Here is a 115,343-nt window from a genome sequence, read left to right as displayed (position 1 = left end):
TGGAGCTGGAACGTCGCATTCGTTCTGCTATCCGCTGGAACGCCATCATGACCGTGCTGCGCGCGTCTAAAAAAGACCTTGAGTTGGGCGGCCACATGGCGTCCTTCCAGTCTTCCGCCACGATCTATGATGTCTGTTTCAACCATTTCTTCCGTGCGCGCAACGAACAGGATGGCGGCGACCTGGTGTACTTCCAGGGCCACATCTCTCCGGGCATCTACGCTCGCGCGTTCCTGGAAGGTCGTCTGACCCAGGAACAGATGGATAACTTCCGTCAGGAAGTTCACGGCAATGGCCTCTCTTCCTATCCGCACCCGAAACTGATGCCGGAATTCTGGCAGTTCCCGACCGTCTCTATGGGTCTGGGCCCAATCGGTGCTATCTACCAGGCGAAATTCCTGAAATATCTGGAACACCGTGGCCTGAAAGATACCTCTAAACAGACCGTTTACGCCTTCCTCGGCGACGGCGAGATGGATGAGCCGGAATCCAAAGGCGCGATCACCATCGCCACCCGTGAAAAACTGGACAACCTGGTCTTTGTTATCAACTGTAACCTGCAGCGTCTTGACGGCCCGGTCACCGGTAACGGCAAGATTGTTAACGAACTGGAAGGCATCTTTGCAGGTGCTGGCTGGAACGTTATCAAAGTCATGTGGGGCGGTCGTTGGGATGAGCTGCTGCGTAAAGACACCAGCGGTAAACTGATCCAGCTGATGAACGAAACCGTTGACGGCGACTACCAGACCTTCAAATCCAAAGACGGCGCTTACGTGCGTGAGCACTTCTTCGGTAAATACCCGGAAACCGCAGCCCTGGTGGCCGACTGGACTGACGAGCAGATTTGGGCGCTGAACCGCGGTGGTCACGATCCGAAGAAAGTCTATGCTGCACTGAAAAAAGCGCAGGAAACCAAAGGCAAAGCGACGGTAATCCTGGCCCATACCATTAAAGGTTACGGCATGGGCGACACCGCGGAAGGTAAAAACATCGCTCACCAGGTTAAGAAAATGAACATGGACGGCGTGCGTTACGTCCGCGATCGTTTCAACGTGCCGGTTGCCGATGCTGATCTCGAAAAACTGCCGTACATTACCTTCCCGGAAGGTTCTGAAGAACACAAATACCTGCATGAACGTCGTCAGGCGCTGCATGGCTACCTGCCAAGCCGTCAGCCGAACTTCACCGAGAAGTTAGAGCTGCCTCAACTTTCAGATTTCGGCGCGCTGCTGGAAGAGCAAAGCAAAGAGATTTCCACTACGATCGCTTTCGTGCGTGCCCTGAACGTGATGCTGAAGAACAAGTCGATCAAAGATCGTCTGGTTCCGATCATCGCCGACGAAGCGCGTACTTTCGGTATGGAAGGTCTGTTCCGTCAGATTGGTATCTACAGCCCGAACGGCCAGCAGTACACCCCGCAGGACCGTGAGCAGGTTGCTTACTACAAAGAAGACGAGAAAGGCCAGATTCTGCAGGAAGGGATCAACGAGCTGGGCGCAGGCGCATCCTGGCTGGCTGCGGCGACCTCTTACAGCACCAACGATCTGCCGATGATCCCGTTCTACATCTACTACTCCATGTTCGGGTTCCAGCGTATCGGCGACCTGTGCTGGCAGGCTGGCGACCAGCAGGCTCGCGGCTTCCTGATCGGCGGGACTTCCGGTCGTACTACGCTGAACGGCGAAGGTCTGCAGCACGAAGATGGTCACAGCCACATTCAGTCGCTGACTATCCCGAACTGTATCTCTTACGACCCGGCTTACGCTTACGAAGTGGCTGTCATCATGCATGATGGTCTGGAGCGTATGTACGGTGAGAAACAAGAGAACGTTTACTACTACATCACCACCCTGAACGAAAACTACCACATGCCGGCTATGCCAGCAGGTGCCGAGGAAGGTATCCGTAAAGGTATCTACAAACTCGAAACCCTCGAAGGTAGCAAAGGTAAAGTTCAGCTGCTGGGCTCCGGTTCTATCCTGCGTCACGTGCGTGAAGCGGCACAGATTCTGGCGAACGACTACGGCGTAGGTTCTGACGTGTACAGCGTGACCTCCTTCACCGAACTGGCGCGTGATGGTCAGGATTGTGAGCGCTGGAACATGCTACACCCGCTGGAAACCCCGCGCGTACCGTACATCGCTCAGGTGATGAACGACGCTCCGGCTGTAGCATCTACTGACTATATGAAACTGTTCGCCGAGCAGGTTCGTACTTACGTACCGGCTGACGACTATCGCGTACTGGGTACGGATGGCTTCGGTCGTTCCGACAGCCGTGAGAACCTGCGTCACCACTTCGAAGTTGATGCTTCTTATGTGGTTGTCGCAGCACTGGGCGAACTGGCTAAACGTGGCGAAATCGACAAGAAAGTGGTAGCGGATGCGATTACCAAATTCAACATCGATGCAGATAAAGTTAACCCGCGTCTGGCGTAAGAGGTAAAAGAATAATGGCTATCGAAATCAAAGTACCGGACATCGGGACAGATGAAGTTGAAATCACCGAGATTCTGGTCAAAGTGGGCGACAAAGTGGAAGCTGAACAGTCGCTGATCACCGTAGAAGGCGACAAAGCCTCTATGGAAGTCCCGTCTCCGCAGGCTGGCGTCGTGAAAGAGATCAAAGTCTCTGTCGGCGACAAAACTGAGACCGGTGCACTTATCATGATTTTCGATTCCGCCGACGGTGCAGCTGACGCTGCACCTGCTAAGGCAGAAGAGAAGAAAGAAGCGGCGCCGGCAGCAACACCTGCTGCGGCAGCGGTGAAAGACGTTCACGTTCCGGATATCGGCAGTGACGAAGTTGAAGTGACTGAAGTGATGGTGAAAGTGGGCGACACCGTTGAAGCTGAACAGTCGCTGATCACCGTAGAAGGCGACAAGGCCTCTATGGAAGTGCCGGCGCCGTTCGCGGGCACCGTGAAAGAGATCAAAGTGAACACCGGTGATAAAGTGTCTACCGGCTCACTGATTATGGTCTTCGAAGTGGCGGGCGCAGCGCCTGCCGCAGCACCAGCGAAAGCGGAAGCCGCTCCGGCTGCGGCTGCTCCAGCAGCAGCGACGGGCGTGAAAGACGTTAACGTACCGGATATCGGCGGCGACGAAGTTGAAGTCACCGAAGTGATGGTCAAAGTCGGCGATAAAGTTGCCGCTGAACAGTCGCTGATCACCGTGGAAGGCGACAAAGCCTCCATGGAAGTGCCTGCGCCGTTCGCGGGCACCGTGAAAGAAATCAAAATCAGCACCGGCGATAAAGTGAAAACCGGTTCTCTGATTATGGTCTTCGAAGTAGAAGGCGCAGCGCCTGCGGCCGCTCCGGCTAAACAGGAAGCGGCGGCACCGGCTCCGGCGGCGAAAGCTGAGAAGCCTGCTGCCCCGGCTGCCAAAGCGGAAGGCAAATCTGAGTTCGCTGAAAACGACGCTTACGTTCACGCTACCCCGCTGATTCGCCGCCTGGCGCGCGAGTTTGGCGTCAACCTGGCGAAAGTGAAAGGTACCGGTCGTAAAGGCCGTATTCTGCGCGAAGACGTTCAGGCTTACGTGAAAGACGCTATCAAACGCGCGGAAGCTGCGCCGGCTGCTGCGGGCGGTAGTATCCCGGGTATGCTGCCGTGGCCGAAAGTGGACTTCAGCAAGTTTGGTGAAGTTGAAGAAGTGGAACTGGGCCGTATCCAGAAAATCTCTGGCGCGAACCTGAGCCGTAACTGGGTGATGATCCCGCACGTTACGCACTTCGACAAAACCGATATCACCGATCTGGAAGCGTTCCGTAAACAGCAGAACGCCGAAGCTGAGAAGCGTAAACTGGACGTGAAATACACGCCAGTGGTCTTCATCATGAAAGCGGTTGCCGCTGCTCTGGAACAGATGCCGCGCTTCAACAGCTCTCTGTCCGAAGACGGTCAGCGTCTGACCCTGAAGAAATACATCAACATCGGCGTGGCGGTTGATACCCCGAATGGCCTGGTGGTTCCGGTCTTTAAAGACGTGAATAAGAAGAGCGTGACCGAGCTGTCTCGTGAACTGACCACCATCTCCAAAAAAGCGCGTGATGGTAAGCTGACCGCTGGCGAAATGCAGGGTGGTTGCTTCACTATCTCCAGCATCGGCGGCCTGGGAACTACCCACTTCGCGCCGATTGTCAACGCGCCGGAAGTGGCTATCCTCGGCGTTTCTAAGTCGGCGATGGAACCGGTGTGGAATGGGAAAGAGTTTGTGCCGCGTCTGATGATGCCTATCTCTCTTTCCTTCGACCACCGTGTGATCGATGGTGCTGATGGTGCGCGTTTCATTACCATTATCAACAATATGTTGTCTGACATTCGCCGTCTGGTGATGTAAGCGAAAAAGCCGGCCCAACGGCCGGCTTTTTTTTGATAATCTCATGGAGTTTGTGAGGTTATTAGCGAAAGCAATAATTCGTGATCCGTTTGTTGTTTCAAAATTGTTAACAATTTTGTAAGATACGGGCGGATAGAACGACCCGGTGGATGATGGGCGATCAAGTACCCCGGACCGCCGGATACAAATAAAGAGGTCATGATGAGTACTGAAATCAAAACTCAGGTCGTGGTACTTGGGGCGGGCCCGGCAGGCTATTCTGCCGCTTTCCGTTGCGCTGATTTAGGTCTGGAAACCGTAATTGTAGAACGCTACAACACCCTTGGCGGTGTTTGTCTGAACGTCGGCTGTATCCCTTCTAAAGCGTTGCTGCACGTAGCAAAAGTTATCGAAGAAGCCAAAGCGCTGGCTGAACACGGTATCGTCTTCGGTGAGCCGAAAACCGATATCGACAAGATTCGTACCTGGAAAGAGAAAGTGATCACGCAGCTGACCGGCGGTCTGGCGGGTATGGCCAAAGGCCGTAAGGTGAAAGTGGTCAACGGTCTGGGTAAATTCACCGGGGCGAACACCCTGGAAGTTGAAGGCGAAAACGGCAAAACCGTGATCAACTTCGACAACGCGATCATCGCGGCAGGTTCTCGTCCGATCCAATTACCGTTTATTCCGCATGAAGACCCGCGCGTATGGGATTCTACCGACGCTCTGGAACTGAAAGAAGTGCCGAAGCGTATGCTGGTCATGGGCGGCGGTATCATCGGTCTGGAAATGGGTACCGTATACCACGCGCTGGGTTCAGAGATTGACGTGGTTGAAATGTTCGACCAGGTTATCCCGGCGGCTGATAAAGACATCGTTAAAGTCTTCACCAAGCGCATCAGCAAGAAATTCAACCTGATGCTGGAAACCAAAGTGACTGCCGTTGAAGCGAAAGAAGACGGTATCTACGTTTCGATGGAAGGCAAAAAAGCCCCGGCTGAAGCGCAGCGTTATGATGCGGTTCTGGTAGCGATCGGTCGTGTGCCGAACGGTAAAAACCTCGACGCGGGCAAAGCAGGCGTGGAAGTTGACGACCGTGGCTTTATCCGCGTGGACAAACAGCTGCGCACCAACGTGCCGCACATCTTCGCTATCGGCGATATCGTCGGTCAGCCGATGCTGGCGCACAAAGGCGTTCACGAAGGCCACGTTGCCGCTGAAGTTATCGCCGGGAAGAAACACTACTTCGATCCGAAAGTTATCCCGTCTATCGCGTACACCGAGCCAGAAGTGGCATGGGTTGGCCTGACCGAGAAAGAAGCGAAAGAAAAAGGCATCAGCTATGAAACCGCCACCTTCCCGTGGGCAGCTTCTGGCCGTGCTATCGCTTCTGACTGCGCAGACGGTATGACCAAACTGATTTTCGACAAAGAATCTCACCGCGTGATCGGCGGGGCGATTGTCGGCACCAACGGCGGCGAGCTGCTGGGTGAAATCGGTCTGGCGATCGAAATGGGCTGTGACGCGGAAGACATCGCGCTGACCATTCATGCGCACCCGACTCTGCATGAGTCCGTGGGCCTGGCGGCGGAAATCTTCGAAGGTAGCATTACTGACCTGCCGAACCCGAAAGCGAAGAAGAAATAATCTTCTGTAGGTGGCAATGCGCCATTCGACACAGAAAAGCGGCTTTACAGCCGCTTTTTTTATGCATGGCAAATCAGATGTGTCAAATGATGGCGAAGGATAACGAAACCGCAAAATTTATCTTTTCCGCAGCAGTGCGCTTTTCATACCTTATGCCGTCGGTAGTGCCTTTGTCAGTCATTTTCGACCAACTAATTGTTTCATAAGAAATACCTCTCCTTACTTTGTCATTACCCTGAAATTAGTAACTCTATAAAATAATAGCGAGCTAATTATGAGGTTTGATATATGAAACTTTTTCTGACAACAGCAGCGCTAACCGCGACGTTGATCTCCGGCATGGCATTTGCCAGCGATCCCGTCATCCCCTGGGCGACTAACAGCGGCGGTACGGAAAGTACGCATATTGCGGCAATGGGCGAGGATTTGAATGCGCAGCATCAGCAGATCACCCACACGCATGAAGGCGTATGGGCGGCCAATTCCGGCAGCATTCAGGCTGATGAAGCCGCGCTGACCAGCAACAAGCCGCCGGTACAAGGCCACCCGGAATTAATGCCGCATCAGGGCTAATGATCATGGCCTGGCGATAACGCCAGGCGCTTACGGGTTATTCGGCGACCTGCCACTGCGCGTCTGGCGCAAAACGCGTGATAGCCTGAACTTTACTCTCCGTCTCTTTGCCTAAATCCGCCTGATAAATACGATCGTCCTGGTTGACCATAAAACTCATCACCCCGGTTTCGCCGTAATGCATCGGCCAGGCCAGAAGCGCCGCGCCGTGACCGTCGTTATCGCTGATAATACGGAAATGGTAGCCGTGGTAACCCTCATCTGGCGCTGCGGGGCTAAAGTTTGGGCCTAAGGGACTGGGGGCGTCGCCTGCTTTGGTTGGCCAGTACAGGCCATCTTTTTGGCCTTCGCTACTGATTATCCTGTGCGCCCAGCGATGGTTTTGTAAGTAATAGTCCTGCTGCGCATCAACGTAAGCATGCATAGCCTGTAAGGTAGAAAGTTCATTTCGCCCAATAGTACGGGTGAGGATCTCATTCCCGGTTGCCGCCATATCAAAGCGCCAGCCGCCAGCCTCTTTCACCATGGGCACCGGGAGCTGCCAGTCTTCTCGTCCGACATTCAGGTGCGCCGTATTGTCTTTTTGTACAATGCGATGGCCTTCGCGCCAGTCACGGTTGAAGCGGGCCACGGCCTCGGGATCGGCGCCTTCCGGCGGCAGAAATTGCCGCCAGTCATCGCCCAGTAGCGCGGTAAGCTGCGTTTCGTTTTTTCCGGCTACCGCCGCGGCGAAGGCGCTGGCGGCCGCTTCCGGGGAGGGGAACCGTTCCTGCGCGTAGCCCAGCAAGGGTAACGACAGTAACAGAGCGCTTAACATAACCTTTTTCATTATCTGCTCCGGTTAACGGCGATGAAATTCATGATGTTCAGAAAAATGTTCCCGCGCGGCGGCGCGTTGCTCGGTGTTTAAGTGACTGCCGCGACGGCTTTCCAGGCCGCGTAGCTGTTGCGATTGCCATGACGGCGATCGACTGTCGTTCCCGCTAAACACATTGGCGTGCATATTCTGGCGAAATGCCTGACGCTGCTGTGGCGTAGAGGATTCAATACGCTGGCGGGCGGTGTCTCTCTGCTGTTGTGAAACAGGGTGCTGCTGGGCTTTAGCCTTCAGCTCGGAACGATGCTGCTGCGTGGTGGATTTATTCAGTGTCTGCTGCGCCGCCTCGCGACGACTGCTGTTTTGTGTTCCGTCATAGCCACGGTAATTATTACGCTGGGCAATTTGATTTAACTGCTGCGATGCCGCTTTGCGCTGTCTATCGCGGGATGTCTCGCCTGACAGGTTAGCGGGTGATGTATGGCTGCGCTGTTGGAATTGCGTCATGGCCGCCTGGCGCTGACTGTCGCGAGACACTGGCGCTTGCTGCGTTGCGCTTAACCCGCCGCTAACATTGGTGGGATGGAACCGTTGCGCAACGGTATTATTCGGATAGGGGACGCCATTGCGCCAGGCGGGATTATGCTGCCAGCCCATCGTTTGGCCCGGCAGGTTTTGCCCGGATATCCGGTTGAAATTATTGACATTGATATTGATATTATCGCCATTGTGTTGATAACCGTTACCACCATGATGGTAATCATCATCATGATGGTCGTCGTCATGGTGGTGATGATCGTCGTCATCCCAGTCTATGCTGCTGAACAACGCATAGGTGGTGGCGACGCCCAGACTATAACCAAAACCTTTAACAAAACTGTCGGCAAACTGCTGCCCCGGAGGGGGCGGTAAATACACCGGCGGATAAGCGGTATTGGGCCAGGCGCCATACACCGTCGCGGGGTTATAGTTCGGCACGTACACCACCTGCGGATTCGCGGGTTCAATTTTGATGACGGTCGACGGTGTCGCTGGCGTACTGGCGGATGTGGTGGTTGTCGTCGTGACGGCGGTAGAAGCGCTGGACTTCGGCACGCTGGTGACGGTTTGCTGCGGCGTTGATTTTAGCGAACCGGTTTGTTGAGCGAGTAGACGCAACCTTTGCACCGCATCCATCACATCCTGTGGCTGGGCTAAGAACGCATCGCCCAGGTTTTGCACCCATTGCGGATTCTCGCCCATAAGCGCCATCAACTGGGGAAAGGCGACCAGCGATTTGACGCTGGGATCCCACGGTTGGCTGGCCACCGCCTGAATAGCGACATCGCCCTGCAGCGTGGGGTTATCTCGCGACCACTGGACGGCCTGAACCACGTTCGCCGGGTAGGTGGAGGCCATGAGCACCTGCGAAAGCAGGGCATCGGGATAAAGCGCGACAGGCGCGACCCATTGATCGATTTGCGCAGTGGTAAAGGTCGTTTTCGCGACAGGCGCGGGCACAGCGGTCTGCGTTGGCTCAGGGGCGGGAGCTGCCGCCTGCGCGGGCGCTTCGGGAGCGCGGCTTTTCACATACAGTACGCCCGAAGCGGCAAATAACCCGGCACTGCAGACAAGGGCAATGAGATGGGGTTTAAAGGGCAACGTCATTTTATCTCTCCCGATTCCAGAGAATCGCTATGGTCATTATGCCTGCCGCCGACGGGGTGCAGTTTCGCGTGAGTATAAAGGGACGATAGTTTAATTTTTAGCTAATGTTGGGATCGATAACGTTACGTGACGATCAAAGCACGAAATGAGGTAAGCATTTATGGCTGTAGCTCCCGTCTCAGTAGAGCATTAGACCATCCTTAACGATTCAGCCACTTTTTTATGTTGCTTTTTTGTAAACAGATTAACACTTAAAGAAAATCCTGTTATTGTGCCGTATGCGGTACCGGGCATTTACCCTACTAACTACTGTCTCACAGGAGCGTGAAGAGAATCGCCCATCAACAAAAGCGCCGCATTATGACAATGAGAGCGAGGAGATATCGTCGTGCTAGAAGAATACCGTAAGCACGTAGCTGAGCGTGCTGCCCAGGGGATTGTGCCAAAACCTTTAGACGCAACCCAAATGGCTGCGCTTGTCGAGCTGCTGAAGACCCCGCCTGTGGGCGAAGAAGAATTCCTGTTAGACCTGTTGATCAACCGCGTTCCTCCTGGCGTAGATGAAGCCGCTTATGTTAAAGCCGGTTTTCTCGCTGCTGTCGCGAAAGGCGACACCACCTCCCCGCTGGTCTCCCCAGAAAAAGCCATTGAACTGCTGGGCACCATGCAGGGTGGTTACAACATTCATCCGCTGATTGATGCGCTGGACGATGCGAAACTGGCGCCGATTGCTGCCAAAGCGCTGTCTCACACCCTGCTGATGTTCGACAACTTCTACGACGTAGAAGAGAAAGCCAAAGCGGGCAACGAATATGCCAAACAGGTGATGCAATCCTGGGCCGACGCCGAATGGTTCCTGAGCCGCCCGCCGCTGGCGGAAAAAATCACCGTCACCGTTTTCAAAGTGACCGGCGAAACGAATACCGACGATCTTTCTCCGGCGCCGGATGCGTGGTCGAGACCGGATATCCCGTTACATGCGCTGGCGATGCTGAAAAACGCCCGTGAAGGCATTGAGCCGGATCAGCCAGGCGTTGTTGGCCCCATCAAACAAATCGAAGCATTGCAGAAAAAAGGCTACCCGCTGGCCTACGTGGGTGACGTGGTGGGCACCGGTTCTTCCCGTAAATCCGCGACCAACTCCGTGCTGTGGTTCATGGGCGATGACATCCCGAACGTGCCGAACAAGCGCGGCGGCGGTCTGTGCCTCGGCGGCAAAATTGCGCCTATCTTCTTTAACACTATGGAAGATGCGGGCGCACTGCCGATTGAAGTTGACGTTTCTAACCTGAATATGGGCGATGTGATTGACGTCTACCCGTACAAAGGCGAAGTGCGCAATCATGAAACCGATGAACTGCTGGCAACCTTCGAACTGAAAACCGACGTGCTGATCGACGAAGTACGCGCCGGTGGCCGTATTCCACTGATTATCGGCCGTGGCCTGACCACCAAAGCGCGTGAAGCGCTGGGTCTGCCGCACTCTGATGTATTCCGTCAGGCAAAAGACGTGGCGGAAAGCAGCCGTGGCTTCTCGCTGGCGCAGAAAATGGTCGGTCGCGCCTGCGGCGTGAAAGGTATCCGTCCGGGCGCATACTGCGAACCGAAAATGACCTCCGTCGGTTCTCAGGATACTACTGGCCCGATGACCCGCGATGAGCTGAAAGACCTGGCCTGTCTGGGATTCTCCGCCGATCTGGTCATGCAGTCGTTCTGTCACACCGCAGCCTATCCGAAGCCGGTTGACGTGACCACGCACCACACGCTGCCGGACTTCATTATGAACCGTGGCGGTGTCTCTCTGCGTCCGGGCGACGGCGTTATCCACTCCTGGCTGAACCGTATGCTGCTGCCGGACACCGTGGGGACCGGCGGCGACTCCCATACCCGTTTCCCGATCGGCATCTCCTTCCCGGCGGGATCTGGCCTGGTGGCATTTGCTGCCGCGACCGGCGTGATGCCGCTGGATATGCCGGAATCCGTGCTGGTGCGCTTCAAAGGCAAAATGCAGCCGGGCATCACCCTGCGCGATCTGGTACACGCCATTCCGCTGTACGCCATCAAACAGGGCCTGCTGACCGTTGAGAAGAAAGGCAAGAAAAACATCTTCTCTGGCCGCATCCTGGAAATCGAAGGTCTGCCGGATCTGAAAGTGGAGCAGGCATTTGAGCTGACCGATGCGTCCGCCGAGCGTTCCGCGGCAGGCTGTACCATCAAGCTGAACAAAGAGCCGATCATTGAATACCTGACCTCCAACATCGTCCTGCTGAAGTGGATGATTGCGGAAGGCTACGGCGACCGTCGTACGCTGGAACGTCGTATCCAGGGTATGGAAAAATGGCTGGCGGACCCGCAACTGCTGGAAGCCGATGCTGACGCGGAATACGCGGCGGTGATCGACATCGATCTGGCGGATATCAAAGAGCCAATCCTGTGTGCGCCGAACGATCCGGACGACGCGCGTCTGCTGTCTGACGTGCAGGGCGAGAAGATCGACGAAGTGTTCATCGGCTCCTGCATGACCAACATCGGCCACTTCCGTGCCGCCGGTAAGCTGCTGGATAACCATAAAGGCCAGTTGCCAACCCGCCTGTGGGTAGCGCCGCCAACCCGTATGGACGCCGCGCAGCTCACCGAAGAAGGTTACTACAGTGTGTTCGGTAAGAGCGGTGCGCGTATTGAGATCCCTGGTTGTTCCCTGTGTATGGGTAACCAGGCGCGTGTGGCTGACGGTGCGACGGTGGTCTCTACCTCTACCCGTAACTTCCCGAACCGTTTAGGTACCGGTGCGAACGTCTTCCTGGCTTCTGCGGAGCTGGCGGCGGTGGCGGCGCTGATCGGCAAACTGCCGACGCCGGAAGAATACCAGACCTTTGTGGCGCAGGTGGATAAGACGGCGGTGGATACTTACCGTTACCTGAACTTCGACCAGCTCTCTCAGTACACTGAGAAAGCGGACGGCGTGATTTTCCAGACTGCGGTGTAATTTGCCTGACGGCGTCAGGCTTACCATGCCTACGCCTCTTATTGCCCGGTGGCGGCTACGCTTACCGGGCCTACAACACCCATCGCAACTGCGGTGGGTTTTTATTTTCATTCCGCCTGCTGTTCCCGCTTTTTTTCTTCTCCGCTGCTGCGATAATGACTGTAAGGGCTTTGCAGAGGAAAACAATTATGGATTACGAATTTCTGCGCGACGTTACCGGAGGGGTAAAAGTACGAATGTCGATGGGCCACGAGGTGGTCGGTCACTGGTTTAATGAAGAGGTTAAAGACAATCTCTCGCTACTGGATGAAGTAGAACAAGCCGCGCGTACGGTCAAAGGCAGCGAACGCTCCTGGCAACGAGCAGGGCATGAATACACGATCTGGATGGACGGCGAAGAGGTGATGATTCGCGCCAATCAGTTGGATTTTTCCGGCGATGAGATGGAAGAGGGGATGAGTTATTACGATGAAGAGAGTTTATCCCTGTGCGGCATGGAGGATTTTCTGCGGGTCGTCGCCGCGTATCGGGAATTCGTCAGTAAAGCCTGACCCTCTCTTCGTTATTGTCCCGCAACGCCAGTCGACAGACAGTTGGGGGCGTAGTGGAAACGAAATCACCACACATTCCAGCCGGGAGTATCCCGGCTTTTTTATTGCAGAATGATTTTTTGATTTTTATTAATCATTTTAAAACTGTGATCTGACGCGTTTGTGATCTTAATTTGATTGAATATAATCGTTATGATTTTATTCAATCACAACAAGCAACAGGCGGTAAGACCATGAACATCAAAAAAGCAATAGAGCGCGTACCCGGCGGCATGATGGTCGTACCGCTCGTTATTGGCGCAGTCATTAACACCTTCGCTCCACAGGCGCTTGATATCGGCGGTTTTACCACCGCCTTATTTAAAAACGGCGCGGCGCCGCTGATTGGCGCTTTTCTGCTGTGTATGGGAGCCGGTATCAGTGTGAAAGCCGCACCCCAGGCGCTATTGCAGGGCGGGACGATTACGCTCACTAAGTTGCTTGTCGCCATCGGGATTGGCCTGGGCGTGGAGCATCTTTTCGGCGCGGAGGGTATTTTTGGCCTGAGCGGCGTGGCGATTATCGCGGCGATGAGCAATTCGAATGGCGGACTTTATGCTGCGCTGGTAGGTGAGTTCGGCAATGAGCGCGACGTCGGCGCTATCTCTATTTTGTCTCTTAATGATGGCCCTTTCTTTACGATGATTGCGCTGGGCGCGGCAGGGATGGCGAACATTCCCATTATGGCGCTGGTGGCGGTGCTGGTTCCGCTGGTTGTCGGCATGCTCCTCGGCAATCTTGATCCTCATATGCGCGATTTTTTGACCAAAGGCGGCCCGCTGCTCATTCCTTTCTTTGCTTTTGCGCTGGGGGCGGGCATCAACCTGGAAATGTTACTGCAAGGCGGACTTGCCGGAATTCTGCTCGGCGTGCTGACAACGTTTGTTGGCGGTTTCTTTAATATCCGCGCAGATCGTCTGGTTGGCGGAACTGGCATTGCCGGGGCGGCGGCCTCCAGCACCGCGGGTAATGCCGTTGCGACGCCGCTGGCTATTGCGCAGGCCGACCCTTCGCTCGCCGAGGTGGCCGCTGCTGCCGCTCCGCTGATTGCCGCCTCGGTGATCACCACGGCAATCCTGACGCCAGTGTTGACCTCCTGGGTTGCGAAAAAACAGGCGCGTCAGGCTTCTTTGGAGAAAAACGCATGAAAATGATAGTCATCGCCGACGATTTTACCGGATCGAATGATACCGGCGTCCAGTTGGCGAAGAAGGGGGCGAGAACGGAAGTCATGTTGAGCGCGTCGCAAAAACCGTCCCGCCGCGCCGATGTGTTAGTCATTAACACCGAAAGCCGGGCGATGCCCGCAGATCAGGCGGCATCTGCCGTTTATGCCGCGCTTTCCCCGTGGTGTGAGACATCGCCAGCGCCGCTGGTGTACAAAAAAATCGACTCTACATTTCGCGGCAATATCGGAGCCGAAGTGACGGCGGCTATGCGCGCCAGTCAGCGAAAACTGGCCGTTATCGCCGCCGCGATCCCTGCGGCTGGACGCACGACGCGTGAAGGAAAATGTCTGGTTAATGGCGTCCCGTTACTGGAAACCGAATTTGCCAGCGATCCGAAAACGCCCATTGTCTCTTCCCGTATTGCCGAGATAGTGGCGTTGCAAAGTGAGATCCCTGTGTATGAAGTCTTTTTGCAGGATGTTCGACGCGGTGGGTTAAGCGCCTTACTTACGGCTTATGCGGCTGAGGGCGAAGGGATTATCGTCGTGGATGCGGTGGAAGAGCGGGACCTGACGTTGATTGCGCAAGCAGCGTGTGAACAACCGTCGATGCCGCTGCTCGTCGGCGCCGCTGGTCTGGCGAATGCGTTGCCGGTTGAACTTTTTATGCAAGACCGGCAGCGGCTGCCGGTGCTGGTGGTGGCCGGTTCGATGAGCGAAGCCACGCGACGTCAGGTGGATAATGCGCTGTGCCGGGGACGTGCGGAGGTCGTGGATATCGATGCCGCGCGCATGGTGTCGGATAGCGCGGAGCAGGAAATCGCGTCTGTCGTAGAGCAGGCCTGCGCGCTGTTAAGTCAGCATCGACATACGATTTTACGCACCAGCCGTCGCGTAGAAGATCGACAGTTAATCGACGCGTTGTGCGAAAAATCCGCGATGAGCCGTCAGCAATTGGGCGAGCGACTGAGCCAGCGGCTTGGCGTCGTCACGTTAAACATTATCGGGCAGGCGCGGATTGGCGGGTTGTTTCTAACCGGCGGCGATATCGCTACCGCCGTCGCCGGCGCGCTTGGCGCTGAAGGTTATCGCATTCAGAGCGAGGTGGCGCCCTGTATTCCCTGTGGAACGTTTGTAAACAGCGAAATTGACGATCTGCCGGTCATTACCAAAGCGGGCGGATTCGGTTCAGACAGTACGTTGTGTGACGCGCTTTATTATATTGAGGAGATGTATTGTGGAGACTAAAACCGTTGCCATTACCATGGGCGATCCAGCGGGCATTGGGCCGGAAATTATTGTTAAAGCGCTAAGCGAAGACGGTCTCAACGGCGCGCCGCTGGTGGTTATTGGATGCCTCGCAACGTTGAAACGTTTACAGGCGAAGGGCATCACGCCGAACGTCGAGTTACGGGCCATTGAACGGGTTGCCGAAGCGCGTTTTGCGCCCGGCATCATTCATGTGATTGATGAGCCGCTGGCGCAGCCGGAGGCGCTGGAGGCCGGGAAAGTTCAGGCGCAGGCGGGGGATTTAGCGTATCGCTGCGTGAAGCGCGCCACCGAGTTAGCGTTACGGGGCGACGTACAGGCTATCGCTACCGCGCCGCTGAATAAAGAGGCGCTGCACCTGGCGGGGCACAACTATCCGGGCCATACCGAGCTGCTCGCGACCCTGACCCATAGCCGCGATTACGCGATGGTACTTTACACCGATAAACTAAAAGTGATTCACGTTTCAACGCATATCGCGCTGCGTAAATTCCTTGATACGTTAAGTACCGCGCGTGTCGAAACGGTGATTGGTATTGCTGATACTTTCCTCAAGCGTGTGGGTTACGTTAAACCGCGTATCGCCGTGGCAGGCGTGAATCCTCATGCGGGCGAGAATGGCCTGTTTGGCGATGAAGAGACGTGTATCCTGACGCCAGCTATTACCGATGCCCGCGCAAAAGGTATGGACGTTTATGGGCCGTGCCCGCCGGATACTGTATTTCTCCAGGCTTATGAGGGGCAGTATGATATGGTGGTGGCGATGTATCATGACCAGGGGCATATCCCGTTGAAATTGCTTGGCTTTTATGATGGCGTGAATATCACCGCGGGGCTGCCGTTTATTCGGACCTCTGCCGATCATGGCACCGCATTTGATATCGCCTGGACGGGAAAAGCAAAATCTGAGAGCATGGCCGTATCGATCAAACTGGCAATGCAACTGGCATAATTCCCTGTTATGAAAGGACAACACCGTCTGGATCTCATTGTGGCGTATCTGAAAAACCATACGCTGGTTACGGTAGAACAGCTGGTTGAGGCGGTTGACGCATCACCAGCCACTATCCGTCGCGATTTGATCAAGCTGGATGAGCAGGGCGTGATCAGCCGTAGTCATGGCGGCGTGGCGCTGCGGCGTTTTGAACCCGCCCAGCCCACCACCAATGAAAAACAACTGCGATCGCCCGCTGAAAAACGGGCGATCGCACGCGTTGCCGCATCGCTGGTGAATGCTGGCGATGCCGTCGTGCTGGATGCAGGTACGACAATGATGGAGCTGGCGAAATGCTTAACCCATCTTCCGCTGCGGGTCATCACCGTCGATCTGCATATTGCGCTGTTTTTAGCTGAGTTCCGGCAAATTGAAGTGACGATTGTCGGCGGTCGTATCGATGACAGCAGTCAGTCCTGTATCGGTGAGCATGGGCGTAAGCTGTTGCGTAGCGTGTATCCGAACATCGCGTTTATGAGCTGTAATTCATGGGGGGTAAAAACGGGCGTGACGACCCCAACGGAAGATAAGGCCGGGCTTAAACAGGAGATTATTGCTAATGCGCAGCGCAAAGTGTTGCTGGCGGACAGCAGTAAGTATGGCGCGCATTCGCTCTTTAATGTGGTGCCGCTTGAGCGCTTTAATGATGTGATTACCGACGTCAATCTGCCGCCGTCAGCGCAGGTTGAACTGAAAGGGCGCGCTTTTGCGCTAACGCTGGTGCAGCCGGAGTGACAGCGCCGTCAGGCGCTGCCAGTGGTGAATCAGACCGCAGAAATATTGCGGCCGTAGTAAATCTCGCGCATCTCTTTCCACAGCGCGGCGGTGATCTCCTGGCGTTCGGTTTCAGTGAGATCTTCCGGTTTGGTGTGAAACATGTAGTGCTTAAGATCGAACTCCTTAAGCAGCATCTTGGTATGGAAAATATTTTCCTGATACACGTTTACATCCACCATGTCATACAGCGACTTCATATCTTCCGACATAAAATTCTGAATAGAATTAATCTCATGATCGATAAAGTGCTTCATACCGTTGACGTCGCGCGTAAAGCCGCGCACGCGGTAATCGATGGTGACAATATCGGACTCTAGCTGGTGGATCAGGTAATTGAGCGCTTTTAGCGGTGAAATCACCCCGCAGGTTGACACTTCGATGTCGGCGCGAAAGGTGCATAGCCCGCCTTCCGGATGGCTTTCCGGATAGGTATGCACACAGATATGGCTCTTATCGAGGTGCGCCACCACGGTTTCCGGCAGCGGGCCGGGATGTTCGGTTTGATCGATAAGTTTCGGATCGATCGGCTCTTCGCTCACCAGAATCGTGACGCTGGCGCCCTGGGGTTCATAATCCTGACGGGCGATGTTCAGGATGTTCGCGCCGATAATGGAGCATGTCTCCGACAGGATCTCGGTCAGTCGGTTGGCGTTATAGAGTTCATCGATATAGGCGATATAGCCATCGCGCTCTTCTGCGGTTTTGGCGTAGCAGATATCGTAAATACAAAAACTCAGGCTTTTCGTCAGATTGTTAAAGCCATGCAGTTTCAGCTTTTTCAATTTTTATCACCTCCTTAACGTCACTGTGCGGACAGTGCGTCATGTAGATATTGCGGTAGCGCAAATGCAGCGGCATGAATAGCCGGGTTGTAATAGCGACATTTGAGGCCGGCGGCATGAAAACGCGCCTGAATAATTTCGCTCGACAGGTGACGAAGAGCGTCGTTGTCCGTCGCCCAGGCGAAGGTCATAATGCCGCCGTAATAGGTCGGAATCGCCGCCTGGTAGAAGCCGACATCGCTGAAGTAATGACTCAGCTTGCGGTGGCTGTCGAGCGCTTCATCCTGTTGCAGGAAGCACACGCCGTTCTGGGCGACAAAAATGCCGCCCGGATTCAGGCAACGCTTACAGCCTTCATAAAAGGCGGAGGTAAACAGGCTTTCGCCGGGGCCTATCGGATCGGTACAGTCGGAAATGATCACATCAAAGGTCTGATGGGTCTGATTGACGAAATTCACGCCGTCGTCGATTACCAGCGTAAAGCGCGGATCGTCGTAGCTGCCGGCATTGTGGTTGGGTAAATACTGGCGGCAAAACGAGACTACGCCAGCGTCGATCTCCACCATGGTGATGGTTTCGACATTTTTATGCCGGGTAACTTCACGTAGCATTGCGCCGTCGCCGCCGCCGATAATCAGAACGTGTTTCGCATGACCGTGCGCCAGCAGCGGGACGTGGGTCATCATTTCATGATAAATAAACTCGTCGCGTTCGGTGGTCTGTACCACGCCGTCCAGCGCCATCACGCGGCCAAAAGCGGCGTTTTCAAAGATGATTAAATCCTGGTGATCGGTTTTTTCATGATACAGAACGTTGTCTACGGCAAAGTACTGACCAAACTGGTCGTGTAGCGTTTCATGCCACATCGTATTTTCGGCCATTGGCTGATACCTCCATTGTTAACACCCGTAAAAAAAGGGCGCAACATCATAGCTAACAATGACCGTGGATGCACGGTCATTATTTCAGCAATAGGATCGCGGAGGATTATTTAACGTAGGCTAACAGGCTCAGGGAATCACGGGCCAGAGCTTTGCATTTTTTAGCGACCGGAATACCGATGCCGCTAAGATCGCGGTAGCTGTCTTCGCCCAACGATTTCATATCGAAGGTGTCGTAGTTACTCAGGTCCCACTGATTTTGCTGGGCAAAAAAGACCAGCGCACGGCGAATCTGACTGTTGGGTAAATTTTGGTAACCACAGTCATTTTTCAGAAAAACGAAAACCGCCGTTAAATCGGCCATATCTTCGGCTTCGGATTCAGTAAGCGCATAGCTATTTGCGCATAAGGCCATCAGGCTGCCAAACAACACGGGTCTGAAAAACGTCTTCATTGCTTCTACCACGGCATCAGGGAAAGTCAACGTTAGCATACTGAGAACGTAGCGACGACTTTTATTATCAGGATTGGTCGCGGCGTTTTCATTCTTATTGTATTGCTGTCAGGAATGGTAAAGACGTGTTGCTGGCTTGACCTTCCCGTTAGGGCAGGGTCTAAGCTTAGACACCCGCCTGTTCATTATAAGGAAATGATTATGTTACGCCGTGATTTCTTAAAATATTCAGTGGCGCTGGGGGTTGCATCAGCGCTGCCGCTGTGGAGCCGCGCCGCTTTTGCCGCCGAACGTCCCGCGTTGCCTATTCCTGACCTGTTAACGGCAGATGCGAGCAACCGTATGCAGTTAATTGTTAAAGCCGGACAGTCGACATTCGCCGGTAAGAACGCGACAACCTGGGGCTACAACGGTAATTTGCTGGGGCCAGCGGTACAGCTTCACAAAGGAAAAAGTGTGACCGTTGATATCCATAACCAACTGGCCGAAGACACGACGCTTCACTGGCATGGTCTGGAGATTCCGGGCATCGTCGACGGCGGCCCGCAGGGGATTATTCCCGCAGGCGGAACCCGCACGGTGACGTTTACGCCGGAGCAACGCGCCGCGACCTGCTGGATTCATCCGCATAAACACGGCAAAACCGGGCGCCAGGTGGCGATGGGCCTTGCCGGACTGGTGCTGATTGAAGATGACGAGATTCGCAAATTGCGCCTGCCGAAACAGTGGGGCATCGATGATGTGCCGGTGATCATTCAGGACAAACGCTTCTCCGCCGATGGTCAGATTGATTATCAACTGGATATTATGACCGCCGCCGTCGGCTGGTTTGGCGATACGCTGCTGACCAATGGCGCTATCTATCCGCAGCATTCCGCGCCGAAAGGCTGGCTACGTCTGCGCTTGCTAAATGGCTGTAATGCGCGTTCGCTGAATATCGCCGCCAGCGATAATCGTCCGCTTTATGTGATCGCCAGCGACGGCGGCCTGCTGGCGGAGCCGGTGAAAGTCACCGAACTGCCGTTATTAATGGGCGAGCGTTTTGAAGTGCTGGTGGATATCAGCGACGGGAAAGCCTTTGATCTGGTGACGCTGCCGGTCAGCCAGATGGGAATGGCGATCGCTCCGTTTGATAAACCGCATCCGGTGATGCGTATCCAGCCGCTGCGGATTACCGCCTCCGGTACGCTGCCGGATACGTTGACGACGATGCCTGCGTTGCCGTCGCTGGAAGGGCTAACGGTGCGCAACCTGAAACTGTCGATGGACCCGCGTCTTGATATGATGGGGATGCAAATGCTGATGAAGAAATATGGCGCTCAGGCGATGAGCGGTATGGATCATGACAGCATGAACGCGCATATGCAGGGCGGCAATATGGGGCATGGCGAGATGGATCATGGCAACATGGATCACAGCGGGATGAATCATGGCGCGATGGGCAATATGAATCACGGCGGAAAATTCGACTTCCATAACGCTAACTTTATCAACGGCCAGGTCTTCGATATGAACAAACCGATGTTCGCGGCGCAAAAAGGCCGACATGAACGTTGGGTGATTTCCGGCGTGGGCGACATGATGCTGCATCCTTTCCATATTCACGGCACGCAGTTCCGTATTCTGTCAGAGAACGGCAAAGCGCCAGCGGCGCACAGAACGGGCTGGAAGGATACGGTACGCGTTGAGGGCGGTATCAGTGAAGTGCTGGTCAAGTTCGATCACGACGCGCCGAAGGAACATGCCTATATGGCGCACTGTCATCTGTTAGAACATGAAGATACGGGAATGATGTTAGGATTTACGGTCTAATCGCTGTCTCCGACGCAGGCCGGGTAAGGAGAAGCCGCCACCCGGCACAATGCCCGGCATACGCCGGGCATTAATGGTTATTTCGCGTCGTCAGGCAAAGCATAGGCCACGATATAGTCGCCCATCTTCGTACCAAACGAACCGTGGCCTCCGGCAGAAACGACCACATACTGCTTACCGTTTACCTCATAGGTCATCGGCGTTGCCTGGCCTCCGGCGGGTAAACGTCCCTGCCACAGTTTTTCTCCGTTGCTCATGTTATAAGCGCGCAGGTAGTTGTCGGCGGTCGCGGCGATAAACAGCACGTTACCGGCGGTTGAGATTGGCCCGCCGAGCATGGGCATCCCCATGTTGAACGGCACCGGAACCGGCATCGGGAACGGCATACTGTCGCGCGGCGTCCCTATACGTTTCTTCCATACGATTTCATTGGTCTTCAGATCCAACGCGGAAATATAGCCCCAGGCCGGTTGTTTACACGGCAGGCCAAACGGCGAAAGGAACGGATTCAGCGTGACGCCGAATGGTACGCCGTACTGTGGCTGAATACCTGCTTCTGTACCGGTACCTTTCGCGTCTTTCGGCGGCTCCATCGGATTACCCGGGCCGCGTGGGATCAGCTTCGAGACAAACGGCAGCGCCATCGGGTTAGCGATAGCGACCTGACGGTCTGGATCGACGGAAATACCGCCCCATTCAAACATCCCCAGGTTGCCAGGGAATACCAATGTCCCCTGCTCGGACGGTGGAGTGAAGATACCTTCATAGCGCAACTGGTGGAACATAACGCGGCACACCAGTTGGTCGAACATGGTCGCGCCCCACATATCCGCGCCGGAGAGATCTTTTTTCGGGCGGAAGGTTAAATCAGAGAACGGCTGAGTTTTGGCGACGTAATCGCCTTTTGCCGCGCCCTGTGGGACCGGTTTTTCCGGAGCGGGCACGACCAGCTCGCCATTACGTCTGTCGAGCACAAAGATATTACCGGTTTTCGCTGGCGCATAGATAACCGGAACGGTGGTACCGTTAACGGTGATATCCGCCAGCGTCGGCTGTGCCGGCAGGTCCATATCCCACAGATCGTGATGGACGGTCTGATAACTCCAGGCCAGTTTCCCGGTGGTGGCATTCAGCGCCAGGATGGAGCTGGCATAACGTTCCTGCTCCGGCGTGCGGTTACCGCCCCAGATATCCGGCGTGGTCACGCCCATCGGCAGATAGACCAGATCCAGTTTCGCATCATAGGCGGCAGGCGCCCAGGAGTTCGGCGAGTTAAAGGTAAAAGCGTGCTCATCGGCTGGAATCGCGTTCGGATCTTTCGCCCCCGGATCGAAGGCCCACAGTAGCTTACCGGTATTAACGTCAAAACCACGGATAACGCCGGACGTTTCGCGGGTAGAGAAGTTATCCGTGACCGAACCGGCAATGACGATCGTTTTATCGGTGATAATCGGCGGCGACGTCGGTTCATACAGTCCCGGCGTGGTGTCCGGCATATTGGTTTGCAGATTCAGGACGCCTTTATTGGCGAAGGTTTCACACAGCTTGCCGGTTTCGGCATTCACCGCGAAAAGGCGACCGTCATTGACCGGGAGGATAATGCGGCGCGGACAGTCGGCGATGACCTCCGGCGAGGCGGTATCCGCTTTGGCCTCATGATAAGAGACGCCGCGGCAGGTCACATGCTGGAAAGACGAATCGGTCTTCAACTGAGGATCAAAATGCCACTTCTCTTTACCGCTGGCGGCGTCCAGTGCGAACAGACGCTGGTGAGCCGTACACAGGTAGAGCGTATCGCCGACTTTAATCGGGGTCACTTCGTTGGTGATTTCGCCCGGATCGTTGGGTTGTTTCAGATCGCCGGTGCGGAAGACCCACGCTTCTTTCAGTTGGTGAACGTTATCCGCAGTGATCTGTTTCAGCGGCGAATAGCGTTGGCCTTCCTGATTACGTCCATAGGCCGGCCAGTCTTCGTCGGCGATCGACGAGCTTGTTGCGGCGGGCGTGGCGTCGGCGCGAAGCGTACCGTTGATCTCCTGCGGGTCGTTGAAGCCAGCCCAGGTCAGAATGCCGCCGCTAATCAGCAGCGCCACGGCCAGCGCCGCCACTGCGCCGCTGGAAGGAACCACCAGACGATGCCAGACAAACGGCAATATTAGCCAGATGCCGAAAAACACCAGGATATCGCTACGCGGCGTGAGCGCCCAGAAGTCGAACCCGACTTCCCATACGCCCCAAATCATTGTCGCCAGCAGCAAGGCGGCATACAGCCACAGCGCGGCACGTTTACTGCGCCATAGCAATCCGGCCACAACCAGCATCACGAGGCCCGCGATGGGGTAGTACCAGGAACCGCCAATAGCAACCAGCCAGACACCTCCGATAAGAAGATACAGCCCACAAAGCGCTGCAAAGAGGGCCGTCAGCGTCACGAGTAATCGTGGCGATCGTGCGTTATTTTCTGCCATAAAAAGACACCATCCCAAATTGTTAATTTTTTAGTAGCAATTAAGTATAGGAATTAACATGTGTGATCGTAATCACAAAATGAGCTTTCTTATCAAATGCCGCGAATGAATACGTTTGCTGTTATACTGCGTGCCTTGCGCGTCAATGCGGCGTTATTAGTCACCGGCATTGAGTGATTTGTTTTTAAATCATATGGTTATAAATATGAAACATACTGTTGAAGTCATGATCCCCGAAGCGGAGATCAAAGCACGTATTGCCGAGCTGGGTCGTCAGATTACCGAACGTTATAAAGACAGCGGCAGTGAAATGGTGCTGGTAGGTCTGTTGCGTGGCTCATTTATGTTTATGGCGGACCTGTGCCGTGAAGTCCAGGTTCCTCATGAAGTCGATTTTATGACCGCCTCCAGTTATGGTAGCGGCATGTCCACCACCCGCGACGTGAAAATCCTCAAAGATCTGGATGAGGATATTCGCGGTAAAGACGTGCTGATTGTCGAAGACATTATTGATTCCGGTAATACGCTGTCGAAGGTCCGTGAAATCCTGGGCCTGCGCGAGCCGAAATCGCTGGCGATTTGTACGCTGCTGGATAAACCGTCTCGTCGCGAAGTGGACGTGCCGGTTGAGTTCGTTGGCTTTTCGATTCCGGACGAATTCGTAGTCGGTTACGGTATCGACTACGCCCAGCGTTATCGCCATCTACCGTATGTTGGTAAAGTGGTGCTGCTGGACGAGTAAGAGCAGAAATGCCGGATGGCGTCGCTAAAGCGACTTATCCGGCCTATAGCTAATGGCTTATTGGTGGGGAATGTATTTCAGACTTAGGGCGGAGATACCCTTATGATAGCCGTTCTCCAGCGTTTTTTTGTTGGTGGCGGTGACGTCAAGATCGCGCAGCAGGCCATCATTGATACTGTACGCCCAGCCGTGAATGGTCACATTCTGCCCGCGTTTCCACGCTGACTGCATAATGGTGGAATGCCCCAGGTTATAGACCTGCTCCATGACGTTCAATTCATAGAGCGCGTCCAGACGTTGCTCTTCGGGCATTTTTCCCAACAGCGAGCTATGTTTAAGCCAGATGTCGCGGATATGCAGCAACCAGTTATTAATCAAGCCCAGCTCAGGGTTTTCTACCGCAGCCTTGATACCGCCGCAACCGGAGTGGCCGCAAATGATAATATGCTCAACTTCCAGAACATCTACCGCATACTGAACCACGGAGAGACAGTTCAGATCGGTGTGAATAACCAGGTTAGCCACATTACGGTGAACAAACAATTCGCCCGGTTCAAGCCCGGTTAAACGCTCTGCGGGAACGCGGCTGTCGGAACATCCAATCCATAGAAAGCGCGGTTTTTGCGCTTGCGCCAGTTTCTCAAAAAATCCGGGGTCCTCTTCCACCAGCATTTTTGACCATAGTGCATTGTTGCTGATGAGTGTATCTATGTCTTTCATGGAAGTTAACGACCTGTAACCAAATAAGTGCGTTGGGCTAATATAGGGCAACTCCGTAGTTATTTAAACCATATATAAAGTGTAAGAACGTAAAGTAAGTGAGAATTTATGACCATTGCGCTGGAACTTCAACAACTTAAAAAAACCTATCCCGGCGGCGTTCAGGCGCTGCGCGGCATAGATTTGCAGGTCGAAGCGGGGGATTTTTACGCGCTTCTGGGGCCAAATGGAGCAGGGAAATCGACCACCATCGGTATTATCAGCTCATTGGTTAATAAAACGTCCGGGCGCGTTAACGTTTTTGGTTACGACCTGGAAAAAGACGTGGTTAACGCCAAGCGACAGCTTGGACTGGTGCCACAGGAGTTTAACTTTAACCCGTTTGAAACGGTGCAGCAGATCGTAGTGAATCAGGCCGGTTATTACGGCGTGGAACATAAAGAGGCGGTTTTACGTAGCGAAAAGTATTTAAAACAGCTCGATCTGTGGGAAAAGCGTAGTGAACGCGCGCGGATGCTCTCCGGTGGGATGAAACGCCGCCTGATGATCGCCCGCGCATTGATGCATGAACCTAAGCTATTGATTCTCGACGAGCCGACGGCGGGCGTCGATATTGAATTGCGTCGCTCGATGTGGGGATTCCTGAAAGACTTAAACGCCAAAGGCACCACGATTATTCTCACCACCCACTATCTGGAAGAGGCGGAAATGCTGTGCCGCAATATCGGTATTATTCAGCACGGTGAGCTGGTGGAAAATACCTCCATGAAAAATCTGCTTTCAAAGCTGAAATCGGAGACGTTTATTCTGGATTTAGCGCCAAAAAGCCCGCTACCTAAGCTTACGGGTTATCAATATCGTCTGGTGGATACCTCGACTCTGGAGGTGGAAGTGTTACGCGAGCAAGGGGTTAACAGCGTCTTTAGTCAACTGAGCGAGCAGGGGGTTCAGGTATTAAGTATGCGTAATAAAGCCAACCGTCTGGAAGAACTGTTTGTGTCGCTGGTGCATGAAAAACAAGGAGATCGCGCATGATGCAGCTTTACTGGGTTGCCCTTAAAAGCATCTGGGCGAAAGAGATCCACCGCTTTATGCGGATCTGGGTGCAAACTCTGGTGCCGCCTGTCATCACGATGACGCTCTATTTTATTATTTTCGGTAACCTGATCGGTTCGCGCATTGGCGAAATGCATGGTTTTAGTTATATGCAATTTATTGTGCCGGGCCTGATTATGATGGCGGTCATTACTAACTCCTACGCGAATGTCGCGTCGTCATTTTTTAGCGCCAAGTTTCAGCGCAATATTGAGGAACTGCTGGTCGCGCCGGTACCAACGCACGTGATCATCGCCGGATTTGTCGGCGGCGGCGTGGCGCGCGGGCTGTGCGTGGGGATTCTGGTGACGGCGATTTCGCTCTTTTTTGTGCCTTTCCAGGTGCATTCCTGGGTATTTGTCGCGCTAACGCTGATTCTGACCGCGATTCTGTTCTCGCTGGCCGGACTGCTGAACGCCGTGTTTGCGAAAACCTTTGACGATATCAGCCTGATTCCGACCTTTGTGCTGACGCCGCTGACCTACCTCGGCGGGGTATTTTACTCGCTGACGCTGCTGCCGCCGTTCTGGCAAGGGTTGTCGCACCTGAACCCGATCGTCTACATGATCAGCGGCTTCCGTTATGGCTTCCTGGGTATCCATGATGTGCCGCTGGTCACCACATTTGGCGTACTGGTCATCTTTATCGTCGCTTTCTACCTGCTGTGCTGGTCGCTGATCCAGCGTGGGCGCGGTTTGCGCAGTTAAGTGTTGACAGGGGAGATGGGGCGTTGGGTTGCACTTCGCTTCATCCCATCTATGGACCCGTAATATCAATGGGTTACGGGTCTGTAGGGGGAGGCTTGCTGAAACCCAACGCTTCTCTCAGCGAATCTGAATCTCCAGCGTGGCGGTAGCCTGGTATTCTCCGGTGTGGGGAACATGTCCGGTGGTATTGACCGGCGCGGCGGTGAACTCGGTGCTGCCTCTACCGTCGGCGTAATCTTCAATCGGCAATTCGGCGCTGCCGCCGGGAACGATGGTCTTATCGTATTTATCGGAAATCCGTATCCCTAAATTCTCATTGTCGGTTTTCAGGTATTCCGGGTTGTGCGGATCGGTTTCTCCATTCAATGACATTGACAGGTTGGTGCCGTCCGCCACGTTGCTACAGGTAAAGTTTACCTGAGTGGTGACGTGCGAGTTCTGCGGACTGTCGCCGAGGTGACGAATATCTTTGCCCTCAATATCCGGCAGCCTGACCTCGATAACCTGCCCGGCGTTGATGGAACAGGACTGCGGCACGGTAATGGTCCCGGACATGGTGACGTGCGCGATAGGGGGAATGGAGGGGGAAATATTATCTCCGCTGCTGCCCGGCGTTTTTGATAAATAGAGATTCATGATCGTTGTTTGCGGGATCGAGATTTCTCCGACTAAAGGATGAGTAATATAAATCCTTACCGTGCCTTTATTGCCCGCCGTCATTGATTTCATTTCTGCATCGCCACAGCCGCCTGCGGAGGCATCATTATTGCTGATTGAGGAAAATGGGACGGGAATATATTCGCCGAGCTTCCCGGCTATATACGCTTCGGTACCAATTTCCAGTTTGCCTGCCACGAGGACATAGTAATCCATATGTCCGTAGTATCGCGCCTCGCTGTGTGTGCCTTTCTGCGTCAGATCGCCGGTGGTCGCGGTGAAATAGTTGTACCCGCGATAATCACTGTTATCGCAGTCGCATTTAGCCGAATATTCTCCGCCTGCTGACCAGTGCTCTTCAACGATGGTTCCCGTCTGGTTCCCATCCGTATCGGTAATGGTTTGATTAAAACTAAAAGGAAAATCATGCGTGCCGCTGGTTGGTTGACACCAGCCGCTTCCGTTGCCCATCGTTCCGTCTGCCAGCGCATGGCCTGAAAATAGCGACAACGCCAGCAGCATCCATAAATTCTTCATTGTGTTCCTCACTGGCAGACGGCGTTCGCCATCACTATGCCGTTCATATTTTTGCTGATATCCAGACGGTAATCCGCGCGGCAAGAGGCGCTTCCCCAGTTCACCAGGAGCAGGCCCTCTTCCGGCAGGCCGCTGAGGAAGACCTGGCCTTTATCGCCGACGATACTGGCCAGGTTCGCATCCTGCCCATCGACGCTTGCCGTCGCGCCAAAGGGCACGGGCTCGCCATTGCTGCGCGTCAGCGTTAACAGCGCGCGATAGCCCTTATGCGTGTCATACGCCGCGCGCACCACCGCATTACGTGTCGGGTAGACAGTCTGGTTGTTGAGTGGAATATCCACGTTGTCGGCAAACGTGCTGCTGTCGAGCGAGATATCGTAGCGATAATACGGAGTGACGTTGGGGATCACCGTATAACCCCGGAAGTCGGTGGCGACGCCGGTCTGGTTTTCAACTGAAACGCCGCTGGCGCCGGGCGCTTTAATTAAAATCGCCGCGCCGGTAATTGGCTGGCTCAGGGTAATACCGTTTTCGTGCGCCAGAATGCCGCCGCTGATGCCGTAGCTGACCTGTTGGCTATCTGGCGACTGATTGTAACCGGCGTTGAGGTTGGCATAAGTGCCTTTGTAGCTGGCGTTTACCCCGCCGGAATCACCGTCTTGTGTGCTGTGGCTCTGCTGTAACGACCAGTTCAGGTTTCTGTCACGCAGCGCGGTGCCGCTAAGGGTGGTGCTGTTCACCGTAGCATCGTGCTTACGCGTGTTCAGCATATAGCTGGCGTATAGCCTGGAATCGAACACCGTAAACGGAACATGCAGCGACAGCGTGAACAGCCGATCGTTCTGGTTATAACGATCGTCGTCGTTATCATCATCGTCATTATCCGATCGGTACTGGTAGGTGTTTTTGTTATAGCTGTAGCTTAACGTATAGCTCACCGGGCCCCAGCTATTGTTGTAGTTGGCGCTCAGAGATTCCATCTGCTGCGCGCTGTGCCAGTAATCTTCTTTTACCCAACTTAGCGTTAAGGAACCGAGCGTATCGCTAATTTGCTGGTTGACTGAAGCTTCGAAACGATTATGGCGCTTGCCGTAGTTATCATAAAAATCGTCGTCCGGGTTGATCACCTCGCTCAGCGAATTGTAGTTTTCGCTGGCGTAACGATAGCCGGCCAGCGAAAACGTGGTGCCCGTACTGACGACGCCCTTGCTGTAGCGGACGCGCCAGGATTGCCCGGCTTCTTTGCGGCCATCGTCAAATTTGGCGTGCGACCAGATGCCGTCCAGGGAAATGGCCCCCAGCATCTGCATATTTTGCCCGACGCCGAAGGCGACGGACTGGTATTTATCGCCGGCAATCTGGCTGCCGCCGTACAGCGTGATACCCCACGGCAGGCCGTACAGCAGGGTCGCCTGGCCGAAGTCGTCCAGCGTGTGGTTGTCGTAATCACGATATTTACCCACAGTCACGCTGTATTTTGCCCGTCCGGTGCGCTGCAGAATCGGCAGCGAAGAGTAGGGCACGATAAAATGCTGTTCGCTACCGTCGGCTTCTTTTACCGTCACGTCGTAGTCGCCGTTGCTGCCGGTGGGAAACATATCGTTGATTTCAAATTCGCCCGGCGAAACGGCTGTTTGATAGGCGATATAACCGTTTTGCCGCACGATAACCTGCGCGTTTGAACGGGCGATGCCGCGAATCGTCGGGGCGTAACCACGCTGGCTGTTGGGCTGCATTTGATCGTCAGAGGTGAGCTGGAGGCCGCGAAAAGGTACGCTGTCGAACACGTCGGATGGCGTATTGCTGTCTCCGGCGGTGAACTGGCTTTTCAGCGCGATAATGTCGCGCTGTAAATAGTTATAAACGCTGTTCCAGCTACCGCTCTCGCCGTTATTTGCGCTCCAGTTACTGTAGTTGCGAAAACGCCACGGCCCGAGGTTAAAACCCGGCTGGAGAGCGAGATACTTCGATTCCGCATCGTCGGAATCCTCACTGGAACCGTACTCTTTATAGCCGCTGAAACTGTAGTTCAGCATTAGCGCGGTAATTCCCTCCTGCCACTTTTCCGGCGGCACGTAGCCGCGCGCGTTGTTGGCGATGTAGAGTTGAGGGATGCTTATCGATAATGCCTGTTGCTGAAAATCAAACTGCTGGCTGGCACCGGGGATAGCGCTGAGATCGACGCAGCTTTTTTCACTCTCCAGCGTTGGAAAAAGGTCGGTTTTGACGCCGTTATCTTTTAGTTCCTGAAGCCGTAAACAGCCCTGTAATGCCTGTTGACCGTCACTGAGCGTCGTGAGTTGAAAATCAACGTTTCGCGCGCCGATTTCTGTTTTGTTGATAATGATAGTGACGTAATAGGTGCCAGGAAGTTGGCTTTTGTCGTTATCAAATGTCGACAGATCGACGCTTGTGCGATTCGCCTGCCCATGGTGTTCAATAAATGCCGGATTGAAATAGTCGCGCGCCCATGCAACATGTGCGAACGTGCTGCCCAGCGCGATACACACAGCGCAGCGCGATAAATAAAATCCCCTGTGTTGCCCTTTGCGCATCGGCACTCTCATCCCTGTCACTCTTCTCAAGGCGTTTGTTTATGTTCGGGGCCAGTACCGCCAAAATCGTTGATGATAGACCAGGCGATCGGGCCGCTGGCGGCGGCAGGCAGCGTGTACTGCGCGTTGCCGAAAGGCGCCACATAGCGCGGGGCTTTTACTTTTTGACTGCCAACGGAAAGGGTGGCGAAGTTCATATAATAGGGCGTGGGGTTCTTCACGGTGAGCGTGCGACCCTGACGCGACCACGTTAACCGATCGGCAACCTCTTCTGGCTTTTGGGTTAACGCTTTTGGCCGGTAAATCAGCTTAAATTCCGCTTTAACGGCCAGCATGAGCGTATTGTGCTTATTGTCCGGATTGCTGCTGGGAATCGATTTAATATCCAGCCAGTACAGCGACTCGCGATCTTCCGGCAAATTGCCGCCGGTACGGATAATTCGCAGTACGTTCTTTTGCCCGCCATTAAGGCGAAAAAGCGGAGGGGTGACCATAAACGGCGCATCGCCGATCGCCCCGGTTTCGCTGATCGATTGCGCCCAGGACTGAATTAAATAGGGAACGTTGTCGCTATTGCTTATCGATATGGATGCATCTTTGGCATCGCCGTGAAAAATAACCCGCGTTGTGCCGATGTTTATCCCTGCGGCATGCGCCAGCGAACCGCACAACAGGCAACAAAGCAACCCTGCTTTAGCCAATGAATTCATTGATGACCTCAATAAATAAATGGGCCAGCCGACGCTGGCCGCCAGGATCAGTTATATTGCAGATAGAATGTTGCGCTTGCATCGACATTTCCCGACCCAACGGGAACCGCGGTGGCGATATAGCGGGCGGTGAAAGGCATTGAGAGTGTCGTCACCCCCTCTTCTGTAGGGAGCGCGACTGCGGAAGACCATGCCTGAAGATCGTTAAAGGTCACTGGCGTACTGTCACCCGTTTTATCAAGAATTTGCACGCCAATATTCTGAGCATCAGCCTCATTTTTCAGGATGGTCGCATCGGTTCCGTCGAGCGTACCTTCAAAGCGTGCCTGTACATTGCTGTAGATGTTTGCGTCGCAGTTTTCGAGATCGATGGTGAAGCCTTTATCCCCTGCCGTTTGCCCTGCGGCAGTAAAAAGAGAGGCAAATTCGTTCTGTAATGTTACCTCTATTAATACTGAATCCGTTTTTACCGTACAGGCGTTTTGCTGAATGAGGCCGGTGATATGTACGGTGCCGTCTTTAGCGGTGTCTGCCAGCGCGGCGGGGGAGAGGGTGATGGCAGCCAGTGCCACAGCGAGTGTTTTTAAGGTGAGTTTCATTATCTTTGATCCTTTAAGATATTATAAATATTGACATAGTAGCAATATTTATTGTGTGGAAAGTTATTGTTCTTTTTATTCCCGAATGAGTAAATATGATGTTCGATGATTTTTGCGGCGCGAAGAAAAATTCAGAATACATAAATATAAAATATTTATAATATATATTTTATTGATTGTTTTGGTGGGTGTTTGTTTAATAATTGCCGTGATTATACTTTCAATGGGCCAGATTCTATGAAGGCTGCGAACATTTTTAAAAATAATGCAAATTTTTTTGAATAAAAAATGATCGTGGTCATAGAGTGTTGTCGGCCAAAAAAACATGCTGACATGCTGGATTGGAGCTCAATGGAGGAGAAGTTATGCTGGGATGGGTGATTACCTGCCATGACGATCGCGCACAGGATATGCTTGATCGCCTGGAGAGAAAAAATGGTCCGCTGGCGCAATGCCGGGCGGTCAATTTTTGGCGCGGCGTGAGCTCAAACATGTTGAGCCGTATGATGTGTGATGCCCTCCATGCCACCGACTCCGGTGAAGGCGTGATATTTTTAACCGACATTTCCGGCGCGGCGCCTTATCGTGTAGCGTCGCTGATGAGCCATAAACATTCTCAATGTGAAGTTATTTCAGGTGTCAGCTATTCATTGATAGAGGAAATGCTTCCTTTGCGAGAGTCGATGAGCAGTTCAGCATTTCGCGACCAGATTGTCGCGCTTGGCGCGCCGGATGTCACCAGTCTCTGGCATCAGCAGCAGAAAAACCCGCCTTTTGTATTGCTACATGATTTGTATGAGTTTTGATCAATACCATTGACGACGCTTTTGCTACAATAACGGCGTTTTTTCGCCTCGGTTATGATATATGGTTATGCGCGTTGTTCTTATCTTGCTGTTCTTTTTCTCCGGTAATGTGTTGGCTGCCTTGCCCGCTCGTTATATGCAAACGACGAAAGACGCCGCCATCTGGTCGCAGATTGGCGATAAAATGGTGACCGTAGGGAATATCCGCGCCGGACAAATTCTTTCCGTAACGCCTGTTGCGGCTGATTATTATGCCTTTAAATTTGGCTTCGGCGAGGGGTTTATCGATAAAGGCCATCTGGAACCTGTGCAGGGAAAACAAAAAGTGGAAGATGGCCTGGGCGATCTTAACAAGCCGCTCAGCAATCAGAATCTGGTGACCTGGAAGGACACGCCGGTGTATAACGCGCCGGACATCAGTAGCGCCCCGTTTGGCGTATTGGTGGATAACTTGCGTTACCCCATTATTAGTAAGCTGAAAGGCAGGCTACATCAAACCTGGTATCAGATCCGTATTGGCGACAGGCTGGCGTATGTCAGCGCCATGGATGCGCAGGAAGACAACGGCATTCCGATTTTGACCTATCATCACATCTTACGTGATGAAGAGAATACCCGTTTTCGCCATACGTCCACCACGACTTCGGTTCGGGCATTCAGCAACCAAATGACCTGGCTTCGCGATCGCGGCTATGCCACGTTGACGATGTACCAACTGGAGGATTACATCCATAACCGCGCGAATTTCCCGGCGCGCGCGGTGGCTATCACCTTTGATGATGGCCTTAAATCGGTGAGTCGCTATGCGTATCCGGTATTAAAGCAGTACGGTATGAAAGCGACGGCATTTATTATTTCATCGCGTATTAAGCGCCATCCGCAAAAATGGAATCCCAGGTCGCTGCAATTTATGAGCGTGTCCGAATTGCGCAAGATAAGCGATGTTTTTGATTTTCAGTCGCATACTCACTTTTTACATCGGGTAGACGGGCATCGTCGTCCGATTTTATATAGCCGCAGCTACCATAATATTCTGTTTGATTTTGAACGTTCGCGGCGGGCGCTCGCACAGTTTACTCCGCACGTATTTTATCTTTCTTATCCCTTTGGCGGCTATAACGCGACCGCGATCAAAGCAGCAAAAGACGCCGGTTTCCATCTGGCGGTCACCACGGTGAGAGGGAAGGTGAAGCCGGGAGATAATCCGATGCTGCTCAAAAGGCTGTATATTTTACGCACGGATTCGCTGGAAACCATGTCGCGGCTGATCAGCAACCAGCCGCAGGGGTAAGGACTATCAGGCAACCTGGACCGGAATGGCTTTCGCGGTACGCTTCATTTCGTTGTCGCCTTCAAAGTAGGCCACTTTCGGCCGCCATGTCCGGGCTTCTTCATCAGACATGGTGACGAAGCTGGCGATAATCACAATGTCGCCAACCTCAGCGCAGTGCGCCGCCGCGCCGTTCACCGAGATGATTCTGGAGCCGCGTTCAGCCGCAATCGCATAGGTTGAGAAACGTTTCCCATTGGTCACGTTCCAGATATCAATCGCTTCGTTTTCCAGAATACCGGAGGCATCGAGGAAATCCTGGTCAATGGCACAGGAACCTTCGTAGTGCAGGTCCGCCTGCGTGACTTTTACGCGGTGGAGCTTGCCTTGCAGCATGGTGCGAATCATAACATCTATACCCTGTCGTTTATCTTGACTAAGCAGGCGCTTGTGGCCTGCTTTGGAAATTCTCAGGCAGTATTGCCCGATTTTTAACCCCTGTCTACTGGGCTAATGTAACGCTTTGATTATCGATCAGACGCGCCTGACCCAGCCAGGCGGCGGCCAGAATCACGGCGCGTTTGCTGGTTTCCGTCAGTTCCAGCAGCGTGTCGGCATCACGGATTTGAATGTCGTCGGCACGGAAGCCTTTTTCATTCAATTCCTGTTCGGCAATGGCAATAATCTCTTGCAGCTCACGATTACCCGCAATCAGTTTTTCAGCGATGCTATTCATCACGTTGTGTAGACCTGGCGCAATTTTGCGCTGCTCTGCGGTCAGATAACTGTTACGTGAGCTGAGCGCCAGACCGTCTTTGGCGCGAATAATCGGCACGCCGACGATCTCAATGTCATAACTCATATCCGCCACCATTTTGCGAATCAGCGCCAGTTGCTGGAAATCTTTCTCGCCAAAGCAGGCGATATCCGGCTGGATCAGGTTGAACAGCTTGCTGACGATGGTCGAGACGCCGCGGAAGTGGCCCGGACGGCTGGCGCCTTCCAGCATGGTGGAGAGGCCGGGAACATCAACGTACGTCTGGCCTTCCATCCCCTGCGGGTAAATTTCCTCAACGGCTGGCGCAAAGACATAATCGACTTTGCGCTTGTTCAGCTTTTCACAGTCTTCCTGCAGCGTGCGTGGATAACGCACTAGATCGTCCGGCCGGTCAAACTGCATCGGATTGACGAAAATGCTGACGAACACCACATCAGCCCGGGCTTTTGCCTCATCGACCAGCTTCATATGACCGTCGTGCAGATTGCCCATGGTGGGAACCAGTGCGACGCGTTTGCCTTCCTGACGCAGACGACGGATATGCTGGCGCAGCAGCGGCAGGGTTTCAATGATTAGCACAACAAGACTCCTTGAGTTGCCTGATGATCCTGCCCGATGGCGCTGCGCTTATCAGGCCTACATCCGTTGAGGATCTGTAGGCCGGATAAGACGCGTCGCGTCGCCATCCGGCACGGTTAGAAAAATTAGTGAAAGCTGTGTTCTTCGCCCGGATAAACGCCGGACTCCACTTCAGCTATATACTGCCGTACAGCCGCGCGCATGTCGCCCGTTTCGGCAAGGAAATTTTTCGCAAATTTAGGGATATGGCCGCCGGTGATGCCGAACGCGTCGTGCATTACCAGGATCTGCCCGTCGGTAACGTTGCCCGCGCCGATACCGATCACCGGAATCGACAGTGCTTCCGTGACGCGCTTCGCCAGTTCAACCGGCACGCATTCCAGCACCAGCAGCTGTGCGCCCGCCGCTTCTAAGGCCAGCGCGTCATCCAGCAGCACCTGCCCGGCGTCGCCGCGCCCCTGAATTTTATAGCCGCCGAAGATATTCACCGACTGCGGCGTCAGCCCCAGATGGCCGCACACCGGCACGGCGCGTTCAGTGAGCATTTTCACCGTATCAACCAGCCATGCGCCGCCTTCGATCTTGACCATATTGGCCCCGGCGCGCATCACGATGGCCGCGTTTTCAAACGCCTGTTCCGGCGTGGCATAAGCCATAAACGGCAGGTCGGAGAGCAGCAGGCAGTTCGGCGCGCCACGGCGAACGGCGCGGGTATGATAGGCGATATCTTCCACGGTGACCGGCAGGGTGGAGTCGTGCCCCTGAATTGTCATGCCCAGGGAATCGCCCACCAGCATCACGTTGATGCCTTCATCGGCGAACAGTTTGGCAAAGCTATAGTCGTAGGCGGTGATTGTCGCGAAGCGCTTCTTTTCCTGTTTGCATTTTTGCAGCAGTGAGATAGTGGTGGGTTTGCTCATAACCTCTCCGGCCATAATATTGATGAATAGAATGGCCGCATTGTAGGGGAATGACCGAAGAAAGTGTTAGCGCTTTGTGGGAAAGGAAAAAACCGGCAGAGGAGGTCTGCCGGAATAAACATCAGGGATAAGTAATGGTGAATTTACCCGTAGCTTTGAATTTTCCTGGGGTTATCGCTTTGTTACCATCCTGTTTCAGGGTCGCCTGGAAATTCATTACCTGCTCAGCATTCCCAATTTCGCTATTTTCGTAATCCGGGGAATTAGTAAAAGAATAAATAGAACTGCTGATGTTTGGCTTAAGTAAGGTCCAGTCAGCAGGGCTATTTGGATTTTTCTCCCCTTCGATCATGACACCGATACCACCAGCCGCCTCACTGCCGGTAAGTGTATTACCGAGCAAGGTGTTATCCTGTCCTCCTACCGTTGCAGAACTTAACGTAACATTCAATTCTTTAACGTAAGCGCAATTACTGAGCTTTATGGAAAATTTGCGGTTAATGGTATTCGCCGAAATGTCTTTGGCATTCTGTTCCCCAAATGGAACCGTTGAATTTGTTACCCCATCGCCTGTGACCGCATTGGCCTGGCAGGTAGGATAGTTAATCGTCAACTGATTTGGTGCTATATTGTAATATACATTATGTGAGCCTGAGAAGGCTGGTGATGAAGCAAATTGATAATCATACGATTGTTCTTTTCGTAGCGAGACAGATAACGAAGTTGCTCCGGCAGGATTAAAAGAGTCATCAATATACAAATGATATTTAACCCACAGAACAATACCGCCTAATCCAAAATAGGTCCAGTTGGTTGGCCTCTGACAGAGTTCGAAACGACCATCCTTTGGCATGATATTTGTTAAATCAAATTTTTTTGCGCCGGACGTTTCTCCGTTGCTCCAGTTTATCCAGAATTTTTCACCCCAGTATTGGCCGCCAAAGTTGATATTGGTGACTTCGATACCCATGTACATACCAGGAGTATTAGTTTCCCATAACATATTACCGTTGTAGGTTTTACCGGAGTTCTTGTAGCCATGATACAGTGTCAGGACATGGTTATCATGATCTTTGTTACAACTTAGCCCAGTAGTGGGGTCGAGCTCTGTCGCATCATTCGATACGGAGATTTCACGCAGTCCTGAGCCGTTATGAATAGCTATTGGATTAAGCATGTTTTTGGGCGCATAGGATTTTGTAAAATCCTGCACCGCTCCCCATACGTTTCCCCCTTCATTCTTTGTATATTGGCCTACATATAGTGACCAGCCATACGAAGGCGTCACAAAAGAAACGAAAGATAACAGTAATAATGATATGATTTTAACGACACTCTTTAGTCTCTGAGTGTTTAATAGCATCAGTCGGTGATCGCATTTTGTTATCATAATAGTTAACTGGTCCTCACGTTATTCGTATTCAACATTTACCAGCACGCGGCTGCTGAGTTTGCCGGGGACGACCACGTCGTTACTGAGGACTTTCTGCATCCGGGCATAAAACGTCCATGAGGTATCGCTGTATGTCGTCGCGGCAAAGGTTGCCCGCGAGGAGCCATCGGTGTTCAGAACGTTATGGCGGGGTGACTCGGTGGTAAAAATCACTACGCCGACGTTGGAGGCACCGTCTGTGCTGGTCGCTAAATCATTGGCAAACACCTGCTTATTACCGGTAACGAACTGCCCGCTCTGTGGTAAGAAGTTAAACGTGACGTTCGTGATTGCGCCGCCGCTAACCGGGCAGCTTATCAACTTAATCAGAAATTCCTTGCCGCCCCCGTAGTCCGTTTCCGCCGTGATGCCATCGGCAAAGTAACTCGGCCCGACGGTCGCTAAACTGACTGTACCATTACCGTCAATTTCAATCTGGCAGGTATCTTTCTGCACGGTGGCGGTAAAATCCACGTTGGTGTCGGCATACAGCGGCGCGATAAACAGGGCTGTTGCCAGCCCTGAAAATAACGTGGCGAGCATGAGTCTGCGCAAACGTCTCATTGGTATCACCATTACTGGTAAGTGATGGTGAAGGTGGTGGGGGAATAGAAGTCACCTGCTGTTAGCGCAGTGATTGCATAACCGGTAACCGGCACCATGCGAGCGCTTAACGGATAATCAACCGGTGTGGTTGAACTTGCACTGCTCAGATCAATCTCTTGCGCATTTTTGTTACGGCAGTGGAACTGGACGCTGTTAGAACCTTCCGGGGTATCTGTTGTCCAGAGTTCAACAGCGGTTCTCTGCGCTTTAGACGTCGCTGTGGAGGCGTTGGCAAATTCTGCGTTAGTCGAATCGCTGCCTGCGCAACCTGCATCTCTTGGCGCAATGACCAAAGAGGCTTTTTTATCTTTTAATCCCGCGCAGTCACTGAAGCGCAGTTTAAAGCTTTTGACTTTTGTTTTGGCAAAAACTTCCGAAATGTAGACGTTGCCAAATGCGATGGTATCGGTGGCGGTTTCACCGTCCAGCACCGATGCGGAGCAGGTTCCCGCCGTGATGTTGGCATTTACCGTTAAGTCCAGGCTGGCGGTGCCATCGGCCTGCGTCATTGTTGATACGCCCGCGGTCATGGTCGCCAGTGCGCCTAAGATTACGCCGCGCAATACTTGCTTTTTCATTATCATCGTCCCTGTTATTGATAAGTGAAGTTAAACGTAGCGGTAGAGCTGAAGGCACCCATGGTACCCGCGCCGTCGGTCAGTTCACGCAGCGCAACCGTCATCTCTACTTCGTTTGCTGTGCGCTCGTCGTCAGTCCAGGTAATTGAACCGGAGCCTGGCGTGAAATAGGTTTCATCGGTGGTGCTCTTACGCTTAAAGCCCATACCAATATTGCTGGCCGCATCGGACGCCGCAGACTGGTTTTTAATAAAGTTGCCGCTGGCATCCGCAGAGCTGCCGAGTGCGGTGGTAATTTTCGTCAGGGCGGCACTGCAATCTTTCGCCACAAACTTAAAGTTTTTCTGCGATTCCGCTGATTTTTTTATGATTTTATCCAACCCGACATCGCCGACATTCAGCGTATAGCCGCTGGTAGCATCACCCGATACGTTCGAGCCATCTAACGCCGCAATCGACATGCTGCACGTCGTGGCCAGCACGGTAGCGGTAAAGTCGACGTTGATATCTTCCGCCTGACTGGTCAGTGGAAATATCATCGCGAGCACAGAGGCTGCTAAAAGGTGCTTATTCCTTCTCATTGTCTATTCCATTTGATTTAAGGTTATTAACACGACAGGTTACGTGGTCTAACAGTAAGGTCTGGCTGGACCCTACCGTTTGTTGCGTTGCAGGCAACGCAAAGGTTGCTGAACAAGTTACTGGCTGGTTTTCTTCAAACCAACGTACTGAGAGTTCGCCCGCATCGCTGATACCGCGAACAAAAGCCTGTCCGCCCTGGCCCATGTTGCCGATCTGCACATCGTTCTCGTAGATTTCTGCGCCAAACGGCAGAGCTTTGCCGTCATTGCGGGACATGTTAAGAATGACCGAGCGTCCCTGGTCGGTTTCGAAACTGGCTAAGACCACCGCGCCATCGCGCGGCACCAGAGTTGCGCTGGTGCTCTTAAGCTCAACGTCGTTTTCCAGTGTGTCGATATCGACATTGACCAGGTTTTCTCTGTAGGCGGAAAGCGAGTTTGTCGCGCCGTAGCCCCAGCGATCGATGGTGCTGTTGCCACCATTGATGCGTGCGCCTTTCGCGCCGGGGGCTTTTACCAGCACGATGGCATCGCTATTACCGAAGTTATCGTTAGTGAATGTCAGGCCGCCGCCATGCAGGACAAAGCCCCCGTTTGTCGCGAGCGAATATTGTCGGCTGCTATCGTTATTGGCAGAGGCTGAGGCCGAAATATCTCCCCACGGGGATTGATAGCTGGCATAGCCGCCGATATCAGAGATGCTCTTGCCCTCTTTCTGCATGGTATAACCCGTATTTACGCTATAGTTCAGCATATTGTCTTTGCTGCTACCGCTGCTGTTCATGCTCAGGTTATGGCCACCGTTAAAGTCCGTCCGCATCTGCGTGGAGAGGGTGTTAAAACCGGAACGGCGACTCTCCCCGCCAAGCAGGTTGGCGAGTGGAATACTCAGGTTGATATAGAGCGAATCATCTTTTTTACCGTCTTCATCCCAGGTGCGTTGCAGGTTGACGCTCATGCTGCCCCATGAGAAGCCTTTGCCGTAGCCCAGCGTATAATCGCTGCGGCTGTCGCCCGTCGCCCAGTAATCGGTCCAGGAGCCTGAGAGATAAAAGGAACCGTAATCCGTTTCGCCATACTGTAACGGCTGGCTGATGCTGAGGGTGATCTGGTTTTTCAGGCGCGCAAAGTTATTCATGGTGTTGCGCTGGTCGTCATCCCCATATTTCGCTTCGTCGATCAACTGAAGCGCATCGTTCAGCCCCAGATAATTCTGGGTTGAATAGCGGTAGGCCGCCACGTTAAACGAGGTATCAGTGGCTTCAATCAGCTTGTTCCACGTTAAGCGGTAGCTCTGCCCCTGATAGGTTTTATCGTCAGGGATCTCCGTGCGGGAGTGGGTGACGTCCAGCGCGATGGCGCCAAACGGCGTGTTGAGGCCCATGCCGAGCAACCCCGCCAGGTAGTGATTATCGGTAGCCTGAACGCCAGTATAGGCGGTCAGATAGTTGTTCAAACCGTAATAGTAGGTACCCTGCGCGACATACGGATTATCGTGAAGATCGTCGTCATTCACTTCCCCGGCGCTGACATCCCAGCGCCCGACGCCGGGTTTTTGCATCTGCATTACCGAGGAGAAGGGCTGGCTAAAGGTACGCTTGCTGCCGTCGGCCTCTTCGATAGTGACGATGAGGTCGCTCCCGTAGCCAGAAGGGCTGAGATCGTTAATCTCGAACGGACCTGGCGGCACCGTTGATTCATAAATTTTGTAGCCGCCCTGGGTAATGGTGACTTTGGCGTTGGTATTGGCGACGCCGCGGATCACAGGGGCGTAGTTGGCAAGCTGTGACGGTAGCATACGGGAGTCACTGTACAGACGCACCCCGCGAATGCTGACCGAGTCGAAAGTCTCGCCAGTGGTGTACGCCTCGCCTAACATCAGTTGCGAGCGCAGCGCAGTGAGATCGCGCTGGATGTAGCGGTTCTGAAAATCGAAGTTACTGCCGCTGTTATTGTTCCAGTTATAGTTACCGTTGGCGCGAAAACGCCATGCTCCAAGGTTAATACCGGTATTGAAAGCGGCGTACATATTGTCGTTATCGACACCGTGATTGGTATTGTGATAGCCGTTAATGTTGTAGGAGAGGAGCGCGGCCGGGATTCCGTTTTCCCATAGCGACGGTTCCACATAGCCGTCATAACTTTTGTTAATCCATGCCTGAGGCACGACGATATCCAGGCGCTGGTCGCCCATATCAAACGTCACGCTGGATTGTTCAATCAGCGCTGGCAGGTTTAAGCAATCGCTGCTCTCGTCGTCGCCTTTCTTCAAAATGGCTTTTTCGCCGACGTTTTGCGGCGACTTAATGTGTAGCTGCGCCAGATTTTTCATGGTCAGGCAGGCCTCGGCGCTTTTTTTGCCGATATCGATAAACGGGATGGTCTGGCTGGCGACGGCCTTCTCATTGACAAACACTCTCACGGTGTACGTTCCCGCTGGCGTGGGGTTGCCATTAGAATAGCGGCTGACATCAATAGACGTAGCGCCATCGCCCATCAGAAATGTGCTGTCGTATTCAACGATGTCCGCAGCCAGGCCGGGCTGACTGTAAAACAACGCACAGCACATCGCGAGCAACGTCTTTTTTGGCATGGTCCTGGTTGTGGAAACGTTTTGCACCGTCTTTTTCATCCTGCTTTGTGATAACGTCATTACAGTGAAGCTGAGCCAGCGATGATGCCGCCGTAGTCATTAATGGACTGGAATTCCAGTTTGCCTGCGCTGGCGTTTTGCAGTCCTTTCACCGTGAAGGCGGCTTTGCCAAAGGGGGCAACCATGGTCGCGTCGACGTCATAGCGTTTTCCGCCGCTGGTGTAGGTGGCAGAGTTAAAGGAGACGTAATACGGAGTCGGGTTATCGGCGAGAAGAACGGCATGGCCCTGTTCGCTGGCGACCTGCCATTTCAGCTGTTTTGCCGCTTCTGCCGGGGCGCCCGGTAAACCCGTCGGGCGATAAAATAGTTTGATGCGGGTGCGAAACGCCAGCTGGAGCAAATTCTTATTTTCTTCCTGGTTGGTATTTGCCTTCGGTGGAACTTCCAGCACGTTGAACCAGAAAACGCTTTCGCGATCTTTCGGTAGCGATTCTGTGGCGGTATACATAATTTTTATCGACTGCCCGCGCTTAGGTTCTATTCGTGATACCGGCGGTGTGGCGGCGAAGGGCGCTTTAATACTGCCCGGCTCGGCATTATCATTGCCGAGATCTATCCAGTTCTGAACTAATAATGGGCTTTTACCTTTATTTTCCAGACGCACGCTGACATCTTTTTTATTTGCATCATAAATAATACGCGTGCCAGAAATAATAATATCGGCCTGGCTGGCAGAGCTAAATAATGCCCCGGTCAGAGCGATAGCAGACAAAGTAAACTTTAAAGAGTGAGACATAAGCCGTCCTTGCTGTATTGAATATCCGAAACAGGGTAAGTAGCGCCGAAATTTGCTACTACCCTGCAATGTGCATCGTCTGTAATACTGTCTGTTAAAGACAGCGAGACTGATGACAAACACCGAAGCTGAATAAATGTTGGGTTTTATTTAACCCGTAAAAATTAACTCATTTATATTCATTGAGTTATTGGTTTTATGGGGCAAGACGCAGCCCAACATTAAACAGTACCAATAGCGTTGTCAGCAATCTGAGAGGCGACTATTACTCGTAAGTAAAGGTATAAATCGCATTGGTGGAGACCAGACCGGTTGTCACGCTGGCACCTGCATCAGACGATTTCACGTAAGACGCTTTAAAGTTGTAGGTTGCGATACCGTTGGTAAAGCTTTCTTCCATCGTGTTAGAAGGATCGTTGATTTTCACCAGCGAGAGAGCGTTGGCATCGTCAACATGGTGAACCGCGATATCAACCGCTTTCGCCGCCTCGATACCGCTGCGGGTCAGCGTTTCGTCGTTATCCAGGGTGCCCTTCGTATTGCTAAAAGAGGAGGACATCGTCAGATGTGATTTCACCAGGCCTGCGCCAGCATCGGAGCAGTCGATAATGATGGAGAAATCTTCTGCGTTTACGCCTGCGGTGCTGTTTTGAACTTCTGCGGTAACATCGCTAACGTGTGCGGTTTTCAGAGTAACCGTACCGTCGATATTGCTATTACCAACAGCGGAGCTGACGACTTTTTTACAGGTTTCAGCGCTGACCAGACCTTCAAAATTAATACGACCACCTTCGACAGCCATAACGGAAGAAGAGCCTAAAGCCATAAATACGGCTGTCGCCAGGAGAACTTTTTTCATACTTGCATCCTTACAAAATGAGATAAATGTACCACTTCAATAAGATTAAAGAGGGACGGCACATTTTATGCGTATATTTCATTATGTAAAATAACGAAATATTATATGTTTGTTTAAACGATATTTGTGGTGAATTTTTTTTCAAAAGCAAAAATGCTGATTAGATTTATATGTTTTTTAATGATGTTTAAAAACAAGATAGTACATTAAATCTGCAAAAAAAGCGGCTTTAGGGGGAGAGGGATGTTAATGAATTCACTGAATCAATTTAATAATTTTACATATAAATGACATTCATTTTTGCTAAACAATCTTTTAAGTGAAAATAACGATTGGATTTATTCCATTAATTAGTGAGCGAAGTAATAATACAGGTTTCTTAAAAATAATATTAATTAAAAATTACCAGTATGCTGGTGCGGGGGTATGTTGATGAACAAGCTGCGTCAGCGCGACGCCATCGTCGGGGAAGCGCAGTTTTGGAGCGATCTCAAACAGCGGCCACAGCATAAAACCGCGGTTTTTCATGTCGTAGTGCGGAACCGTCAGACGGTCGGTGTTAATGACTTCATCGCCAAACAGCATAATGTCGAGGTCCAGCGTGCGCGGCCCCCAGCGTTCCGCTTTGCGCACCCGGCCCTGTTGCAGCTCAATGCGCTGGGTATGGTTAAGCAATTCTTCGGGGGCGAGGGCGGTATCCAGCGCCACCGCGGCGTTCAGGTAATCGGGCTGATCCTGTGGGCCAAGCGGCGGCGTGCGGTAAAACGAAGAAACCGCGACGATACGGCTATCGGGAATGTTGGCGATAGCCTTCAGGGCGGCATTGACCTGCTCCAGAGGAGAGGCCAGATTACTGCCAAGCGCGATATACGCGATCGTCATACGGTGCCCTCGCGGCGCGGCGCGCGTTTGCGCGGACGTGAACGGCGGCGGCGTGGAGCAGGATCGTCGTCCAGCTCGTTGAGCATTCCTTTTTGTTCCGGCGGCGCGGAAGCCTGAAACTCGGCCCACCACTGCGCCAGACGTTGCAGCTCAGTATTATTTTCCACCTGAGCGCGCAGCTCCAGCAAATCAAACGCGGCGCGGAATTTGGGATGTTCCATCAGCTTCCAGGCGCGTTTGCCCTGACGACGGGACATCCGTAACTGAAGCTGCCAAATATCACGGGTAAGCGTGGTCAGACGTTTCGGGATCGCCAGCGAACGGCAGGCTTCATCCAGCACGTCATTCATGGCCAGCGCGAAAGCGTCGTAATAGGCCAGACCGCTCTCCTGAGCGATTTTTTGCGCCATTTCCAGCAGCGGATACCAGAACATGGCGGCAAACAAAAATGCCGGATTAACGCGCATTTCGTTACGGATGCGGTTATCCGTATTCTTCAACACCAGCGCAATGATGCGTTCCATTGCGCTGTCGCCGTTTTCGGTGAAATAACGCGTAATGGTAGGAAACAACGGCTGGAAGAGGTGGTATTCCCGCAGTTGTTGATAGGTTTCAAAACCGTTCCCCGCCTGCAACAGCTTCAGCGACTCTTCGAACAGGCGCGCGGGAGGAATGTCGTTTAGCAAGGTTGCCAGACGCGGGATTGGCTCAGCCGTTTCAGGGCTGATACGCATATTGAGCTTCGCAGCGAAACGCACGGCGCGCAGCATTCGAACCGGATCTTCGCGGTAGCGCGTTTCCGGATTGCCGATCAGGCGAATCACGCCTTCTTGCAGATCCTGCATCCCGCCGACGTAATCGCGCACGGTAAAATCCGCCACGCTGTAGTAAAGGCTGTTGATGGTGAAATCGCGGCGCTGGGCATCTTCTTCGATAGAGCCGAAGATATTATCGCGCAGCAGCATACCGTTTTGCCCACGCTGGGAGGTCGTACGGTCGCTTTCACTGCCTTCATGATGACCACGAAACGTTGCCACTTCGATAATTTCCGGGCCAAACATCACGTGAGCCAGGCGGAAACGACGCCCCACCAGACGGCAATTGCGGAATAATTTCCGTACCTGATCCGGTGTTGCGTTGGTGGTCACGTCGAAATCCTTCGGCTTTTTGCCGAGCAGGAGATCGCGGACGCCGCCGCCGACCAGGTAGGCTTCATAGCCCGCTTTGTTCAGCCTGTACAGTACCTTGAGGGCATTTTCACTGATATCTTTGCGGGAGATAGCGTGCTGTTCACGCGGGATAATCGTCATATGTGGACGGGCGACGGCTTGTTCTGCCTCGCTCTCCTCGCGGCTTAACACCTTACGGCAAAAATTAGCGACTCGGGTAAAAATAGCGCACCTCGGTAGTGTCATACATTAATAAGATCAACTTACTCTATGTCTTTCGCATTACGGCAGACGGGCGCAAGAGAATAACGCGACCTGGGCTGTAAGCATCATTAACGCCGCAGCAATGCGAAAGACGATGAGCAAAAATAGCGGCTAATCATAGCTCAGCGAGACGCATTTGAGAATGCCGGATTTACATTAGCCGATGTGGGTACGGCTGCAAGCCTCCAGTGCGCCACCGCAAAGCGTAGCAACTCCTCAACAGACATCTCCTGCCACGCTACGACGGCGCGTTGGCCTAAAAAGCGCAATGCCTGGACCAGTACCGGGCGCGGATCGCCTGTCGCAAGCGCAGGGGCATGATTTTGCTTGGAAAGTTTAGCGCCTTGTTCGTTGAGCGCCAGCGGAAGGTGCACGTAACCTGGCGCACGCCAGCCAAACTGTTTATACAGCGAAAGTTGTCGGACAGTGGGTTCGATTAAATCTGCGCCGCGGACGATCTCCGTCACCCCCTGAAAATGATCGTCGACCACCACGGCCAGATTATAAGCAAACAGTCCGTCGCGGCGGTGGATAATAAAATCTTCGCTCGCCAGCTGTGGGTCAGCCTGGATGTCGCCGCGCAAGGCATCATGGAAACGCATCACCGGATGCTGCTGTTTAATTCTGACGGCGGCATTCTCCGGCCCGTGGTATAACGTCCGGCAATGGCCGTCGTAAATACCGCCCAGACGTTGAATGCGCGAGCGGGGGCAAGTGCAGTAGTAGCTCAGTCCCTGCTCGTGAAGCCAGGCCAGCGCCTCGCGATAAGCCTCATGACGCTGTGATTGCCATAAGACCTCGCCATCCCAGTGCAGGCCGTAATGTTCCAGCTGGCGCAGAATGGTCGCTGCGGCACCGGGAACTTCACGTGGGGGGTCGATATCCTCTATACGAACGCGCCAAATTCCGCGTTGCGCACGGGCTTGTAGATAGCTGCCGAGGGCGGCGATTAACGAGCCGAAATGCAGTTCGCCGGATGGCGACGGCGCGAAACGGCCAATATAGTGTGAGTCAGTCATGCTGCGGGCAATAAAGAATAAGGCGGGAAAACTCCCGCCTGTCATAAATAGGGTAGAAACGAACGGGATTAACCCGCCATCTGTTTTTCGCGAATTTCAGCCAGCGTTTTGCAGTCGATGCACAGATCGGCTGTTGGACGCGCTTCCAGGCGGCGGATACCAATCTCCACCCCGCAGGACTCGCAATAACCGAAGTCTTCATCTTCCACTTTCTTCAGCGTCTTCTCGATCTTTTTGATCAGTTTGCGCTCACGGTCACGATTACGTAACTCCAGGCTAAACTCCTCTTCCTGCGCGGCGCGATCGACCGGATCGGGGAAGTTGGCGGCTTCGTCCTGCATGTGCGTCACAGTGCGATCGACTTCATCCCGGAGTTGATTACGCCATGCTTCAAGAATACGCTTGAAGTGCGATAGCTGGGCTTCGTTCATATACTCTTCGCCCGGTTTCTCCTGGTACGGCTCCACCCCAGCGATGGCGAGAATACTCAGGGACGATGTTTTACGGTTTTGCCCTTCTTGCATGTTGCTTCTCCTTAACACGCACTATCGATCCCCATGTTCGGGGGAAAATCAGGTCGCTATAAATAGCAGATGCTTTTCCGGATAGCAATTATCTAAACGTAACACTTGACAACCCTGTGAGGAAAAGCGTATTTACGCACGCGGCCAGAATACTTAATAATCAGGCTGTTATTCCACTACAACGTTATGGGTACTGGTTCGTTCAGTTCCATTTTTTGGGCTGAAAGTTCTGCTTTATAAGCTAAAACTTCCACGCCTTTATTCTGAGCCTCGCTCAATAGCTGCGCGTATTTTATATCGATATGACGTGCGGGTGAAAAACGTGTAATGGCGGAGTGCAGCACCGCGAACACCACCACCGCGCGATGACCTGCCGCCGCAACGCCCATCAACTCCCGAAGATGTTTTTGCCCTCGTTCGGTGATGGCGTCGGGAAAATAACCGTTTTCTTTTTCCGCTAACGTGACCGATTTCACTTCAATATAGCAGTCCGGGCGGAAATCTGCCTGTAACATAAAATCTATACGGCTGCGCTCGGCGCCATATTTGACTTCACTTTTCAGAATATTGTACCCCGCCAGCGCCGGCAGGCGATTCTCCTGAATCGCTTCTTTCGTTAGCTGGTTCGCCCGCAGCGTATTCACGCAAATGAATGCGCCGGATTGCGTTTCAGTCAATTCCCAGGTATGCGGATATTTGCGTTTAGTATTTTCTGATGTCGAATACCAGACGGTATCGCCAGGCGTGGCGCAGCCGGTCATCGCGCCGGTATTAGGACAGTGCAGCGTAAGCGTCGTACCGTCAGGGGTGATCACATCGGCTAAAAAACGTTTATAGCGCTGAATCAGCGTAGCGCGTTGTAAAGGGGGGGAGAATAGCATCGACATTCCTTCATTATTATTCGCCCAGCGTCCAGCGCTGCAGCTCGGCATAGCGGGTACGGCCTTGCCCATACGAAGAGGCGTAAAGCGCAAATGACGTAACCGGAAATGACCAGCAAAAGCCCGGCGGCGGGATAGCCACCGTATGGCTGGCGTCGCGCAGCAGCGTAATATGCGGGTGAAAAGGCTGCGGGCTTTGGTAACAACCGCTGCGGGCGGCCTGCGCGCGCAGCATATTAGCCAACTGCAACAACCCGCGCGGCGGCTGGCGCATCCCCAGCCACACCACGCGTGAACGCAGCCACTGACCGGCGTCATCCAGATGTAGCGTAAAGCCCGGCTGGCGAATTCGTCCGGCCAGTTGCGCAAGCGCGCGCTGCTTATCGTTACTGACGTCGCCTAAAAAGGCCAGCGTCAGGTGCAGGTTCGCCGCTGCGACGGGGCGTCCGTCTTCAGACGCAAAATGAGCGGCGCGCCAGGCGATAATTTGCGTGCGCGCGTCGTCGGGTAAGTCAATCGCAAAAAACAGCCGTTTTGGCTCAGACATAGGGATACTCGGTTATGGATTAACACGATGCTACAATGCGGCGCAAAGAAAGTTAACCCCGTGGAGCCGTTTGTGACGTCATTGCCCGTTGCCGCCGTATTGCCTGAATTGTTGACAGCCCTAAAAACCGCGCCGCAGGTTTTGTTGTCCGCGCCTACCGGGGCGGGGAAATCCACCTGGCTGCCGTTGCAACTCCTGCAACAAGGTCCGGTTGCTGGAAAAATCCTCCTGCTTGAACCGCGTCGTCTGGCGGCGCGTAATGTCGCGCAGCGTCTGGCGGAAGCGTTGAATGAAAAGCCTGGCGAAACGGTAGGTTACCGGATGCGCGCGCAAAGCTGCGTGGGGCCGCGTACCCGGCTGGAAGTGGTGACAGAAGGCGTATTGACCAGAATGATTCAGCGCGATCCCGAATTACGCGGCGTGGGGCTGGTGATACTGGATGAATTTCATGAGCGCAGTTTACAGGCGGATTTAGCGTTGGCGCTGTTGCTGGATATCCAGCAAGGGCTTCGTGACGATCTGAGGCTGTTAATCATGTCAGCGACGCTGGATAACGACAGGCTCTGTCAGCGACTGCCTGATGCGCCGACGATCGTCTCGGAGGGGCGCGCGTTCCCGGTGGAGCGACGTTATCAACCGCTTGCGGCGCATTTGCGTTTTGATGAAGCCGTCGCGATGGCGACAGCGGAACTGCTGCGCAATGAAAACGGTTCGCTGCTGCTATTTTTACCCGGAGTAGGCGAAATACAGCGCGTTCATGAACATCTGGCGTCGCGGGTAGGGAGCGATGTCCTGCTTTGTCCGCTGTATGGCGCATTGTCTCTGGAGGCGCAACGCAAAGCGATTGTTCCCGCCCCCGCCGGGATGCGTAAAGTGGTGTTGGCGACTAACATTGCCGAAACCAGTTTGACGATTGAAGGGATTCGTCTGGTCGTCGATAGCGCTCAGGAGCGCGTGGCGCGATTCGATGCGCGAACGGGACTGACGCGGCTGGTTACGCAGCGTATCAGTCAGGCGTCAATGACGCAGCGCGCGGGGCGTGCCGGACGACTGGCGCCGGGTATCTGTTTACATCTGCTGGCAAAAGAACAGGCGGAGCGGGCGGCGGCGCAAAGCGATCCGGAAATCTTACACAGCGACCTCTCCGGTTTGTTGATGGAGGTGTTGCAGTGGGGATGTCACGATCCGGCATCGCTTTTCTGGCTGGACAGGCCGCCGGAGGTGAATCTTCAGGCCGCCCGCCGTTTATTATTGATGTTAGGCGCGCTGGAGGGCGAGCGGTTAAGCGCGCGGGGCCGGAAAATGGCGGCAATGGGTAACGATCCGCGTCTGGCGGCGATGTTAGTCAACGCCGGCGAGGGCGATAGCGCCGCCACCGCCGCCATGCTCGCGGCCATCCTTGAGGACCCGCCGCGCGGCGGCGGTACGGATTTAAGCGGGCTATTTTCGCGGCGACAGCCGGGCTGGCAGCAGCGTAGCCAGCAGCTTTTAAAACGGCTGCAGGTGCGTAATGGCGAGCCGGATAGCGCGCTTATTATGCCGCTGTTGGCCAGAGCGTTTAGCGACCGCATCGCGCGGCGTCGTGGTCAGGAAGGGCGCTATCAGTTAGCCAATGGTATGGGCGCGATGTTAGATGCGGATGACGCGTTGGGACGTCATGAATGGCTGATCGCGCCGCTGTTGCTGCAAGGTAGCGCCTCGCCGGACGCCCGAATATTGTTGGCGCAGCCGCTGGATATCGCCTCGCTGATTCAGGCGTGTCCTGATTTACTGCGCCAGTCTGACACGGTTGAATGGGACGAAGCGCAGGGAACGTTGAAAGCGTGGCGCAGAATGCGTATTGGACAGTTGACGGTTAGCGTTCAGCCACTGGCGAAACCGTCTGAAGAGGAGCTTCATCAGGCGATGCTGAACGGCATCCGCGATAAAGGTCTGGCCGTCCTTAACTGGACGCCGGAAGCGGAGCAGTTCCGTCTGCGTCTGCACTGTGCGGCGAAATGGCTGCCGGAATATGACTGGCCTGCCGTGGATGAGGCGTCGCTGCTGGCGACTCTGGAAAACTGGTTGCTGCCGCACATGACAGGCGTACAGTCGTTACGGAGTCTGAAATCTCTGAATGTGACTCAGGCGTTACGGGGACTGCTTGACTATGCCATGCTGCAACGTCTGGATAGTGAACTGCCTGGGCATTACACTGTGCCGACGGGAAGCCGAATAACGATTCGTTATCATGAAGATAACCCGCCCGCTCTGGCGGTCAGAATGCAGGAAATGTTTGGCGAAGCGAAGACCCCAACCATCGCTCAGGGCCGCGTGCCGCTGGTGCTGGAACTGCTTTCGCCTGCGCAGCGACCGCTACAGATTACGCGCGATTTAAGCGCTTTCTGGCAGGGGGCGTATCGCGAAGTGCAAAAAGAGATGAAGGGTCGTTACCCCAAACATGTCTGGCCGGACGATCCGGCGAATACGGCCCCAACGCGGCGCACGAAGAAGTATTCGTGACGTGTTATACGTTGCCTCCAGGCCGGATAAGGCGTTAATCGCCATCCGGCAAAAGGGTAAATTGAGAGATTTCTTCTTCTGTCGTCTGGCGGAAGAATAGAGAATCGGGCCTTTGCGCCTGTATGTTGCGGAGAAAAAGCATGGCGGGGAATGACCGCGAGCCGATTGGACGTAAGGGGAAACCGTCACGTCCTGTGAAACAAAAGGTGAGCCGTCGTCGGCAGCATGACGACGATTATGATGATGACTATGAGGATGAAGAACCGATGCCGCGTAAAGGTAAGGGCAAAGGGCGTAAGCCTCGTGGCAAGCGCGGCTGGCTGTGGCTATTACTAAAACTGTTTATCGTTTTTGTGGTGCTGTTCGCCATTTACGGCGTCTATCTGGATCAAAAAATCCGCAGCCGTATTGATGGCAAGGTCTGGCAGCTTCCGGCGGCGGTATATGGCCGGATGGTGAACCTTGAGCCAGACATGCCTGTCAGCAAAAACGAGATGGTGAAATTGCTGGAAGCGACGCAGTATCGTCTGGTGACGAAGATGACCCGTCCCGGCGAATTTACCGTGCAGGCCAATAGCATTGAGATGATCCGTCGTCCGTTTGACTTCCCGGACAGCAAAGAAGGGCAGGTGCGCGCGCGGCTGACGTTCAGTGACGGGCGTCTGGAAACCATCGTCAATCTGGATAACAACCGCCAGTTTGGCTTCTTCCGTCTCGATCCGCGGCTTATCACCATGCTTTCTTCGCCAAATGGCGAGCAGCGTTTATTCGTCCCGCGCAGCGGTTTCCCGGATCTGCTGGTCGATACGCTGTTGGCGACGGAAGATCGTCATTTCTATGAGCATGATGGCATTAGTCTTTACTCTATCGGGCGTGCGGTGCTGGCCAACCTGACGGCGGGACGCACGGTGCAGGGGGCCAGTACGCTGACCCAGCAGCTGGTGAAGAACCTGTTCCTCTCCAGCGAAAGATCATACTGGCGTAAAGCGAATGAAGCCTACATGGCGCTGATCATGGATGCCCGTTACAGTAAAGATCGTATTCTTGAGCTGTACATGAACGAGGTCTACCTCGGTCAAAGCGGGGACAATGAAATTCGCGGTTTTCCGCTGGCGAGCCTGTATTACTTTGGTCGTCCGGTAGAGGAACTGAGCCTCGATCAGCAGGCGTTACTGGTGGGGATGGTAAAAGGGGCGTCGATTTATAACCCGTGGCGCAACCCGAAACTGGCGCTGGAGCGTCGTAACCTGGTGTTACGCCTGTTACAGCAGCAGAAAATCATCGATCAGGAACTCTATGACATGCTGAGCGCACGTCCGCTTGGCGTACAGCCGCGCGGCGGCGTTATTTCACCGCAGCCAGCGTTTATGCAGATGGTTCGTCAGGAACTGCAGGCGAAGCTAGGGGATAAAATTAAAGATCTCTCCGGCGTGAAGATCTTCACCACCTTTGACTCCGTGGCGCAGGATGCCGCAGAAAAAGCCGTTGTCGAAGGCATTCCGGCGTTGAAGAAGCAGCGTAAATTGAGCGATCTGGAAACCGCGATGGTGGTGGTGGATCGCTTTAGCGGCGAGGTGCGCGCGATGGTTGGCGGGGCGGAGCCGCAGTATGCCGGCTATAACCGTGCCATGCAGGCGCGCCGTTCCATCGGGTCGCTGGCGAAACCGGCGACCTATCTGACCGCGTTAAGTCAGCCGAACTTATACCGTCTGAACACCTGGATTGCCGATGCGCCGATTTCTCTGCGCCAGCCGAATGGTCAGGTCTGGTCGCCGCAGAACGACGATCGTCGCTACAGCGAAAGCGGGAAAGTGATGCTGGTGGATGCGTTAACTCGCTCAATGAACGTACCGACGGTCAATCTGGGGATGGCGTTAGGTTTACCGGCGGTAACCGATACCTGGACGAAGCTCGGCGTGCCGAAAGATCAGCTCAATCCGGTTCCGGCGATGCTGTTAGGGGCGCTGAACCTGACGCCGATCGAAGTGGCGCAAGCGTTCCAGACTATCGCCAGCGGCGGAAATCGCGCGCCGTTATCAGCGCTGCGTTCGGTTATTGCGGAAGATGGTAAGGTGCTGTACCAAAGTTATCCGCAAGCTGAACGCGCCGTACCGGCACAGGCGGCTTACCTGACGCTATGGACAATGCAGCAGGTCGTCCAGCGTGGTACGGGGCGTCAGCTTGGCGCGAAATATCCGGGTCTGCATCTGGCGGGTAAAACCGGGACGACAAACAACAATGTCGATACCTGGTTTGCCGGTATCGACGGCAGCCAGGTGACTATCACCTGGGTAGGCCGTGATAACAACCAGCCGACGAAATTGTACGGTGCCAGCGGCGCGATGGCGATTTACCAGCGCTATCTGGCGAACCAGACGCCGACGCCTTTAGTTCTGACGCCGCCGGAAGATGTGGTAGATATGGGCGTTGATTACGACGGTAATTTTGTCTGTAGCGGCGGTATGCGCACTCTGCCGGTCTGGACGGACGATCCAAATACGCTGTGCCAGCAGGGCGAGATGATGCAGCAACAGCAGCCGTCAGGCAATCCGTTCGATCAGTCGTCTCAGCCGCAGCAGCCTGCGCAGCAACAGCCGCCGAAAGAAGAGAAGAGCGACGGCGTTGCCGGCTGGATTAAGGAGATGTTCGGCGGCAATTAATCACGGTAATAGTGCTGGGTGGCGCTGTGCTTACCCGGTCTACACCGTTACGACCCCATTATGTGCGACGTAGGCCGAATAAGACGCTTACGTCGCCATCCGGCAAATCCTCCATAAATAACATTTCAGTCTAATTTATTAACCCTTCCTTTTCATCTGGTTGTTTCTTAACCCCTTAGTTTTCGTAGGGCCGCGTATCGCTTGCCATTGCGACGATATTTCGCCTATCATGCTGCGGTTATAATAATAATTATCGTTTACGTTATCATTCACTTTCATCAGAGATATACCAATGGCGCGTCTTAAAACTGCTCAGCCAAACTCCTCACTGCGTAAAATCGCAGTTGTAGTAGCCACAGCGGTTAGCGGCATGTCTGTCTATGCACAGGCGGCGGTTCAACCGAAAGAAGAAACCATTACCGTAACCGCAGCGCCTGCCGCGCAGGAAAGCGCCTGGGGACCGGCTCCGACCATCGCCGCGAAGCGTTCCGCCACCACCACCAAAACTGATACACCTATCGAAAAAACGCCACAGTCGGTTTCGGTGGTCACTAACGAAGAGATGCAGATGCATCAATTCCAGTCAGTAAAAGAAGCGTTGGGTTACACGCCGGGTGTAACGGTAAGCAGCCGCGGCGCTTCCAATACCTATGACTTCGTGATTATCCGTGGCTTTTCTTCCGTCGGCCTGAGCCAGAATAATTATCTGGATGGCCTGAAATTGCAGGGGAACTTCTACAACGATGCGGTTATTGATCCCTACATGCTTGAGCGTGTTGAGTTGATGCGTGGCCCAACGTCCGTTCTCTACGGTAAGAGCAACCCGGGCGGTATCATTTCGATGGTTAGCAAGCGGCCGACTACTGAGCCGCTGAAAGAAATTCAATTCAAAATGGGGACGGACAATTTGTTCCAGACCGGTTTTGATTTTAGTGATTCCCTGGATGACAACGGTGAGTTCTCATATCGTCTGACGGGACTGGCGCGTTCGACAAACGAACAGCAAAAGAGTTCTGAGTCGCAGCGCTATGCGATTGCGCCCTCTTTTACCTGGCGTCCGGATGAGAAAACGAATTTTACGTTCCTTTCTTATTTCCAGAACGAACCAGAGACCGGCTACTACGGATGGCTGCCGAAAGAGGGAACGGTTGAACCATTACCGAATGGTAAACGTCTGCCAACGGATTTCAACGAAGGGGCGTCAAACAACACCTATTCTCGTAACGAGAAAATGGTGGGATACAGTTTCGAGCATGGCTTCAACGACACTTTTACCGTGCGCCAGAATTTACGTTTTGTCGAAATGAAAACCGCGCAAAAAAGCGTCTATGGCACGGGGATTGCGGCGGACGGCCATACGCTTAACCGCGGTACTATCGTTGACAACGAGCGTTTACAGAATTTCAGCGTAGATACACAACTGGAAAGTAAATTCGCGACCGGCGATATTGATCATACGTTGCTGACGGGTGTCGATTTCATGCGTATGCGTAATGATATTAACGCGACGTTTGGTAGCGCGCCGTCAATCGATCTCTATAACAATTACCATCCTGAATACTTTGCTTTCGGCGGCGCTGAGCCGTACCAGATGAACGAAAGTAAACAAACAGGCCTCTATGTTCAGGATCAGGCGGAATGGAATAAGTGGGTATTTACTCTCGGCGGCCGCTATGACTGGTCTAAACAAGCGACAACGGTGCGTCAGAATTCCACTACGTCGACAGAAGGATATATTGAACGTAATGACCACCAGTTCACCTGGCGCGGTGGCGTAAACTACGTATTCGATAATGGAATTTCACCTTACTTCAGCTATAGCCAATCTTTCGAGCCAAGCGCCTTCGATTTGTGGAGCACCCCACGCGTTTCTTACAAGCCGTCAAAAGGCGAGCAATATGAAGCAGGGGTGAAATATGTACCGAAAGACATGCCGGTTGTTGTTACGGGTGCCGTTTATCAGCTGACCAAAACCAATAACCTGACCGCCGATCCAACCAACCCATTAGCGCAGGTGCCGGCAGGCGAAATTCGTGCGCGAGGTGTAGAGCTGGAAGCCAAAGCAGCATTGACGGCTAACATCAATATGACGGCGTCTTACACTTATACTGATGCTGAATACACGAAAGACACTAATCTGAAAGGGAATACGCCAGAGCAGGTGCCTGAACACATGGCGTCGTTGTGGGGCGATTACACCTTCAACGACGGTCCGTTGTCAGGTTTAACGCTGGGAACAGGCGGTCGTTTTATTGGTTCCAGTTACGGCGATCCGGCCAATAGCTTCAAGGTAGGCAGCGCAGCGGTGATGGATGCGGTCGTCAAGTACGATCTGGCGCGTTTTGGTATGGCGGGCTCCAGCATTGCGGTTAACGTTAATAATCTGCTCGACCGCGAATACGTCGCCAGCTGCTTCCAGACCTACGGCTGTTTCTGGGGCGCAGAACGGCAGGTCGTTGCAACGGCAACCTTCCGTTTCTAATTTCTTTTTGGGCACGGCTTGCCGTGCCCGTTTTACAAGTTGGCTGCGATGCAGGAAAACCACATTCATTCCGATACCACCTTTGCGCTGCGAAGCGTCGCCTTTCGTGTGCCGGGCCGCACGCTTTTACACCCTCTCTCGTTAACGTTTCCCGCAGGTCGCGTCACCGGACTTATCGGCCATAATGGTTCCGGTAAATCCACGCTGTTAAAAATGCTGGGCCGCCATCAGCCGCCTTCCGAAGGGGATATTCTGCTCGACAATCAGCCGCTGGCGAGCTGGAGCAGCAAGGCGTTTGCCTGCAAAGTTGCCTATCTGCCTCAACAATTGCCGCAGGCGGAAGGAATGACGGTGCGCGAACTGGTAGCGATTGGCCGCTATCCGTGGCACGGCGCGCTGGGACGCTTTGGCGTCGCGGACCGGGAAAAAGTAGACGAGGCGATTACGCTGGTCGGCTTAAAACCGCTGGCGCATCGTCTGGTAGACAGTCTTTCCGGCGGCGAGCGCCAGCGCGCGTGGATTGCCATGCTGGTCGCGCAGGACAGCCGTTGTCTGCTGCTGGATGAGCCGACGTCAGCGCTGGATATCGCCCATCAGGTTGACGTGCTGGCGCTGGTGCATCGTTTAAGCCAGCAGCGCGGGCTGACGGTGGTTGCGGTGCTGCACGATATCAACATGGCGGCCCGCTACTGTGATTATTTAGTCGCGCTACGCGGCGGTGAAATGATTGCGCAAGGAACGCCTGCGGAACTGATGCGCAGTGACACGCTGGAACAGATTTACGGTATCCCGATGGGTATCCTTCCGCATCCGGCGGGCGCGGCACCTGTGAGTTTTGTGTATTAATGCGTGATTTATATCCTCTTACTCGCCGCCGTTTATTAACGGCGATGGCGCTCTCGCCGCTGCTGTGGCAAATGAATACGGCGCAGGCTGCCGCTATCGATCCCCGCCGGATTGTGGCGCTGGAGTGGCTGCCGGTTGAGCTGCTGCTGGCGCTCGGTATTACGCCTTATGGCGTGGCGGACGTGCCAAATTATAAGCTGTGGGTTAGCGAACCGCCGTTACCGGATTCGGTGATTGATGTGGGTCTTCGCACTGAACCCAATCTCGAACTGCTGACAGAGATGAAGCCGTCGTTTATGGTCTGGTCGGCAGGTTACGGACCCTCGCCGGAAAAATTGGCGCGGATCGCGCCGGGGCGCGGGTTCGATTTTAGCGACGGCAAAAAGCCGCTGGCGGTGGCCCGACGCTCGCTGGTTGAACTGGCGCAGACGCTGAATCTGGAAGCTGCGGCAGAAAAACATCTGGCGCAATACGATCGCTTCATCGCCAGCCAGAAGCCGCATTTTATCCGCCGCGGGGGGCGTCCGTTACTGATGACGACGCTTATCGATCCGCGGCATATGCTGGTGCTCGGCCCGAATTGCCTGTTCCAGGAGGTGCTGGACGAGTATGGCATCGTCAATGCCTGGCAGGGTGAAACCAACTTTTGGGGCAGTACGGCGGTCAGCATCGATCGGCTGGCGATGTATAAAGAAGCGGATGTGATCTGCTTCGATCACGGGAATAGCACCGATATGAACGCGCTGATGGCAACGCCGCTGTGGCAGGCCATGCCGTTTGTCCGCGCCGGGCGCTTTCACCGGGTGCCCGCCGTTTGGTTCTATGGCGCGACCCTCTCCACGATGCATTTTGTCCGCATCCTGAATAACGTGTTGGGAGGCAAAGCGTGAGCAGAAAACGTGAAATGCCGGATGGCGGCGCGAAAAACGCCTTATCCGACCTACGGTTCGGGTGCTTTGTAGGCCGGATAAGGCGAAGCCGCCATCCGGCGTTGCTGTTATTGGCGCTGTTTGTTGCCGCCTGCTGGCTGACATCGGTTAACTTCTCCGTTGCGCTACCGCGCAGCCAGTGGCAACAGGCTATCTGGTCACCGGATATCGACATCATTGAGCAGATGATTTTTCATTACAGCCTGTTGCCAAGACTGGCGATTTCGCTGCTGGTGGGCGCGGGGCTTGGGCTGGTAGGCGTCCTGTTCCAGCAAGTATTGCGTAACCCGCTGGCGGAACCGACCACGCTGGGCGTGGCGACCGGCGCGCAATTGGGGATCACGGTGACTACGCTATGGGCGATTCCCGGCGCGCTGGCGACGCAGTTTGCCGCCCTGACGGGAGCCTGTATCGTCGGCGCGCTGGTGTTCGGCGTGGCGTGGGGCAAACGTCTGTCGCCAGTGACCCTAATCCTCGCCGGGCTGGTGGTTAGCCTCTATTGTGGCGCAATCAACCAGTTACTGGTGATTTTCCACCACGATCAGTTGCAAAGCATGTTTTTATGGAGCACCGGAACGCTGACGCAAACCGACTGGAGCGGCGTGCAGCGTCTGTGGCCGCAGTTGCTGGGCGGTGTGATGCTCACGTTATTGTTGCTACGTCCGATGACGCTGATGGGGCTGGATGACGGCGTTGCGCGTAATCTGGGGCTGGCGCTGTCGTTAGCGCGTCTGGCGGCGCTGTCGCTGGCGATTGTGTTGAGCGCGCTGCTGGTCAACGCGGTGGGCATTATCGGTTTTATCGGCCTGTTTGCGCCGCTGCTGGCGAAAATGCTTGGCGCAAGACGTCTGCTGGCGCGCCTGATGCTGGCGCCGCTCATTGGGGCGCTTATTTTGTGGCTATCCGATCAGATTATCCTTTGGCTCACCCGCGTATGGATGGAGGTCTCCACCGGTTCAGTGACGGCGTTAATCGGCGCGCCGCTGCTCCTGTGGCTGCTGCCGCGGCTTAAAAGCATGAGCGCGCCGGATATGAACGCCAGCGATCGTGTGGCGGCGGAACGTCGGCATGTCCTCGCTTTTGCCGTTGCCGGTGGCGTGCTCCTGCTGCTGGCAACATGGGGCGCGCTCTCTTTTGGTCGCGATGCGCACGGCTGGACGTGGGCGAGCGGAACGCTGCTTGAAGAACTGATGCCGTGGCGCTGGCCGCGGATACTGGCGGCGTTAATGGCGGGTGTCATGCTGGCGGTGGCGGGCTGCATTATTCAGCGTCTGACCGGTAACCCAATGGCCAGTCCGGAAGTGCTGGGGATCAGTTCCGGAGCCGCGTTTGGCGTGGTGTTGATGCTGTTTTTGGTGCCGGGGAATGCCTTCGGTTGGCTACTGCCCGCCGGAAGCCTGGGCGCGGCGGCGACACTGCTGATTATTATGATAGCCGCCGGGCGCGGCGGTTTCTCGCCGCAACGGATGTTGCTGGCGGGGATGGCGCTCAGCACCGCGTTTACCATGCTGCTAATGATGCTCCAGGCGAGCGGCGACCCGCGGATGGCGGAAGTGTTGACCTGGATCGCAGGATCTACCTATAACGCCACTGGCGGGCAGGTTACGCGAACCGCGATCGTAATGGTGATTTTGCTGGCAATTGTGCCATTGTGTCGCCGCTGGTTAACGATTTTGCCACTGGGCGGCGATGCCGCGCGCGCGGTGGGCATGGCGCTTACGCCGTCGCGTATCGCGCTGCTGGCGTTGGCGGCTTGTTTGACGGCAACCGCGACGATGACCATTGGGCCGCTGAGTTTCGTTGGACTGATGGCGCCGCATATTGCGCGGATGCTCGGTTTTCGCCGGACGATGCCGCATATGGTCATCTCGGCGCTGGCAGGGGGCGTTTTACTGGTCTTTGCCGACTGGTGCGGCAGGATGGCGCTATTTCCGTATCAGATCCCGGCGGGACTGCTTTCAAGCTTTATTGGCGCGCCGTACTTTATCTATTTGCTACGTAAACAGAGCCGCTGAGTTTGCCGGATGGCGGCATAAATGCTTTATCCGGCCTACGGCGTAGAATGTAGGCCGGGTAATCGTCACCCGGCAATTCATCCTTTACAATTTCGCAAACACCCGACGTGCGGCGTCAATGGTATTATTAATGTCGTCCATGCTGTGTGCGACCGACATAAAACCCGCTTCAAACGCCGATGGCGCCAGATACACGCCTTCCTCCAGCATCAGGTGGAAGAAACGCTTAAAGCGTTCAACGTCGCACGCCATCACGTCCTGATAGCAGGTTACGCTCTCAGCGTCGGTGAAGAAAATCCCGAACATGCCGCCGACATGGTTGACGACCAGCGGAATATTCGCTTCTTCGGCAGCTTCCAGCAAACCTTCCGCCAGACGGGTGGTAAGCTCATCCAGCGTTTCATGAATGCCGGGCTGGGCGACTTCATTCAGGCAGGCGAAACCGGCCGCCATCGCAATAGGGTTGCCGGAAAGGGTGCCCGCCTGGTAAACCGGGCCCGTCGGCGCCAGCGCATCCATTACATCGCGACGACCGCCAAACGCGCCTACCGGCATCCCGCCGCCGATGATTTTACCCAGACAGGTCAGGTCCGGCACGACGCCGTAGTAATCCTGGGCTCCGGCCAGCGCTACGCGAAAACCGGTCATCACTTCGTCGATAATCAGCAGCGCGCCGAACTCATCGCACAAGGCGCGCAGACCGGGCAGGAATTCCGGCAGCGGCGGGACGCAGTTCATGTTGCCCGCCACCGGCTCGACGATGATACAGGCGATTTCCTGCGGATATTGTTCAAACGCCGCGCGCACTGACGCCAGATCGTTATAAGTGCAGGTCAGCGTATGTTTCGCGAAATCTGCCGGCACGCCCGGTGAGTTCGGCTGACCGAGCGTCAGCGCGCCAGAACCGGCTTTGACCAGCAGGCAGTCTGCGTGGCCGTGGTAGCAGCCTTCGAATTTGATAATCTTATCGCGGCCAGTAAAACCACGCGCCAGGCGAATAGCGCTCATGGTCGCTTCGGTGCCGGAGTTCACCATGCGCACCATGTCCATGGTCGGCACCAGGTTGGTGACCAGTTCCGCCATTTTCACTTCCATTTCGGTTGGCGCGCCGAAGCTTAAACCGCGCTCCGCAGCTTCGATCACCGCATTGCGGATAGCCGGGTGGTTATGCCCCAGTACCATTGGCCCCCAGGAACCGACATAGTCGATATACGCTTTGCCATCGACATCGTACAGATACGCGCCGTCCGCTTTTTCGATAAACAGCGGGGTGCCGCCCACGCCAGTGAAGGCGCGAACAGGGGAGTTCACACCGCCGGGGATCAGCTCGCGGGCCGCGCTATAGAGATTTTCAGACTTACTCATGGAAAGATTCCTGGTTCGTAGAAAAAGTGAATACCCGCTATTCTAAGTTATTCAGAGAAGGTTATGAAAGTTTTACGCATTTGAAACAATACGATTTGCAGGGGATTTTCACGGCGTTGGCGAGTAGAATGCCGACTTTAGATTTGTATTACCAATTAATGATCTTCTGATGAAAACAGACACTTCCACCTTTTTAGCTCAGCAAATTGTGCGCTTACGGCGCAGAGATCAGATTCGCCGGTTAATGCAGCGGGATAAAACGCCGCTGGCCATCCTGTTCATGGCGGCCGTTGTCGGCACGCTTACCGGACTGGTTGGCGTCGCCTTTGAAAAGGCGGTTTCCTGGGTACAAAACATGCGCATTGGCGCGCTGGTTCAGGTCGCGGACCATGCGTTTTTGCTTTGGCCGCTGGCCTTTATCCTTTCGGCGTTACTGGCGATGGTCGGCTATTTTTTGGTGCGAAAATTTGCACCGGAAGCCGGCGGCTCGGGTATCCCGGAAATTGAAGGCGCGCTGGAGGAGTTACGTCCGGTGCGCTGGTGGCGCGTGTTGCCGGTGAAGTTTATCGGCGGGATGGGAACGTTGGGCGCAGGAATGGTGTTAGGGCGCGAAGGGCCAACGGTGCAAATCGGGGGCAACCTGGGGCGCATGGTGCTGGATGTTTTTCGTATGCGCAGCGCCGAAGCGCGGCATACGTTGCTGGCGACCGGCGCGGCGGCGGGGCTCTCTGCGGCGTTTAACGCGCCGCTGGCGGGTATCCTGTTTATTATTGAAGAGATGCGCCCGCAGTTTCGCTACAACCTGATTTCGATTAAAGCGGTGTTTACCGGCGTCATCATGTCGAGCATTGTGTTCCGCATATTTAACGGCGAAGCGCCGATTATTGAAGTCGGCAAACTGTCTGATGCGCCGGTTAACACGCTGTGGTTATACCTTATCCTCGGTATTATTTTTGGCTGCGTCGGGCCGGTATTTAATTCGTTGGTGCTGCGTACCCAGGATATGTTTCAGCGCTTTCATGGCGGCGAAATTAAAAAATGGGTGCTTATGGGCGGCGCGATCGGCGGCCTGTGCGGTATTCTGGGGTTGATTGAGCCGGAAGCGGCAGGCGGCGGATTTAACCTTATTCCTATCGCCGCGGCAGGTAATTTTAGCGTCGGGCTACTGCTGTTCATCTTTATTACCCGGGTGGTCACGACGCTGCTTTGCTTTTCTTCCGGCGCGCCGGGGGGCATTTTCGCCCCGATGCTGGCGCTGGGAACGCTGCTTGGTACGGCCTTCGGTATGGCGGCGGCAGTGCTTTTCCCTCAGTATCACCTGGAGGCCGGTACCTTTGCGATTGCCGGGATGGGGGCGCTGATGGCGGCGTCGGTGCGCGCCCCGTTGACGGGGATTGTGCTGGTGCTGGAGATGACCGATAACTATCAGCTCATTTTGCCAATGATTATCACCTGTCTTGGCGCGACACTATTAGCCCAGTTTTTGGGCGGGAAACCGTTATACTCAACCATCCTGGCGCGCACTCTGGCGAAGCAGGATGCGGAACAGGCGGCGAAAAACCAGAATGCGCCTGCGGGCGAGAATACTTGAACGAATTACCAGGGTATTAGATAATGACTGCCAATATTGGGTGAAAATTTATCCAATTACCGATGTCGTTTGGAGCAAAATATGAGTGATGACGTAGCGCTGCCGCTGCAGTTTACCGACGCAGCAGCGAATAAAGTAAAAAGTCTTATCGCTGACGAAGATAACCCGAATCTGAAACTGCGCGTGTATATCACCGGCGGTGGTTGCAGCGGCTTCCAGTATGGTTTTACCTTTGACGATCAGGTGAACGAAGGGGATATGACCATCGAAAAACAGGGCGTTGGCCTGGTGGTTGACCCGATGAGTTTGCAGTATCTGGTGGGTGGTTCGGTGGATTATACCGAAGGTCTGGAAGGTTCCCGCTTCATTGTAACCAACCCGAATGCGAAAAGTACCTGCGGGTGTGGCTCTTCCTTCAGCATTTGATTGCTGTTCGTTGTGCCGGATGGCGACGCGAGCGTCTTATCCGGCCTACAACATCTTTCCTGTAGGCCCGATAAGCGTAGCGCCATCGGGCAAAACAATATCAACGTCCGTTTTCATCCAGTGCAAACGTCGGCAATTTCAAATGCCAGCGAATGGCCGCCAGCCGAATGAACAGCGTGACGACCATACCCATCATGCTGGCGCTTTCCAGCGGTACTGAAAACGTATAAAACGCGGTGGCGTGAACAATCCCGCCGATAATACAGGCCGTGGCATAGATTTCGGTGCGTAGGATCATGGGAATCTCGCGTGCCAGAACATCGCGAATAATCCCGCCGCCGACGCCGGTAATCACGCCCATACAGACTGCCACTAATGGCCCCGTTTCAGCGAGGAAGGCTTTATTCACCCCAATGCCGACAAACACCGCCAGCCCGACCGCATCCAGTACCGGCAACATCCATTTCGGCAGACGTCTTGGCTGGCGAACCAGCAGGATGGTCAGCATACTGGTGACCATGGCGACGACCAAATCGGTAGGATCTTTAACCCAGAATACCGGGCCGTTATCCAGCGCCATATCGCGGATTGTCCCGCCGCCGACGGCAGTAACGACGCCGAGCACCAGGACGCCGAACGGGTCCATACGTAATTTCCCGGCCAGCAACACGCCAGAGATAGCAAATACAGCCGTGCCTACAATATCCAGCCAATAGACGAGCATTGTCGAATCCCCACTGGGAGCCTGGTAAGACAGGCTCTAATTCACCTGTGAAAGCGCATTACAGAGTTGTTTTGCGGCGAGGATAATACGCGGGCTTGCGCGTTCAAACCAGTCGCTGTTAAGCGGAATAACCGGAATTTTTAGCAGGTTTCCCCAGTATTGTTCAATTTTGAGAATTTCGCCCGCTTTTCCGGCCACGATAATAGCCTGGGGATGCCTTGCCAGCACCTGCTCACGGCTGACTTGCGGCCACGGCACGCGGCTGTCAGCAAAGACGTTTTCTCCGCCGCAGGTCGTCAAAACCTGATGTTGAATAGACCCTTTACCACTGGTAAACAGAGGATTCATGCCAAACTGAAGAAAGACGCGCTTTTTAGCTTTACCGGCATACTCGGCGTTGAGCGCGGCGTACTCGTTTAGCAATGTCTGCGCTGCCTGCTGAGCCTTTTCCGGCTGCGGGCTCCAGGCGGCCAGTTGACGGAGCGTGTCGGCGATCTGTTCGATGGTTACCGCGTCCACCCACATGACCTTAATACCTAATGACGTCAGTTGGTTTACCTGGCGTTCCGCATTACCGCCGCGCCAGGCGACGACCAGATCCGGCTTCAGCGCCACAATGCGTTCCAGATTCATTCCCTGCCAGGTAGAGACCTGTTCTATTTTTTGCGCTTCGGGCGGGTAGTCGGAATAGCTGCTGACGCCAACGGGCGTAATCCCGGCGGCAAAAGCGAGCTCCGTATTGGCGGGAGAGAGGGTAATGACGCGCGGCGTAGCGTAAAGCCACACCGGGAGCGTAAGCAGCAGGGCGACCAGCGCCCTGAACATTTGCTTAGCCATGCGCCAGTTTCTGTACCAGCGTCTCGACCATCAGAGTCGACTGTTTCGCCGCCACCGCGAGGAATTCGTCAAAGCTGAGGTGCGATTGCTGATCGGCCACGTCAGAAATAGCGCGTACCACCACGAACGGCACGTTGAAGTTATAGCAGACGTGTGCGATAGCGGTGGCTTCCATCTCTACGGCGACCGCGTCGGGGAAGTTATGCCGAATTTTTGCCAGCCCGACGGAGCCGTTAATAAACGCGTCGCCGCTAACAATAAGGCCGCGTACCGCGTTCAGATTCAGCTCTCTGATGCAGGATTCTGCGGCGGCGATCAGTTTATCATCGGCCTTAAATCCGGCCGGACAGCCCGGTAATTGCCCGTATTCATAGCCGAAAGCGGTCACATCAGCGTCGTGGTAACGCGCTTCGTCAGAGACGACGATATCGCCGACCTTCAGCGTGGACGCCAGACCGCCTGCGGAACCGGTATTGATGATCACGTCCGGTTTGCAGTGCTCCAGAAGCAACGTTGCGCCCAGCGCCGCCGCGACTTTACCGATACCAGATTTCAGCAACGCCACTTCGGTGCCGTTCAACTGGCCGGTGTAAATTTCGCAGCCGCCCAGCGTAATCGTCTGACGGTTGTTAATTTTGTCACGCAGCAGCGTAACTTCTTCTTCCATTGCGCCAATGATGCCGATTTTCATAGATTTACTCGCGATAAGTCAGTTTTGAGGGCATAGTTTATCATGCGCTTATGGGGAAGCGCATTTCTCAGGCGGGGAGAGAATATGGCATCGATCGATTTCCGAAATAAAATTAACTGGCATCGTCGTTATCGTTCACCGCAGGGCGTAAAGACGGAACATGAGATCCTGCGGATTTTTGAAAGCGATCGCGGGCGGATTATCAACTCTCCGGCTATACGCCGTTTGCAGCAAAAAACGCAGGTTTTCCCGCTGGAGCGCAATGCCGCAGTACGTACTCGCCTGACGCATTCGATGGAGGTGCAGCAGGTGGGGCGTTATATCGCGAAAGAGATTTTAAGCCGCCTGAAAGAGCAAAACCGACTGGAGGAGTACGGTCTGGATGCGCTGACCGGTCCCTTTGAAAGTATTGTGGAAATGGCCTGCCTGATGCACGACATCGGTAATCCGCCGTTCGGTCATTTTGGCGAGGCGGCGATCAATGACTGGTTTCGTCAGCGGCTGCATCCGGAAGATGCGGAAAGTCAGCCGCTCACGCATGATCGCTGTGTGGTTTCCTCGCTACGGTTACAGGAAGGCGAAGAAAATCTGAACGATATTCGCCGCAAGGTACGTCAGGATATCTGCCATTTTGAAGGCAATGCACAGGGAATTCGTCTGGTACATACGCTCATGCGGATGAATCTTACCTGGGCGCAGGTTGGCGGAATTTTAAAATATACCCGTCCGGCATGGTGGCGAGGGCCGGTGCCGGATTCCCATCGCTATTTAATGAAGAAACCGGGCTATTATCTTTCTGAAGAGAAGTATATTGAGAGGTTACGTAAAGAACTGCAGTTAGCGCCTTACAGTCGCTTTCCATTAACGTGGATTATGGAAGCCGCAGATGATATTTCTTATTGTGTTGCCGATCTTGAAGACGCGGTAGAGAAAAGAATCTTTAGCGTTGAGCAGCTTTACCACCATTTATATCACGCGTGGGGCCACCATGAGAAGGATTCGCTGTTTGAGCTGGTGGTAGGAAATGCGTGGGAAAAATCACGCGCCAATACATTAAGCCGCAGTACCGAAGATCAGTTTTTTATGTATTTACGGGTAAATACATTAAATAAACTGGTGCCCTATGCCGCTCAGCGTTTTATTGATAATTTGCCGCAGATTTTTGCCGGTACCTTCAATCAGGCGTTGCTGGAAGATGCCAGCGGTTTTAGCCGCCTGCTTGAACTCTATAAGAATGTGGCGGTTGAACATGTGTTTAGCCATCCGGATGTAGAACAGCTTGAACTACAGGGATACCGGGTGATCAGCGGGTTATTAGATATCTATCAGCCGCTATTAAGTTTGTCGCTTAACGACTTTCGCGAGCTGGTGGAAAAAGAACGGTTGAAACGCTTCCCCATAGAATCGCGCTTATTTCAGAAACTTTCTACGCGCCATCGTTTGGCCTACGTGGAAGTCGTCAGTAAATTACCTACGGATTCGGCGGAGTACCCGGTACTGGAATATTATTATCGCTGTCGGTTGATTCAGGATTATATCAGCGGGATGACTGACCTTTACGCATGGGATGAATATCGGCGTTTGATGGCGGTCGAACAGTAAATGGACTTTTGTAAAGATGGACAATAAATTTTTACTTTTTCCAGAAACTTTGTTCCGGAACTTCGCGTTATAAAATGAATCTGACGTACACAGCAATTTTGCGTTACCTGTTAATCGAGATTGAAACACATGAAAAAAACCACATTAGCAATGAGTGCACTGGCTCTGAGTTTAGGTTTGGCATTGTCGCCTCTGTCTGCCACGGCGGCTGAAACGTCCTCTTCAGCAATGACTGCCCAGCAGATGCCAAGCCTGGCACCGATGCTCGAAAAAGTGATGCCATCGGTGGTCAGTATTAATGTAGAAGGTAGCACCACGGTGAATACGCCGCGTATGCCGCGTAATTTCCAGCAGTTCTTTGGCGATGACTCCCCGTTCTGCCAGGGCGGTTCTCCGTTCCAGAATTCTCCGTTCTGCCAGGGCGGCGGTAACGGCGGCAACGGCGGTCAACAACAGAAATTCATGGCGCTGGGCTCCGGCGTAATTATTGACGCCGCGAAGGGCTACGTCGTTACCAACAACCACGTGGTTGATAACGCCAGCGTGATTAAAGTACAGCTTAGCGATGGACGTAAATTCGATGCTAAAGTGGTGGGCAAAGATCCACGTTCTGATATCGCGCTGATTCAAATTCAGAATCCGAAGAACCTGACGGCGATTAAGCTGGCGGACTCCGACGCGCTGCGCGTGGGGGATTATACCGTCGCTATTGGTAACCCGTTTGGTCTGGGCGAAACGGTGACGTCAGGTATCGTTTCGGCGCTGGGGCGTAGCGGCCTGAACGTAGAAAATTACGAGAACTTTATTCAGACCGACGCCGCGATTAACCGCGGTAACTCCGGCGGCGCGCTGGTGAACCTGAACGGTGAGCTGATCGGTATTAACACCGCGATTCTGGCGCCGGACGGCGGCAACATCGGTATCGGCTTCGCTATCCCCAGTAACATGGTGAAAAACCTGACGTCGCAGATGGTGGAATACGGCCAGGTGAAACGCGGCGAACTGGGGATCATGGGGACTGAGCTGAATTCCGAATTGGCGAAAGCGATGAAAGTCGACGCCCAGCGTGGCGCGTTCGTCAGCCAGGTGATGCCGAATTCGTCCGCGGCGAAAGCGGGTATCAAAGCCGGGGATGTCATTACCTCGCTGAACGGTAAACCGATCAGCAGCTTTGCGGCGCTGCGCGCTCAGGTCGGTACTATGCCGGTCGGCAGCAAAATCAGCCTCGGTCTGCTGCGTGAAGGTAAAGCGATTACGGTTAATCTGGAACTGCAGCAGAGCAGCCAGAGTCAGGTTGATTCCAGCACCATCTTCAGCGGGATTGAAGGCGCTGAAATGAGCAATAAAGGCCAGGATAAAGGCGTTGTGGTGAGCAGCGTGAAAGCGAATTCACCCGCCGCGCAAATTGGCCTCAAAAAAGGCGATGTCATTATCGGCGCTAACCAGCAGCCGGTGAAAAATATCGCCGAGCTGCGTAAGATTCTCGACAGCAAGCCGTCGGTGCTGGCGCTGAATATTCAGCGTGGTGATAGTTCTATTTATTTACTGATGCAGTAATCACCTTTGTCCCCCTTCCGCCATGGAAGGGGGCAACACTTTTCTGTGAAACCCCCCACAACTCCATACTTCTTTGCACTGTTTTGTGCATTTGCACAATGTCGAGACTTGTCATCTTCCTTATGCTTGTGCTCTGCTCACAGGAGGGATTTATGGCTGGCTGGCATCTTGATACCAAAATGGCGCAGGATATCGTGGCGCGCACTATGCGCATCATCGATACCAATATCAACGTAATGGATGCCCGCGGGCGCATTATCGGCAGCGGCGATCGGGAACGTATTGGTGAATTGCACGAAGGCGCGCTGTTAGTGCTGTCGCAGGGCCGGGTTGTGGATATCGACGACGCCGTGGCGCGACACCTGCACGGGGTGCGTCAGGGGATTAATCTTCCCTTACGCCTTGAGGGCGAAATTGTCGGCGTGATCGGCCTCACCGGCGAACCAGAGCATCTGCGTAAATATGGCGAACTGGTGTGTATGACTGCCGAAATGATGCTGGAGCAGTCGCGGTTAATGCACCTTTTGGCGCAGGATAGCCGTTTGCGCGAAGAGCTGGTGATGAACCTGATTCAGGCCGAAGAAAATACGCCGGCGCTGGTGGAATGGGCGCAGCGTTTGGGGATCGATTTGAACCAGCCACGTGTGGCGGCGGTGGTGGAAGTCGATAGCGGCCAGCTTGGCGTCGATAGCGCAATGGCGGAACTTCAGCAGTTGCAGAATGCGCTTACCACGCCGGAGCGTAACAACCTGATAGCCATTGTGTCTCTCACCGAGATGGTGGTGCTCAAACCCGCTTTAAACTCGTTTGGTCGTTGGGATGCTGAAGATCATCGTAAGCGCGTAGAGCAGCTTATCTCGCGAATGAAAGAGAATGGTCAGCTACGTTTTCGCGTGGCGCTGGGCAATTACTTTACCGGGCCGGGCAGTATTGCACGCTCATACCGCACGGCGCGCACCACGATGATGGTCGGCAAACAGCGGATGCCAGAAAGCCGCAGCTATTTTTATCAGGATTTGATGCTGCCGGTTCTGTTAGATAGCCTGCGTGGCGGCTGGCAGGCCAATGAGCTGGCGCGCCCGCTGGTAAAACTCAAAGCGATGGATAACAACGGATTATTACGTCGGACGCTGACGGCGTGGTTTCGCCATAATGTCCAGCCGCTGGCGACCTCTAAGGCACTGTTTATTCATCGTAACACGCTGGAATATCGGCTAAATCGTATTTCGGAACTGACCGGGCTGGATTTGGGAAATTTTGACGATCGGCTGTTGCTGTATGTGGCGCTACAGCTGGATGAACAGCGTTAAGTCCGGCAGCGCTTCGCTGACCAGAGCAGGGAGATTGGGCGAAGAGGTAGGCCGGATTAGGCAAAGCCGTCATCCGACAACGTAATCTCACAGCGCCCGAAGACGCTGTGATGGGGTGGGGTTAATTCGTGGTCAGGCGCTGCAATCCCCGCGCCGTGACCTGCCAGATCACGTGTTGCGGCTGCGGCCAGCTTTCGCCATTGAGCGGGTTGCGGATAACCGACTGATCTGCGCCCTCGGCATGAAAGACCTCAATCGTATAATCCTCATCCAGCCCGCAGACGTCAGTATAGCCGCCAAGCTGCACTGAACCTTTTATCGACTGACGGTAAACCACCGTACCGCGCGTATTATAAATCGTCACTGCCGCATATTCCGTTGCGAAGTCGCTATGCGGCACAATTGGGTATGCGGTAAAGATAAATTGTTGCGCACGGATGTCTATTTCCATACTGGCAAAACCATTTTCTTCCTTGCCAATAAGCTGCCAGCTGAATTTATCGCCATATAATGCGGCAGCATCGGAGGTATTTTTCTCTTCCGTTTGTTCCGGTGAGTCGACCTCCAGCCCATCGCCCACCACGCGCCAGCGGTTGTGTTTTTTCAGCGTGACGTTTTGCCCGGTCGTTTCATTGATGGCGCTGCAACGGTAAGGTTCGTCATGGAAGAGCTCAATGTACATTCCCGCTTGCAAAACAACCGTATCGCTATCGGCTGAATAGTGGGTGATGCCATCATAATGACGGCTATAGATAACCTCGCCGGACTCCTCCTTCACCGTGAGCGTGCTGTATGTCGCGGTATAGTAGGGATGAGGCTGCCCGGCCAGTGTTTCTATTGTCATGCGCTGTTGCCGATTATCGTAAGCAAGCTGGCAAAACGTTCTGTCGCCTTGTCCGCGTAACTGCAACGTCACGCCTTTACCGATGCCTTCGCCCGGCTCGCTGTTATCCGTCGGCAGCACATCAACGCTGTCGCGCATTAACGCGCTACGGGTCGGCTCTTCAATGTGGGAGAGCATCAGCCAGAGATCGTTTTTGCAAGCGGCATAAGGTTGCGCCATCAATGAAGGGCAGGCGCGGATAGCATCTGCGCGATGGATAAACATAGCCTGGAGATCTGCGGCAGGATCGTTGTTGAGCGAAAAATGATAAAGCCCTTCGCTATCAAGACGCAGTAACTGATATTTCGTCGACGAGACCAATGTCAGATAGCCCGGCGAGGCTTTCAGGCGGCCAGGCTCGGCATGATAAAGATAAAGATGGTAGTGGTCGCTAAACGGCACCACAATTTTTCCGGTGGCGCAGTTTGTTCCGTTCATCTTACGTTCAAAAACCTTTTCGCCGCTGGCGGTTAACACCGTTATGCTGGCGTATAAGGTATTCGCGAAGTAGCTGTGCGGCGTGGCTTTCGTGATGTCCAGAACTAATTGTCTGGCCTCATGATCCACGGCTAAACGGGCGAAGGGCATGTCGCCGTAGCCGAGGAAAATCAACTGCTCATTATGCGCGGCGCTGTCCTGCAAGGCGGTGAAATTAACGGTAAGCGCGTTTTCCCCTTCGCGGATAACCACATAGTCCGTGTCTGGGCGGTATTTCTGCGATCGCCCTTTGGGCAGGGTGAGATGGTAAATGCCAATGGGCAGGGGAGTTAACGTGAGCGTACTGTCGTTGACGGGCAATGTATACGTGTTGCCGGCGTTGTCGTGTAGCGTTAAGGCGCGTCCATAAAGTTGCTCCGGCTGATCGATATTAAGCGTTAGCGTGAGCGTTCCCGTTTTGTTCAGCGCCGCCAGCTCGGCGTTTTCAACCAGCCAGACAAAAGAGTCCAGTCCCAACTGCTGGCGCGCGCTTTCCCATTCGCGCTCCGGCAGCAGATCGTAAAGCGGCCAGACGGGTTTTACCGCCTGTGCGGCGATCTGCTCGCGGGTGAACGCATCGACCGGTAAGCCGCACAGCTGAATAAACGGCGCGACGTCATAACCTGAGGCTGTGGCGATGGCGTCCGCCAGCAGATCGGTCAGGCGATGCTCGCAGGGCAAAAAGTTTTCGCCAGCACCCAGCGCGCGGTAGTTCTGGTTAAACACCCGGAAGGCTTCTGTTCCGCCTTTAAATAACATCAGCATCAGAAATTGCAGACGGGGTCGGACGCCCCAGGCGCTAATCGGCGTGCGATTCCGCAGATAGGTAATGAATTGCAACTCCTGCTCAGACTGTCGCCCGTAATCATAGAGCCAGCCGTCGGTATAAAGATGGTTCCCCTGGTTCAGGTTAAGCTGCTGGAAAAACGCGGCGTAAATGTTGTTCCACACCTCACCGACTGGCAGGTCGACGTCATTCATAAAGACGCCCTGATAGCCGTGACCGATTTCATGCAGAATCGTCCACTGCGTGGCGACATTATCGATCCACCCCTGGCTTAATGTTGCTGCCGTTTGCGCGCACCACCAGGGGAGATAATAAGCCGCGCCGACGCCGTGTTTATCCGCTTTAATAAAATAGCGGTTAGCGACATTTTGATTAAGCGGCGAAGCAGGGCTATCGCTGAGACCAGTCCAGTCATTATAGGCGTCGATCACTCGCGTATAGTACGCATCCAGCGCGGTGATACCGGCGTTGATGACATTAGCGCGATCCGCCCAGGGCAGCAGAAAACGCACGCGGTCCAGTTCCAGTAGGGCAAAAGGCGACGCCTGTTCTTCCCAGGTCTGGAAAAAAGTGTCTTCGGATTGCCCCTTACGCCAGTGTGGCAAATTTTTATTGCTGGTTGGCTGTCGGTAGATCACCGAAAACTCGCCGCCCTGCGCAAAAAAGAGGGTATCAATAAAGGGAACGGAATCGACCGTTGTGCTGATCGTTTGCCAGTTGCCGTTCAGCGTAAGCGATTTCTCACACGCTGAGTCATTGCACAGCAGACGGAGTCTGGCGTTACCGGCGTTGTTATTTGGCTGGCGGATTTGCAGCTGCGTATTCGCTGGCAGAATAAATCCCAGCGCCTGGCGGTCGTGCTCGCGCCCCTTTTCAAATTTGATGTTATCCAGTCCGGGGGCCGCAGGCAGCGAATAACATGTTAGCGTGATTTCCTGAGTCATATAACCTCCATAAATAGGGAGGATGAACATAGCTTTTTATTTTTATTAATAAATACAGCAGGATAACGAAATGATATGTATTGAGCCGCTGTGAGGCATAGTGATGAAAAATGGTGGTAGCCGTGAGGCGGATGAGAGGGAGCAGCAGAGTGAGAGGGGCCCGAAATGAAGCCCCGGCAGCTTTTTTATTTGCGGGTAAGCTTGTCCAGATCGGCTTCGATTTCACTGATCTTATTCGCGACGACGCTTTCCAGGTGGCGCAAGTCGTCGAGGATCTTACGTTTGAGATCGAGTTCTGAGCGGTCGCGCTGGCAGATTTGGTCCAGCTCGTCAATCACATAGCGTAGGTTAGGGCTAATCTCCTGTACTTCTTTATAACCCTGACCGATGCCATCGGCCACCACCGTTTTACGCTGGCGTGGATACTTAAACTTCACGCTTTTAGCAAAGAATTCACCTCTATCCTTTTGAAAATAGATTTTCAGGATATCGTTATTGGCTTCTTGCCGCAGGCTGTAACGATCGATTTCCTCAGGATTGGTAATGCCCAGACTTTTTAGATTGTCATACATAGCGGTATCCTTCATCACACTATAACTTTTGAATAATTAACGAAAAGTTGGTTTTTCGCCACCAATGGATACAAAAAAAGCGCGGTTGATCGCAGAAGACGTCTCGGCAACGTCATGAGTAAAAGGGCGGTGGTTATTGATAGTTTAAGTAATTCAACGCGATATTCCGTTTATAGAGAAAGCGTTTGAGGTCAGTGTGGAAAATTGACCGGAGGTAGTGGTCGATAACCTTGAGAGGCGGAGTCTATGTCCGGAACGTATAATGCTACTATTCGCCGGGTGGTGATTTCCGCCTGGATAGGAAACTCCATTGAATATTATGATTTTCTATTATACGGCCTGGCAAGCGCGCTGGTATTTGGCCCGCTTTTTTTCCCTGGCGCCAGCCCATTGACTGCAACGTTATCTTCTTTTGCCAGTTTCGGCGTGGGATTTATTTCCCGGCCGCTGGGCGCGCTATTTTTTGGCAACAGGGGAGATACGCTTGGGCGTAAAAACACGTTATTAATCACGTTAGGGGGGATGGGCGCGGTCACGTTTCTCATCGGTTGCCTGCCTTCTTACGCCAGTATTGGCGCGCTGGCGCCTGCCTTACTGGTTATTCTGCGTTTTCTGCAGGGATTTATGGTTGGAGGCGAATGGGGAGGCGCCATGTTAATGGTCGTGGAATATGCTGCTGGAAAGCACCGGGGGCGGTTAAGCGCGCTATCGCAAACAGGAGGACTCACGGGACAATTATTGGCGACAGGCGCATTTATAGTCGTGACCCAATTACCGAAGGATGCGTTGTTATTGTGGGGATGGCGTATTCCTTTTCTGCTCAGTGCGCTTTTGGTGCTGCCTGGATTATATATGCGTCATCGTCTGGATGAGACGCCTGTCTTCCGTGCGTTTAAAAAGCAGCAGGCCATTAAGCATATGCAGCAAAAAGAAGAAAGGCCGGTGGTCAAAGTGGTACGAGAACAATGGCGCAGCATTTTGCTGATTATAATTCTACGTTTTGCGGAAAGCGTTCCCTTTTTTCTTGCCACCGTCTTCGCGGTTTCCTGGGCGACGACGCAGCTTGGGATTGCCAGCCTGACTATTCTGTACATTGTAATGTTCACCTGTCTGCTGGCGTATCCCATGCACGTGCTATTTGGCATCATGTCGGATCGGCGTGGCTGCCGTCAGGTGTATATTTTCGGCGCGCTTTTTGTCGCGGCAATGGCTTTTCCCTTTTTCTGGCTGCTGGAAAGCCGTTCGCTCATACTGATGACAATGGGCTACGTTCTGCTTATTAACATTGGTCATAATTCACTGAATGCCGTGCAACCTTCTTTTTTCGCCGGACTGTTTCATCCGCCTGTACGCTACAGCGGTTCATCAATTGGCGCTCAGTTGGGGGCGGTTGTGGCAGGGGGATTCACGCCGTTTATCGCTAAAGCGTTAAGCGCAGTCTATGATAACAGTTGGACTTTGGTTGCCGGTTATGTCGTTTTGACTGCGTTGGCTTCGGCATTTGCGGCAAAGATTGCGCCGGAAACCGTGTTACCGCATTCGCCGTAATGCAAAGGGGGGCTGTCGCCCCCGCTTTTCACTCGCTTAATCAATAGTGCGCAATAATTCGTTAATGCCCACTTTGCCACGCGTTTTGGCGTCGACTTTTTTCACGATCACCGCGCAGTACAAACTGTACTTACCGTCTTTTGACGGCAGGTTGCCGGAAACGACCACGGAGCCCGCCGGTACGCGGCCATAGTGAACTTCACCGGTTTCGCGATCGTAGATTTTGGTGCTCTGGCCGAGGTATACCCCCATGGAAATGACGGAACCTTCTTCGACAATGACGCCTTCCACGACTTCAGAACGCGCGCCAATAAAGCAGTTGTCTTCAATGATGGTCGGGTTAGCCTGCAGCGGCTCTAGTACGCCGCCGATACCCACGCCGCCGGAAAGGTGAACATTTTTACCAATCTGCGCGCAGGAACCCACCGTCGCCCAGGTATCAACCATGGTGCCTTCGTCAACGTAGGCGCCGATGTTAACGTAAGACGGCATCAGCACGGTGTTGCGGGCGATAAATGCGCCCTGACGAACGGCTGCAGGCGGAACGACGCGGAAGCCTTCTTTCTGAAAACGCGCTTCGTCGTAATCAGCGAATTTCATCGGGACTTTATCGAAGTAGCGGCTTTCCGCACCGTCGATAACCTGGTTATCGTTAATACGGAAAGAGAGCAGAACCGCTTTCTTCAACCACTGGTGAGTGACCCACTGACCGTCGATTTTTTCTGCGACACGCAGCGCGCCGGAATCAAGTAGAGAAATGACCTGGTTTACCGCCTCTCGGGTCACGGTATCTACATTAACCGGCGTAATATCGGCGCGGCGCTCAAAAGCGGTCTCAATAACGTTCTGTAACTGCTGCATTGTTAAACTCTTTCATATAAATAAACACACTACCCTTTATCGTTTGGATTGAGGGCCGCTGTCAACCGTTGTTGCACCTCAAGTTGCAGCACATTATTAAGTGCGCGCCGATCCGCTGTGGCGATTATGAATAAATCTTCTACTCGTTCACCAATGGTTGTAATTCGGGCGCCATGAAGCGAAATTCCCAGATCGGCAAAAATTTGTCCGACCCTGGCCAGCAGACCAGGTTGATCGAGCGCGATCAATTCCATGAATGATTTTCTGTCGGTATGGGTGGGCAAAAAATTGACTTCCGTTTCGACCGTAAAGTGCCGTAACTTTGCCGGTTGCCGACGCGGCTGCGGCGGCTGCCAGCTACGCTGCGTAATGGTCTGTTCAAGACCGGTGCGAATAACGTCATGGCGATCCGCCGCCAGCGGGCTGCCGTCTGGTTCCAGAACGATAAACGTATCCATTGCCATGCCGTCGCGAGTGGTAAAGATCTGCGCGTCATGGACGCTTAAATTACGCCTGTCCAGCTCGGCGCAGACGGCGGCAAACAGATAGGGTCTGTCCGGACTCCAGATAAAAATTTCGGTTCCGCCGCGCGTGGCTTGCGGACTGAGCAACACTAACGGTTGGCTCAGATCGTGCTGCAATAAATGGCGTGCGTGCCAGGCGAGCTGATTTGGACTATGACGAACAAAATAGTTAGCGCGACAGCGGGTCCAGATTTTGTGCAGCGCGGCTTCATCAATATTGTCCATTCGCAGCAGCGCCAGCGCCTGAAGCTGATGGTGACGCACGCGCTCACGCATATCCGGCGTATTTTGCATTCCACGTCTGAGCTGTTTTTCAGTGGCGAAGTACAGCTCGCGCAGCAGGCTCTGTTTCCAGCTATTCCACAAGGTTTCGTTGGTCGCGCAGATGTCCGCGACGGTCAGGCAGACCAGAAAACGCAGCCGTGTTTCGGTTTGCACCTCTTCGGCGAACTGCTTGATGACTTCCGGATCCTGGATGTCGCGGCGCTGGGCGGTGACTGACATCAGCAGGTGTTGGCGCACCAGCCAGGCGACCAGTTGCGTTTCGCGTGAGTTCAAACCGTGCAGTTCGGCGAAGGTGAGTACATCCTGCGCGCCCAGTACCGAATGGTCGCCGCCGCGTCCTTTCGCAATATCGTGGAACAGCGCGGCGATCAGGATCAGTTCCGGATGGGGAAGCCGCGGCCAGAGATCGACGCATAGCGGATGGCGCTGGCGCGTCTCTTCTTTCGCGAAGCTCTCCAGTTTGAGCATTACGCGGATGGTGTGTTCATCCACCGTGTATGCGTGGAACAGGTCAAACTGCATTTGTCCGACGATGTGCGACCACTGCGGCATATAAGCCCACAGTACGCTGTGGCGATGCATAGGCAGCAGGCCGCGGCTGACCGCGCCGGGATGGCGCAGCATACTAAGAAACAGAGTGCGCGCCTCCGGGATGTAACACAGCGGTTGGCTCAGGTGGCGGCGGGCGTGGCGCAAATGGCGTAACGTCGTAGAGTAGATGCCGGTGATCGCGCTATTGCGCACCATCATATAAAACATGCGCAGGATCGCTTGCGGTTCGCGGATAAACAGCGTGTCGTCACGCAGATCAATGAGCGTGCCGCGCAGTTGAAACTCATCGTCAACAGGACGTGGTTTTTCATCCGCAGGCAGCGCCAGAATCGCCTCGTCAAATAGCTGAAGCAGCATCTGATTAAGTTCGCTCACCCGGCGCGTAACCCGGAAGTAGTCTTTCATCATCCGCTCAACCGGATCATTGCCCTCGCCGCTGTAGTTAAGGCGTTGAGCGACGCTTAACTGGCGGTCGAATAGCAGGCGGTTATCGTAGCGGCTGACCACCAGATGTAGCGCAAAGCGAATGCGCCACAGGATATGCAGGCACTCGTTGAGCTCCGCGCGCTCTGCGGGGGTTAAAAAGCCGAATCCCACCATCTCATCGAGCGAGGTAGCGCCGAAGTGACGTCGGGCGACCCACTGCAATGTATGGATATCGCGCAGGCCGCCGGGGCTGCTTTTAATATCCGGCTCCAGATTATAGCTGGTGCCGTGATAGCGCTGGTGGCGCTGGTTCTGCTCTTCTACTTTGGCGGCGTAAAATTTGTCGGACGGCCAAAAACCTTCGCTGAAAATATGTTTTTGCAGTGCCAGAAACAGAGCAACATCACCGATCAGCAGGCGCGTTTCGATGAGGTTTGTCGCAACGGTTAAATCAGACAGACCTTCCAGCAGACACTCTTCCAGCGTACGTACGCTATGCCCGACATCCAGCTTGACGTCCCATAATAAAGTCAGCAGCTCGCCGACCTTTTGTGCCTGTTCATCGGGCAGCTTTTTGCGGCTTAAAATGAGCAGATCAATATCGGAAAGCGGATGCAGTTCGCCGCGTCCATAGCCGCCGACGGCGACCAGCGCCAGATCGGCAATCTGACCGAAACCGGCCTCAATCCACAGGCGTTGCAACAACTGGTCGATAAATTCGGTTCGGGCTTCAATAAGCTGTTCAGCACAAATGCCGCTGTCAAATGCCTCTCCCAGCCAGTGTTGAAAGATGTCGATGCGGGCTTTGATACCGGCGACGGTCAGTTCAGCGCGCGGCCAGACGCCAGGGTTTTGCGGCTGGTCAGGGAGGGTGGGGAGTGCGGTATTCGCGTGCTGTTCAGGAAGAGTATTCATATGCGCCACCCATTAAAAAGCCGGATAATGGCGTGAACGCCTTATCCGGCCTACGTATTTACTCTTCATCCTTCAAGTTGCTTCTACGTTGGCTGCGCTCGTTCACTCCAGTCACGTACTTATGTACGCTCCTGAAGATTCACTCTCTTGCCGCCTTGAGGCAACTCGAATGATTTTGAGTAAAGGTGTAATTTGTAGGCCTGATAAGATGCGAAGGCATCGCCATCAGGCAAAACATTATTCGTCGTGTGTGATGATCGCCGGGATGGTGTCATCTTTACGCAGCGTCAGAATTTCACAGCCGTTTTCCGTTACCACAATAGTATGCTCGTACTGAGCAGACAAGCTGCGGTCTTTGGTTTTTACCGTCCAGCCGTCTTTCATGGTGCGGATACGGTAATCCCCGGCGTTCAGCATCGGTTCAATGGTAAAGGTCATGCCAGGCTGCAACACGACGCCGCCATCGTCTGCATCATAATGCAGCACCTGCGGTTCTTCATGGAAGCCGCGACCAATACCGTGTCCGCAGTATTCACGTACCACGGAGAAACCTTCGCCTTCGGCATATTTCTGGATGGCGGCGCCAATGGTGCGCAGGCGGATGCCCGGTTTCACCATTTTGATGCCCAGATACAGGCTCTCTTGCGTGACGCGGCACAGACGCTCGCCCAGAATGGTCGGTTTGCCGACGATAAACATCTTCGAGGTATCGCCGTGGAATTCATCTTTAATCACGGTCACGTCGATGTTGACGATATCACCATCTTTCAAATGTTTAGCGTCATCCGGAATGCCGTGGCACACCACTTCATTAATAGAGATACAGACGGATTTCGGATAGCCGTGGTAGCCGAGGCAGGCGGAGATCGCGTGTTGTTCGTTAACGATGTAATCGTTACAGATACGGTCCAGTTCGCCGGTGGTGACGCCCGGTTTGATATACGGTTCGATCATTTCCAGCACTTCGGCTGCCAGACGGCCCGCGACGCGCATTTTTTCGATGTCTTCAGATGTCTTGATAGAGATAGCCATGAATTCTGTCCATCAGTGCCGATGATTTCGGCAATAATTGTGTAAGTGCTGACAATGGTATCAGTCAGGGGTGTACCCTGCCAAATTGAGAATCATTCTGAACTTCGCCTTTCGTGCCACAGGTGCGTTGGCGACATTTTTTCACCCCAGTCACTTATTAGCCGTAAGCTCCAGGGGATGCAAAAATTTGCCGCCTGCTTGTAACACGAAATTCATCGTTCAATTCAGCATTGAGTGCCAACAATTATTGGTGTCGGTGGCGTATTTGTGGTATAAAGCGCGCCGGACTTCCGATCCATTCGAAGACTACACACGATGAACGGGAGCGACAAATCTCACTTTGTGTAACAACACACACGTATCGGCACATATTCCGGGGTGCCCTTTGGGGTCGGTAATATGGGATACGTGGAGGCATAACCCCAACTTAATCTATAGAGGTTTTAAATCATGGCAACTGTTTCCATGCGCGACATGCTCAAGGCTGGTGTTCACTTTGGTCACCAGACCCGTTACTGGAACCCGAAAATGAAGCCTTTCATCTTCGGCGCGCGTAACAAAGTTCACATCATCAACCTTGAGAAAACTGTACCGATGTTCAACGAAGCTCTGGCTGAACTGAACAAGATCTCTGCTCGTAAAGGTAAAATCCTTTTCGTTGGTACTAAACGCGCTGCAAGCGAAGCGGTGAAAGAAGCTGCTAACAGCTGCGACCAGTTCTTCGTGAACCATCGCTGGCTGGGCGGTATGCTGACTAACTGGAAAACAGTTCGTCAGTCCATCAAACGTCTGAAAGACCTGGAAACTCAGTCTCAGGACGGTACTTTCGAAAAGCTGACCAAGAAAGAAGCGCTGATGCGTACTCGTGAGCTTGAGAAACTGGAAAACAGCCTGGGCGGTATCAAAGACATGGGCGGTCTGCCGGACGCTCTGTTCGTTATCGATGCTGACCACGAGCACATTGCTATCAAAGAAGCGAACAACCTGGGTATCCCGGTATTTGCTATCGTTGATACCAACTCTGATCCGGACGGCGTTGACTTCGTTATCCCGGGTAACGATGACGCAATCCGTGCTGTTAGCCTGTACCTGGGCGCTGTCGCTGCAACCGTTCGTGAAGGCCGTTCTCAGGATCTGGCTTCCCAGGCGGAAGAAAGCTTCGTAGAAGCCGAGTAATAAGGCTTGATAACTCCCTAAAATAGTTCGAGTTGCAGGAAGGCGGCAAGCTCGAGAATTCCCGGGAGCTTACATCAGTAAGTGACCGGGATGAGCGAGTGAAGGCAACGCACCTGCGGCTCGAAATATGAAGGGGAGAGCCCTTATAGACCAGGTAGTATCACGTTTGGTTAGGGGGCCTGTATATGGCCCCCTTTTTCACTTTTATATCTGTGCGGTTTGATGCCGGGCAGATCAAATCTTTCGAGGATTTTAGAATGGCTGAAATTACCGCATCCCTGGTAAAAGAGCTGCGTGAGCGTACTGGCGCAGGCATGATGGATTGCAAAAAAGCGCTGACTGAAGCGAATGGCGACATTGAGCTGGCAATCGAAAACATGCGTAAGTCCGGCGCTATCAAAGCGGCGAAAAAAGCAGGCAACGTGGCTGCTGACGGCGTAATCAAAACCAAAATCGACGGTAACGTCGCTTTCATTCTGGAAGTTAACTGCCAGACTGACTTCGTGGCTAAAGATGCTGGCTTCCAGGCATTTGCTGACAAAGTGCTGGACGCCGCTGTTGCTGGCAAAATCACTGACGTAGAAGTCCTGAAAGCGCAGTTCGAAGAAGAGCGCGTTGCTCTGGTAGCGAAAATTGGCGAGAACATCAACATTCGTCGCGTCGCTTCCCTGGAAGGCGACGTTCTGGGTTCTTACCAGCACGGTGCGCGCATCGGCGTTCTGGTTGCTGCTAAAGGCGCTGACGAAGAGCTGGTTAAACAGCTGGCGATGCACGTTGCGGCAAGCAAGCCGGAATTCGTTAAGCCGGAAGACGTGTCTGCTGACGTGGTAGAGAAAGAGTACCAGGTACAGCTGGACATCGCGATGCAGTCCGGTAAGCCGAAAGAAATCGCAGAGAAAATGGTTGAAGGCCGCATGAAGAAATTCACCGGCGAAGTTTCTCTGACTGGTCAGCCTTTCGTCATGGAACCGAGCAAATCTGTTGGCCAACTGCTGAAAGAGCACAACGCTGACGTGACTGGCTTCATCCGCTTTGAAGTGGGCGAAGGCATTGAGAAAGTCGAGACTGACTTTGCAGCAGAAGTTGCTGCGATGTCTAAGCAGTCCTGATTTTCCTGAGGAGCCGCCTGAGGGCGGCTTCTTTTTGCGCCTCTCTTGTAAAATCAGCCGACGCCTGGCGTCTGCGCTGAAATGCGACGTACAATGTCGCCGGAATTAACTCATATCAATCGTTGACAGTCTCAGGAAAGAAACATGGCTACCAATGCAAAACCCGTCTATAAACGCATTCTGCTTAAATTAAGCGGCGAAGCTCTGCAGGGTACGGAAGGCTTCGGTATTGATGCAAGCATACTGGATCGTATGGCTCAGGAGATCAAAGAACTGGTTGAACTGGGTATTCAGGTTGGTGTGGTGATTGGCGGTGGTAACCTGTTCCGTGGCGCAGGTCTGGCAAAAGCGGGGATGAACCGCGTTGTGGGCGACCACATGGGCATGTTGGCCACCGTCATGAACGGCCTGGCAATGCGTGATGCGCTTCACCGCGCCTATGTGAACGCCCGCCTGATGTCGGCAATTCCTTTAAACGGCGTATGCGACAACTACAGTTGGGCCGAGGCTATTAGCCTGCTGCGTAATAACCGTGTTGTGATTCTGTCTGCAGGTACGGGTAACCCGTTCTTCACTACCGACTCTGCGGCCTGTCTGCGCGGGATCGAAATTGAAGCGGATGTCGTACTGAAAGCGACCAAAGTGGATGGCGTATTCACTGCCGATCCGGCAAAAGATCCTTCCGCGACCATGTACGATCAGCTGACCTACAGCGAAGTGTTGGATAAAGAGCTGAAAGTGATGGATCTGGCGGCGTTCACGCTGGCTCGTGACCACAAACTGCCGATTCGTGTTTTCAACATGAACAAACCGGGCGCGCTGCGTCGTGTGGTGATGGGCGAAAAAGAAGGGACGTTAATCACGGAATAATTCCCGTGAGCGCCAAATACGGGTAAGATTCTGTTCTATTGACGGGTCTTATTACCTGGCAGAAATTAAACGAGACTATACTTAGCACATCTTTGTATTGTGTGACCGTCTGGTCTGACTGAGACTAGTTTTCAAGGATTCGTAACGTGATTAGCGATATCAGAAAAGATGCTGAAGTACGCATGGAAAAATGCGTTGAAGCGTTCAAAACCCAAATCAGCAAAGTGCGCACGGGTCGTGCTTCTCCCAGCCTGCTGGATGGTATTGTCGTAGAATACTATGGCACTCCGACCCCGCTGCGCCAGTTGGCAAGCGTAACAGTAGAAGACTCCCGTACCTTAAAAATTAACGTGTTTGACCGTTCTATGGGACCAGCCGTTGAAAAAGCGATCATGGCGTCAGACCTCGGTTTGAATCCAAGCTCTGCGGGCACCGACATTCGCGTTCCGCTGCCGCCGCTGACCGAAGAACGTCGTAAAGATCTGACGAAAATTGTCCGTGGCGAAGCGGAGCAGGCGCGTGTCGCCGTTCGTAACGTCCGCCGTGATGCGAACGATAAAGTAAAAGCTCTGCTGAAAGATAAAGCGATCAGTGAAGATGACGATCGTCGCTCTCAGGAAGAAGTACAGAAAATGACCGACGCGGCAATTAAGAAAGTTGATGCGGCGTTGGCAGATAAAGAAGCAGAACTGATGCAGTTCTGATTGATCTGTACGCAGATATAAACTCATTCCACCGCTAAACCTGGCGGATGAGTGGTGTACAAAGCGCCGCGCAGAAGACATTATCAGGTCTCCTGTGCGGCGTTTTGCTTTTTATTCCGTTTCAACACTTCTGGACGTTTCATGAAGCAATTAACCATTCTGGGCTCGACCGGCTCTATTGGTTGCAGCACACTGGACGTGGTGCGCCATAATCCTGATAGCTTCCGCGTTATCGCGCTGGTGGCGGGTAAAAATGTCGCCCGCATGGCGGAGCAGTGCCTGGAGTTCTCGCCGCGTTATGCCGTGATGGACGATACGTCGAGCGCAGAACAGCTCAAAATAATGCTTCAGCAGCATGGCAGCCGCACCGAGGTTCTGAGCGGTCAGCAGGCTGCCTGTGAGATGGCGGCGCTTGATGAGGTCGGGCATGTGATGGCGGCCATTGTGGGCGCGGCTGGTTTACTGCCGACCCTGGCGGCGATCCGCGCAGGGAAGACGATTCTGCTGGCGAATAAAGAATCGCTGGTGACCTGCGGGCGGCTGTTTATGGACGAAGTAAAACGCAGCAACGCCCGGCTTTTACCCGTCGATAGCGAACATAACGCGATTTTTCAGAGTTTGCCGCAATCTATTCAGCATAATCTGGGATACGCTGACCTTGAGCAAAATGGTGTAACGTCGATTTTGCTTACCGGGTCTGGTGGCCCGTTTCGTGAAACGCCAATGTGCGATCTGGCAGCGATGACGCCGGATCAGGCATGTCGTCATCCGAACTGGTCGATGGGGCGGAAAATCTCCGTCGACTCCGCCACCATGATGAATAAAGGTCTGGAATACATTGAAGCGCGTTGGTTATTTAATGCCAGCGCACGTCAGATGGAAGTGTTGATCCATCCGCAATCGGTCATTCATTCGATGGTGCGTTATCAGGACGGCAGCGTCCTGGCGCAGCTTGGAGAACCTGACATGCGTACGCCTATTGCGCATACGATGGCATGGCCGAATCGCGTCGCGTCCGGCGCGCAGCCGCTCGATTTTTGCAAACTCAGCGCGCTGACGTTTAGCGCGCCAGATTATCAGCGTTATCCATGCCTGAAGCTGGCGATGGAGGCGTTTGAGCAAGGTCAGGCGGCAACGACGGCGCTCAATGCGGCAAACGAAATCACCGTTGCCGCGTTTCTGGCGCAACAGATTCGTTTTACCGATATCGCCGGGCTCAATTTAGCGGTGCTGGAGAGGATGGATTTACAGGAACCGGCAAGCGTTGAGGACGTATTGCAGGTTGACGCCATCGCGCGTGAAGTAGCCAGAAAACAAGTGATACGGCTCTCACGCTGACGATTATCCCGCGACAGAAGATCGTGCTATTTGTTAGCGTTGGGCTTCGGTGATATAGTCTGCGCCACCTGATCGCAGGTTTTTGGCTTTTTTCGGTCAGGTTAGCCGTGGTTTTACACGGCTTTTTTGTGGATACACAAAATCATTCAGGACGCATCGGGACGGCAGGCGAATACGTTCCCGGCGTGCGCAGACAGCGCACGACAGGGGCGATGACGCGCAGCCATCCGCGAAGCGGACCGAAGAGAATGTGTATAAAGGCTTCAGTATTCCTGAGTACCGCTAAATCCTTTCAGGGACAAAAAACGCGTTATGTTGTCTGCAACTCAACCAGTAAGCGAAAATTTGCCAGCGCATGGCTGCCGTCATGTTGCAATAATTATGGATGGCAATGGTCGCTGGGCGAAAAAGCAAGGGAAGATCCGGGCCTTTGGGCATAAAGCCGGGGCGAAGTCCGTCCGGCGAGCGGTCTCTTTTGCTGCCAATAACGGTATTGATGCGTTAACGCTGTATGCCTTTAGTAGTGAAAACTGGAACCGACCGGCGCAGGAAGTGAGCGCGTTAATGGAGCTGTTTGTGTGGGCGCTGGATAGCGAAGTCAAAAGCCTGCACCGCCATAACGTTCGCCTGCGTATTATCGGCGATATCAGCCGATTCAACTCACGTTTACAAGAACGTATTCGCAAATCAGAAGCGCTTACCGCCCATAATACGGGTCTAACGCTGAATATCGCTGCGAATTACGGCGGACGTTGGGATATTGTCCAGGGAGTCCGACAACTGGCGGAACAGGTGCAGGCTGGAGTGCTGCGCCCCGATCAGATTGATGAAGAGAGACTAGGCCAGCAAATCTGTATGCATGAGCTGGCGCCTGTGGATTTAGTAATTAGGACTGGGGGAGAGCATCGCATTAGTAACTTTTTGCTTTGGCAAATTGCCTATGCCGAACTTTACTTTACGGATGTTCTTTGGCCCGATTTCGATGAACAAGACTTTGAAGGTGCGCTGCATGCCTTTGCTAATCGAGAGCGTCGTTTCGGCGGTACCGAGCCTGGTGATGACAAAGCCTGATGGGGGTTGCTTTTGCTGAAGTATCGCCTGATTTCTGCTTTTGTGTTAATACCCGCGGTCATCGCTGCGCTTTTTTTATTGCCGCCGGTGGGGTTCGCCATTATTACGCTGGTTGTCTGTATGCTGGCCGCGTGGGAATGGGGACAGTTAAGCGGTTTCGCCGCGCGTTCACAGCGGGTTTGGCTGGCGGTGCTGTGTGGTCTGTTATTGGCGCTGATGCTATTTTTGTTGCCTGAGTATCATCACAACATTCGTCAACCGCTGGTTGAGATGTCGCTTTGGGCATCGTTAGGATGGTGGGTTGTCGCGCTACTGCTGGTGCTATTTTATCCCGGTTCGGCGACAATCTGGCGCAACTCAAAAACATTGCGTCTCATTTTCGGTTTGTTAACTATCGTGCCATTTTTCTGGGGCATGCTGGCGCTGCGCGCCTGGCACTATGACGAGAATCATTACAGTGGCGCAATATGGCTACTCTATGTCATGATCCTGGTCTGGGGAGCGGACTCTGGCGCGTATATGTTTGGTAAATTATTTGGCAAACATAAGCTGGCGCCGAAGGTTTCCCCGGGTAAAACCTGGCAAGGGTTTATCGGCGGGCTTGCTACGGCTGCCGTGATCTCATGGGGTTACGGTATGTGGGCGAATCTGAATGTTGCGCCTGTTATCTTGCTGATTTGCTCTGTGGTGGCGGCTCTGGCTTCTGTACTGGGCGACCTCACCGAGAGTATGTTTAAGCGCGAAGCAGGAATTAAGGATAGCGGCCACTTGATTCCAGGCCATGGCGGCATTCTGGACCGAATTGACAGCCTGACGGCTGCCGTACCGGTCTTTGCTTGCCTGTTGTTACTGGTGTTCAGGACGCTCTAACGGAAGGTTTTATGCTGAGTATTCTCTGGAATCTGGCTGCATTCATCATCGCACTGGGCGTGCTGATCACTGTGCATGAATTTGGTCATTTCTGGGTTGCCCGGCGCTGCGGTGTGCGAGTTGAGCGCTTTTCCATCGGTTTTGGCAAAGCGCTCTGGCGTCGTACCGATCGGTACGGCACCGAGTATGTCATCGCCCTGATCCCGCTGGGCGGCTACGTCAAAATGCTGGATGAACGCGCCGAACCGGTAGCGCCGGAATTGCGTCGTCACGCCTTCAATAACAAAACGGTGGGCCAGCGCGCCGCAATTATTGCCGCAGGTCCGGTTGCGAACTTCATTTTTGCTATCTTTGCTTACTGGCTGGTCTTTATCATCGGCGTCCCTGGCGTTCGTCCGGTCATTGGCGAAATAACGCCCAACTCGATTGCTGCGCAGGCGCAAATTGCGCCTGGTACGGAACTTAAAGCTGTTGATGGTATCGAAACCCCTGATTGGGATGCCGTGCGTTTACAACTGGTGTCCAAAATTGGCGATCAGCAGACGACGGTGAGCGTCGCGCCGTTTGGCAGCGACCAGCGGCAGGACAAAACGCTTGATTTACGTCACTGGGCATTTGAGCCTGATAAGCAAGATCCTGTATCTTCTTTAGGGATTCGGCCCCGCGGGCCACAGATTGAACCGGTACTGTCAGAAGTGCAGGCGAATTCCGCAGCCAGTAAAGCGGGTTTGCAAGCGGGCGACAGGATCGTTAAAGTCGATGGTCAGCCGTTAACGCAGTGGATGAAATTCGTGACGTTTGTACGCGATAATCCCGGTAAGCCGTTAGCGTTAGAGATTGAAAGGCAGGGGAGCGCCTTGTCGTTGACGTTAACGCCGGATACGAAATCGGTTAACGGAAAGGCGGAAGGGTTTGCAGGCGTGGTGCCTAAAATTATTCCTCTGCCGGAAGAGTACAAGACTATACGCCAGTATGGGCCTTTTAGCGCCATCCTCGAAGCCACGGATAAGACGTGGCAGTTGATGAAGCTGACGGTCAGTATGCTGGGTAAATTGATAACCGGTGATGTGAAACTGAACAACCTCAGTGGGCCGATTTCTATCGCTCAGGGGGCTGGGATGTCAGCGGAGTTCGGGGTGATTTATTACCTGATGTTCCTTGCGCTAATCAGCGTGAACTTAGGGATAATCAACCTGTTTCCGCTGCCCGTTCTTGACGGGGGTCATCTGCTGTTCCTGGCGATTGAAAAGCTTAAGGGCGGGCCGGTATCCGAGCGGGTTCAAGACTTTAGTTATCGCATTGGCTCGATTTTGCTGGTGTTGTTAATGGGGCTTGCACTTTTCAATGATTTCTCTCGGTTGTAAGAGAGTTAGTTAGGAAGAACGCATAATAACGATGGCGATGAAAAAGTTGCTCATAGCGTCGCTGCTGTTCAGCAGCGCCACCGTATACGGTGCTGAAGGGTTCGTAGTGAAGGACATTCATTTCGAAGGCCTGCAGCGAGTCGCCGTTGGTGCGGCTCTCCTCAGTATGCCGGTGCGCACAGGCGACACGGTTAATGATGAAGATATCAGTAACACCATTCGCGCTCTGTTCGCCACCGGCAACTTTGAGGACGTCCGCGTCCTGCGCGATGGTAATACCCTTCTGGTTCAGGTAAAAGAACGTCCGACCATTGCCAGCATCACTTTCTCCGGGAACAAGTCGGTGAAAGATGACATGCTCAAGCAAAACCTCGAAGCGTCTGGCGTACGTGTTGGCGAGTCTCTGGATCGCACCACGCTGTCTGATATCGAAAAAGGTCTGGAAGACTTTTACTATAGCGTAGGTAAATACAGCGCCAGCGTTAAGGCGGTCGTCACGCCGCTGCCGCGCAACCGTGTTGATCTTAAACTGGTGTTCCAGGAGGGCGTATCGGCGAAGATCCAACAGATCAACATCGTCGGTAACCATGCCTTTAGCACCGAAGAACTCATTTCTCATTTCCAGTTGCGTGACGAAGTGCCGTGGTGGAACGTCGTCGGCGATCGTAAATACCAGAAACAGAAGCTGGCGGGCGACCTTGAAACCTTGCGTAGCTACTATCTGGATCGCGGCTACGCGCGTTTCAATATTGACTCCACGCAAGTGAGTCTGACGCCGGATAAGAAAGGGATCTACATCACCGTCAATATCACCGAAGGCGATCAGTACAAGCTTTCCGGGGTTCAGGTAAGCGGTAACCTGGCCGGACATTCCGCTGAAATTGAGAACCTGACGAAAATTGAACCGGGCGAGCTCTATAACGGCACCAAAGTGACCAAAATGGAAGATGACATCAAAAAGCTTCTGGGTCGCTATGGTTACGCCTATCCGCGCGTGCAGTCACAGCCTGAAATTAACGATGCTGACAAAACCGTAAAACTGCGCGTGAACGTCGATGCGGGCAACCGTTTCTACGTGCGTAAGATCCGCTTTGAAGGCAACGATACCTCAAAAGATTCCGTTCTGCGCCGTGAAATGCGCCAGATGGAAGGGGCGTGGCTGGGCAGCGACCTGGTTGACCAGGGGAAAGAGCGTCTGAACCGTCTCGGCTTCTTTGAAACCGTCGACACCGACACGCAGCGCGTTCCGGGTAGCCCGGATCAGGTTGATGTGGTGTACAAGGTGAAAGAGCGCAACACCGGTAGCTTCAACTTCGGTATCGGTTACGGTACAGAAAGCGGCGTGAGCTTCCAGGCCGGCGTTCAGCAGGACAACTGGTTAGGTACCGGTTATTCCGTGGGGATTAACGGCACCAAAAACGACTACCAGACCTACAGCGAACTGTCCGTTACTAACCCATACTTTACCGTTGACGGCGTGAGCCTCGGTGGTCGTATCTTCTATAACGACTTCCAGGCGGACGATGCGGATCTATCCGACTATACCAACAAGAGTTACGGTACGGATGTGACGCTTGGCTTCCCCATCAACGAGTACAACACGTTGCGTGCTGGTTTAGGGTATGTGCATAACTCCCTGTCCAATATGGAACCGCAGGTTGCAATGTGGCGTTATCTGGCATCAATGGGTCAGTATCCGAGTACTAATGATCAGGATAATAGTTTTAGCACTGATGACTTCACCTTTAACTACGGCTGGACCTACAACAAACTAGACCGTGGTTACTTCCCGACGGAAGGTACGCGTATCAACCTGACGGGTAAGGTGACGATTCCGGGATCGGATAACGAATACTATAAAGCGACGTTGGATACCGCGACCTATGTACCGATCGATAACGATCATAAGTGGGTCATTCTGGGCCGTACCCGCTTTGGTTATGGCGATGGTTTAGGCGGTAAAGAAATGCCGTTCTATGAGAACTTCTATGCCGGTGGTTCCAGTACCGTTCGTGGCTTCCAGTCCAATACCATTGGTCCTAAGGCGGTCTATTATCCCTATAACCCTAAAAATTACGATGCTGATGAAGACTACGATTGCGCGACGCAGGACGGCGCAAAAGATATGTGTAAGTCGGATGATGCGGTAGGGGGTAACGCGATGGCGGTCGCCAGCCTGGAATTTATCACGCCGACGCCGTTTATCAGCGAGAAATATGCTAATTCGGTCCGTACTTCTTTCTTCTGGGATATGGGGACCGTCTGGGATACTAACTGGGATTCCAGCCAGTATTCTGGTTATCCGGACTACAGCGATCCGAGCAACATCCGTATGTCCGCGGGTATCGCATTACAATGGATGTCCCCATTGGGGCCGTTGGTCTTCTCCTACGCCCAGCCGTTTAAAAAGTACGATGGAGACAAAGCCGAGCAGTTCCAGTTTAACATTGGTAAAACCTGGTAATTGTTCACTGCAAAGGAATGCATTGGTAGTGTAGCGATGACTTTTGGCGATGCCCCCAGGGATCGCCAGGCCACGCAAAGAGCTGTACCTTCGGGTGCAAATGGGATGGTAAGGAGTTTATTGTGAAAAAGTGGTTATTAGCTGCAGGTCTTGGTTTGGCGATGGTAACGTCCGCACAGGCTGCTGACAAAATTGCAATCGTCAACATGGGTAATCTGTTCCAACAGGTTGCGCAGAAGACGGGTGTATCCAATACACTGGAAAACGAATTTAAAGGCCGTGCGGCTGAACTGCAAAAAATGGAAACTGATCTGCAATCTAAAATGCAGCGTCTGCAATCCATGAAAGCAGGTAGCGATCGTACTAAGCTGGAAAAAGACGTGATGTCTCAGCGCCAGACTTTCGCGCAAAAAGCGCAGGCTTTTGAGAAAGATCGCGCTCGTCGTTCCAACGAAGAACGCAACAAACTGGTGACTCGTATCCAGACTGCAGTGAAAAAAGTGGCTAACGACCAGAGTATCGATCTGGTGGTAGACGCAAACACCGTTGCTTACAACAGCAGCGATGTGAAAGACATCACCGCTGACGTACTGAAACAGGTTAAATAAGTAATGCCTTCAATTCGACTGGCTGACTTAGCAGAACAGTTGGATGCAGAATTACACGGTGATGGCGATATCGTCATCACCGGCGTTGCGTCCATGCAATCTGCAACAACAGGCCACATTACGTTTATGGTAAATCCTAAGTACCGTGAACACTTAGGTTTATGCCAGGCTTCTGCGGTTGTCATGACGCAGGACGATCTTCCTTTTGCTAAGAGCGCGGCGCTGGTAGTTAAAAATCCCTACCTGACCTACGCGCGCATGGCGCAAATTTTAGATACTACGCCGCAGCCCGCGCAGAATATCGCGCCAAGCGCCGTGATTGATGCGACGGCAACGCTGGGTAGCAATGTTTCAGTCGGCGCGAATGCGGTGATTGAATCTGGCGTACAACTGGGCGATAACGTGGTTATCGGCGCAGGCTGTTTCGTCGGAAAAAATAGCAAAATCGGGGCGGGTTCACGCTTGTGGGCGAACGTAACGATTTACCACGACATTCAGATCGGTGAGAATTGCCTGATCCAGTCCAGTACGGTGATCGGCGCGGACGGTTTTGGCTACGCTAACGATCGTGGCAACTGGGTGAAGATCCCACAACTGGGCCGGGTCATTATTGGCGATCGTGTCGAGATCGGCGCTTGTACCACCATTGACCGTGGCGCGTTGGATGATACTGTTATTGGCAATGGCGTGATTATTGATAATCAGTGCCAGATTGCACATAACGTCGTGATTGGCGACAATACGGCAGTTGCCGGTGGCGTCATTATGGCGGGTAGCCTGAAGATTGGCCGTTACTGCATGATTGGCGGCGCCAGCGTGATCAATGGGCATATGGAAATATGCGACAAAGTCACGGTAACTGGCATGGGTATGGTGATGCGTCCCATCACGGAGCCGGGCGTCTACTCCTCAGGCATTCCGCTGCAACCTAACAAAGTATGGCGTAAAACTGCTGCACTGGTGATGAACATTGATGATATGAGCAAGCGTCTCAAAGCGATTGAGCGCAAGGTTAATCAACAAGACTAACGTTCCGCCTTGTAGTTGCCATTCTTTTCCGGCCTGTCACATTCATACGATTGCGGCAGGCCGTGTTATTATTGCCTTTTTGTATATTTGGACAGGAAGAGTATTTTGACTACTAACACTCATACTCTGCAGATTGAAGAGATTTTAGAGCTTCTGCCGCACCGTTTTCCGTTTTTACTGGTCGATCGCGTGCTGGACTTTGAAGAAGGTCGTTTTCTGCGTGCGGTGAAAAATGTCTCCGTCAACGAGCCGTTTTTCCAGGGACACTTCCCGGGCAAACCGATTTTGCCAGGCGTGCTGATTCTGGAAGCGATGGCGCAGGCAACCGGTATTCTGGCGTTTAAAAGCGTTGGTAAACTGGAACCTGGCGAACTGTATTATTTCGCGGGTATTGATGAAGCGCGCTTTAAGCGTCCGGTGGTGCCAGGCGATCAGATGATCATGGAAGTCACTTTCGAGAAAACGCGCCGTGGCCTGACCCGCTTTAAAGGGGTTGCGCTGGTCGACGGTAAAGTTGTGTGCGAAGCAACCATGATGTGTGCTCGTAGCCGGGAGGCCTGATTCGTGATTGATAAATCCGCCTTTATTCATCCTACCGCCATTGTGGAAGACGGCGCTGTAATTGGCGCTAATGCCCACATTGGTCCCTTTTGTATTGTTGGGCCGCAGGTCGAAATTGGTGAGGGAACCGTACTGAAGTCTCATGTGGTCGTGAATGGTCAAACCAAAATCGGCCGCGACAACGAGATTTATCAGTTTGCCTCTATCGGTGAAGTGAACCAGGATCTGAAATATGCGGGTGAGCCGACCCGTGTGGAAATTGGCGATCGTAACCGCATCCGCGAAAGCGTCACCATTCATCGTGGAACAGTGCAGGGCGGTGGGTTGACGAAGGTGGGTAGCGATAACCTGCTGATGATCAATGCGCATGTCGCACATGATTGTACGGTAGGTAATCGCTGTATCCTCGCCAACAACGCCACGCTGGCGGGGCACGTATCAGTCGATGATTTTGCGATCATCGGCGGTATGACGGCAGTTCATCAATTCTGCATTATCGGTGCGCATGTGATGGTCGGCGGCTGCTCCGGCGTGGCTCAGGATGTCCCTCCGTATGTGATTGCGCAGGGTAACCATGCGACGCCGTTCGGGGTAAATATCGAAGGGCTGAAGCGTCGCGGCTTTAGCCGTGAAGGGCTGGTGGCGATTCGTAATGCCTACAAACTGTTGTACCGCAGTGGTAAAACGCTCGACGAAGCGAAGCTGGAAATCGCTGAACTTGCTGAAAAGCATCCGGAAGTGAAGGCGTTTACCGAGTTCTTTGAGCGTTCAACGCGCGGTCCGATTCGTTAATGGCGGCACAGCGTCCTTTAACGATTGCCCTGGTCGCCGGTGAAACGTCCGGCGATATTCTTGGCGCAGGCTTAATTCGTGCGCTGAAAGCGCGCGTACCCAACGCCCGCTTTGTGGGCGTTGCGGGGCCGCGTATGCAGGCCGAAGGGTGTGAAGCCTGGTACGAAATGGAAGAGCTGGCGGTCATGGGCATTGTTGAAGTGCTCGGTCGTTTACGCCGTTTGTTGCATATCCGCGCCGATCTGACCCGTCGTTTTACCGAACTCAAGCCCGATGTCTTTGTCGGGATTGATGCCCCTGATTTCAACATTACCCTCGAAGGTAATCTGAAAAAACAAGGGATTAAGACCATTCATTATGTCAGCCCGTCTGTTTGGGCCTGGCGACAGAAACGCGTTTTCAAAATAGGCAGATCCACCCATATGGTGTTGGCTTTTCTGCCTTTCGAAAAAGCGTTTTACGATAAATTTAACGTCCCGTGCCGCTTTATCGGTCACACCATGGCGGATGCCATGCCGCTGGACCCGGATAAAAATGCGGCGCGCGACGTGCTGGGTATCCCGCATGACGCCCATTGTCTGGCGCTACTGCCTGGCAGCCGTGGCGCGGAAGTGGAAATGCTCAGCGCAGACTTCCTGAAAACCGCACAATTGCTGCGACAGCGCTATCCCGATCTGGAAGTGGTAGTGCCGCTGGTGAACGCGAAACGCCGCGAGCAGTTTGAAAAAATTAAAGCGGAGGTTGCGCCGGATCTCGCCGTTCATTTGCTGGACGGCATGGCGCGCGAGGCGATGATCGCCAGCGACGCGGCTCTGCTGGCCTCAGGCACGGCGGCGCTGGAGTGTATGCTGGCAAAATGCCCGATGGTAGTGGGATATCGTATGAAGCCCTTCACTTTCTGGCTGGCGAAACGTCTGGTGAAAACGGAGTATGTGTCTTTGCCTAACCTGCTGGCGGGAAGAGAATTAGTCAAAGAGCTGTTGCAGGAAGAGTGCGAACCGCAAAAACTCGCCGAAGCGCTGTTGCCGCTACTGGCGAACGGTAAAACCAGCCATGCGATGCACGACACCTTCCGTGAACTGCATCAGCAGATCCGCTGTAATGCCGATGAGCAGGCGGCAGATGCCGTCCTGGAGTTAGCACAATGATCGAATTTGTTTATCCACACACCCATTTAGTGGCGGGTGTGGATGAAGTGGGCCGTGGCCCGCTGGTGGGCGCCGTAGTGACCGCCGCCGTGATCCTCGATCCGGCTCGTCCGATCGTCGGTCTGAATGATTCCAAAAAATTGTCTGAAAAGCGTCGTCTGTCATTGTATGACGAGATTAAAGAAAAGGCGTTAAGCTGGAGTCTGGGACGCGCGGAAGCGCATGAAATTGATGAGCTGAATATTTTGCACGCTACCATGCTCGCCATGCAGCGCGCTGTCGCTGGTCTGCATATTGCGCCAGAATATGTGCTGATCGACGGCAATCGCTGTCCGGCGCTGCCTGTGCCGTCAATGGCCGTGGTGAAAGGAGACAGCCGCGTGGCGGAGATTAGCGCGGCGTCTATTCTGGCGAAAGTCACCCGCGACGCAGAAATGGCGGCGCTGGATATCGTTTTTCCTCAGTATGGCTTTGCGCAGCACAAAGGCTATCCAACCGCTTTTCATCTGGAAAAGTTGGCACAGTATGGCGCGACGGCGCACCACCGACGCAGTTTTGCGCCTGTTAAACGCGCTCTGGGACTTGTGTCCTGATTCTTGTATCGAGAAATCTGAAGATGTCTGAACCACGTTTCGTTCACCTGCGGGTGCACAGCGACTACTCTATGATCGATGGGCTGGCGAAGACCGGGCCGCTGGTGAAAAAGGCGGCCTCATTAGGTATGCCTGCGCTGGCGATCACCGATTTTACCAACCTCTGCGGTCTGGTGAAGTTCTACGGAGCGGGTCATGGCGCGGGCATTAAACCCATCGTCGGGGCGGACTTTAACGTTCACAACGAACTGCTGGGAGATGAGCTGACTCATCTGACGGTACTGGCGGCGAATAATACGGGATACCAGAACCTGACGTTGCTGATCTCGAAAGCGTATCAGCGCGGCTACGGCGCGGCAGGCCCGATTATCGAGCGCGACTGGCTGGTAGAGCTTAAAGAAGGTTTGATCCTGCTTTCCGGCGGGCGCATGGGCGACGTAGGCCGCTGTCTGCTACGCGGCAACCAGGCGCTGGTGGAGGAGTGCGTTGCTTTCTATGAAGCGCATTTTCCCGATCGCTACTTTCTGGAACTGATCCGTACCGGCAGACAGGATGAAGAGACCTATCTCCATGCTGCGGTTGAATTGGCTGAGGCACGTGGTTTGCCGGTTGTCGCGACAAACGATGTCCGTTTTCTTGAAAGCGATGATTTTGACGCCCATGAAATTCGTGTCGCGATCCACGACGGTTTCACGCTTGACGATCCTAAGCGTCCGCGCAATTACTCGCCGCAGCAATATATGCGCAGCATCGATGAGATGTGCGAACTGTTCGCCGATATTCCGGAGGCGCTGGAAAATACGGTGGAGATTGCCAAACGCTGCAACGTAACGGTGCGTCTGGGTGAATATTTCCTGCCGCAGTTCCCGACCGGCGATATGACCACCGAAGATTATCTGGTCAAAAAATCGAAAGAGGGGCTCGAAGAACGTCTGGCTTTCCTGTTTCCGGACGAAGAAGAGCGCAAAAAGCGTCGCCCGGAATATGACGAGCGTCTGGATATTGAACTACAAGTTATCAACCAGATGGGGTTCCCTGGCTACTTCCTCATCGTGATGGAGTTTATCCAGTGGTCAAAAGATAACGGCGTGCCGGTAGGGCCGGGACGTGGCTCCGGGGCCGGTTCGCTGGTGGCCTACGCGCTGAAAATTACCGACCTTGATCCGCTGGAATTTGACCTGCTGTTCGAACGTTTCCTGAACCCGGAACGTGTCTCGATGCCTGACTTCGACGTTGACTTCTGTATGGAGAAACGCGACCAGGTGATTGAGCACGTCGCAGACATGTACGGGCGTGATGCGGTATCGCAAATTATCACCTTCGGTACGATGGCGGCGAAAGCCGTTATCCGCGATGTGGGCCGAGTGCTGGGGCATCCGTACGGTTTTGTCGATCGTATCTCGAAGCTGGTGCCGCCCGATCCGGGCATGACGCTGGCAAAAGCCTTTGAAGCGGAACCGCAACTGCCGGAAATTTACGAGGCGGATGAAGAGGTCAGAGCGCTGATCGATATGGCGCGTAAGCTTGAAGGCGTCACGCGTAACGCCGGTAAACACGCTGGCGGCGTGGTCATCGCGCCGACCAAAATTACCGACTTTGCGCCGCTGTACTGCGATGAAGAGGGCAAGCATCCGGTTACCCAGTTTGATAAAAGCGACGTGGAATATGCCGGGCTGGTGAAGTTCGACTTCCTCGGCTTGCGTACGCTGACTATCATCAACTGGGCGCTGGAGATGATCAACAAGCGGCGGGCGAAGAATGGCGAGCCGCCGCTGGATATCGCCGCCATTCCGCTGGACGATAAAAAAAGCTTCGACATGCTGCAGCGCTCGGAAACCACGGCGGTCTTCCAGCTTGAATCGCGCGGCATGAAAGATCTGATCAAACGTCTGCAGCCGGACTGCTTTGAAGATATGATCGCACTGGTGGCCCTGTTCCGTCCCGGCCCGTTGCAGTCAGGGATGGTAGATAACTTTATCGACCGTAAGCACGGTCGTGAAGAACTCTCTTACCCGGACGTTCAGTGGCAGCATGAAAGCCTGAAGCCGGTACTGGAGCCGACTTACGGCATCATTCTGTATCAGGAACAGGTGATGCAGATTGCCCAGGTACTTTCCGGGTATACTCTCGGCGGCGCGGATATGCTGCGTCGTGCGATGGGTAAGAAAAAGCCGGAAGAGATGGCCAAACAGCGTTCCGTTTTTGAAGAGGGCGCGAAAAAGAACGGTATCGACGGCGAACTGGCGATGAAAATCTTTGACCTGGTGGAGAAATTCGCCGGTTACGGGTTTAACAAATCGCACTCCGCCGCTTATGCGCTGGTTTCTTATCAGACGCTATGGCTAAAGGCGCACTATCCGGCTGAATTTATGGCGGCGGTGATGACTGCCGATATGGACAACACCGAGAAGGTCGTCGGCCTGGTGGACGAGTGCTGGCGGATGGGACTGAAAATTCTGCCGCCGGATATTAACTCCGGATTGTACCATTTCCACGTTAACGATGAGGGCGAGATCGTCTACGGCATCGGCGCGATCAAAGGCGTCGGCGAAGGGCCGATCGAAGCGATCATCGACGCGCGTAATCAGGGCGGCTATTTCCGCGAACTGTTTGATCTGTGCGCGCGGACCGACACCAAAAAGCTCAACCGCCGGGTGCTGGAAAAGCTGATCATGTCCGGGGCGTTCGACCGCCTGGGGCCGCACCGCGCCGCGCTGATGAACTCATTGGGCGATGCGCTGAAAGCCGCCGACCAGCACGCCAAAGCGGAAGCTATCGGTCAGGCGGATATGTTCGGCGTACTGGCGGAAGAGCCGGAGCAAATCGAGCAATCCTATGCCAGCTGCCAGCCGTGGCCGGAGCAGGTGGTGTTAGATGGGGAACGTGAAACGTTGGGGCTGTACCTGACGGGCCACCCTATCAATCAGTATTTAAAAGAAATTGAGCGCTATGTCGGCGGGGTAAGGCTCAAAGACATGCATCCGACAGAACGTGGTAAAGTCACCACGGCTGCGGGGCTCGTGATTGCCGCAAGGGTTATGGTCACCAAGCGCGGCAATCGTATCGGCATCTGTACGCTGGATGACCGTTCCGGGCGTCTGGAAGTGATGTTATTTACCGACGCGCTGGATAAATACCAGCAGTTGCTGGAAAAAGACCGCATACTTATCGTCAGCGGACAGGTCAGCTTTGATGACTTCAGCGGGGGGCTTAAAATGACCGCCCGCGAAGTGATGGATATTGACGAAGCTCGCGAAAAATACGCTCGCGGGCTTGCTATCTCGCTGACGGACAGGCAAATTGATGACCAGCTTTTAAACCGACTCCGTCAGTCTCTGGAACCCCACCGCTCGGGGACCATTCCAGTACATCTCTACTATCAGAGGGCGGATGCGCGTGCGCGGCTGCGTTTTGGCGCAACGTGGCGTGTCTCTCCGAGCGATCGTTTACTTAACGATCTGCGTGGCCTCATTGGTTCGGAGCAGGTGGAACTGGAGTTTGACTAATACAGGAATACTATGAGTCTGAATTTCCTTGATTTTGAACAGCCGATAGCAGAGCTGGAAGCGAAAATCGATTCTCTGACTGCGGTAAGCCGCCAGGATGAGAAACTGGATATTAATATCGATGAAGAAGTCCATCGCCTGCGCGAAAAAAGCGTAGAACTGACGCGCAAAATCTTCGCCGATCTCGGCGCATGGCAGGTAGCCCAACTGGCGCGCCATCCGCAGCGTCCGTACACCCTGGATTATGTCCGTCTGGCGTTTGATGAGTTTGATGAGCTGGCGGGCGATCGCGCCTATGCGGATGACAAAGCCATCGTCGGCGGTATCGCGCGTCTGGAAGGGCGACCGGTGATGATCATTGGTCATCAGAAGGGTCGTGAAACCAAAGAAAAAATTCGTCGTAACTTTGGCATGCCTGCGCCGGAAGGCTACCGCAAAGCGCTGCGCCTGATGGAAATGGCTGAACGCTTCAACATGCCGATTATCACCTTCATCGACACCCCGGGCGCTTACCCTGGCGTGGGCGCGGAAGAGCGTGGTCAGTCTGAAGCTATCGCCCGCAACCTGCGTGAGATGTCTCGTCTGAACGTACCGGTCATCTGCACCGTGATTGGCGAAGGCGGCTCCGGCGGCGCATTGGCGATTGGCGTGGGTGATAAAGTGAATATGCTGCAATACAGCACCTATTCCGTTATCTCCCCGGAAGGTTGCGCCTCTATTTTGTGGAAGAGCGCCGACAAAGCGCCATTGGCTGCTGAAGCGATGGGTATCATCGCGCCGCGTCTGAAAGAGCTGAAGCTAATCGATTCCATCATTCCGGAGCCGCTGGGCGGCGCGCACCGTAATCCGGAAGCGATGGCGGCGTCGCTAAAAGCGCAGCTGCTGGAAGATTTAGCCGATCTCGATGTGTTAAGCACCGATGATTTAAAAAACCGTCGTTACCAGCGTTTGATGAGCTACGGTTACGCCTAATCATTTACCTCATTTTCCCAGGAGGCCGGATAATCCGGCCTCTTTTTTTTGGACGAGGAAAAATGAGACGCCGATGAGTTGATGTGATTAAACGCAACAGCATGTTCTCCCTGACACTGTAGCAACTGCCAGGCGTGTGGCCAGGGCAGGCAGTGAACTACCCTTCAAGGAGAAAATTATGGGATTGCAAAAAACACTGGCGCTCAGCGCCGTGGCGGCAGGAATCATGTTGAGCTTATCCGGTGCGCAGGCCGCGCCGCTGCTTAGCAGTAGTGAGCCAATGACCATCAACGCCAGCGATCTGGCGGCGAAAGAGAAAGCGCTGACGGATTTTCCGTTAATGGAGGCAGTGAAATCCTCTATCCAGACGTTGGATAACAGCGCGGTCGAACAAATCGAACCGGGGCGCGCCGCTAATCCGGCAAACGTAAAACGCGTTGAAAGTATTCTGAAAGAGGCCGACTGGGATTATCTGTTCCCGATGCGCGCGCCGGAATACACTTACTCTAACTTCCTGAAAGCGATAGGTAAATTCCCGGCGGTTTGTGGTACCTACACCGATGGACGCGATAGCGACGCTATCTGCCGTAAAACCCTGGCTACTATGTTTGCGCATTTTGCCCAGGAGACGGGCGGTCACGAAAGCTGGCGTGACATTCCGGAATGGCGTCAGGCGCTGGTCTATCTGCGCGAAGTCGGCTGGACAGAAGGGCAGAAAGGCGGCTACAACGGCGAATGTAACCCGGATGTATGGCAGGGCCAGACCTGGCCGTGCGGTAAAGATAAGGACGGCGATTTCCTCAGCTATTTTGGTCGCGGGGCAAAACAGCTTTCTTATAACTACAACTATGGGCCTTTCTCTGACGCGATGTATGGCGACGTTCGCCCTCTGCTGGATAAACCCGAGCTGGTGGCGGATACCTGGATGAACCTGGCGAGCGCCGTCTTCTTCTTTGTGTATCCGCAGCCGCCGAAGCCGTCTATGCTACATGTGATTGACGGTACCTGGCAGCCAAACGATCGCGATAAAGCAAACGGCCTGGTATCAGGTTTCGGCGTCACCATTCAAATCATCAATGGCGGCGTGGAGTGCGGCGGCGCAGATGAGAATGCGCAGTCGCTTAACCGTATCGCCTACTACAAAGAGTTTGCCAACTACCTGAAAGTGCCGGTGCCGGCGGACGAAGTGTTGGGCTGTAAAAAGATGAAGCAGTTCGATGAAGGCGGCGCTGGCGCGTTACCGATCTATTGGGAACAAGACTGGGGCTGGAGCGCCGATACTGCGGACGGTAAAACCTATTCCTGCCAGTTAGTGGGATATCAGACGCCGTATACCGCCTTTAAAGAGGGCGACTACACGAAATGTGTACAGCATTATTTCAACGTTAATGTCGTCGATGATAACGGAACCACTGAACCGGATGTCACGCCAACTCCGGCGCCAGTGACGGATGAAAACGTGGCGCCCGTCGCGCGCATTGCCGGGCCGGTCGGGGCGGTGGAAGCTGGTAGCCCGGTTTCACTCAGCGCGGAAGGATCGACCGACGCGAATGGCGACAAGCTCACCTATACCTGGATGTCGCAGGATGGCAAAACGCTGAGCGGCCAGGATAAAGCCGTTGTGATTTTCAACGCGCCGGATGTCACTCAGAACACCCAGTATGTGGTGAATCTGACTGTTAGCGACGGTACGCTCTCCAGCACTGCGGTTTATACGCTGAATGTGAAAGCGAAGGCCGCCGCTGCGGATGACGAAGATAAGACCACCAGCTACCCTGCCTGGAGCAGCAGCCAGAAATGGAATCCGGGCGACATCGTCAACAATAATGGCGCATTGTACCAGTGCAAACCGTTCCCGGAAGGCTCATGGTGTAATGTTGCGCCTGCCTACTATGAGCCCGGCGTAGGGATTGCCTGGGCCGATGCATGGAACGCATTGTAATAAGATAAATCCTGTCGGTGCTTTGCATCGGCAGGATTGTTACTATGCTTATCTCAGGTTTTTTCAGGAGAAAGCATGAACATCATCGCCATTATGGGGCCGCACGGGGTTTATTATAAAGATGAACCCATCAAGGAGCTTGAGCGTGCATTACAATCCCTGGGATTTCAAATTATCTGGCCGCAAAATAGCGTTGACTTGTTGAAGTTTATTGAACATAACCCGCGCATCTGCGGCGTTATTTTTGACTGGGATGAATACAGTCTCGACCTTTGTAGCGAAATCAACCAGCTAAATGAATACCTTCCTCTCTACGCCTTTATCAATACCAACTCCACGCTGGACGTTAGCGTTCACGATATGCGCATGGCGCTGTGGTTTTTTGAGTATGCATTGGGGCTGGCTGAAGATATCGCGACACGCATTCATCAATATACAAACGAATATCTCGATAATATTACGCCGCCGTTTACCAAAGCGCTGTTTACCTACGCCAAAGAAGGAAAATATACCTTTTGTACGCCGGGTCATATGGCGGGAACGGCGTATCAGAAAAGCCCGCCAGGCTGTCTGTTTTATGACTTTTTTGGCGGCAATACCTTAAAGGCCGATGTGTCGATTTCGGTGACTGAACTGGGATCGCTGCTGGATCACACCGGGCCGCATCTGGAAGCGGAAGAGTATATCGCCCGTACTTTTGGCGCCGAGCAGAGTTATATGGTGACGAACGGTACGTCGACCTCGAATAAAATTGTCGGTATGTATGCCGCGCCTGCGGGAAGTACGCTACTTATTGATCGTAATTGCCATAAATCGCTGGCGCATTTGCTGATGATGAGCGATGTGGTGCCTCTCTGGTTGAAGCCGACGCGCAATGCGCTCGGTATTCTCGGCGGTATTCCTAAGCGTGAATTTACCCGCGACAGCATTGCGCGTAAGGTGGCGGAAACCGCGCAGGCGCAATGGCCGGTTCATGCGGTTATCACCAATTCTACTTACGATGGTCTGCTGTATAACACTAACTGGATCAAGCAGATGCTGGACGTTCCCTCGATCCATTTTGATTCCGCCTGGGTACCCTATACCCATTTCCATCCGATCTACCAGGGGAAAAGCGGGATGAGCGGCGATCGGGTGCCCGGAAAAGTGATTTTCGAAACGCAATCCACCCATAAAATGCTGGCGGCTTTTTCGCAGGCGTCGCTTATTCATATCAAAGGGGAATATGACGAAGAGACGTTTAACGAAGCGTTTATGATGCACACTTCCACATCGCCGAGCTATCCCATTGTCGCCTCTATCGAGACCGCGGCGGCGATGCTGCGCGGCAATCCAGGGAAAAGATTGATTAATCGTTCGGTGGAGCGGGCGCTCCATTTTCGTAAAGAGGTACAGCGGTTACGTGAAGAGTCCGATAGCTGGTTCTTTGATATCTGGCAGCCGGAAGAGGTTGATGAGGCCGAATGCTGGCCGGTCACGCCGGGAGAAACCTGGCATGGCTTCACCGATGCTGATGACGATCATATGTTTCTCGATCCGGTTAAGGTGACAATCCTGACGCCGGGGATGGATGAACAGGGCAACATGAGCGAAGAGGGGATACCCGCCGCGCTGGTGGCGAAGTTCCTCGATGAGCGAGGCGTGGTGGTGGAAAAAACCGGGCCGTATAATTTGCTGTTTTTGTTCAGCATAGGGATTGATAAGACCCGTGCGATGGGGCTGCTGCGCGGGCTGACGGAATTTAAACGCGCCTACGATCTTAACCTGCGCGTCAAAAATATGTTGCCGGATCTGTATGCGGAAGATCCGGATTTTTATCGCAATATGCGCATTCAGGATCTGGCGCAGGGGATCCATAAACTGATCCGCCAGCACGATCTTCCGGGGCTGATGTTGCGGGCGTTCGAGGTTTTACCGGAGATGATCATGACCCCGCACCAGGCCTGGCAGCGTCAGATCAAAGGCGAGGTGGAAACCGTGGCGCTCGATCAACTGCCAGGGCGCGTTTCCGCGAATATGATCCTGCCTTATCCGCCAGGCGTTCCGCTGTTGATGCCCGGCGAGAGGATCACGCAACAGAGTCGGGCCGTGCTCGATTTTCTGCTGATGCTCTGCTCGATTGGCCAGCATTATCCCGGTTTTGAAACGGATATTCACGGCGCGAAACGGAATGAAGACGGGGTGTACCAGGTACGAGTCTTAAAACACGCCTGTTAGCTTGCCTGACGGGAATGTGACGAGTAACGTACTGATAATCAATAAAGGAGACGCTATGCTGGGATTAAAACAGGTTCATCACATCGCGATCATTGCGACAGACTATGCGGTGAGCAAGGCGTTTTACTGCGATATTCTGGGGTTCGATCTGCTAAGCGAAGCCTGGCGGGAAGAGCGTGACTCGTGGAAGGGCGATTTGGCGCTAAACGGGCAGTATGTAATTGAGCTTTTCTCTTTTCCCTTCCCTCCGGCGCGTCCAAGCCGACCTGAAGCCTGCGGCTTGCGCCATCTGGCTTTCAGCGTGGAAAATGTGGAAAACGCCGTTGCGCATCTGGAAAAGCATCAGGTTAAGTGCGAACCGATACGCATCGATCCGTATACCGGGAAGCGCTTTACTTTTTTCAACGATCCGGACGGTTTACCGCTTGAGCTGTATGAGCAGTAAGGCTTGTCATTAAGACGCTCGCCAGGTAACGTTGCCGGGCTAAGTCACTATAAGCATGGATCATGACCACTCTCACGTTGAATACCTCGTTACTCTCTTCTCGCCGTATTCTGACTGCCTTTAGCGGCGGCCTGGATTCTACGGTGCTTCTGCATCAACTGGTGTTGTGGCGAGAACGCCATCCTGACGTTACGCTGCGTGCTATCCATATTCATCACGGTTTAAGCCCTCATGCTGATAGCTGGGTGCGGCATTGCGAAACCGTATGCGAACGCTGGCAGGTTTCGCTGGTAGTGGAGCGGGTGACGCTGGCGGATAATGGCCTGGGTATCGAGGCCCATGCGCGTGAAGCGCGCTACCGGGCGTTCGCACAGACGCTATTGCCTGGCGAAGTGCTGGCAACCGCGCAGCACCTTGACGATCAGTGTGAAACATTCCTGCTGGCGTTAAAGCGCGGCAGTGGTCCGGCCGGACTTTCCGCGATGGGAGAACGCTCGCCTTTTGCCGGAACTCTGCTTCTTCGCCCGCTGTTGAGAGAAACGCGGAAGACGCTGGAACAGTGGGCTGTGCATCATGGCTTATGCTGGATTGAAGATGAAAGCAATCAGGATGACGCCTACGATCGCAATTTTTTACGCCTGCGCGCGCTTCCGCTCTTGCAGCAGCGCTGGCCGCATTTTCCTGCGGCGGTAGCCCGTAGCGCGACGCTCTGCGCCGAGCAAGAAAGGCTGCTGGACGAGCTTCTGGCCAGCGATCTTACGGACTGTATCACGACGGAGGGAACATTGCGGCTCTCTCCATTAATGTCGATGAGCGATGTACGGCGGGCGGCGATTTTGCGTCGCTGGCTGGCGATGCGTAATGCGCCGATGCCCTCTCGTGACGCGCTGGAACGTATCTGGCAGGAGGTGGCGCTGGCGCGCGACGATGCCTCTCCCTGTTTACGCTTTGGCGATCACGAGATTCGCCGTTATCAGTCGCAACTGTGGTGGATTAAATCCGTGGCCGGACAACACGAAACGACGGTCGCCTGGCCCGTCTGGCAAACACCGCTGGCGCTGCCTGCCGGCTTAGGGACGGTACAGCTCGTTCCTGGGGGCGAACTGCGCCGACCGCGAGAGGAAGAATCCGTCAGCATTCGGTTTAAGGCGCCAGGGTTGCTACACATTGTGGGACGTCACGGTGGACGTAAATTAAAGAAAATCTGGCAGGAGCAGGGGATCCCGCCCTGGCGACGAGACACCACGCCGCTGTTGTTTTACGGCGAAACGCTGATTGCGGCTGCGGGTGTTTTTGTGACGCGTGAGGGAGCAGCAGAAGATAAAGAAGGGGTGAGTCTGGTTTGGCATGCCTGATGGCGCTGCGCTTATCAGGCCTACGTATCGCATGGAACGTAGGCCGGATAAGGTGCTTGCACCGCCATCCGGCAACAAAATACTCAGGATTCGCTAACTACCACGGTACCAATTTCCGGGTGGCTGAAACTGGCGATTTTATCGAGACGAAGTTCACAAGACTCGCCGGAAACCTCGGCAAGCAGATACTCTACGTTTTTACGTAAGATCAAATCGTTCGCTTTTGCCTGCAAAACCTCGCCATCTTTTAACGTTAGCGTCAGTATTAAATGATGCATGCAGGCAAGCTCAAGACTATCGTAGTCATCGCAATTAATGGGTTGATACGTTTCATTCATTGACATAATCGCTCACCAGTAAGTTCGCGGCAGCATAAGCTGCCTTTTCCCTGACCGACTCTGAAAGGGCGCTATCTGCCGCCACTTCATTAAGCACTTTCAATACACAACCCAGCGCATCCGGGACATACCCTAAGTCTCCGCTGGCGATTTCCGCATACCGCTTGCGTACTAACTCACAATATTTTTCCACATGCCCTCCTGTCAGCATTCTGACTTAACCGTGGATGCAAGTCTAAGCCTACGAAGTTAAATCTTGTTTAGCAAGGTGACTATACCATACTCATTTGCGCAATATCAGCGCCTGACGCGAGTGGGTAAAAGATTCGTTAACAGCCTTTTAGCGCGGTTTTCGCTACAATGGGCGCCTGATTCGAAAGGAGTTTTCTCATGGCGCTTAAAGCGACAATTTATAAAGCCGTCGTCAATGTGGCTGACCTTGATCGCAACCGGTTTCTGGATGCGGCATTGACGCTGGCGCGTCACCCTTCTGAAACGCAGGAGCGCATGATGCTGCGCCTGTTGGCATGGATAAAATATGCTGATGAACGGTTGCAGTTTACACGCGGGCTCAGCGCGGAAGATGAGCCGGAGGCCTGGCTGCGCAACGATCATCTGGGCATCGATCTCTGGATAGAGCTGGGGCTGCCGGATGAGCGCCGTATTAAGAAAGCCTGTACTCAGGCGAGCGACGTCGCGCTCTTTGCTTATAACTCCCGGGCGGCGCAAATCTGGTGGCAGCAGCATCAAAGCAAGTGCGCGCAGTTCGCTAACCTGTCCGTCTGGTATCTGGATGACGGGCAACTGGCGCAGCTCAGTGAATTTGCCGATCGTACCATGACGCTACAGGCGACGATTCAGGACGGCGCAATCTGGCTTTCTGATGCTCGGAATAATCTGGAAATACAGCTAACCGCCTGGCAACAGCCCTCATGATTGCCATCTCCCGGACGGTCTCCATAGCCGATAATGAGCTGGAAATTACGGCCATTCGCGCGCAGGGCGCGGGTGGTCAGCACGTAAATAAGACCTCTAGCGCGATTCATTTGCGCTTTGACATTCGGGCCTCTGGCCTGCCAGAGTATTACAAACAGCGTTTGCAGACGGCCAGCCACCATCTGATAAGCGATGATGGCGTCATTATCATTAAGGCGCAGGAGTTCCGGAGCCAGGAGCTCAACCGGGAAGCGGCTATCGCCAGGCTGGTTGCCGTCATAAAAGAATTCACCGCGGAGCAGAAAAAACGTCGCGCAACCCGTCCGACGCGTGCCTCGAAGGAGCGCCGTTTGTCCTCAAAGGCGCAAAAATCTTCTGTAAAGGCGCTTCGCGGCAAAGTTCGTCGTCCACTGGATTGACGGGCAGGAATAGCAATTTCATAAGGATTTTATGGTGAGAACAGCAATATTGTCAGTAGCGGCAGCCTGTACGCTATTTGCATTGATAGGGTGTAATAACCGTGCGGAAGTTGACGCCCTGCAACCTGCGCAGGCGGCGGAATTAAAACCCATGCAGCAAAGCTGGCGCGGCGTGCTGCCCTGTGCGGATTGTGAAGGTATTGAAACGTCACTGTTTCTGGAAAAAGACGGCACATGGGTGATGAACGAGCGCTATCAGGGCGTGCGCGAGGAACCTTCCTCTTTTGCGTCATACGGTACCTGGGCGCGGACGGCGGATAAACTGGTGTTAACCGACAGCAATGGCGAGAAATCGTATTATCGCGCGAAAGGCAATGCGCTGGAGATGCTCGACAGAGAAGGCAATCCGGTGGCTTCGCAGCTTAATTATACGCTTGTGCCTGTTACCGCCAGCCTGCCGGTAACGCCAATGCCGTTGCGTGGTATGTATGTATACAGGGCCGATGCGGCGACCTTTACCGATTGTGCGACCGGAAAACGGCTGCCGGTCGCCAGTAACGCCCAGCTTGAGCGCGGCTATCTGACGGCGAAAGGTGAAGCGGAAAAACCGGTGCTGCTGACGGTAGAAGGGCATTTTGTGTTTGCCGCGAACCCGGACACGGGCGAGCCGGTAAAAATGCTAATAGCCGATAAAAACGCGAAGTTTGCGCCGGGTAAAGATTGCACTCACTAATAAAAGGCCTCGCAGGATGCGAGGCCTTTACATATCTGCCGGGTGGCGCCGGGCAATCCCAACAAAATGTCGTTTAGCCTTTAATCGCCTTGACCAGATAATCAACGATATCGCCGGTTTTAATCAGCGATTTTTCACCGCTGCGACGGTATTTATACTCAATATCGTCGTTATCCAGGTTGCGATCGCCAATCACGATAGTATGTGGAATACCAATCAGCTCCATATCGGCAAACATCACGCCCGGGCGCTCTTTACGGTCGTCCATCAGCACTTCAATGCCCTGCGCGCGCAATTCGCTGTACAGCTTTTCCGCCAGCTCCTGCACACGGAAGGATTTGTGCATATTCATCGGCAGAATAGCGACCTGGAAAGGCGCAATGGCGTCAGGCCATACAATGCCGCGCTCGTCAAAGTTCTGCTCGATAGCCGCGGCAACGACACGTGTTACGCCGATACCATAGCAGCCCATTGTCAGGATCTGGTTACGGCCATCTTCACCCTGAACGGAGGCTTTCAGCGCTTCTGAGTACTTGGTACCTAACTGGAAGATGTGACCCACTTCGATACCGCGTTTGATAAGCAACGTTCCCTGACCATCCGGACTCGGATCGCCGGCGACTACGTTACGGATGTCGGCAACAACAGGCGTCGCCACATCGCGATCCCAGTTAATACCAAAGTAGTGTTTACCGTCGATGTTGGCGCCAGCGGCAAAATCGCTCATGGCGGCAACGGTACGATCGATGATGACCGGAATCGACATATTGACCGGGCCGAGGGAGCCAGGGCCGGCATTAATTACGGCGCGAATCTCTTCTTCGGTAGCGAAGGTCAGCGGGCTGGCAACGTGCGGCAGTTTTTCCGCTTTAACTTCATTCAGTTCATGATCGCCGCGAACCAGCAGAGCCACCAGCGGAGACTTGCTGTCTTTCGCCGCTTTCACCAGCAGCGTTTTTACCGTTTTTTCAATTGGCAGGTTGAACTGTTCCACCAGCTCCGCGATGGTTTTGGCATTTGGCGTATCGACCAGAGTCATTTCCTGCGTCGCCGCTGCGCGCGGCGTTTGCGGCGCGATAGCTTCTGCCAGTTCAATGTTAGCCGCGTAATCAGAAACATCAGAGAAAACGATATCGTCTTCGCCGCTTTGCGCCAGCACCTGGAATTCATGCGAGGCGTTGCCGCCGATAGAACCGGTATCGGCCTGTACCGCGCGGAAATCCAGCCCCATACGGCTGAAGATACGGCTATACGCGGCGTACATGGCGTCATAGGTTTCCTGCAACGACTCCTGAGAGGTGTGGAAAGAGTAAGCATCTTTCATCAGGAATTCGCGCGAACGCATCACGCCAAAGCGCGGACGCACTTCATCACGGAATTTGGTCTGGATTTGGAAGAAGTTCAGCGGCAACTGCTTATAAGAGCTGAGTTCATTACGCACCAGATCGGTGATAACTTCTTCGTGGGTCGGGCCGAGTACGAACGGACGCTCGCCACGGTCGACAAAACGCAGCAGTTCCGGACCGTACTGTTCCCAACGACCACTCTCTTGCCACAGGTCGGCTGGCTGAACGACTGGCATCGACACCTCGATAGCACCGGCGTTGTTCATCTCTTCACGCACGATGTTTTCGACTTTTTTCAGGACGCGCAGGCCGGTCGGCAGCCAGGTATATAACCCGGAGGCGAGCTTGCGGATCATCCCGGCGCGCAGCATCAGCTGGTGGCTGATAACCTCGGCGTCGGCAGGTGTCTCCTTCAGAGTGGAGAGCAGGTATTGGCTAGTACGCATGTTGTTACGGTTCCAGTTGAACGATCGAACAGGCTCAATGTGAGCCTGATACAAAAAAAGTGATTTAGTTTACCAGCGTGCAAGAGATGTCAAAAGAGAAGGGAGTGAAATTACCGTGGTTCCAGCGCAAACACTTCAAATCCAGTGCTAACCACACGCCAGCGCACGTTAAAATCATGCAGCCAGACGGCATAGGTTTTGCCCGTCTCTTCACCCTTACGATAAGCCGGGCGAGGATCTTGCGCCAGCACATCGCAAATAAATGTCCGTAGCTGCGGATAACGCCTTTCCAGCGTCGTAAGCTGTTGAGCCACCTCAGCGGTAAAACTCACGGGCATTTCAGCTATCGGCGCCTGTTGCGCATAGCTGGCGGCGGCGTCCGGTAAGGCCTCGGCAAACGGTAAATACGGTTTGATATCCACCACCGGCGTGCCATCCACCAGATCCAGACTGCCTAATTTCAGAATTACGCTCTCTTTCCGGCACTCGATACCTTTTAGCGCAACGAGCGACATGCCAATCGGATTGGGGCGGAACGTGGAGCGCGTGGCAAAAACGCCCATTCTGGCGTTACCGCCAAGACGGGGCGGACGAACTGTTGGCCGCCAGCCGCCGTCCATCGTCTGATGAAAAACGAAAAGCACCCACAAATGGCTGAACGCCTCCAGGCCGCGAACGGCATCGGCCTGGTTGTAAGGCGCTATCAGATGCAGTTCGCCGCAGGCGCTTTTGACCAGACCGGGCTGGCGCGGAACGGCGAATTTTTCTTTATAGGGGGAGCGAATAACGCCGATTTGTTCAAACTGAAAGCTGCTCATTTCGCCGAAATATTCAGGGCGGACCCGATACAAACCGCCTGACGATAGCAGCCTGGCGTGCCGCTGGTAATTTCACAGCTGTGCAGCAGGACGGCGTTGGCTTTCATTTTAGATGCATTAATCTGCATACGCTTGCGCGCAGTTGGAATGTTAGGCGGAGAGTCTTGATTTGTCGCCTGGCAGGATTCGCCGCTAACCTCGCCAAGATCGCGGAAAGGTTTGCCGACTAAGTCTTCAGCATTGGTGTAAATCCTGACGGGAGCGGCACGCGGCGCTTTAGGTTTCTCCGGCTCCGCTTTTGGCGGGGTTGCGGTGCTTTGAACGGGTTCAACAGGGGATCTGCTTAGCATGGAACAACCGCCCAGCATGAGTGCCAATAAACAGATCGGTAAAGCACGCATAATATTTCCTCAATGAATGTTCTAATTGCCAGATATTGAATCAGGAGCTTGCATAAATGACAAGACGGGCAATAGCCCGTCCTGAATAATATTACAGATTGTGGAATCAGCCTAAAACTTACCAGCCTTTCACCGCGCCGCCATTAAAAACTTTATTTGCGGCTTCGTACACTTCATCAGACTGGTAAGCCTGAACGAATTTTTTCACATTCTCGGCGTCTTTGTTATCTTCACGCGTCACGATAAGGTTAACGTACGGAGAATCTTTATCTTCAACGAAGATACCGTCTTTCGCTGGCGTCAGGCCAATCTGGCTGGCGTAAGTCGTATTGATGACCGCTAACGCGATCTGCGCGTCATCCAGCGAACGCGGCAACTGCGGCGCTTCCAGCTCAACAATTTTCAGATTTTTCGGGTTTTCCACGATATCCAGCGAGGTAGGAAGCAGACCGACGCCGTCTTTCAGTTTAATCAGCCCTACTTTTTGCAGCAGCAACAGGGAACGACCAAGGTTGGTCGGGTCGTTAGGCACAGCGACCTGGGAACCGTCCTTGAGCTCATCCAGAGATTTGATTTTTTTGGAATATCCTGCAATGGGATAGACAAAAGTCTTACCAACGGAAACCAGTTTGTAGCCGCGATCTTTGATTTGCTGATCCAGATACGGTTTGTGCTGGAAGGCATTGGCATCGATATCGCCTTTGCTCAGCGCTTCATTAGGCAGAACATAATCATTAAAGGTCACCAATTCCACGTCCAGGCCGTATTTTTCTTTCGCGACTTTCTGCGCGACTTCGGCAACTTGCTGCTCTGCGCCAACGATTACGCCGACTTTAATATGATTCGGATCTTTTTCATCCTGACCGCAACCCGCAAGTGCCAGAGAACCAATCAGAGCACCCACTGCCGCAAAGGTTTTGAATTTGAACGCCATGCTTATTTCCTTAATGAGTATTTGTGTTGTGTTTAACGTTACTTATGCGTGACAGCCCTGACGATGCGATCGCCGGATAACTGAATTAAATAAACCAGAACGACAAGTAATACCAGCACCGTATTCATCACGGTAGCATTGTATCCAATATAACCGTACTGATAGCCGATTTGACCGAGGCCGCCTGCGCCGACGGCGCCGCCCATTGCGGAGTAACCGACCAGGGTGATCAGTGTAATGGTTGCCGCATTCACCAGACCAGGCAGCGCTTCCGGTAAAAGGATTTTACGTACAATTTGCAGCGGCGTGGCGCCCATCGCTCGCGAGGCTTCAATCAGCCCGGCAGGGATCTCTAACAACGCATTTTCCACCATACGGGCGATAAAAGGCGCGGCGCCGACGGTCAGCGGTACAATTGCGGCCTGCAAACCAATGGAGGTGCCGACAATTATTCGGGTAAAAGGAATCATCCACACCAGCAGGATGATAAAGGGAATCGAGCGGAAAATATTGACCACCGCGGAGAGGGAGCGATACAGCCGGGCGTTCTCCATAATCTGCCCCGGGCGCGTAACATACAGCAATACGCCGACCGGCAGGCCAATCACGAAACCGAAGAAACCGGAGACAAAGGTCATCGCCAGCGTTTCCCAGACGCCACGAACCAGTAACCACATCATTGCCTCAGACATAACCCAGTACCTCAACTTTCACATGGTGATCCTGCAGCCAGGCAATTGCGGCTTGCGTCTCTTCTTGTGTGCCGTGCATTTCCGTTAGCATAATGCCGAACTTCACACCGCCCGCGTAATCCATCTGCGCGCTGATAATATTATTGTTCACGTTGAAACGACGCGCGGTTTCAGAAAGCAGCGGGGCATCCACAGACTGTCCGGTGAACTCCATGCGCAGCATCGGCACGCTGTCAGTTTCCGGCGACGCTTTCAAACGCGCCTGGTAATCTTCCGGAATGTCCAGGTGCAGAGTGGACTGAATAAACTTCTGCGCCAGCGGCGTTTTAGGATGCGAGAAGACTTCGCTGACCGTATCCTGCTCAATAAGCTCGCCATTACTGATGACGGCAACGCAGTCGCAGATACGTTTTACGACATCCATTTCATGAGTGATAAGCAGAATCGTCAACCCCAAACGACGGTTGATATCTTTCAGCAATTCCAGAATCGAACGGGTCGTCGCAGGATCAAGCGCGCTGGTGGCTTCATCGCACAGCAATACTTTTGGATTACTGGCTAACGCGCGGGCAATCGCGACACGCTGTTTCTGACCGCCGGAAAGATTTGCCGGATAGCTGTCGTGCTTGTCGCCAAGACCGACTAAATCCAGCAGCTCTGTGACACGGCGTTTGATCTCTTCCTTTGGTGTGTTATCCAGTTCCAGCGGCAACGCGACGTTGCCAAACACGGTACGGGAAGAGAGCAGGTTAAAATGTTGGAAAATCATGCCGATTTGACGGCGAGCTTTGGTCAACTCAGACTCTGAAAGCGTTGTCAGCTCCTGACCGCCGACCTGAACGCTACCTTCGGTTGGGCGTTCAAGTAAATTAACGCAGCGGATAAGCGTACTTTTACCGGCGCCGGAGGCGCCAATGACGCCATAAATCTGCCCGGCAGGGACGTGCAGGCTGACATTATTTAGCGCCTGAATGGTGCGCGTCCCCTGCTGGAACACTTTGGTAATATTCGAAAGTTTAATCATTGGTTATTTATTATCGTAATTAAGTTAGCCGTGGCATTTTCGTCTGTCTAATACGGTCAACGCCGTCAACAGAATGGATGTTAAGGCATCCAGACGTCTAAATCAATCAGGCTTTATACGATGAGCACTTTCTTGCCTGCTGAAACATGCGATACTAGCGCCACTTGCTTTACTCAGGAGCTATAAAAGGTGGCAAAGTCTGTACCCGCAATTTTTCTCGACCGTGACGGCACCATTAATGTGGATCACGGCTACGTACATGAAATCGATGCATTTGAGTTTATAGACGGTGTTATTGACGCGATGCGCGAGCTAAAAAAAATGGGCTATGCGCTGGTGGTGGTGACGAACCAGTCCGGAATCGCGCGCGGCAAATTCACCGAGGCGCAGTTTGAAACGTTAACCGAATGGATGGACTGGTCGTTGGCGGATCGCGATGTTGATTTGGACGGCATCTATTATTGTCCTCACCATCCGCAGGGCAGTATAGAAGAGTTCCGCCAGGTATGTGATTGCCGCAAGCCGCATCCAGGAATGCTTATCTCGGCGCGTGATTTCCTGCATATCGATATGGCGGCTTCTTATATGGTGGGAGACAAGCTGGAAGATATGCAGGCGGCAGCGGCGGCAAATGTCGGGACAAAAGTGCTGGTGCGTACGGGCAAACCGGTCACGGCAGAAGCAGAAAACGCGGCGGACTGGGTGTTAAACAGCCTTGCCGACCTGCCATCGGCGATAAAAAAGCAGCAAAAATAAGCGTTATGGATAAAAGATGAGCGGTTAAAACAAAAATGCATTTTTCCGCTTGTCTTCCTGAACCGACTCCCTATAATGCGCCTCCATCGACACGGCGGATGTGAATCACTTCACACAAACAGCCGGTCGGTTGAAGAGAAAAATCCTGAAATTCAGGGTTGACTCTGAAAGAGGAAAGCGTAATATACGCCACCTCGCGACGGTGAGCTGAAAGCCGCGTCGCACCTGCTCTTTAACAATTTATCAGACAATCTGTGTGGGCACTCGAAGATACGGATTCTTAACGTCCTAGGACGAAAAATGAATACCAAGTCTCAAGAGTGAACACGTAATTCATTACGAAGTTTAATTCATTGAGCATCAAACTTTTAAATTGAAGAGTTTGATCATGGCTCAGATTGAACGCTGGCGGCAGGCCTAACACATGCAA

At 53.6% G+C, this 115,343-nt stretch carries 97 protein-coding genes (1 of these 97 running past the window's edge); 53 read left to right on the top strand and 44 right to left on the bottom strand.

What is annotated here, in order from left to right:
* From aceE to ACLJRE_RS10320, 4 genes are all read left to right on the top strand, one after another.
* Positions 1-2,438, top strand: the 3' portion of a protein-coding gene (aceE, locus tag ACLJRE_RS10335; protein WP_000003841.1) for a pyruvate dehydrogenase (acetyl-transferring), homodimeric type. 226 nt of this gene lie to the left of the window's left edge; only the last 2,438 of its 2,664 coding nucleotides appear in the window; the start codon falls outside the window, past its left edge; the stop codon is at positions 2,436-2,438.
* Positions 2,439-2,452: 14 nt separating this feature from the next.
* Positions 2,453-4,342: a pyruvate dehydrogenase complex dihydrolipoyllysine-residue acetyltransferase gene (gene aceF, locus ACLJRE_RS10330; protein ID WP_023212441.1), complete on the top strand. Its 1,890-nt coding sequence runs from the start codon at positions 2,453-2,455 to the stop codon at positions 4,340-4,342.
* 201 nt (positions 4,343-4,543) lie between these two features.
* A complete protein-coding gene (lpdA, locus tag ACLJRE_RS10325) occupies positions 4,544-5,968 on the top strand; it encodes a dihydrolipoyl dehydrogenase (RefSeq protein ID WP_001527420.1) in 1,425 nt (474 codons plus the stop codon).
* A 288-nt stretch (positions 5,969-6,256) separates the two neighbouring features.
* On the top strand, positions 6,257-6,541 hold the full coding sequence (locus ACLJRE_RS10320) for an outer membrane protein (RefSeq protein WP_000765363.1): 285 nt from the start codon (positions 6,257-6,259) through the stop codon (positions 6,539-6,541).
* Positions 6,542-6,578: 37 nt separating this feature from the next.
* On the opposite strand, the gene ACLJRE_RS10315 is transcribed toward ACLJRE_RS10320, so the two are convergent.
* Positions 6,579-7,370 carry a DUF2950 family protein gene (locus ACLJRE_RS10315; protein WP_001527280.1) on the bottom strand — a complete coding sequence of 264 codons (792 nt, stop codon included), beginning with the start codon at positions 7,368-7,370 and terminating at the stop codon, positions 6,579-6,581.
* Positions 7,371-7,382: 12 nt separating this feature from the next.
* Complete coding sequence (locus tag ACLJRE_RS10310; RefSeq protein ID WP_001527341.1) at positions 7,383-9,005, bottom strand: DUF3300 domain-containing protein; 1,623 nt, start codon at positions 9,003-9,005, stop codon at positions 7,383-7,385.
* 388 nt (positions 9,006-9,393) lie between these two features.
* Here ACLJRE_RS10310 and acnB point away from each other — a divergent pair, with 388 nt between their 5' ends.
* From acnB to ACLJRE_RS10280, 6 genes are all read left to right on the top strand, one after another.
* Complete coding sequence (gene acnB / locus ACLJRE_RS10305; RefSeq protein WP_023207544.1) at positions 9,394-11,991, top strand: bifunctional aconitate hydratase 2/2-methylisocitrate dehydratase; 2,598 nt, start codon at positions 9,394-9,396, stop codon at positions 11,989-11,991.
* A gap of 188 nt (positions 11,992-12,179) precedes the next feature.
* The gene (gene yacL, locus ACLJRE_RS10300) at positions 12,180-12,542 is read left to right on the top strand and encodes a protein YacL (protein ID WP_000384308.1); all 363 of its coding nucleotides are present in this window, start codon (positions 12,180-12,182) and stop codon (positions 12,540-12,542) included.
* Positions 12,543-12,775: 233 nt separating this feature from the next.
* On the top strand, positions 12,776-13,729 hold the full coding sequence (locus ACLJRE_RS10295; RefSeq protein ID WP_410957383.1) for a 2-keto-3-deoxygluconate permease 1: 954 nt from the start codon (positions 12,776-12,778) through the stop codon (positions 13,727-13,729).
* Positions 13,726-14,997 (top strand): D-threonate kinase, encoded by a 1,272-nt coding sequence (gene dtnK / locus ACLJRE_RS10290; RefSeq protein ID WP_023212440.1) that lies wholly within the window; start codon positions 13,726-13,728, stop codon positions 14,995-14,997. The genes ACLJRE_RS10295 and dtnK overlap by 4 nt, the downstream gene beginning before the upstream one ends.
* A complete protein-coding gene (locus ACLJRE_RS10285; protein WP_023212439.1) occupies positions 14,987-15,970 on the top strand; it encodes a D-threonate 4-phosphate dehydrogenase in 984 nt (327 codons plus the stop codon). Before dtnK ends, ACLJRE_RS10285 begins: the two co-directional genes overlap by 11 nt.
* A gap of 9 nt (positions 15,971-15,979) precedes the next feature.
* On the top strand, positions 15,980-16,747 hold the full coding sequence (locus ACLJRE_RS10280; RefSeq protein ID WP_000678254.1) for a DeoR/GlpR family DNA-binding transcription regulator: 768 nt from the start codon (positions 15,980-15,982) through the stop codon (positions 16,745-16,747).
* Between the two features lie 29 nt (positions 16,748-16,776).
* Here the strand turns inward: ACLJRE_RS10280 and speD are convergent, their stop codons facing one another.
* The 3 genes from speD to ACLJRE_RS10265 all read right to left on the bottom strand — a co-directional run bounded on the left by speD (position 16,777) and on the right by ACLJRE_RS10265 (position 18,906).
* On the bottom strand, positions 16,777-17,571 hold the full coding sequence (speD, locus tag ACLJRE_RS10275; protein ID WP_000734276.1) for an adenosylmethionine decarboxylase: 795 nt from the start codon (positions 17,569-17,571) through the stop codon (positions 16,777-16,779).
* 20 nt (positions 17,572-17,591) lie between these two features.
* Positions 17,592-18,452 carry a polyamine aminopropyltransferase gene (gene speE, locus ACLJRE_RS10270; RefSeq protein WP_000829968.1) on the bottom strand — a complete coding sequence of 287 codons (861 nt, stop codon included), beginning with the start codon at positions 18,450-18,452 and terminating at the stop codon, positions 17,592-17,594.
* 106 nt (positions 18,453-18,558) lie between these two features.
* On the bottom strand, positions 18,559-18,906 hold the full coding sequence (locus ACLJRE_RS10265; RefSeq protein ID WP_000846613.1) for a YacC family pilotin-like protein: 348 nt from the start codon (positions 18,904-18,906) through the stop codon (positions 18,559-18,561).
* A gap of 201 nt (positions 18,907-19,107) precedes the next feature.
* Here ACLJRE_RS10265 and cueO point away from each other — a divergent pair, with 201 nt between their 5' ends.
* Positions 19,108-20,718: a multicopper oxidase CueO gene (cueO, locus tag ACLJRE_RS10260; protein ID WP_000946047.1), complete on the top strand. Its 1,611-nt coding sequence runs from the start codon at positions 19,108-19,110 to the stop codon at positions 20,716-20,718.
* A 77-nt stretch (positions 20,719-20,795) separates the two neighbouring features.
* Here cueO and ACLJRE_RS10255 read toward each other — a convergent pair whose 3' ends face one another.
* On the bottom strand, positions 20,796-23,186 hold the full coding sequence (locus ACLJRE_RS10255; protein ID WP_058109005.1) for a glucose/quinate/shikimate family membrane-bound PQQ-dependent dehydrogenase: 2,391 nt from the start codon (positions 23,184-23,186) through the stop codon (positions 20,796-20,798).
* A 205-nt stretch (positions 23,187-23,391) separates the two neighbouring features.
* Between ACLJRE_RS10255 and hpt the strand changes: the two genes are divergently transcribed.
* The gene (hpt, locus tag ACLJRE_RS10250) at positions 23,392-23,928 is read left to right on the top strand and encodes a hypoxanthine phosphoribosyltransferase (RefSeq protein ID WP_000683342.1); all 537 of its coding nucleotides are present in this window, start codon (positions 23,392-23,394) and stop codon (positions 23,926-23,928) included.
* Between the two features lie 57 nt (positions 23,929-23,985).
* Here the strand turns inward: hpt and can are convergent, their stop codons facing one another.
* Positions 23,986-24,648, bottom strand: coding sequence for a carbonate dehydratase (gene can, locus ACLJRE_RS10245; RefSeq protein ID WP_000651590.1), 663 nt, complete (start codon positions 24,646-24,648; stop codon positions 23,986-23,988).
* Positions 24,649-24,756: 108 nt separating this feature from the next.
* On the opposite strand from can, the gene ACLJRE_RS10240 reads away from it, so the two are divergent.
* Together ACLJRE_RS10240 and ACLJRE_RS10235 are read left to right on the top strand one after the other, a co-directional pair.
* Entirely contained in the window at positions 24,757-25,683 is a 927-nt protein-coding gene (locus ACLJRE_RS10240; RefSeq protein WP_000150628.1) for an ABC transporter ATP-binding protein, read from the top strand.
* Positions 25,680-26,450: an ABC transporter permease gene (locus ACLJRE_RS10235; RefSeq protein ID WP_000983420.1), complete on the top strand. Its 771-nt coding sequence runs from the start codon at positions 25,680-25,682 to the stop codon at positions 26,448-26,450. The genes ACLJRE_RS10240 and ACLJRE_RS10235 overlap by 4 nt, the downstream gene beginning before the upstream one ends.
* A 117-nt stretch (positions 26,451-26,567) precedes the next feature.
* On the opposite strand, the gene ACLJRE_RS10230 is transcribed toward ACLJRE_RS10235, so the two are convergent.
* The 4 genes from ACLJRE_RS10230 to ACLJRE_RS10215 are packed head-to-tail and all read right to left on the bottom strand — an operon-like array spanning position 26,568 to position 31,508.
* Entirely contained in the window at positions 26,568-27,644 is a 1,077-nt protein-coding gene (locus ACLJRE_RS10230; protein ID WP_023212437.1) for a fimbrial protein, read from the bottom strand.
* An 8-nt stretch (positions 27,645-27,652) separates the two neighbouring features.
* Positions 27,653-30,199, bottom strand: coding sequence for a fimbrial outer membrane usher protein (locus ACLJRE_RS10225; RefSeq protein WP_023212436.1), 2,547 nt, complete (start codon positions 30,197-30,199; stop codon positions 27,653-27,655).
* A gap of 26 nt (positions 30,200-30,225) precedes the next feature.
* Positions 30,226-30,909, bottom strand: coding sequence for a fimbrial biogenesis chaperone StiB (gene stiB, locus ACLJRE_RS10220; RefSeq protein WP_023212435.1), 684 nt, complete (start codon positions 30,907-30,909; stop codon positions 30,226-30,228).
* Between the two features lie 47 nt (positions 30,910-30,956).
* On the bottom strand, positions 30,957-31,508 hold the full coding sequence (locus ACLJRE_RS10215; protein ID WP_000779119.1) for a fimbrial protein: 552 nt from the start codon (positions 31,506-31,508) through the stop codon (positions 30,957-30,959).
* Positions 31,509-31,873: 365 nt separating this feature from the next.
* On the opposite strand from ACLJRE_RS10215, the gene ACLJRE_RS10210 reads away from it, so the two are divergent.
* Positions 31,874-32,314, top strand: coding sequence for a PTS sugar transporter subunit IIA (locus tag ACLJRE_RS10210; RefSeq protein ID WP_000901969.1), 441 nt, complete (start codon positions 31,874-31,876; stop codon positions 32,312-32,314).
* A 61-nt stretch (positions 32,315-32,375) separates the two neighbouring features.
* Positions 32,376-33,605 carry a polysaccharide deacetylase family protein gene (locus tag ACLJRE_RS10205; protein WP_000245330.1) on the top strand — a complete coding sequence of 410 codons (1,230 nt, stop codon included), beginning with the start codon at positions 32,376-32,378 and terminating at the stop codon, positions 33,603-33,605.
* A gap of 6 nt (positions 33,606-33,611) precedes the next feature.
* Here the strand turns inward: ACLJRE_RS10205 and panD are convergent, their stop codons facing one another.
* From panD to thpR, 16 genes are all read right to left on the bottom strand, one after another.
* On the bottom strand, positions 33,612-33,992 hold the full coding sequence (panD, locus tag ACLJRE_RS10200) for an aspartate 1-decarboxylase (protein WP_000621526.1): 381 nt from the start codon (positions 33,990-33,992) through the stop codon (positions 33,612-33,614).
* 94 nt (positions 33,993-34,086) lie between these two features.
* On the bottom strand, positions 34,087-34,941 hold the full coding sequence (panC, locus tag ACLJRE_RS10195; protein ID WP_000905342.1) for a pantoate--beta-alanine ligase: 855 nt from the start codon (positions 34,939-34,941) through the stop codon (positions 34,087-34,089).
* 125 nt (positions 34,942-35,066) lie between these two features.
* Positions 35,067-35,861, bottom strand: a complete 795-nt coding sequence (gene panB / locus ACLJRE_RS10190; RefSeq protein WP_000043005.1) for a 3-methyl-2-oxobutanoate hydroxymethyltransferase — start codon at positions 35,859-35,861, stop codon at positions 35,067-35,069.
* 121 nt (positions 35,862-35,982) lie between these two features.
* On the bottom strand, positions 35,983-37,251 hold the full coding sequence (locus ACLJRE_RS10185) for a fimbrial-like adhesin (RefSeq protein WP_071883022.1): 1,269 nt from the start codon (positions 37,249-37,251) through the stop codon (positions 35,983-35,985).
* A 21-nt stretch (positions 37,252-37,272) separates the two neighbouring features.
* On the bottom strand, positions 37,273-37,857 hold the full coding sequence (locus ACLJRE_RS10180; RefSeq protein WP_023892065.1) for a fimbrial-like protein: 585 nt from the start codon (positions 37,855-37,857) through the stop codon (positions 37,273-37,275).
* A gap of 11 nt (positions 37,858-37,868) precedes the next feature.
* On the bottom strand, positions 37,869-38,477 hold the full coding sequence (gene staE, locus ACLJRE_RS10175; protein ID WP_023212434.1) for a fimbrial protein StaE: 609 nt from the start codon (positions 38,475-38,477) through the stop codon (positions 37,869-37,871).
* A gap of 14 nt (positions 38,478-38,491) precedes the next feature.
* On the bottom strand, positions 38,492-39,058 hold the full coding sequence (locus ACLJRE_RS10170) for a fimbrial protein (protein ID WP_001549988.1): 567 nt from the start codon (positions 39,056-39,058) through the stop codon (positions 38,492-38,494).
* Positions 39,045-41,651: an outer membrane usher protein gene (locus tag ACLJRE_RS10165; RefSeq protein WP_023212433.1), complete on the bottom strand. Its 2,607-nt coding sequence runs from the start codon at positions 41,649-41,651 to the stop codon at positions 39,045-39,047. The genes ACLJRE_RS10170 and ACLJRE_RS10165 overlap by 14 nt, the downstream gene beginning before the upstream one ends.
* Before the next feature lie 59 nt (positions 41,652-41,710).
* The gene (locus ACLJRE_RS10160; RefSeq protein WP_023212432.1) at positions 41,711-42,448 is read right to left on the bottom strand and encodes a fimbrial chaperone; all 738 of its coding nucleotides are present in this window, start codon (positions 42,446-42,448) and stop codon (positions 41,711-41,713) included.
* A 265-nt stretch (positions 42,449-42,713) separates the two neighbouring features.
* Positions 42,714-43,307: a fimbrial protein gene (locus ACLJRE_RS10155; RefSeq protein WP_000756783.1), complete on the bottom strand. Its 594-nt coding sequence runs from the start codon at positions 43,305-43,307 to the stop codon at positions 42,714-42,716.
* 402 nt (positions 43,308-43,709) lie between these two features.
* The gene (folK, locus tag ACLJRE_RS10150; RefSeq protein WP_000150780.1) at positions 43,710-44,189 is read right to left on the bottom strand and encodes a 2-amino-4-hydroxy-6-hydroxymethyldihydropteridine diphosphokinase; all 480 of its coding nucleotides are present in this window, start codon (positions 44,187-44,189) and stop codon (positions 43,710-43,712) included.
* Positions 44,186-45,583 (bottom strand): polynucleotide adenylyltransferase PcnB, encoded by a 1,398-nt coding sequence (pcnB, locus tag ACLJRE_RS10145; RefSeq protein ID WP_204100804.1) that lies wholly within the window; start codon positions 45,581-45,583, stop codon positions 44,186-44,188. The genes folK and pcnB overlap by 4 nt, the downstream gene beginning before the upstream one ends.
* 161 nt (positions 45,584-45,744) lie before the next feature.
* Complete coding sequence (gene gluQRS, locus ACLJRE_RS10140; RefSeq protein ID WP_015406107.1) at positions 45,745-46,641, bottom strand: tRNA glutamyl-Q(34) synthetase GluQRS; 897 nt, start codon at positions 46,639-46,641, stop codon at positions 45,745-45,747.
* A gap of 68 nt (positions 46,642-46,709) precedes the next feature.
* Entirely contained in the window at positions 46,710-47,165 is a 456-nt protein-coding gene (dksA, locus tag ACLJRE_RS10135) for an RNA polymerase-binding protein DksA (RefSeq protein ID WP_001155232.1), read from the bottom strand.
* Positions 47,166-47,341: 176 nt separating this feature from the next.
* Positions 47,342-48,046 carry a DNA/RNA nuclease SfsA gene (sfsA, locus tag ACLJRE_RS10130; protein ID WP_000899412.1) on the bottom strand — a complete coding sequence of 235 codons (705 nt, stop codon included), beginning with the start codon at positions 48,044-48,046 and terminating at the stop codon, positions 47,342-47,344.
* Between the two features lie 16 nt (positions 48,047-48,062).
* Complete coding sequence (gene thpR / locus ACLJRE_RS10125; RefSeq protein WP_001294186.1) at positions 48,063-48,593, bottom strand: RNA 2',3'-cyclic phosphodiesterase; 531 nt, start codon at positions 48,591-48,593, stop codon at positions 48,063-48,065.
* Positions 48,594-48,665: 72 nt separating this feature from the next.
* Between thpR and hrpB the strand changes: the two genes are divergently transcribed.
* The 6 genes from hrpB (at position 48,666) to fhuB (ending at position 60,027) form a co-directional block, all read left to right on the top strand.
* Positions 48,666-51,095 carry an ATP-dependent helicase HrpB gene (hrpB, locus tag ACLJRE_RS10120; RefSeq protein WP_023212431.1) on the top strand — a complete coding sequence of 810 codons (2,430 nt, stop codon included), beginning with the start codon at positions 48,666-48,668 and terminating at the stop codon, positions 51,093-51,095.
* A 140-nt stretch (positions 51,096-51,235) separates the two neighbouring features.
* Positions 51,236-53,755 carry a bifunctional glycosyl transferase/transpeptidase gene (mrcB, locus tag ACLJRE_RS10115; protein WP_000918126.1) on the top strand — a complete coding sequence of 840 codons (2,520 nt, stop codon included), beginning with the start codon at positions 51,236-51,238 and terminating at the stop codon, positions 53,753-53,755.
* Positions 53,756-54,047: 292 nt separating this feature from the next.
* A complete protein-coding gene (gene fhuA, locus ACLJRE_RS10110; protein ID WP_023212430.1) occupies positions 54,048-56,237 on the top strand; it encodes a ferrichrome porin FhuA in 2,190 nt (729 codons plus the stop codon).
* Positions 56,238-56,285: 48 nt separating this feature from the next.
* Positions 56,286-57,083 (top strand): Fe3+-hydroxamate ABC transporter ATP-binding protein FhuC, encoded by a 798-nt coding sequence (gene fhuC, locus ACLJRE_RS10105; RefSeq protein ID WP_023212429.1) that lies wholly within the window; start codon positions 56,286-56,288, stop codon positions 57,081-57,083.
* Positions 57,083-57,973 carry a Fe(3+)-hydroxamate ABC transporter substrate-binding protein FhuD gene (gene fhuD, locus ACLJRE_RS10100; RefSeq protein ID WP_001205359.1) on the top strand — a complete coding sequence of 297 codons (891 nt, stop codon included), beginning with the start codon at positions 57,083-57,085 and terminating at the stop codon, positions 57,971-57,973. The genes fhuC and fhuD overlap by 1 nt, the downstream gene beginning before the upstream one ends.
* Positions 57,974-57,987: 14 nt before the next feature.
* The gene (fhuB, locus tag ACLJRE_RS10095) at positions 57,988-60,027 is read left to right on the top strand and encodes a Fe(3+)-hydroxamate ABC transporter permease FhuB (protein ID WP_115399617.1); all 2,040 of its coding nucleotides are present in this window, start codon (positions 57,988-57,990) and stop codon (positions 60,025-60,027) included.
* Positions 60,028-60,111: 84 nt separating this feature from the next.
* Here the strand turns inward: fhuB and hemL are convergent, their stop codons facing one another.
* A complete protein-coding gene (hemL, locus tag ACLJRE_RS10090; RefSeq protein ID WP_000045249.1) occupies positions 60,112-61,392 on the bottom strand; it encodes a glutamate-1-semialdehyde 2,1-aminomutase in 1,281 nt (426 codons plus the stop codon).
* A gap of 169 nt (positions 61,393-61,561) precedes the next feature.
* On the opposite strand from hemL, the gene clcA reads away from it, so the two are divergent.
* A complete protein-coding gene (clcA, locus tag ACLJRE_RS10085; RefSeq protein ID WP_000845430.1) occupies positions 61,562-62,983 on the top strand; it encodes a H(+)/Cl(-) exchange transporter ClcA in 1,422 nt (473 codons plus the stop codon).
* 81 nt (positions 62,984-63,064) lie between these two features.
* Positions 63,065-63,409, top strand: a complete 345-nt coding sequence (gene erpA / locus ACLJRE_RS10080) for an iron-sulfur cluster insertion protein ErpA (protein ID WP_001278668.1) — start codon at positions 63,065-63,067, stop codon at positions 63,407-63,409.
* A gap of 100 nt (positions 63,410-63,509) precedes the next feature.
* On the opposite strand, the gene ACLJRE_RS10075 is transcribed toward erpA, so the two are convergent.
* Genes ACLJRE_RS10075 through mtnN form a run of 3 tightly spaced genes read right to left on the bottom strand, consistent with a single transcriptional unit; the run spans position 63,510 to position 65,661 of the window.
* On the bottom strand, positions 63,510-64,133 hold the full coding sequence (locus ACLJRE_RS10075; protein ID WP_000964234.1) for a TRIC cation channel family protein: 624 nt from the start codon (positions 64,131-64,133) through the stop codon (positions 63,510-63,512).
* A 36-nt stretch (positions 64,134-64,169) separates the two neighbouring features.
* Positions 64,170-64,970: a vitamin B12 ABC transporter substrate-binding protein BtuF gene (gene btuF / locus ACLJRE_RS10070; protein ID WP_001118847.1), complete on the bottom strand. Its 801-nt coding sequence runs from the start codon at positions 64,968-64,970 to the stop codon at positions 64,170-64,172.
* Positions 64,963-65,661, bottom strand: coding sequence for a 5'-methylthioadenosine/S-adenosylhomocysteine nucleosidase (gene mtnN, locus ACLJRE_RS10065; RefSeq protein WP_000689861.1), 699 nt, complete (start codon positions 65,659-65,661; stop codon positions 64,963-64,965). The genes btuF and mtnN overlap by 8 nt, the downstream gene beginning before the upstream one ends.
* A gap of 84 nt (positions 65,662-65,745) precedes the next feature.
* Between mtnN and dgt the strand changes: the two genes are divergently transcribed.
* The 3 genes from dgt (at position 65,746) to cdaR (ending at position 70,130) form a co-directional block, all read left to right on the top strand.
* Entirely contained in the window at positions 65,746-67,263 is a 1,518-nt protein-coding gene (gene dgt / locus ACLJRE_RS10060) for a dGTPase (RefSeq protein WP_023212427.1), read from the top strand.
* 129 nt (positions 67,264-67,392) lie between these two features.
* Positions 67,393-68,820 (top strand): serine endoprotease DegP, encoded by a 1,428-nt coding sequence (degP, locus tag ACLJRE_RS10055; RefSeq protein WP_023212425.1) that lies wholly within the window; start codon positions 67,393-67,395, stop codon positions 68,818-68,820.
* A gap of 152 nt (positions 68,821-68,972) precedes the next feature.
* Positions 68,973-70,130 (top strand): DNA-binding transcriptional regulator CdaR, encoded by a 1,158-nt coding sequence (gene cdaR / locus ACLJRE_RS10050; protein WP_000929420.1) that lies wholly within the window; start codon positions 68,973-68,975, stop codon positions 70,128-70,130.
* 121 nt (positions 70,131-70,251) lie between these two features.
* Here the strand turns inward: cdaR and ACLJRE_RS10045 are convergent, their stop codons facing one another.
* On the bottom strand, positions 70,252-73,221 hold the full coding sequence (locus ACLJRE_RS10045; protein ID WP_023212424.1) for a putative mucin/carbohydrate-binding domain-containing protein: 2,970 nt from the start codon (positions 73,219-73,221) through the stop codon (positions 70,252-70,254).
* A 185-nt stretch (positions 73,222-73,406) separates the two neighbouring features.
* Positions 73,407-73,793: a DUF3461 family protein gene (locus ACLJRE_RS10040; RefSeq protein ID WP_000272193.1), complete on the bottom strand. Its 387-nt coding sequence runs from the start codon at positions 73,791-73,793 to the stop codon at positions 73,407-73,409.
* Positions 73,794-74,039: 246 nt separating this feature from the next.
* On the opposite strand from ACLJRE_RS10040, the gene ACLJRE_RS10035 reads away from it, so the two are divergent.
* Positions 74,040-75,341 (top strand): MFS transporter, encoded by a 1,302-nt coding sequence (locus ACLJRE_RS10035; RefSeq protein WP_000017175.1) that lies wholly within the window; start codon positions 74,040-74,042, stop codon positions 75,339-75,341.
* A gap of 36 nt (positions 75,342-75,377) precedes the next feature.
* On the opposite strand, the gene dapD is transcribed toward ACLJRE_RS10035, so the two are convergent.
* From dapD to map, 3 genes are all read right to left on the bottom strand, one after another.
* Positions 75,378-76,202, bottom strand: a complete 825-nt coding sequence (dapD, locus tag ACLJRE_RS10030; protein WP_001186676.1) for a 2,3,4,5-tetrahydropyridine-2,6-dicarboxylate N-succinyltransferase — start codon at positions 76,200-76,202, stop codon at positions 75,378-75,380.
* 29 nt (positions 76,203-76,231) lie between these two features.
* On the bottom strand, positions 76,232-78,904 hold the full coding sequence (glnD, locus tag ACLJRE_RS10025) for a bifunctional uridylyltransferase/uridylyl-removing protein GlnD (RefSeq protein ID WP_001094523.1): 2,673 nt from the start codon (positions 78,902-78,904) through the stop codon (positions 76,232-76,234).
* Positions 78,905-79,141: 237 nt separating this feature from the next.
* Positions 79,142-79,936 (bottom strand): type I methionyl aminopeptidase, encoded by a 795-nt coding sequence (map, locus tag ACLJRE_RS10020; protein WP_001018214.1) that lies wholly within the window; start codon positions 79,934-79,936, stop codon positions 79,142-79,144.
* A gap of 450 nt (positions 79,937-80,386) precedes the next feature.
* Between map and rpsB the strand changes: the two genes are divergently transcribed.
* The 21 genes from rpsB to tilS all read left to right on the top strand — a co-directional run bounded on the left by rpsB (position 80,387) and on the right by tilS (position 106,070).
* Positions 80,387-81,112, top strand: coding sequence for a 30S ribosomal protein S2 (rpsB, locus tag ACLJRE_RS10015; RefSeq protein ID WP_000246886.1), 726 nt, complete (start codon positions 80,387-80,389; stop codon positions 81,110-81,112).
* Positions 81,113-81,369: 257 nt separating this feature from the next.
* The gene (tsf, locus tag ACLJRE_RS10010) at positions 81,370-82,221 is read left to right on the top strand and encodes a translation elongation factor Ts (RefSeq protein WP_000808106.1); all 852 of its coding nucleotides are present in this window, start codon (positions 81,370-81,372) and stop codon (positions 82,219-82,221) included.
* 144 nt (positions 82,222-82,365) lie between these two features.
* Entirely contained in the window at positions 82,366-83,091 is a 726-nt protein-coding gene (gene pyrH, locus ACLJRE_RS10005; protein ID WP_000224567.1) for a UMP kinase, read from the top strand.
* 146 nt (positions 83,092-83,237) lie between these two features.
* Positions 83,238-83,795: a ribosome recycling factor gene (frr, locus tag ACLJRE_RS10000; protein ID WP_000622423.1), complete on the top strand. Its 558-nt coding sequence runs from the start codon at positions 83,238-83,240 to the stop codon at positions 83,793-83,795.
* 141 nt (positions 83,796-83,936) lie between these two features.
* Complete coding sequence (ispC, locus tag ACLJRE_RS09995) at positions 83,937-85,133, top strand: 1-deoxy-D-xylulose-5-phosphate reductoisomerase (RefSeq protein WP_000811899.1); 1,197 nt, start codon at positions 83,937-83,939, stop codon at positions 85,131-85,133.
* 312 nt (positions 85,134-85,445) lie between these two features.
* The gene (ispU, locus tag ACLJRE_RS09990) at positions 85,446-86,204 is read left to right on the top strand and encodes a (2E,6E)-farnesyl-diphosphate-specific ditrans,polycis-undecaprenyl-diphosphate synthase (protein WP_000947413.1); all 759 of its coding nucleotides are present in this window, start codon (positions 85,446-85,448) and stop codon (positions 86,202-86,204) included.
* A 12-nt stretch (positions 86,205-86,216) separates the two neighbouring features.
* Positions 86,217-87,074, top strand: a complete 858-nt coding sequence (gene cdsA / locus ACLJRE_RS09985; protein ID WP_000922425.1) for a phosphatidate cytidylyltransferase — start codon at positions 86,217-86,219, stop codon at positions 87,072-87,074.
* Positions 87,075-87,085: 11 nt separating this feature from the next.
* Positions 87,086-88,438 (top strand): sigma E protease regulator RseP, encoded by a 1,353-nt coding sequence (gene rseP / locus ACLJRE_RS09980; protein ID WP_000949017.1) that lies wholly within the window; start codon positions 87,086-87,088, stop codon positions 88,436-88,438.
* 31 nt (positions 88,439-88,469) lie between these two features.
* Positions 88,470-90,902 carry an outer membrane protein assembly factor BamA gene (gene bamA, locus ACLJRE_RS09975; protein WP_001240936.1) on the top strand — a complete coding sequence of 811 codons (2,433 nt, stop codon included), beginning with the start codon at positions 88,470-88,472 and terminating at the stop codon, positions 90,900-90,902.
* Positions 90,903-91,024: 122 nt separating this feature from the next.
* Positions 91,025-91,510 (top strand): molecular chaperone Skp, encoded by a 486-nt coding sequence (skp, locus tag ACLJRE_RS09970; protein ID WP_000758966.1) that lies wholly within the window; start codon positions 91,025-91,027, stop codon positions 91,508-91,510.
* Positions 91,511-91,513: 3 nt separating this feature from the next.
* Positions 91,514-92,539, top strand: coding sequence for a UDP-3-O-(3-hydroxymyristoyl)glucosamine N-acyltransferase (gene lpxD, locus ACLJRE_RS09965; RefSeq protein WP_001139265.1), 1,026 nt, complete (start codon positions 91,514-91,516; stop codon positions 92,537-92,539).
* A 105-nt stretch (positions 92,540-92,644) separates the two neighbouring features.
* On the top strand, positions 92,645-93,100 hold the full coding sequence (gene fabZ / locus ACLJRE_RS09960; RefSeq protein ID WP_000210741.1) for a 3-hydroxyacyl-ACP dehydratase FabZ: 456 nt from the start codon (positions 92,645-92,647) through the stop codon (positions 93,098-93,100).
* A gap of 3 nt (positions 93,101-93,103) precedes the next feature.
* Entirely contained in the window at positions 93,104-93,892 is a 789-nt protein-coding gene (gene lpxA / locus ACLJRE_RS09955; RefSeq protein WP_000565950.1) for an acyl-ACP--UDP-N-acetylglucosamine O-acyltransferase, read from the top strand.
* Positions 93,892-95,040: a lipid-A-disaccharide synthase gene (gene lpxB, locus ACLJRE_RS09950; protein WP_000741216.1), complete on the top strand. Its 1,149-nt coding sequence runs from the start codon at positions 93,892-93,894 to the stop codon at positions 95,038-95,040. The genes lpxA and lpxB overlap by 1 nt, the downstream gene beginning before the upstream one ends.
* Positions 95,037-95,633: a ribonuclease HII gene (rnhB, locus tag ACLJRE_RS09945; protein ID WP_000569411.1), complete on the top strand. Its 597-nt coding sequence runs from the start codon at positions 95,037-95,039 to the stop codon at positions 95,631-95,633. Before lpxB ends, rnhB begins: the two co-directional genes overlap by 4 nt.
* 23 nt (positions 95,634-95,656) lie before the next feature.
* Positions 95,657-99,139: a DNA polymerase III subunit alpha gene (gene dnaE / locus ACLJRE_RS09940; RefSeq protein ID WP_023207369.1), complete on the top strand. Its 3,483-nt coding sequence runs from the start codon at positions 95,657-95,659 to the stop codon at positions 99,137-99,139.
* A gap of 12 nt (positions 99,140-99,151) precedes the next feature.
* Positions 99,152-100,111, top strand: coding sequence for an acetyl-CoA carboxylase carboxyl transferase subunit alpha (accA, locus tag ACLJRE_RS09935; protein WP_000055753.1), 960 nt, complete (start codon positions 99,152-99,154; stop codon positions 100,109-100,111).
* A gap of 178 nt (positions 100,112-100,289) precedes the next feature.
* Positions 100,290-102,053 carry a chitinase gene (locus ACLJRE_RS09930; RefSeq protein ID WP_000524167.1) on the top strand — a complete coding sequence of 588 codons (1,764 nt, stop codon included), beginning with the start codon at positions 100,290-100,292 and terminating at the stop codon, positions 102,051-102,053.
* 75 nt (positions 102,054-102,128) lie between these two features.
* Positions 102,129-104,270: a lysine decarboxylase LdcC gene (ldcC, locus tag ACLJRE_RS09925; RefSeq protein WP_001021044.1), complete on the top strand. Its 2,142-nt coding sequence runs from the start codon at positions 102,129-102,131 to the stop codon at positions 104,268-104,270.
* A 55-nt stretch (positions 104,271-104,325) separates the two neighbouring features.
* Positions 104,326-104,715 (top strand): VOC family protein, encoded by a 390-nt coding sequence (locus tag ACLJRE_RS09920; RefSeq protein ID WP_000901086.1) that lies wholly within the window; start codon positions 104,326-104,328, stop codon positions 104,713-104,715.
* Positions 104,716-104,777: 62 nt separating this feature from the next.
* Positions 104,778-106,070, top strand: coding sequence for a tRNA lysidine(34) synthetase TilS (tilS, locus tag ACLJRE_RS09915; protein WP_023212423.1), 1,293 nt, complete (start codon positions 104,778-104,780; stop codon positions 106,068-106,070).
* An 83-nt stretch (positions 106,071-106,153) separates the two neighbouring features.
* On the opposite strand, the gene rof is transcribed toward tilS, so the two are convergent.
* Both rof and ACLJRE_RS09905 read right to left on the bottom strand, forming a co-directional pair.
* The gene (gene rof, locus ACLJRE_RS09910; protein WP_000062330.1) at positions 106,154-106,414 is read right to left on the bottom strand and encodes a Rho-binding antiterminator; all 261 of its coding nucleotides are present in this window, start codon (positions 106,412-106,414) and stop codon (positions 106,154-106,156) included.
* Positions 106,401-106,601: a YaeP family protein gene (locus ACLJRE_RS09905; RefSeq protein WP_001518678.1), complete on the bottom strand. Its 201-nt coding sequence runs from the start codon at positions 106,599-106,601 to the stop codon at positions 106,401-106,403. Before ACLJRE_RS09905 ends, rof begins: the two co-directional genes overlap by 14 nt.
* A 197-nt stretch (positions 106,602-106,798) precedes the next feature.
* Here ACLJRE_RS09905 and ACLJRE_RS09900 point away from each other — a divergent pair, with 197 nt between their 5' ends.
* Genes ACLJRE_RS09900 through nlpE form a run of 3 tightly spaced genes read left to right on the top strand, consistent with a single transcriptional unit; the run spans position 106,799 to position 108,496 of the window.
* The gene (locus ACLJRE_RS09900) at positions 106,799-107,344 is read left to right on the top strand and encodes a YaeQ family protein (RefSeq protein WP_001185319.1); all 546 of its coding nucleotides are present in this window, start codon (positions 106,799-106,801) and stop codon (positions 107,342-107,344) included.
* Positions 107,341-107,763: an alternative ribosome rescue aminoacyl-tRNA hydrolase ArfB gene (gene arfB / locus ACLJRE_RS09895; protein WP_023212422.1), complete on the top strand. Its 423-nt coding sequence runs from the start codon at positions 107,341-107,343 to the stop codon at positions 107,761-107,763. Before ACLJRE_RS09900 ends, arfB begins: the two co-directional genes overlap by 4 nt.
* Before the next feature lie 31 nt (positions 107,764-107,794).
* Positions 107,795-108,496 carry an envelope stress response activation lipoprotein NlpE gene (gene nlpE / locus ACLJRE_RS09890; RefSeq protein ID WP_000252576.1) on the top strand — a complete coding sequence of 234 codons (702 nt, stop codon included), beginning with the start codon at positions 107,795-107,797 and terminating at the stop codon, positions 108,494-108,496.
* A gap of 73 nt (positions 108,497-108,569) precedes the next feature.
* On the opposite strand, the gene proS is transcribed toward nlpE, so the two are convergent.
* From proS to metN, 6 genes are all read right to left on the bottom strand, one after another.
* Entirely contained in the window at positions 108,570-110,288 is a 1,719-nt protein-coding gene (proS, locus tag ACLJRE_RS09885; RefSeq protein WP_001260675.1) for a proline--tRNA ligase, read from the bottom strand.
* A gap of 110 nt (positions 110,289-110,398) precedes the next feature.
* On the bottom strand, positions 110,399-111,106 hold the full coding sequence (gene tsaA, locus ACLJRE_RS09880; protein WP_000093989.1) for a tRNA (N6-threonylcarbamoyladenosine(37)-N6)-methyltransferase TrmO: 708 nt from the start codon (positions 111,104-111,106) through the stop codon (positions 110,399-110,401).
* Positions 111,103-111,507 carry an Rcs stress response system protein RcsF gene (rcsF, locus tag ACLJRE_RS09875; RefSeq protein ID WP_001202315.1) on the bottom strand — a complete coding sequence of 135 codons (405 nt, stop codon included), beginning with the start codon at positions 111,505-111,507 and terminating at the stop codon, positions 111,103-111,105. Before rcsF ends, tsaA begins: the two co-directional genes overlap by 4 nt.
* A 118-nt stretch (positions 111,508-111,625) precedes the next feature.
* Positions 111,626-112,441 (bottom strand): methionine ABC transporter substrate-binding lipoprotein MetQ, encoded by an 816-nt coding sequence (gene metQ / locus ACLJRE_RS09870; protein WP_000874215.1) that lies wholly within the window; start codon positions 112,439-112,441, stop codon positions 111,626-111,628.
* Between the two features lie 38 nt (positions 112,442-112,479).
* Positions 112,480-113,133 (bottom strand): methionine ABC transporter permease MetI, encoded by a 654-nt coding sequence (locus ACLJRE_RS09865; protein WP_001287486.1) that lies wholly within the window; start codon positions 113,131-113,133, stop codon positions 112,480-112,482.
* Complete coding sequence (gene metN, locus ACLJRE_RS09860) at positions 113,126-114,157, bottom strand: methionine ABC transporter ATP-binding protein MetN (RefSeq protein ID WP_000594021.1); 1,032 nt, start codon at positions 114,155-114,157, stop codon at positions 113,126-113,128. Before metN ends, ACLJRE_RS09865 begins: the two co-directional genes overlap by 8 nt.
* 189 nt (positions 114,158-114,346) lie before the next feature.
* Between metN and gmhB the strand changes: the two genes are divergently transcribed.
* The gene (gmhB, locus tag ACLJRE_RS09855; protein ID WP_001140158.1) at positions 114,347-114,913 is read left to right on the top strand and encodes a D-glycero-beta-D-manno-heptose 1,7-bisphosphate 7-phosphatase; all 567 of its coding nucleotides are present in this window, start codon (positions 114,347-114,349) and stop codon (positions 114,911-114,913) included.
* Positions 114,914-115,343 lie beyond the last annotated feature (430 nt).

The sequence above is a fragment of the Salmonella sp. SAL04157 genome (assembly GCF_046551635.1).
GTDB classification, from domain to species: domain Bacteria; phylum Pseudomonadota; class Gammaproteobacteria; order Enterobacterales; family Enterobacteriaceae; genus Salmonella; species Salmonella enterica.
This window is presented reverse-complemented; position numbering and strand designations above follow the sequence as displayed.

Bases quoted from the DNA above. Each gene is read 5' to 3' on its own strand.
- clcA (WP_000845430.1), top strand. From the start codon at position 61,562: ATGAAAACAGACACTTCCACCTTTTTAGCTCAGCAAATTGTGCGCTTA.
- ACLJRE_RS10180 (WP_023892065.1), bottom strand. From the start codon at position 37,857: ATGAGACGTTTGCGCAGACTCATGCTCGCCACGTTATTTTCAGGGCTG.
- ACLJRE_RS10230 (WP_023212437.1), bottom strand. From the start codon at position 27,644: ATGAAGAATTTATGGATGCTGCTGGCGTTGTCGCTATTTTCAGGCCAT.
- lpxD (WP_001139265.1), top strand. From the start codon at position 91,514: ATGCCTTCAATTCGACTGGCTGACTTAGCAGAACAGTTGGATGCAGAA.
- ACLJRE_RS10310 (WP_001527341.1), bottom strand. From the start codon at position 9,005: ATGACGTTGCCCTTTAAACCCCATCTCATTGCCCTTGTCTGCAGTGCC.
- tsaA (WP_000093989.1), bottom strand. From the start codon at position 111,106: ATGAGCAGCTTTCAGTTTGAACAAATCGGCGTTATTCGCTCCCCCTAT.
- ispU (WP_000947413.1), top strand. From the start codon at position 85,446: ATGTTGTCTGCAACTCAACCAGTAAGCGAAAATTTGCCAGCGCATGGC.
- thpR (WP_001294186.1), bottom strand. From the start codon at position 48,593: ATGTCTGAGCCAAAACGGCTGTTTTTTGCGATTGACTTACCCGACGAC.
- speE (WP_000829968.1), bottom strand. From the start codon at position 18,452: ATGGCCGAAAATACGATGTGGCATGAAACGCTACACGACCAGTTTGGT.
- ACLJRE_RS10205 (WP_000245330.1), top strand. From the start codon at position 32,376: ATGGTTATGCGCGTTGTTCTTATCTTGCTGTTCTTTTTCTCCGGTAAT.
- rcsF (WP_001202315.1), bottom strand. From the start codon at position 111,507: ATGCGTGCTTTACCGATCTGTTTATTGGCACTCATGCTGGGCGGTTGT.
- metN (WP_000594021.1), bottom strand. From the start codon at position 114,157: ATGATTAAACTTTCGAATATTACCAAAGTGTTCCAGCAGGGGACGCGC.
- ACLJRE_RS10215 (WP_000779119.1), bottom strand. From the start codon at position 31,508: ATGAAACTCACCTTAAAAACACTCGCTGTGGCACTGGCTGCCATCACC.
- btuF (WP_001118847.1), bottom strand. From the start codon at position 64,970: ATGGCTAAGCAAATGTTCAGGGCGCTGGTCGCCCTGCTGCTTACGCTC.
- yacL (WP_000384308.1), top strand. From the start codon at position 12,180: ATGGATTACGAATTTCTGCGCGACGTTACCGGAGGGGTAAAAGTACGA.
- ACLJRE_RS10210 (WP_000901969.1), top strand. From the start codon at position 31,874: ATGCTGGGATGGGTGATTACCTGCCATGACGATCGCGCACAGGATATG.
- ldcC (WP_001021044.1), top strand. From the start codon at position 102,129: ATGAACATCATCGCCATTATGGGGCCGCACGGGGTTTATTATAAAGAT.
- proS (WP_001260675.1), bottom strand. From the start codon at position 110,288: ATGCGTACTAGCCAATACCTGCTCTCCACTCTGAAGGAGACACCTGCC.
- mtnN (WP_000689861.1), bottom strand. From the start codon at position 65,661: ATGAAAATCGGCATCATTGGCGCAATGGAAGAAGAAGTTACGCTGCTG.
- rof (WP_000062330.1), bottom strand. From the start codon at position 106,414: ATGTCAATGAATGAAACGTATCAACCCATTAATTGCGATGACTACGAT.
- accA (WP_000055753.1), top strand. From the start codon at position 99,152: ATGAGTCTGAATTTCCTTGATTTTGAACAGCCGATAGCAGAGCTGGAA.
- ispC (WP_000811899.1), top strand. From the start codon at position 83,937: ATGAAGCAATTAACCATTCTGGGCTCGACCGGCTCTATTGGTTGCAGC.
- ACLJRE_RS10320 (WP_000765363.1), top strand. From the start codon at position 6,257: ATGAAACTTTTTCTGACAACAGCAGCGCTAACCGCGACGTTGATCTCC.
- ACLJRE_RS10315 (WP_001527280.1), bottom strand. From the start codon at position 7,370: ATGAAAAAGGTTATGTTAAGCGCTCTGTTACTGTCGTTACCCTTGCTG.
- map (WP_001018214.1), bottom strand. From the start codon at position 79,936: ATGGCTATCTCTATCAAGACATCTGAAGACATCGAAAAAATGCGCGTC.
- panD (WP_000621526.1), bottom strand. From the start codon at position 33,992: ATGATTCGCACCATGCTGCAAGGCAAGCTCCACCGCGTAAAAGTCACG.
- can (WP_000651590.1), bottom strand. From the start codon at position 24,648: ATGAAAGACATAGATACACTCATCAGCAACAATGCACTATGGTCAAAA.
- ACLJRE_RS10280 (WP_000678254.1), top strand. From the start codon at position 15,980: ATGAAAGGACAACACCGTCTGGATCTCATTGTGGCGTATCTGAAAAAC.
- rpsB (WP_000246886.1), top strand. From the start codon at position 80,387: ATGGCAACTGTTTCCATGCGCGACATGCTCAAGGCTGGTGTTCACTTT.
- cueO (WP_000946047.1), top strand. From the start codon at position 19,108: ATGTTACGCCGTGATTTCTTAAAATATTCAGTGGCGCTGGGGGTTGCA.
- dapD (WP_001186676.1), bottom strand. From the start codon at position 76,202: ATGCAGCAGTTACAGAACGTTATTGAGACCGCTTTTGAGCGCCGCGCC.
- sfsA (WP_000899412.1), bottom strand. From the start codon at position 48,046: ATGCTATTCTCCCCCCCTTTACAACGCGCTACGCTGATTCAGCGCTAT.
- ACLJRE_RS10170 (WP_001549988.1), bottom strand. From the start codon at position 39,058: ATGAGAAGGAATAAGCACCTTTTAGCAGCCTCTGTGCTCGCGATGATA.
- mrcB (WP_000918126.1), top strand. From the start codon at position 51,236: ATGGCGGGGAATGACCGCGAGCCGATTGGACGTAAGGGGAAACCGTCA.
- fhuB (WP_115399617.1), top strand. From the start codon at position 57,988: ATGCCGGATGGCGGCGCGAAAAACGCCTTATCCGACCTACGGTTCGGG.
- ACLJRE_RS10265 (WP_000846613.1), bottom strand. From the start codon at position 18,906: ATGAAGACGTTTTTCAGACCCGTGTTGTTTGGCAGCCTGATGGCCTTA.
- fhuA (WP_023212430.1), top strand. From the start codon at position 54,048: ATGGCGCGTCTTAAAACTGCTCAGCCAAACTCCTCACTGCGTAAAATC.
- staE (WP_023212434.1), bottom strand. From the start codon at position 38,477: ATGAAAAAGCAAGTATTGCGCGGCGTAATCTTAGGCGCACTGGCGACC.
- ACLJRE_RS10185 (WP_071883022.1), bottom strand. From the start codon at position 37,251: ATGATAACAAAATGCGATCACCGACTGATGCTATTAAACACTCAGAGA.
- tsf (WP_000808106.1), top strand. From the start codon at position 81,370: ATGGCTGAAATTACCGCATCCCTGGTAAAAGAGCTGCGTGAGCGTACT.
- panB (WP_000043005.1), bottom strand. From the start codon at position 35,861: ATGAGCAAACCCACCACTATCTCACTGCTGCAAAAATGCAAACAGGAA.
- cdaR (WP_000929420.1), top strand. From the start codon at position 68,973: ATGGCTGGCTGGCATCTTGATACCAAAATGGCGCAGGATATCGTGGCG.
- stiB (WP_023212435.1), bottom strand. From the start codon at position 30,909: ATGAATTCATTGGCTAAAGCAGGGTTGCTTTGTTGCCTGTTGTGCGGT.
- ACLJRE_RS10255 (WP_058109005.1), bottom strand. From the start codon at position 23,186: ATGGCAGAAAATAACGCACGATCGCCACGATTACTCGTGACGCTGACG.
- ACLJRE_RS10040 (WP_000272193.1), bottom strand. From the start codon at position 73,793: ATGTATGACAATCTAAAAAGTCTGGGCATTACCAATCCTGAGGAAATC.
- metQ (WP_000874215.1), bottom strand. From the start codon at position 112,441: ATGGCGTTCAAATTCAAAACCTTTGCGGCAGTGGGTGCTCTGATTGGT.
- ACLJRE_RS10235 (WP_000983420.1), top strand. From the start codon at position 25,680: ATGATGCAGCTTTACTGGGTTGCCCTTAAAAGCATCTGGGCGAAAGAG.
- ACLJRE_RS10045 (WP_023212424.1), bottom strand. From the start codon at position 73,221: ATGACTCAGGAAATCACGCTAACATGTTATTCGCTGCCTGCGGCCCCC.
- dnaE (WP_023207369.1), top strand. From the start codon at position 95,657: ATGTCTGAACCACGTTTCGTTCACCTGCGGGTGCACAGCGACTACTCT.
- dgt (WP_023212427.1), top strand. From the start codon at position 65,746: ATGGCATCGATCGATTTCCGAAATAAAATTAACTGGCATCGTCGTTAT.
- ACLJRE_RS09930 (WP_000524167.1), top strand. From the start codon at position 100,290: ATGGGATTGCAAAAAACACTGGCGCTCAGCGCCGTGGCGGCAGGAATC.
- ACLJRE_RS10155 (WP_000756783.1), bottom strand. From the start codon at position 43,307: ATGAAAAAAGTTCTCCTGGCGACAGCCGTATTTATGGCTTTAGGCTCT.
- tilS (WP_023212423.1), top strand. From the start codon at position 104,778: ATGACCACTCTCACGTTGAATACCTCGTTACTCTCTTCTCGCCGTATT.
- erpA (WP_001278668.1), top strand. From the start codon at position 63,065: ATGAGTGATGACGTAGCGCTGCCGCTGCAGTTTACCGACGCAGCAGCG.
- ACLJRE_RS10225 (WP_023212436.1), bottom strand. From the start codon at position 30,199: ATGCGCAAAGGGCAACACAGGGGATTTTATTTATCGCGCTGCGCTGTG.
- dtnK (WP_023212440.1), top strand. From the start codon at position 13,726: ATGAAAATGATAGTCATCGCCGACGATTTTACCGGATCGAATGATACC.
- pyrH (WP_000224567.1), top strand. From the start codon at position 82,366: ATGGCTACCAATGCAAAACCCGTCTATAAACGCATTCTGCTTAAATTA.
- dksA (WP_001155232.1), bottom strand. From the start codon at position 47,165: ATGCAAGAAGGGCAAAACCGTAAAACATCGTCCCTGAGTATTCTCGCC.
- arfB (WP_023212422.1), top strand. From the start codon at position 107,341: ATGATTGCCATCTCCCGGACGGTCTCCATAGCCGATAATGAGCTGGAA.
- rnhB (WP_000569411.1), top strand. From the start codon at position 95,037: ATGATCGAATTTGTTTATCCACACACCCATTTAGTGGCGGGTGTGGAT.
- lpdA (WP_001527420.1), top strand. From the start codon at position 4,544: ATGAGTACTGAAATCAAAACTCAGGTCGTGGTACTTGGGGCGGGCCCG.
- hemL (WP_000045249.1), bottom strand. From the start codon at position 61,392: ATGAGTAAGTCTGAAAATCTCTATAGCGCGGCCCGCGAGCTGATCCCC.
- ACLJRE_RS09865 (WP_001287486.1), bottom strand. From the start codon at position 113,133: ATGTCTGAGGCAATGATGTGGTTACTGGTTCGTGGCGTCTGGGAAACG.
- ACLJRE_RS10075 (WP_000964234.1), bottom strand. From the start codon at position 64,133: ATGCTCGTCTATTGGCTGGATATTGTAGGCACGGCTGTATTTGCTATC.
- bamA (WP_001240936.1), top strand. From the start codon at position 88,470: ATGGCGATGAAAAAGTTGCTCATAGCGTCGCTGCTGTTCAGCAGCGCC.
- folK (WP_000150780.1), bottom strand. From the start codon at position 44,189: ATGACGATCGCGTATATCGCGCTTGGCAGTAATCTGGCCTCTCCTCTG.
- nlpE (WP_000252576.1), top strand. From the start codon at position 107,795: ATGGTGAGAACAGCAATATTGTCAGTAGCGGCAGCCTGTACGCTATTT.
- ACLJRE_RS10035 (WP_000017175.1), top strand. From the start codon at position 74,040: ATGTCCGGAACGTATAATGCTACTATTCGCCGGGTGGTGATTTCCGCC.
- ACLJRE_RS10295 (WP_410957383.1), top strand. From the start codon at position 12,776: ATGAACATCAAAAAAGCAATAGAGCGCGTACCCGGCGGCATGATGGTC.
- ACLJRE_RS09920 (WP_000901086.1), top strand. From the start codon at position 104,326: ATGCTGGGATTAAAACAGGTTCATCACATCGCGATCATTGCGACAGAC.
- ACLJRE_RS10160 (WP_023212432.1), bottom strand. From the start codon at position 42,448: ATGTCTCACTCTTTAAAGTTTACTTTGTCTGCTATCGCTCTGACCGGG.
- lpxB (WP_000741216.1), top strand. From the start codon at position 93,892: ATGGCGGCACAGCGTCCTTTAACGATTGCCCTGGTCGCCGGTGAAACG.
- hpt (WP_000683342.1), top strand. From the start codon at position 23,392: ATGAAACATACTGTTGAAGTCATGATCCCCGAAGCGGAGATCAAAGCA.
- aceF (WP_023212441.1), top strand. From the start codon at position 2,453: ATGGCTATCGAAATCAAAGTACCGGACATCGGGACAGATGAAGTTGAA.
- ACLJRE_RS10165 (WP_023212433.1), bottom strand. From the start codon at position 41,651: ATGCCAAAAAAGACGTTGCTCGCGATGTGCTGTGCGTTGTTTTACAGT.
- ACLJRE_RS10240 (WP_000150628.1), top strand. From the start codon at position 24,757: ATGACCATTGCGCTGGAACTTCAACAACTTAAAAAAACCTATCCCGGC.
- glnD (WP_001094523.1), bottom strand. From the start codon at position 78,904: ATGAATACTCTTCCTGAACAGCACGCGAATACCGCACTCCCCACCCTC.
- rseP (WP_000949017.1), top strand. From the start codon at position 87,086: ATGCTGAGTATTCTCTGGAATCTGGCTGCATTCATCATCGCACTGGGC.
- fhuC (WP_023212429.1), top strand. From the start codon at position 56,286: ATGCAGGAAAACCACATTCATTCCGATACCACCTTTGCGCTGCGAAGC.
- fhuD (WP_001205359.1), top strand. From the start codon at position 57,083: ATGCGTGATTTATATCCTCTTACTCGCCGCCGTTTATTAACGGCGATG.
- gluQRS (WP_015406107.1), bottom strand. From the start codon at position 46,641: ATGACTGACTCACACTATATTGGCCGTTTCGCGCCGTCGCCATCCGGC.
- ACLJRE_RS09900 (WP_001185319.1), top strand. From the start codon at position 106,799: ATGGCGCTTAAAGCGACAATTTATAAAGCCGTCGTCAATGTGGCTGAC.
- degP (WP_023212425.1), top strand. From the start codon at position 67,393: ATGAAAAAAACCACATTAGCAATGAGTGCACTGGCTCTGAGTTTAGGT.